This is a genomic window from Pseudomonas cavernae, from assembly GCF_003595175.1.
GTDB classification, from domain to species: domain Bacteria; phylum Pseudomonadota; class Gammaproteobacteria; order Pseudomonadales; family Pseudomonadaceae; genus Aquipseudomonas; species Aquipseudomonas cavernae.
In genome coordinates, this window is record NZ_CP032419.1 from 4,383,508 (window position 1) to 4,497,899 (window position 114,392).

The 114,392-nt window shown below is 67.1% G+C and carries 99 protein-coding genes, 1 tRNA gene and 1 riboswitch (2 of these 101 only partly in view); of the genes, 58 read left to right on the forward strand and 42 right to left on the reverse strand.

All coding sequences use genetic code 11. The annotated features are described in order from the left end of the window. The 12 genes from D3880_RS19930 to D3880_RS19985 form a co-directional block, all read left to right on the forward strand. A protein-coding gene (locus D3880_RS19930) for a hybrid sensor histidine kinase/response regulator (RefSeq protein ID WP_119895154.1) crosses the window boundary here: on the forward strand, positions 1-1,647 show its 3' portion. It extends 1,137 nt beyond the left edge of the window; only the last 1,647 of its 2,784 coding nucleotides appear in the window; its start codon lies beyond the left edge, outside the window; the stop codon is at positions 1,645-1,647. Positions 1,648-1,765: 118 nt separating this feature from the next. Further along, a complete protein-coding gene (locus tag D3880_RS19935; protein WP_119895155.1) occupies positions 1,766-2,362 on the forward strand; it encodes a MarC family protein in 597 nt (198 codons plus the stop codon). Positions 2,363-2,590: 228 nt separating this feature from the next. Further along, entirely contained in the window at positions 2,591-3,859 is a 1,269-nt protein-coding gene (gene urtA / locus D3880_RS19940; protein ID WP_119895156.1) for an urea ABC transporter substrate-binding protein, read from the forward strand. A 267-nt stretch (positions 3,860-4,126) separates the two neighbouring features. Next, positions 4,127-5,701: an urea ABC transporter permease subunit UrtB gene (gene urtB / locus D3880_RS19945; protein WP_119895157.1), complete on the forward strand. Its 1,575-nt coding sequence runs from the start codon at positions 4,127-4,129 to the stop codon at positions 5,699-5,701. Further along, on the forward strand, positions 5,701-6,792 hold the full coding sequence (gene urtC, locus D3880_RS19950; protein WP_119895158.1) for an urea ABC transporter permease subunit UrtC: 1,092 nt from the start codon (positions 5,701-5,703) through the stop codon (positions 6,790-6,792). The genes urtB and urtC overlap by 1 nt, the downstream gene beginning before the upstream one ends. Beyond that, a complete protein-coding gene (gene urtD, locus D3880_RS19955; protein WP_119895159.1) occupies positions 6,789-7,649 on the forward strand; it encodes an urea ABC transporter ATP-binding protein UrtD in 861 nt (286 codons plus the stop codon). Before urtC ends, urtD begins: the two co-directional genes overlap by 4 nt. 296 nt (positions 7,650-7,945) lie before the next feature. After that, on the forward strand, positions 7,946-8,644 hold the full coding sequence (gene urtE, locus D3880_RS19960) for an urea ABC transporter ATP-binding subunit UrtE (protein WP_119895160.1): 699 nt from the start codon (positions 7,946-7,948) through the stop codon (positions 8,642-8,644). Positions 8,645-8,896: 252 nt separating this feature from the next. Continuing rightward, complete coding sequence (locus D3880_RS19965; RefSeq protein ID WP_119895161.1) at positions 8,897-9,730, forward strand: urease accessory protein UreD; 834 nt, start codon at positions 8,897-8,899, stop codon at positions 9,728-9,730. A 130-nt stretch (positions 9,731-9,860) separates the two neighbouring features. Then, positions 9,861-10,163 carry an urease subunit gamma gene (locus D3880_RS19970; protein ID WP_119895162.1) on the forward strand — a complete coding sequence of 101 codons (303 nt, stop codon included), beginning with the start codon at positions 9,861-9,863 and terminating at the stop codon, positions 10,161-10,163. Positions 10,164-10,173: 10 nt separating this feature from the next. Then, on the forward strand, positions 10,174-10,479 hold the full coding sequence (locus D3880_RS19975; protein ID WP_119895163.1) for an urease subunit beta: 306 nt from the start codon (positions 10,174-10,176) through the stop codon (positions 10,477-10,479). A 225-nt stretch (positions 10,480-10,704) separates the two neighbouring features. After that, positions 10,705-12,405, forward strand: a complete 1,701-nt coding sequence (ureC, locus tag D3880_RS19980) for an urease subunit alpha (protein ID WP_119895164.1) — start codon at positions 10,705-10,707, stop codon at positions 12,403-12,405. A 218-nt stretch (positions 12,406-12,623) separates the two neighbouring features. Continuing rightward, on the forward strand, positions 12,624-13,121 hold the full coding sequence (locus tag D3880_RS19985) for an REP-associated tyrosine transposase (RefSeq protein ID WP_119895165.1): 498 nt from the start codon (positions 12,624-12,626) through the stop codon (positions 13,119-13,121). Positions 13,122-13,362: 241 nt separating this feature from the next. Here D3880_RS19985 and D3880_RS19990 read toward each other — a convergent pair whose 3' ends face one another. Next, a complete protein-coding gene (locus D3880_RS19990; protein WP_119895166.1) occupies positions 13,363-13,668 on the reverse strand; it encodes a chaperone modulator CbpM in 306 nt (101 codons plus the stop codon). Next, positions 13,668-14,627: a curved DNA-binding protein gene (cbpA, locus tag D3880_RS19995; RefSeq protein WP_119895167.1), complete on the reverse strand. Its 960-nt coding sequence runs from the start codon at positions 14,625-14,627 to the stop codon at positions 13,668-13,670. The genes D3880_RS19990 and cbpA overlap by 1 nt, the downstream gene beginning before the upstream one ends. A gap of 228 nt (positions 14,628-14,855) precedes the next feature. Here cbpA and D3880_RS20000 point away from each other — a divergent pair, with 228 nt between their 5' ends. Further along, positions 14,856-16,121 (forward strand): Hsp70 family protein, encoded by a 1,266-nt coding sequence (locus D3880_RS20000; protein WP_119895168.1) that lies wholly within the window; start codon positions 14,856-14,858, stop codon positions 16,119-16,121. A gap of 148 nt (positions 16,122-16,269) precedes the next feature. Here D3880_RS20000 and D3880_RS20005 read toward each other — a convergent pair whose 3' ends face one another. Together D3880_RS20005 and D3880_RS20010 are read right to left on the reverse strand one after the other, a co-directional pair. Then, positions 16,270-16,536 (reverse strand): DksA/TraR family C4-type zinc finger protein, encoded by a 267-nt coding sequence (locus D3880_RS20005; protein ID WP_119895169.1) that lies wholly within the window; start codon positions 16,534-16,536, stop codon positions 16,270-16,272. A 76-nt stretch (positions 16,537-16,612) separates the two neighbouring features. Then, positions 16,613-17,479, reverse strand: coding sequence for an isocitrate lyase/PEP mutase family protein (locus D3880_RS20010; RefSeq protein ID WP_119895170.1), 867 nt, complete (start codon positions 17,477-17,479; stop codon positions 16,613-16,615). Positions 17,480-17,730: 251 nt separating this feature from the next. On the opposite strand from D3880_RS20010, the gene D3880_RS20015 reads away from it, so the two are divergent. Next, positions 17,731-18,162, forward strand: coding sequence for a YqaA family protein (locus D3880_RS20015; RefSeq protein WP_119895171.1), 432 nt, complete (start codon positions 17,731-17,733; stop codon positions 18,160-18,162). 81 nt (positions 18,163-18,243) lie between these two features. On the opposite strand, the gene D3880_RS20020 is transcribed toward D3880_RS20015, so the two are convergent. From D3880_RS20020 to D3880_RS20030, 3 genes are all read right to left on the reverse strand, one after another. Further along, positions 18,244-18,319: transfer RNA gene (locus D3880_RS20020), tRNA-Thr, on the reverse strand. A gap of 71 nt (positions 18,320-18,390) precedes the next feature. Next, on the reverse strand, positions 18,391-18,609 hold the full coding sequence (locus D3880_RS20025) for a YgdI/YgdR family lipoprotein (RefSeq protein WP_119895172.1): 219 nt from the start codon (positions 18,607-18,609) through the stop codon (positions 18,391-18,393). A gap of 12 nt (positions 18,610-18,621) precedes the next feature. Further along, positions 18,622-18,780, reverse strand: a complete 159-nt coding sequence (locus D3880_RS20030) for a YqaE/Pmp3 family membrane protein (protein WP_095600415.1) — start codon at positions 18,778-18,780, stop codon at positions 18,622-18,624. Between the two features lie 191 nt (positions 18,781-18,971). On the opposite strand from D3880_RS20030, the gene rarD reads away from it, so the two are divergent. The 5 genes from rarD (at position 18,972) to D3880_RS20055 (ending at position 26,348) form a co-directional block, all read left to right on the forward strand. Beyond that, entirely contained in the window at positions 18,972-19,856 is an 885-nt protein-coding gene (gene rarD, locus D3880_RS20035) for an EamA family transporter RarD (RefSeq protein WP_119895173.1), read from the forward strand. A 615-nt stretch (positions 19,857-20,471) separates the two neighbouring features. Then, positions 20,472-21,287, forward strand: a complete 816-nt coding sequence (gene rhdA / locus D3880_RS20040) for a thiosulfate sulfurtransferase (protein WP_119895174.1) — start codon at positions 20,472-20,474, stop codon at positions 21,285-21,287. Positions 21,288-21,307: 20 nt separating this feature from the next. Further along, a complete protein-coding gene (asd, locus tag D3880_RS20045) occupies positions 21,308-22,171 on the forward strand; it encodes an archaetidylserine decarboxylase (RefSeq protein WP_119895175.1) in 864 nt (287 codons plus the stop codon). Positions 22,172-22,400: 229 nt separating this feature from the next. Continuing rightward, positions 22,401-24,218 (forward strand): molecular chaperone, encoded by a 1,818-nt coding sequence (locus D3880_RS20050; protein WP_119895176.1) that lies wholly within the window; start codon positions 22,401-22,403, stop codon positions 24,216-24,218. 63 nt (positions 24,219-24,281) lie between these two features. Further along, complete coding sequence (locus D3880_RS20055) at positions 24,282-26,348, forward strand: GGDEF/EAL domain-containing response regulator (RefSeq protein ID WP_119895177.1); 2,067 nt, start codon at positions 24,282-24,284, stop codon at positions 26,346-26,348. Positions 26,349-26,406: 58 nt separating this feature from the next. Here the strand turns inward: D3880_RS20055 and serB are convergent, their stop codons facing one another. Continuing rightward, on the reverse strand, positions 26,407-27,621 hold the full coding sequence (serB, locus tag D3880_RS20060) for a phosphoserine phosphatase SerB (protein ID WP_119895178.1): 1,215 nt from the start codon (positions 27,619-27,621) through the stop codon (positions 26,407-26,409). Positions 27,622-27,754: 133 nt separating this feature from the next. Between serB and D3880_RS20065 the strand changes: the two genes are divergently transcribed. Further along, positions 27,755-29,287, forward strand: coding sequence for an AhpA/YtjB family protein (locus D3880_RS20065; protein ID WP_119895179.1), 1,533 nt, complete (start codon positions 27,755-27,757; stop codon positions 29,285-29,287). Positions 29,288-29,405: 118 nt separating this feature from the next. On the opposite strand, the gene D3880_RS20070 is transcribed toward D3880_RS20065, so the two are convergent. From D3880_RS20070 to D3880_RS20110, 9 genes are all read right to left on the reverse strand, one after another. Then, entirely contained in the window at positions 29,406-30,113 is a 708-nt protein-coding gene (locus tag D3880_RS20070; protein WP_119895180.1) for a PqiC family protein, read from the reverse strand. 135 nt (positions 30,114-30,248) lie between these two features. Next, positions 30,249-32,507, reverse strand: a complete 2,259-nt coding sequence (parC, locus tag D3880_RS20075) for a DNA topoisomerase IV subunit A (RefSeq protein WP_119895181.1) — start codon at positions 32,505-32,507, stop codon at positions 30,249-30,251. A 22-nt stretch (positions 32,508-32,529) separates the two neighbouring features. Beyond that, on the reverse strand, positions 32,530-33,015 hold the full coding sequence (locus D3880_RS20080; protein ID WP_420800885.1) for a retropepsin-like aspartic protease family protein: 486 nt from the start codon (positions 33,013-33,015) through the stop codon (positions 32,530-32,532). A 35-nt stretch (positions 33,016-33,050) separates the two neighbouring features. Continuing rightward, positions 33,051-34,034: an esterase-like activity of phytase family protein gene (locus D3880_RS20085; RefSeq protein ID WP_119895183.1), complete on the reverse strand. Its 984-nt coding sequence runs from the start codon at positions 34,032-34,034 to the stop codon at positions 33,051-33,053. Continuing rightward, positions 34,031-35,920: a DNA topoisomerase IV subunit B gene (gene parE, locus D3880_RS20090; protein ID WP_119895184.1), complete on the reverse strand. Its 1,890-nt coding sequence runs from the start codon at positions 35,918-35,920 to the stop codon at positions 34,031-34,033. Before parE ends, D3880_RS20085 begins: the two co-directional genes overlap by 4 nt. 14 nt (positions 35,921-35,934) lie before the next feature. Continuing rightward, positions 35,935-36,540, reverse strand: a complete 606-nt coding sequence (locus tag D3880_RS20095) for a YqiA/YcfP family alpha/beta fold hydrolase (RefSeq protein WP_119895185.1) — start codon at positions 36,538-36,540, stop codon at positions 35,935-35,937. A 66-nt stretch (positions 36,541-36,606) separates the two neighbouring features. Further along, entirely contained in the window at positions 36,607-37,422 is an 816-nt protein-coding gene (cpdA, locus tag D3880_RS20100; protein ID WP_119895186.1) for a 3',5'-cyclic-AMP phosphodiesterase, read from the reverse strand. A 235-nt stretch (positions 37,423-37,657) separates the two neighbouring features. Further along, complete coding sequence (locus tag D3880_RS20105; RefSeq protein WP_119895187.1) at positions 37,658-38,110, reverse strand: DUF1249 domain-containing protein; 453 nt, start codon at positions 38,108-38,110, stop codon at positions 37,658-37,660. Further along, positions 38,101-38,718 (reverse strand): NUDIX domain-containing protein, encoded by a 618-nt coding sequence (locus tag D3880_RS20110; protein WP_119895188.1) that lies wholly within the window; start codon positions 38,716-38,718, stop codon positions 38,101-38,103. Before D3880_RS20110 ends, D3880_RS20105 begins: the two co-directional genes overlap by 10 nt. A 207-nt stretch (positions 38,719-38,925) precedes the next feature. Between D3880_RS20110 and D3880_RS20115 the strand changes: the two genes are divergently transcribed. Then, the gene (locus D3880_RS20115) at positions 38,926-39,672 is read left to right on the forward strand and encodes an RsiV family protein (protein WP_119895189.1); all 747 of its coding nucleotides are present in this window, start codon (positions 38,926-38,928) and stop codon (positions 39,670-39,672) included. Between the two features lie 78 nt (positions 39,673-39,750). Here the strand turns inward: D3880_RS20115 and cytX are convergent, their stop codons facing one another. Then, entirely contained in the window at positions 39,751-41,046 is a 1,296-nt protein-coding gene (cytX, locus tag D3880_RS20120; RefSeq protein WP_119895190.1) for a putative hydroxymethylpyrimidine transporter CytX, read from the reverse strand. A 159-nt stretch (positions 41,047-41,205) separates the two neighbouring features. Continuing rightward, entirely contained in the window at positions 41,206-43,104 is a 1,899-nt protein-coding gene (thiC, locus tag D3880_RS20125; protein WP_119895191.1) for a phosphomethylpyrimidine synthase ThiC, read from the reverse strand. 103 nt (positions 43,105-43,207) lie between these two features. Continuing rightward, a riboswitch (TPP riboswitch) is annotated at positions 43,208-43,314 on the reverse strand. A gap of 220 nt (positions 43,315-43,534) precedes the next feature. Between thiC and D3880_RS20130 the strand changes: the two genes are divergently transcribed. Continuing rightward, a complete protein-coding gene (locus tag D3880_RS20130) occupies positions 43,535-44,980 on the forward strand; it encodes a TolC family outer membrane protein (protein WP_119895192.1) in 1,446 nt (481 codons plus the stop codon). A gap of 51 nt (positions 44,981-45,031) precedes the next feature. Here D3880_RS20130 and waaA read toward each other — a convergent pair whose 3' ends face one another. Both waaA and D3880_RS20140 read right to left on the reverse strand, forming a co-directional pair. After that, entirely contained in the window at positions 45,032-46,318 is a 1,287-nt protein-coding gene (gene waaA, locus D3880_RS20135) for a lipid IV(A) 3-deoxy-D-manno-octulosonic acid transferase (protein ID WP_119895193.1), read from the reverse strand. Between the two features lie 33 nt (positions 46,319-46,351). After that, positions 46,352-47,236 (reverse strand): LysR family transcriptional regulator, encoded by an 885-nt coding sequence (locus D3880_RS20140; RefSeq protein WP_119895194.1) that lies wholly within the window; start codon positions 47,234-47,236, stop codon positions 46,352-46,354. 87 nt (positions 47,237-47,323) lie between these two features. On the opposite strand from D3880_RS20140, the gene D3880_RS20145 reads away from it, so the two are divergent. From D3880_RS20145 to D3880_RS20160, 4 genes are all read left to right on the forward strand, one after another. Continuing rightward, entirely contained in the window at positions 47,324-47,656 is a 333-nt protein-coding gene (locus tag D3880_RS20145) for an SMR family transporter (protein ID WP_119895195.1), read from the forward strand. 78 nt (positions 47,657-47,734) lie between these two features. Next, complete coding sequence (locus D3880_RS20150; RefSeq protein WP_119895196.1) at positions 47,735-48,910, forward strand: FAD-dependent oxidoreductase; 1,176 nt, start codon at positions 47,735-47,737, stop codon at positions 48,908-48,910. After that, the gene (locus tag D3880_RS20155; RefSeq protein ID WP_162935024.1) at positions 48,907-49,722 is read left to right on the forward strand and encodes an aldo/keto reductase; all 816 of its coding nucleotides are present in this window, start codon (positions 48,907-48,909) and stop codon (positions 49,720-49,722) included. The genes D3880_RS20150 and D3880_RS20155 overlap by 4 nt, the downstream gene beginning before the upstream one ends. Positions 49,723-49,781: 59 nt before the next feature. Continuing rightward, the gene (locus D3880_RS20160; protein ID WP_119895198.1) at positions 49,782-50,705 is read left to right on the forward strand and encodes a metal ABC transporter ATPase; all 924 of its coding nucleotides are present in this window, start codon (positions 49,782-49,784) and stop codon (positions 50,703-50,705) included. Between the two features lie 134 nt (positions 50,706-50,839). On the opposite strand, the gene D3880_RS20165 is transcribed toward D3880_RS20160, so the two are convergent. The 5 genes from D3880_RS20165 to msbA form a co-directional block, all read right to left on the reverse strand. Next, positions 50,840-52,048 carry an acyl-CoA dehydrogenase family protein gene (locus D3880_RS20165; protein WP_119895199.1) on the reverse strand — a complete coding sequence of 403 codons (1,209 nt, stop codon included), beginning with the start codon at positions 52,046-52,048 and terminating at the stop codon, positions 50,840-50,842. 130 nt (positions 52,049-52,178) lie between these two features. Then, positions 52,179-53,468: an acyl-CoA dehydrogenase family protein gene (locus D3880_RS20170; RefSeq protein WP_119895200.1), complete on the reverse strand. Its 1,290-nt coding sequence runs from the start codon at positions 53,466-53,468 to the stop codon at positions 52,179-52,181. Positions 53,469-53,578: 110 nt separating this feature from the next. Then, positions 53,579-54,226: an acyltransferase gene (locus tag D3880_RS20175; RefSeq protein WP_162935025.1), complete on the reverse strand. Its 648-nt coding sequence runs from the start codon at positions 54,224-54,226 to the stop codon at positions 53,579-53,581. 7 nt (positions 54,227-54,233) lie between these two features. Beyond that, on the reverse strand, positions 54,234-55,658 hold the full coding sequence (gene hldE / locus D3880_RS20180) for a bifunctional D-glycero-beta-D-manno-heptose-7-phosphate kinase/D-glycero-beta-D-manno-heptose 1-phosphate adenylyltransferase HldE (RefSeq protein ID WP_119895202.1): 1,425 nt from the start codon (positions 55,656-55,658) through the stop codon (positions 54,234-54,236). A 36-nt stretch (positions 55,659-55,694) separates the two neighbouring features. Then, a complete protein-coding gene (msbA, locus tag D3880_RS20185; protein ID WP_119895203.1) occupies positions 55,695-57,503 on the reverse strand; it encodes a lipid A export permease/ATP-binding protein MsbA in 1,809 nt (602 codons plus the stop codon). A gap of 114 nt (positions 57,504-57,617) precedes the next feature. On the opposite strand from msbA, the gene D3880_RS23145 reads away from it, so the two are divergent. Both D3880_RS23145 and D3880_RS23150 read left to right on the forward strand, forming a co-directional pair. Beyond that, on the forward strand, positions 57,618-58,808 hold the full coding sequence (locus D3880_RS23145; RefSeq protein WP_238474379.1) for an O-antigen ligase family protein: 1,191 nt from the start codon (positions 57,618-57,620) through the stop codon (positions 58,806-58,808). Next, on the forward strand, positions 58,805-59,464 hold the full coding sequence (locus D3880_RS23150; protein WP_119895205.1) for a phosphotransferase: 660 nt from the start codon (positions 58,805-58,807) through the stop codon (positions 59,462-59,464). The genes D3880_RS23145 and D3880_RS23150 overlap by 4 nt, the downstream gene beginning before the upstream one ends. 144 nt (positions 59,465-59,608) lie before the next feature. Here the strand turns inward: D3880_RS23150 and D3880_RS20200 are convergent, their stop codons facing one another. From D3880_RS20200 to glnE, 13 genes are all read right to left on the reverse strand, one after another. Then, positions 59,609-60,469, reverse strand: coding sequence for a glycosyltransferase (locus D3880_RS20200; RefSeq protein ID WP_119895206.1), 861 nt, complete (start codon positions 60,467-60,469; stop codon positions 59,609-59,611). Beyond that, entirely contained in the window at positions 60,462-61,622 is a 1,161-nt protein-coding gene (locus D3880_RS20205; protein WP_119895207.1) for a glycosyltransferase, read from the reverse strand. The genes D3880_RS20200 and D3880_RS20205 overlap by 8 nt, the downstream gene beginning before the upstream one ends. Beyond that, positions 61,619-62,548: a glycosyltransferase family 2 protein gene (locus D3880_RS20210; RefSeq protein ID WP_119895208.1), complete on the reverse strand. Its 930-nt coding sequence runs from the start codon at positions 62,546-62,548 to the stop codon at positions 61,619-61,621. Before D3880_RS20210 ends, D3880_RS20205 begins: the two co-directional genes overlap by 4 nt. Further along, positions 62,532-64,289, reverse strand: a complete 1,758-nt coding sequence (locus D3880_RS20215; RefSeq protein ID WP_119895209.1) for a carbamoyltransferase family protein — start codon at positions 64,287-64,289, stop codon at positions 62,532-62,534. The genes D3880_RS20210 and D3880_RS20215 overlap by 17 nt, the downstream gene beginning before the upstream one ends. 12 nt (positions 64,290-64,301) lie before the next feature. Further along, the gene (locus D3880_RS20220; protein WP_119895210.1) at positions 64,302-65,765 is read right to left on the reverse strand and encodes a lipopolysaccharide kinase InaA family protein; all 1,464 of its coding nucleotides are present in this window, start codon (positions 65,763-65,765) and stop codon (positions 64,302-64,304) included. Further along, positions 65,762-66,508 carry a lipopolysaccharide kinase InaA family protein gene (locus D3880_RS20225; RefSeq protein ID WP_119895211.1) on the reverse strand — a complete coding sequence of 249 codons (747 nt, stop codon included), beginning with the start codon at positions 66,506-66,508 and terminating at the stop codon, positions 65,762-65,764. The genes D3880_RS20220 and D3880_RS20225 overlap by 4 nt, the downstream gene beginning before the upstream one ends. After that, positions 66,505-67,242: a lipopolysaccharide kinase InaA family protein gene (locus D3880_RS20230; RefSeq protein WP_119895212.1), complete on the reverse strand. Its 738-nt coding sequence runs from the start codon at positions 67,240-67,242 to the stop codon at positions 66,505-66,507. Before D3880_RS20230 ends, D3880_RS20225 begins: the two co-directional genes overlap by 4 nt. Beyond that, positions 67,239-68,069 carry a lipopolysaccharide core heptose(I) kinase RfaP gene (rfaP, locus tag D3880_RS20235; protein WP_119895213.1) on the reverse strand — a complete coding sequence of 277 codons (831 nt, stop codon included), beginning with the start codon at positions 68,067-68,069 and terminating at the stop codon, positions 67,239-67,241. The genes D3880_RS20230 and rfaP overlap by 4 nt, the downstream gene beginning before the upstream one ends. Continuing rightward, positions 68,060-69,190, reverse strand: a complete 1,131-nt coding sequence (locus D3880_RS20240; protein WP_119895214.1) for a glycosyltransferase family 4 protein — start codon at positions 69,188-69,190, stop codon at positions 68,060-68,062. Before D3880_RS20240 ends, rfaP begins: the two co-directional genes overlap by 10 nt. Next, entirely contained in the window at positions 69,187-70,188 is a 1,002-nt protein-coding gene (gene waaC / locus D3880_RS20245; protein WP_119895215.1) for a lipopolysaccharide heptosyltransferase I, read from the reverse strand. Before waaC ends, D3880_RS20240 begins: the two co-directional genes overlap by 4 nt. Beyond that, the gene (gene waaF / locus D3880_RS20250; protein WP_119895216.1) at positions 70,185-71,222 is read right to left on the reverse strand and encodes a lipopolysaccharide heptosyltransferase II; all 1,038 of its coding nucleotides are present in this window, start codon (positions 71,220-71,222) and stop codon (positions 70,185-70,187) included. Before waaF ends, waaC begins: the two co-directional genes overlap by 4 nt. A gap of 164 nt (positions 71,223-71,386) precedes the next feature. Continuing rightward, the gene (gene ilvE / locus D3880_RS20255) at positions 71,387-72,310 is read right to left on the reverse strand and encodes a branched-chain-amino-acid transaminase (RefSeq protein WP_119895217.1); all 924 of its coding nucleotides are present in this window, start codon (positions 72,308-72,310) and stop codon (positions 71,387-71,389) included. 127 nt (positions 72,311-72,437) lie between these two features. Beyond that, positions 72,438-75,380 carry a bifunctional [glutamate--ammonia ligase]-adenylyl-L-tyrosine phosphorylase/[glutamate--ammonia-ligase] adenylyltransferase gene (glnE, locus tag D3880_RS20260; RefSeq protein ID WP_119895218.1) on the reverse strand — a complete coding sequence of 981 codons (2,943 nt, stop codon included), beginning with the start codon at positions 75,378-75,380 and terminating at the stop codon, positions 72,438-72,440. Between the two features lie 298 nt (positions 75,381-75,678). On the opposite strand from glnE, the gene aceE reads away from it, so the two are divergent. The 4 genes from aceE to msrA all read left to right on the forward strand — a co-directional run bounded on the left by aceE (position 75,679) and on the right by msrA (position 83,292). After that, positions 75,679-78,324 (forward strand): pyruvate dehydrogenase (acetyl-transferring), homodimeric type, encoded by a 2,646-nt coding sequence (gene aceE, locus D3880_RS20265; protein WP_119895219.1) that lies wholly within the window; start codon positions 75,679-75,681, stop codon positions 78,322-78,324. Positions 78,325-78,335: 11 nt separating this feature from the next. After that, complete coding sequence (aceF, locus tag D3880_RS20270; RefSeq protein ID WP_119895220.1) at positions 78,336-79,997, forward strand: dihydrolipoyllysine-residue acetyltransferase; 1,662 nt, start codon at positions 78,336-78,338, stop codon at positions 79,995-79,997. A gap of 243 nt (positions 79,998-80,240) precedes the next feature. After that, the gene (locus D3880_RS20275; RefSeq protein ID WP_119895794.1) at positions 80,241-82,355 is read left to right on the forward strand and encodes a putative bifunctional diguanylate cyclase/phosphodiesterase; all 2,115 of its coding nucleotides are present in this window, start codon (positions 80,241-80,243) and stop codon (positions 82,353-82,355) included. A 289-nt stretch (positions 82,356-82,644) separates the two neighbouring features. After that, positions 82,645-83,292 carry a peptide-methionine (S)-S-oxide reductase MsrA gene (gene msrA / locus D3880_RS20280; RefSeq protein WP_119895221.1) on the forward strand — a complete coding sequence of 216 codons (648 nt, stop codon included), beginning with the start codon at positions 82,645-82,647 and terminating at the stop codon, positions 83,290-83,292. Positions 83,293-83,431: 139 nt separating this feature from the next. On the opposite strand, the gene D3880_RS20285 is transcribed toward msrA, so the two are convergent. Further along, positions 83,432-84,265 (reverse strand): 23S rRNA (adenine(2030)-N(6))-methyltransferase RlmJ, encoded by an 834-nt coding sequence (locus D3880_RS20285; protein ID WP_119895222.1) that lies wholly within the window; start codon positions 84,263-84,265, stop codon positions 83,432-83,434. A 237-nt stretch (positions 84,266-84,502) separates the two neighbouring features. Here D3880_RS20285 and D3880_RS20290 point away from each other — a divergent pair, with 237 nt between their 5' ends. From D3880_RS20290 to selO, 4 genes are all read left to right on the forward strand, one after another. Beyond that, entirely contained in the window at positions 84,503-86,320 is a 1,818-nt protein-coding gene (locus tag D3880_RS20290; RefSeq protein ID WP_119895223.1) for an acyl-CoA dehydrogenase, read from the forward strand. Between the two features lie 367 nt (positions 86,321-86,687). Then, positions 86,688-88,433, forward strand: coding sequence for a potassium/proton antiporter (locus D3880_RS20295; protein ID WP_119895224.1), 1,746 nt, complete (start codon positions 86,688-86,690; stop codon positions 88,431-88,433). Between the two features lie 34 nt (positions 88,434-88,467). Beyond that, a complete protein-coding gene (gene mscK / locus D3880_RS20300; protein WP_119895225.1) occupies positions 88,468-91,770 on the forward strand; it encodes a mechanosensitive channel MscK in 3,303 nt (1,100 codons plus the stop codon). 119 nt (positions 91,771-91,889) lie between these two features. After that, the gene (gene selO, locus D3880_RS20305; protein WP_119895226.1) at positions 91,890-93,350 is read left to right on the forward strand and encodes a protein adenylyltransferase SelO; all 1,461 of its coding nucleotides are present in this window, start codon (positions 91,890-91,892) and stop codon (positions 93,348-93,350) included. A 27-nt stretch (positions 93,351-93,377) separates the two neighbouring features. Here the strand turns inward: selO and D3880_RS23225 are convergent, their stop codons facing one another. After that, positions 93,378-94,088 carry a hypothetical protein gene (locus tag D3880_RS23225; protein ID WP_162934911.1) on the reverse strand — a complete coding sequence of 237 codons (711 nt, stop codon included), beginning with the start codon at positions 94,086-94,088 and terminating at the stop codon, positions 93,378-93,380. Positions 94,089-94,323: 235 nt separating this feature from the next. Here D3880_RS23225 and D3880_RS20315 point away from each other — a divergent pair, with 235 nt between their 5' ends. From D3880_RS20315 to D3880_RS20330, 4 genes are all read left to right on the forward strand, one after another. Continuing rightward, positions 94,324-95,301, forward strand: coding sequence for a sulfite exporter TauE/SafE family protein (locus D3880_RS20315; RefSeq protein ID WP_119895227.1), 978 nt, complete (start codon positions 94,324-94,326; stop codon positions 95,299-95,301). A gap of 65 nt (positions 95,302-95,366) precedes the next feature. Next, entirely contained in the window at positions 95,367-95,801 is a 435-nt protein-coding gene (gene trxC, locus D3880_RS20320; RefSeq protein WP_119895228.1) for a thioredoxin TrxC, read from the forward strand. 93 nt (positions 95,802-95,894) lie between these two features. Continuing rightward, positions 95,895-96,338: a YiiD C-terminal domain-containing protein gene (locus D3880_RS20325; RefSeq protein WP_119895229.1), complete on the forward strand. Its 444-nt coding sequence runs from the start codon at positions 95,895-95,897 to the stop codon at positions 96,336-96,338. Positions 96,339-96,441: 103 nt separating this feature from the next. Further along, positions 96,442-97,239, forward strand: a complete 798-nt coding sequence (locus tag D3880_RS20330; RefSeq protein ID WP_119895230.1) for a universal stress protein — start codon at positions 96,442-96,444, stop codon at positions 97,237-97,239. Positions 97,240-97,317: 78 nt separating this feature from the next. Here D3880_RS20330 and D3880_RS20335 read toward each other — a convergent pair whose 3' ends face one another. Further along, positions 97,318-98,091, reverse strand: a complete 774-nt coding sequence (locus tag D3880_RS20335; RefSeq protein ID WP_119895231.1) for a ParA family protein — start codon at positions 98,089-98,091, stop codon at positions 97,318-97,320. Between the two features lie 220 nt (positions 98,092-98,311). On the opposite strand from D3880_RS20335, the gene D3880_RS20340 reads away from it, so the two are divergent. From D3880_RS20340 to D3880_RS20425, 18 genes are all read left to right on the forward strand, one after another. Next, the gene (locus tag D3880_RS20340) at positions 98,312-99,025 is read left to right on the forward strand and encodes a beta-ketoacyl synthase chain length factor (protein WP_119895232.1); all 714 of its coding nucleotides are present in this window, start codon (positions 98,312-98,314) and stop codon (positions 99,023-99,025) included. Beyond that, complete coding sequence (locus tag D3880_RS20345) at positions 98,998-99,807, forward strand: lysophospholipid acyltransferase family protein (protein ID WP_177412186.1); 810 nt, start codon at positions 98,998-99,000, stop codon at positions 99,805-99,807. Before D3880_RS20340 ends, D3880_RS20345 begins: the two co-directional genes overlap by 28 nt. Beyond that, the gene (locus D3880_RS20350) at positions 99,788-100,048 is read left to right on the forward strand and encodes a phosphopantetheine-binding protein (protein ID WP_119895233.1); all 261 of its coding nucleotides are present in this window, start codon (positions 99,788-99,790) and stop codon (positions 100,046-100,048) included. The genes D3880_RS20345 and D3880_RS20350 overlap by 20 nt, the downstream gene beginning before the upstream one ends. A gap of 11 nt (positions 100,049-100,059) precedes the next feature. Beyond that, positions 100,060-100,317 carry an acyl carrier protein gene (locus tag D3880_RS20355; RefSeq protein WP_119895234.1) on the forward strand — a complete coding sequence of 86 codons (258 nt, stop codon included), beginning with the start codon at positions 100,060-100,062 and terminating at the stop codon, positions 100,315-100,317. After that, positions 100,314-100,856 (forward strand): COG4648 family protein, encoded by a 543-nt coding sequence (locus tag D3880_RS20360; RefSeq protein ID WP_119895235.1) that lies wholly within the window; start codon positions 100,314-100,316, stop codon positions 100,854-100,856. Before D3880_RS20355 ends, D3880_RS20360 begins: the two co-directional genes overlap by 4 nt. Then, positions 100,853-102,646 (forward strand): ApeI family dehydratase, encoded by a 1,794-nt coding sequence (locus D3880_RS20365; RefSeq protein ID WP_420800841.1) that lies wholly within the window; start codon positions 100,853-100,855, stop codon positions 102,644-102,646. Before D3880_RS20360 ends, D3880_RS20365 begins: the two co-directional genes overlap by 4 nt. Positions 102,647-102,775: 129 nt before the next feature. Then, the gene (locus tag D3880_RS20370) at positions 102,776-103,510 is read left to right on the forward strand and encodes a glycosyltransferase family 2 protein (protein WP_119895236.1); all 735 of its coding nucleotides are present in this window, start codon (positions 102,776-102,778) and stop codon (positions 103,508-103,510) included. Further along, the gene (locus tag D3880_RS20375) at positions 103,507-104,439 is read left to right on the forward strand and encodes an LpxL/LpxP family acyltransferase (protein WP_119895237.1); all 933 of its coding nucleotides are present in this window, start codon (positions 103,507-103,509) and stop codon (positions 104,437-104,439) included. Before D3880_RS20370 ends, D3880_RS20375 begins: the two co-directional genes overlap by 4 nt. Next, entirely contained in the window at positions 104,420-105,961 is a 1,542-nt protein-coding gene (locus D3880_RS20380; protein ID WP_119895238.1) for an HAL/PAL/TAL family ammonia-lyase, read from the forward strand. The genes D3880_RS20375 and D3880_RS20380 overlap by 20 nt, the downstream gene beginning before the upstream one ends. Further along, positions 105,954-106,379, forward strand: coding sequence for an acyl-CoA thioesterase (locus D3880_RS20385; RefSeq protein ID WP_119895239.1), 426 nt, complete (start codon positions 105,954-105,956; stop codon positions 106,377-106,379). The genes D3880_RS20380 and D3880_RS20385 overlap by 8 nt, the downstream gene beginning before the upstream one ends. Continuing rightward, complete coding sequence (locus D3880_RS20390; protein WP_119895240.1) at positions 106,376-106,969, forward strand: outer membrane lipoprotein carrier protein LolA; 594 nt, start codon at positions 106,376-106,378, stop codon at positions 106,967-106,969. Before D3880_RS20385 ends, D3880_RS20390 begins: the two co-directional genes overlap by 4 nt. After that, positions 106,959-109,280 (forward strand): MMPL family transporter, encoded by a 2,322-nt coding sequence (locus D3880_RS20395; RefSeq protein WP_119895797.1) that lies wholly within the window; start codon positions 106,959-106,961, stop codon positions 109,278-109,280. Before D3880_RS20390 ends, D3880_RS20395 begins: the two co-directional genes overlap by 11 nt. Next, positions 109,277-110,434, forward strand: coding sequence for a cation:proton antiporter (locus D3880_RS20400; protein ID WP_119895241.1), 1,158 nt, complete (start codon positions 109,277-109,279; stop codon positions 110,432-110,434). Before D3880_RS20395 ends, D3880_RS20400 begins: the two co-directional genes overlap by 4 nt. Then, entirely contained in the window at positions 110,421-111,671 is a 1,251-nt protein-coding gene (locus D3880_RS20405) for an NAD(P)/FAD-dependent oxidoreductase (protein ID WP_119895242.1), read from the forward strand. Before D3880_RS20400 ends, D3880_RS20405 begins: the two co-directional genes overlap by 14 nt. A gap of 20 nt (positions 111,672-111,691) precedes the next feature. After that, positions 111,692-112,414, forward strand: a complete 723-nt coding sequence (locus D3880_RS20410; RefSeq protein WP_119895243.1) for a class I SAM-dependent methyltransferase — start codon at positions 111,692-111,694, stop codon at positions 112,412-112,414. Next, complete coding sequence (locus tag D3880_RS20415; protein WP_119895244.1) at positions 112,411-112,902, forward strand: DUF3261 domain-containing protein; 492 nt, start codon at positions 112,411-112,413, stop codon at positions 112,900-112,902. Before D3880_RS20410 ends, D3880_RS20415 begins: the two co-directional genes overlap by 4 nt. Further along, positions 112,902-114,104, forward strand: a complete 1,203-nt coding sequence (locus D3880_RS20420) for a beta-ketoacyl-[acyl-carrier-protein] synthase family protein (protein ID WP_119895245.1) — start codon at positions 112,902-112,904, stop codon at positions 114,102-114,104. The genes D3880_RS20415 and D3880_RS20420 overlap by 1 nt, the downstream gene beginning before the upstream one ends. Next, positions 114,101-114,392, forward strand: the 5' portion of a protein-coding gene (locus D3880_RS20425) for a hotdog family protein (protein WP_119895246.1). The gene runs 173 nt beyond the window's last position; only the first 292 of its 465 coding nucleotides appear in the window; it begins with the start codon at positions 114,101-114,103; its stop codon lies beyond the right edge, outside the window. Before D3880_RS20420 ends, D3880_RS20425 begins: the two co-directional genes overlap by 4 nt.

Sequence of the window (114,392 nt, forward strand, 5' to 3'; positions counted from 1 at the left end):
TTCGAGCGCTTCAGCAGCAGCCAGGCGCTCGCCGCCAGCTCCGCCGAGCTGAAGGCCAAGGCCGAGTTCCTGGCCAAGATCAGCCACGAGATCCGCACGCCGATGAACGGCGTGCTGGGCATGACCGAACTGCTGCTCGGCACCCCGCTGTCGGCCAAGCAGCGCGACTACGCGCAGACCATCCACAGCTCCGGCAACGAGCTGCTGACCCTGATCAACGAGATTCTCGACATCTCCAAGCTGGAGTCGGGGCAGATCGAGTTGGACGACGTGCAGTTCGACCTCAATGCGCTGATCGACGACTGCCTGGACATCTTCCGCGCCAAGGCCGAGCAGCAGAAGGTCGAGCTGATCAGCTTCATGCAGCCGCAGGTACCGCGGGTGATCAGCGGCGATCCCACGCGCCTGCGTCAGGCGCTGCTGAGCCTGTTGGACAACGCCTTCAAGCAGACCGACGAGGGCGAGATCCTCCTGGTGGTGGCGCTCGACCAGAACGCCCCGCGCCCGCGCCTGCGCATCGCCGTGCAGGACAGCGGTAGGCCGCTGGAGGCGGACGAGCGCGACGCCCTGCTCACCGCCGAGCTGCACAGCCGCGACTTCCTCGCCGCCACCAAGCTCGGCGGCCGCCTCGGTCTGATCATCGCCCGCCAGCTGGTGCGTCTGATGGACGGCGAGTTCGGCATCCAGAGCAGCAGCCAGGGCAGCACCCTGTGGCTGACCCTGCCGCTGGACGCCGAGCGCCTCGAACACCCCACCGCCGACCTCGACGGTCCGCTGCAGGGCGCCCGCCTGCTGGTGGTCGACGACAACGACACCTGCCGCAAGGTCCTGGTGCAGCAGTGCAGCGCCTGGGGCCTGCAGGTCAGCGCCGTGCCGTCCGGCAAGGAGGCGCTGGCGCTGCTGCGCACCAAGGCGCACATCCGCGAGTATTTCGACGCGGTGCTGCTCGATCAGGACATGCCGGGCATGACCGGCATGCAGCTGGCGGCGCGGATCAAGGAAGACCCGAGCCTCAACCATGACATCCTCATCGTCATGCTCACCGGCATCAGCCACGCGCCGAGCAAGGTCATCGCGCGCAACGCCGGGATCAAGCGCATCCTCGCCAAACCGGTGGCCGGCTACACCCTGAAGACCACCCTCGCCGACGAACTGGCGCAGCGCCACAGCGGCAGCGCCAGCCAGCCGCAGGCCCTGGCGGCCGGCGCCGCGCTGGCGGTGCCGGAGGACTTCCGCATCCTGGTCGCCGAGGACAACAGCATCTCCACCAAGGTGATCCGCGGCATGCTCGGCAAGCTCAACCTGCAGCCGGACACTGCCAGCAACGGCGCCGAAGCCCTGCAGGCGATGCAAACCACGCAATACGATCTGGTGCTGATGGACTGTGAGATGCCGGTGCTCGACGGCTTCTCCGCCACCGAACGGCTGCGCAGCTGGGAAGCCGCGCAGCAGCGCCGGCGCACCCCGGTGGTGGCGCTCACCGCGCATATCCTCAGCGAGCACAAGGAGCGCGCGCGCCAGGTCGGCATGGACGGGCACATGGCCAAGCCGGTGGAAATGTCGCAACTGCGCGAGCTGATCGAGTTCTGGGTCGGCGAACGCCAAGCGCGCCGCCAGCGCGAACAGAGCAACGCGCTGTCGTCCTGAGCGGGCCGCGTCCTGCAGGCGCGAATTCATTCGCGAGAGGAGGCACCATGGCGTGGCCCTGTTCGCGGATAAATCCGCTCCTACACTAACAGCCAACCCACCCGCACGAGCCCAGTCCATGCATTCCGAGCTGTTCAGCCTGTATTTGAAGATGCTGGTGCTCTACAGCCCGTTCTTCGTCCTGTCCTGCTTCATCTCCCTGACCCGCGGCTACACCGTCAAGGAACGCAAGAAGCTGGCCTGGAAGGTCGCCCTCGGCGTGGTGATCGCCAGCGTGTTGCTCTACCTGTTCGGCCGCAGCATCTTCACCGTGTTCGGCATCACCATCGACGCCTTCCGCATCGGCGCCGGCAGCGTGCTGTTCATCTCCGCCCTGGGCATGGCCCAGGGCAAGTCGGTGGTGCAGAGCGACAACGTGCAGCAGGATGTCACCATAGTGCCGTTGACCATCCCGCTGACGGTCGGTCCCGGCACCATCGGCGCCATGCTGGTGATGGGCGCCGGCCAGGTGGACTGGGCGGAAAAACTGACCGCGGTACTGGCCATCGCCTTGGCCAGCCTGACCGTGGGCGTGGTGCTGTACCTCTCCGACCGCTTCGAGCGCCTGCTCGGCGAGCAGGGCCTGCAAATCGTCAGCCGCCTGATGGGCCTGTTCGTTTGCGCCCTGGCGGCGCAGATCATCTTCACCGGGGTGAAGAACTACATGATCGGCTAGCGCCGGGCCCACTCGCCCTGGAAAGGTGCAGGACTGCTCCTATCGGATGCCGCTTCGCGGCCGCACGCACCACAGACGTGCAGCGAAAAGCCGCTGAAAAACCGTAAAGAATCGCGAGAGCCCCTGAAAAACAGACGTTTGTACTGCTTGGCACGGATGCTGCGATAGGACTGCCGACCTTCAGGTCCCACCCTACCGTTGTGCATGGACAGCCCAGGAGCCAGCCCCATGAAACGTCGTCCCTTTCTGAAGTCCACTCTCGCCGCCAGCGCCTTGCTGCTCAGCGGCCTGTTTCCGTTCAGTCTGCAGGCCGCCGAAACGATCAAGGTCGGCATCCTGCATTCGCTGTCCGGCACCATGGCGATTTCCGAGACCTCGCTGAAAGACATGGCGCTGATGACCATCGACGAGATCAACGCCAAGGGCGGGGTCAACGGCCAGATGCTCGAGCCGGTGGTGGTCGACCCGGCGTCCAACTGGCCGCTGTTCGCCGAGAAGGCGCGCCAGTTGCTGACCCAGGACAAGGTCGACGTGGTGTTCGGCTGCTGGACCAGCGTGTCGCGCAAATCCGTGCTACCGGTGTTCGAGGAACTCAACGGCCTGCTGTTCTACCCGGTGCAGTACGAAGGCGAGGAAATGTCGCCGAACGTCTTCTACACCGGCGCGGCGCCGAACCAGCAGGCCATCCCGGCCGTCGAGTATCTGATGAGCGAGGACGGCGGTGGCGCCAAGCGCTACTTCCTGCTCGGCACCGACTACGTCTATCCGCGCACCACCAACAAGATCCTGCGCAACTTCCTGCACAGCAAGGGCGTCGCCGACAAGGACATCGAAGAGGTCTACACCCCGTTCGGCCACAGCGACTATCAAACCATCGTCGCCAACATCAAGAAGTTCTCCGCCGGCGGCAAGACTGCGGTGATCTCCACCGTCAATGGCGACTCCAACGTGCCGTTCTACAAGGAACTGGCCAACCAGGGCATCGACGCCACCGACATCCCGGTGGTGGCCTTCTCGGTCGGCGAAGAAGAACTGCGCGGCATCGACACCAAGCCGCTGGTCGGCCAGCTCGCCGCCTGGAACTACTTCGAGTCGGTGGATAACCCGGTCAATACCAAGTTCGTCGAGCAGTGGAAGGCCTACGCCAAGGCCAAGAACCTGCCCAACTACCAGACCGCCGTGACCAACGACCCGATGGAAGCCACCTACGTCGGCATCCACATGTGGGCGCAGGCGGTCGAGAAGGCCAAGTCCACCGACGCCGCCAAGGTCCGCGAAGCGCTCGCCGGGCAGACTTTCGCCGCGCCATCCGGTTACACCCTGACCATGGACAAGACCAACCACCACCTGCACAAGCCGGTGATGATCGGCGAAGTGCAGGCCGACGGGCAGTTCTCCGTCGTCTGGCAGACCGAAGGGCCGATCCGCGCCCAGCCGTGGAGCCCGTTCATTCCGGGTAACGACAAGAAGCCGGATTACGCGGTGAAGTCGAACTAAGCGGGAAACGTCTGCCCTCTCCCTAGAACCGTAGCCCGGATGCAATCCGGGATAAACCAATCCCCGGATTGCATCCGGGCTACGGCGCTGACTCGGCAATGCCTGAGACTCTTCAGCAACGCCGAACCGCTTACCTCCCCTCGCCCGTTCACGGGAGAGGGGCAGGGGCGGCCCGCGTAGGGGAGAGGGCAGCAAACGCAACCCGGACGCCCTCCGGGAACAGGCCGCCCCGGACTTCGTCCGGGCCACGCCCAAGGACTGCCACTGATGCCCACTGCCCTTTACCCCTTTCTGTTGTCACTGGCACTGCTGTGCGTGCCGATGACCATCCAGGCCGGCGATGCCAGCGACTTCGTCGCCGCCAACCCGAGCCAGCAGGCCAAGCTGCTGGAAAGCTGGGCCGCCGCGCCCGAGCCGGCGCGCCTGCCGCTGCTCGACACACTGCAACAAGGCCGCCTGGCCGCCGACCGCGCCAAGGCCGCGTTCATCGAGGACGCCGGCCACTACCGCGCCGCCGAAGGCGAAGCTCAGCCCAGCGGCACGCCGAAGCAGCTGCGCCTGAACAACCGCCTGCGCGGCCTACTGGCCACCGTTTTGGCCAGCCATCAGTTGCTCGCCGACGACCCGGCCGTGCGCCTGAGCGCCGCCCAGCAATTGCAGAAGAGCGCCAAGCCCGCGCAGCTCGCCCTGCTCAATGCCCACGTCGCCAGCGAAACCGATGAGGCGGTGCGCGACGCGCTATCGCTAGCGCTGGCCAACCTGCGACTGGTCGATCCCGACCCGGCCGTCCGCCTGAATGCCGTGCGCCTGCTCGGCGCGACCGGCGACCCGCTGGCACGCACCCGCCTGGAAAGCCTGCTGGCCGACGACGCGGAAGCCGACGCCACGGTACGCACCGCCGCCGAGACTAGCCTGGCACAGGTCAAGCGCCGCCTGTTGATGGGCGAGCTGCTCGGCCAGGCGTTCAGCGGCATGAGCCTCGGTTCGATCCTGCTGCTCGCTGCCCTCGGCCTGGCGATCACCTTCGGCCTGCTCGGGGTGATCAACATGGCCCACGGCGAGATGCTGATGCTCGGCGCCTACGCCACCTACCTGGTGCAGCTGGGGTTCCAGCGCCTGGCCCCCGAGTACCTGGCGCTGTATCCGCTGGCCGCGCTGCCGGTGGCGTTCTTCGTCACCGCGGCGATCGGCATGGCCCTGGAGCGCACGGTGATCCGCCACCTCTACGGTCGCCCGCTGGAAACCCTGCTGGCCACCTGGGGCATCAGCCTGATGCTGATCCAACTGGTGCGTGTGCTGTTCGGCGCGCAGAACGTCGAAGTGGCCAACCCCGGCTGGCTGTCCGGCGGCGTACAGGTGCTGCCCAATCTGGTGCTGCCCTACAACCGCATCGTGATCATCGGCTTCGCGCTGTTTGTCGTGGCCTTGACCTGGTTGTTGCTGAACAAGACCCGCCTCGGCCTCAACGTCCGCGCCGTCACCCAGAACCGCAACATGGCCGCCTGCTGCGGCGTGCCGACCGGGCGCGTGGACATGCTCGCCTTCGGCCTCGGCTCGGGCATCGCCGGGCTCGGCGGCGTGGCGCTGTCGCAGATCGGCAACGTCGGCCCGGACCTCGGCCAGAGCTACATCATCGACTCGTTCCTGGTGGTGGTGCTCGGCGGTGTCGGCCAACTGGCCGGCAGCGTGCTGGCGGCCTTCGGCTTAGGGATAACCAACAAGATCCTCGAACCGCAGATCGGCGCCGTGCTGGGCAAGATCCTCATCCTCGCGCTGATCATCCTGTTTATCCAGAAACGCCCGCAGGGCCTCTTCGCCTTGAAAGGCAGGGTGATTGACTGATGACCATGCCCCTCAATCAAACGTTGCTGGCCCGCGCCAGCACCAAACTCGGCCCGCAGCTGAGCCTGGCCGTCGGCGCGCTGGTGCTCGCCGTGCTCATCGCCCTGCCGCTGCTGCACCTGCTGTCGGCGGACCACACGCTGCACATCTCTGCCTACACCCTGACCCTGGTCGGCAAGATCCTCTGCTACGCCATAGTCGCGTTGGCGCTGGACCTGGTCTGGGGCTACGCCGGGCTGCTGTCGCTCGGCCACGGGCTGTTCTTCGCCCTCGGCGGCTACGCCATGGGCATGTACCTGATGCGCCAGTCGGCCGGCGACGGTTTGCCCGCGTTCATGAGCTTCCTCGCCTGGACCGAGCTGCCCTGGTACTGGTACGGCACCTCGAGCTTCCTCTGGTGCCTGGCCCTGGTGGTGCTGGCGCCGGGACTGCTGGCCCTGGTGTTCGGCTTCTTCGCCTTCCGCTCGCGGATCAAGGGCGTGTACTTCTCGATCATGACCCAGGCGCTGACCTTCGCCGGCATGCTGCTGTTCTTCCGCAACGAGACCGGCTTCGGCGGCAACAACGGCTTCACCAACTTCCGCAGCATCCTCGGCTTCGAGATCACCGCGCCGGGCACCCGCGCCGCGCTGTTCCTGTGCACCGTGGCGCTGCTGGTCGGCAGCCTGCTGCTCGGCTGGCGACTGGCGCGCAGCAAGTTCGGCCGCGTGCTCACCGCGCTGCGCGACGCCGAGAACCGCCTGATGTTCTGCGGCTACGACCCACGCGGCTACAAGCTGTTTATCTGGGTATTGAGTGCCGTGTTGTGCGGTCTGGCCGGCGCGCTGTACGTGCCGCAGGTGGGCATCATCAACCCCAGCGAGATGTCGCCGACCAACTCCATCGAGGCCGCCGTGTGGGTCGCCCTCGGCGGGCGCGGCACGCTGATCGGCCCGCTGCTCGGCGCCGGCCTGGTCAACGGCATGAAGAGCTGGTTCACCGTGGCCTTCCCCGAGTACTGGCTGTTCGCCCTCGGCGCGCTGTTCATCGTCGTCACCCTGTTCCTGCCCAAGGGCGTGATCGGCCTGCTCAAGAGGGGGAGTCCGCAATGAGAGTCACCGCCACCCCGGAATTCATACTCGAACCGGCCTACAACCCGAATCGCGACGCCGGCACCGGCCGCGACGCGCTGGGCCTCGGCAGCCGCGTCGAGCCGGGCCTAGACGTGCGCCACGGCACCATTCTTACGCTGGAAGATATCAGCGTCAGCTTCGACGGCTTCAAGGCGCTCAACGCGCTGAACCTGTATATCGGCGTCGGCGAGTTGCGCTGCATCATCGGCCCCAACGGCGCCGGCAAGACCACGCTGATGGACGTGATAACCGGCAAGACCCGCCCGGGCAGCGGCCAGGCCTGGTTCGGTGAAACCCTCGACCTCACCCAGCTGAGCGAGGTCGAGATCGCCCAGGCCGGCATCGGCCGCAAGTTCCAGAAGCCCACGGTGTTCGAGGCACTCAGCGTGTTCGAGAACCTCGAACTGGCGCAGAAGACCGACAAGTCGGTGTGGGCCAGCCTGCGCGCCCGGCTCAGCGGACAACAGAAGGACCGCATCGAGGAGGTGCTCGCCACCATCCGCCTGGAGAACGCCCGCCATCGCAGCGCCGGCCTGCTCTCCCACGGCCAGAAGCAGTCCCTCGAGATCGGCATGCTGCTGATGCAGGACCCGCAACTGCTGCTGCTCGACGAGCCGGTGGCGGGCATGACCGACGCCGAGACCGAGTTCACCGCCGAGCTGTTCAGGTCGCTCGCCGGCCAGCATTCGCTGATGGTGGTGGAACACGACATGGGCTTCGTCGGCAGCATCGCCGACCACGTCACCGTGCTGCACCAGGGCAGCGTGCTGGCCGAAGGCTCGCTGGAAGAGGTGCAGGGCAACGAGCGGGTGATCGAGGTGTACCTCGGTCGTTGAAAAAGCGCCCTCTCCCCAACCCTCTCCCATAAATGGGAGAGGGGGCTGGTCGTGAGTTTTTTTTCGGTTGAGCGCTGTCTTTACCGAGACTCCGCACCGCTTGTCTCCCCTCTCCCGCGTGCGGGAGAGGGGCCGGGGGAGAGGGCAGATTTGTAGGGTGGATGACGCGCAGCTCATCCACCCCTGACACCGCCCGTGTGGATGGCTGCGGCCATCCACCCTACACCGGGCCCAGACATCCTTAGGGTGGACAACGCCGCAGGCTTGTCCACCGACAAGACGACAAGGACATCCCCATGCTGCAAGTCGACAAACTCCACCAGTACTACGGCGGCAGCCACATCCTCCGCGGCCTGTCGTTCGACGTGAAGATCGGCGAAGTCACCTGCCTGCTCGGGCGCAACGGCGTGGGCAAGACCACCCTGCTGAAATGCCTGATGGGCCTGATCCCGAGCAAGGAAGGCCAGGTCGCCTGGGAAGGCAAGGCCATCACCGCCTACAAGCCGCACCAGCGCGTGCACGCCGGCATCGCCTACGTGCCGCAGGGTCGCGAGATCCTTCCGCGCCTGAGCGTCGAGGAAAACCTGCTGATGGGCCTGTCGCGCTTCGGCGCCAAGGAGGCCAAGAGCGTGCCGGCGTTCATCTACGAGCTGTTCCCGGTGCTGGAGCAGATGAAGGCGCGGCGTGGCGGCGACCTCTCCGGCGGCCAGCAGCAACAGCTGGCGATCGGCCGCGCGCTGGCCAGCCAGCCGCGCCTGCTGATCCTCGACGAGCCCACCGAAGGCATCCAGCCCTCGGTGATCAAGGAGATCGGCGCGGTGATCAAGAAGCTCGCCGAGCGCGGCGACATGGCCATCCTGCTGGTCGAGCAGTTCTACGACTTCGCCGCCGAGCTGGCCGACCAGTACCTGGTGATGGCGCGCGGCGAAATCGTCCAGCAGGGCCGTGGTGCGGACATGGAGGCCGAGGGCGTGCGCGGGCTGGTGGCGATTTAGGCCGGGTGCGCCATCCACCCTTCCGCGCCGGCCGCCCGGTGCGCACGACGCCCCCTCGGCTCCAACACCACTTGCGTAGGATGGGTTGAGCGGCAGCGCCGCGATACCCATCGCGGGACACGCCGGGGACCACCTCACACTCGTTGCCTGACCTACCATCGCAGGGTGCACGCCCTACGCACCGCTTTGGTTCGAGGCACGCCTCTTGCTTGGCCAGATGGTCAACTTTTCGCCCGGACTTCCGCGCCTGCCATGAACCTCCCCGCCGCCCTATTCACGCCGAGCTGGCACGCCGAACTGGAACTGGCCTATGCCCGGCGCGACGACTGCACCCGCCCGGTGCAGCGCCGCCACCTCGGCCCGTTAAGGGTGCAAAAGCACCTCTACCCCGAGGGACCGCAGGTCTGCCAGCACATCATCGTGCACCCGCCCGGCGGCATCGCCGGTGGCGACCGCCTGGCCATCGCCGCGCGTGTCGAACGTGACGCCTGGGCGCAGCTGACCAGCCCCGGCGCCGCCAAGTGGTACCGCGCCGCTGGCCCGGCCTATCAGACCCTCGACCTGCGCGTCGCCGGCGGCGCCACCCTGGAGTGGCTGCCGCAGGAAACCATCGTCTATTCCGCCGCCCAGGCCGAGCTGCACACCCGCATCGAGCTCGAAGGCGACGCCCGGCTGTTCTACTGGGATATCGCCGCCCTCGGCCGCCCGGCGGCCGGCGAGCGCTTCGCCAGCGGCCATTTTCAGTCCCGCCTGGACATCCGCCGCGACGGTCAGCTGCTCTGGCACGAACGCCAGCGCATCGTCGGCGGCGACGGTCTGCTCGACTCGCCGATCGGCCTCGCCGGTCAGCCGGTGTTCGCCACGCTGCTGGTCAGCGGCGAGATCCACGCCGATCTGCTCGAACGCTGCCGCGAACTGGTCACCCCGGTACGCGGCGATCTCACCCAGTTGCCCGGCCTGCTGGTTGCACGCTGCCTGGCCAGCGAAGCGCTGCACGCCCGCGCCTGGCTGATCGCGCTGTGGCGCCTGCTGCGCCCGGCGCTGCTCGGCCGCGAGGCCGTGCCGCCAAGAATCTGGAACACGTAGGGTGGAAAACTGCGAAGCGTTTTCCACCACCAGCCGGTGGATGTGAAAGCGCCATCCACCCTACCAACTAAAACCGAGCAATGCCGGTGGACAAGGCTTCGCCGTTGTCCACCCTACGAGGGAGCCGTTTATGGACTTGACGCCCAGAGAGAAAGACAAGCTGCTGATCTTCACCGCCGGCCTGGTCGCCGAGCGGCGCCTGGCCCGCGGCCTCAAGCTCAACTACCCGGAAGCCATGGCGCTGATTTCCGCGGCCCTGCTCGAAGGCGCGCGCGACGGCCGGACGGTCGCCGAGCTGATGCACGTCGGCACCACCCTGCTGACCCGCGAACAGGTGATGGAAGGCGTGCCGGAGATGATCCCGGAGATCCAGATCGAAGCCACCTTTCCCGACGGCACCAAGCTGGTGACCGTGCATCAACCGATTGTCTGAGGAGCCGCACATGATCCCCGGCGAATACCAGATCCAGGACGGCGAGATCGAGCTCAACGCCGGCCGCCGCACCCTGACGCTGAGCGTGGCCAACCGCGGCGACCGGCCGATCCAGGTCGGCTCGCACTACCACTTCTTCGAGACCAACGACGCGCTGAGCTTCGATCGACCGAGTGCGCGCGGCATGCGCCTGAACATCCCGGCCGGCACCGCGGTGCGCTTCGAGCCGGGGCAGAGCCGCGAGGTCGAGCTGGTCGAACTGGCCGGCCTGCGCCGGGTGTTCGGCTTCGCCGGGCGGGTAATGGGCGAGCTCTAACTCAGCGCTTACGTAGGGTGGAAAACGCCGAAGGCTTTTCCACGGGGTGGCCTTCCACCACAAGATCGCCGGTGGACAAGCTTCGCGTTGTCCACCCTACGAGCCCCGAAGCGCGCACAGATTGAACACGTAGGATGGGTTGAGCGCAGCGATACCCATCGACATTTCCCGATGGGTATCGCCTCACGGCTCAACCCATCCTACGACCTGAATCCGAGGACCGGGATGAAGATCAGCAGACAAGCCTACGCCGACATGTTCGGCCCCACCGTCGGCGACAAGGTACGCCTGGCCGATACCAACCTGTGGCTCGAGGTGGAGAAAGACTTCACCACCTACGGCGAGGAAGTGAAGTTCGGCGGCGGCAAGGTGATCCGCGACGGCATGGGCCAGGGCCAGCTGCTCGCCTTTGATGTGGTCGACACGCTGATCACCAACGCGCTGATCATCGACCACTGGGGCATCGTCAAGGCCGACGTCGGCTTGAAAGACGGGCGCATCGCCGCGATCGGCAAGGCCGGCAACCCGGACATCCAGCCCGACGTGACCATCGCCATCGGCGCCAGCACCGAGGTGATCGCCGGCGAGGGCATGCTCCTTACCGCCGGCGGCATCGACACGCACATCCACTTCATCTGCCCGCAGCAGATCGAAGAGGCGCTGATGAGCGGGGTGACCACCATGATCGGCGGCGGCACCGGGCCGGCCACCGGCACCAACGCCACCACCTGCACCTCCGGGCCCTGGCACCTGGCGCGCATGCTCCAGGCCGCCGACGCCTTCCCGATGAACATCGGTTTCACCGGCAAGGGCAACGCCTCGCTGCCCGAACCGCTGATCGAGCAGGTCAAGGCCGGCGCCATCGGCCTCAAGCTGCACGAGGACTGGGGCACCACCCCGGCGGCGATCGACAACTGCCTGAGCGTGGCCGACCAGTACGACGTGCAGGTGGCGATCCACACCGACACCCTCAACGAATCCGGCTTCGTCGAGACCACCCTCGCCGCCTTCAAGGGCCGCACCATCCACACCTACCACACCGAAGGCGCCGGCGGCGGCCACGCGCCGGACATCATCAAGGCCTGCGGCCTGCCCAACGTGCTACCCAGCTCGACCAACCCGACCCGACCGTTCACCCGCAACACCATCGACGAACACCTGGACATGCTGATGGTCTGCCACCACCTCGACCCGAGCATCGCCGAGGACGTGGCCTTCGCCGAAAGCCGCATCCGCCGCGAGACCATCGCCGCCGAGGACATCCTCCACGACCTCGGCGCGTTCTCGATGATCAGCTCGGACAGCCAGGCCATGGGCCGCGTCGGCGAGGTGATCACCCGCACCTGGCAGACCGCCGACAAGATGAAGCTGCAGCGCGGCGCCCTGCCCGGCGACGGCGCGGGCAACGACAACTTCCGCATCAAGCGCTACATCGCCAAGTACACCATCAACCCGGCGATCACCCACGGCATCAGCCACGAAGTCGGCTCCATCGAAGCCGGCAAATGGGCCGACCTGGTGCTCTGGCGCCCGGCGTTCTTCGGGGTCAAACCGACGCTGATCCTCAAGGGCGGCGCCATCGCCGCCAGCCTGATGGGCGACGCCAACGCCTCGATCCCCACCCCGCAGCCGGTGCACTACCGACCGATGTTCGCCAGCTACGCCGGCAGCCGCCACGCCACCAGCCTGACCTTCATCAGCCAGGCGGCCTTCGACGCCGGAATTCCCGCCCAGCTCGGCCTGCAGAAGCACATCGCCGTGGTCAAGGGCTGCCGCGCGGTGCAGAAGGCCGACCTGATCCACAACGACTGCACCCCGGACATCGAGGTCGACCCGCAGACCTACCAGGTCAAGGCCGACGGCCAACTGCTCTGGTGCGAACCGGCCGAGGTGCTGCCGCTGGCGCAGCGGTATTTTCTGTTCTGAGACCCTCCTCGCCCGCTTACCGGACGAGGGTCGTGTTTGAGAGCCCGATAAGCGCCTGAACGAGACTGGGGGACAGGGCAAAATTCGCTAGGTGGACAACGAGCGAGGGGCGACTGCGTCGCCTTGCAGGCCGCAGGCCTGCCGCTCGGGATCACCACAACACCCCTGTTCATTGACTTACACCCAAGCCGTTTTCAATCGCACCAAGGATGGTGGCTATGCGTTATCGACGCGCTTTTGTGCCGGGCGGCACGTTCTTCTTTACGGTCAATCTGGCTGACCGCTCGCAAACGTTATTGACCGACCATATCGACGCCTTGCGTGCGTCGATACGCCATGTGCGTTCGCTGCATCCATTCGGGATCCCGGCGATGGTGGTGTTGCCGGATCACCTGCATGCGCTGTGGCAATTGCCGGAGAACGACTGTGATTACCCGCTGCGCTGGTCGTTGATCAAGGCCGGTTTCTCCCGTGCCATCGGTCACTCGGAAACCGTCACGCTGTCACGCCGGCTCAAGCGCGAGCGCGGCATTTGGCAGCGGCGTTATTGGGAGCACCAGATCCGCGATGAGCAGGACCTCGCGCGGCATATCGATTACATCCATGGCAATCCGCTGAAGCATGGCTACGTAAGCCGCGCCGTGGATTGGCCGTATTCGTCGATTCACCGCTATGTGCGCGAGGGGATGGTGACGCCGGATTGGGCTGGAGGTTGAGGGCCTAGGGCGACTGGCGTCGCCTTGTTGGGCATCGCTGCGCTCAGCACCAACCTACCAGAGCCGCATCCCTGCACCGCAAATCCAACAGGACAACCTCGACGTAGGTTGGCGCTGAGCGTAGCGATGCCCAACATGCAGGCCGCGGGCCTGCCGCACGGGACTTGATCGTTCCCACGCTGAACCATGCCCAGGGCGCTCCGCGTCCGCGCTCAGCCCAGCCCAGCCCAGCCCAGCCTACCTACTCCACCTCAAACCGGCTCAAGCGCTGCCTAAGCCGGCTGTTCTCGGTCCGCAGCTGCTCCAGCTCCTCGAGCAGATTGAGGGCGAGGGCGATGCCCGCCCATTCGATGTCGAGATCCCGCCGCAGTCTGGCCGCGCGCTTGGCGATGGCCAGCGCCGTCGCGTCGAACAGCCAGTCCTCCGGCTGGCTGCCGCTGGGCTCGACTATGCCGTGCTCGACTATCTCGTACAGGCATTCCGTGGAGAGCTCGGCGCACTGGCAGAACTCGTGCAGGTTGAACTGGATGATCAGGCGGCTGCGCATCAGCGGCTCCTCCACTCGGCGCGTGGATCGAAGGCGGCCTCCTCGGCCAGCTGTTCCCACAGTTGCCGGGCCTGCTCGCCGCTCTGGCTCGGCATGACGATCTTGAACAGCGCGTACAGATCGCCGCGGTCGCCGCGCTTGTTGACCAGCCCCTTGCCCTTGATCCGCAGCCGCTGGCCACTCTGGCTGTTGGCCGGGACCGTCAGGTTGATCTGGCCGTCCAGGGTCGGCACCGCAATCTTGCTGCCCAGGGCCGCCTCCCAGGGCGTCAGCGGCACGATGATGATCAGGTTGTGCGCCTCCACATCGAACAGCGGATGCGGCACCAGGCGGATGATCAGGTAGAGGTCGCCATGCGGGGCGCCGCCCAGGCCCGGCGCGCCCTGGCCCTTGAGGCGGATGCGCTCGCCGTCGCTGACTCCGGCGGGAATCTTCACCTTCAGGGTCTTGCTGAGCGGCGCCAGCGGCCGGCCATCGGCGGCGTACTGCGGCAACTGGTAGGCGACCTGCTTGGCTTCCTCGGCCAGGGTGTCCTCGAGAAAGATCGGCAGCTCCATCTCCACGTCCTGGCCGCGCCGCCCACCGCTGCGGGCCTGGCCCTGCGGCCCGCGCGAACGCCCGGCGGCGCCGAAGATGGATTCGAAGAAGTCGGAGAACTCCCGCTCGCCGGCAAACTCGTCGGCAAAGCCCTGCGCGCCTCTGGGCTGCCAGCCGGGCGGCGCTTCGAACGGTCGGCCCTGCTGCGCGTATTGGCGCAGCTCATCGTACTCGGCACGCTTCTCGGCGCTGCTCAGCACCTCATACGCCTCGGCCACCGCCTTGAACTGGCTCTCCGCGTCTTTTTCCTGGCTGACGTCGGGATGGAATTTGCGCGCCAGCTTGCGGTAGGCGGTCTTGATCGCCTTGTCGTCGGCGTCCGCGGCGACGCCGAGAATCTGGTAATAATCCTTGAAATCCATTGAGCCACCTTAGTCTTCGGCCGCCAACAGCCGCGAGCACAGAATGGAGGTGCTGCCTGGCGAGCCGGCTACGCCCTGATTTAACACTGTAGAGCGCCGGGCACGTTCCGCCTGCAAGCGGCGCCGTTATCCGCCGCACCCTACGTCGGCCCGCCGCACATCGGCGCAGCGCGGCGCCCCTCACTCGCGTAAACTGCGCGGCCGTTTTTTCCCCGGAACACCCGCGCCATGAATTACGCCCAGCCCGCCAACGCCCTCGGCATCGACTTCGGCACCTCCAACTCCACCGTCGGCTGGTGGCGACCGGAGGTCGAGCCCTTGATCGCGCTGGAGGACGGCAAGCTGACCCTGCCGTCGGTGGTGTTCTTCAACACCGAGGAACGCCGCCCGGTGTACGGCCGCCTGGCGCTGCAGGAATACCTGGAAGGCTACGAAGGCCGGCTGATGCGCTCGCTCAAGAGCCTGCTGGGCTCCAGCCTGCTGAAGAGCGAAACCACGGTGCTGGGCAGCGCGCTGCCGTTCAAGAGCCTGCTCGGTTTCTTCATCGGTGAACTGAAGCAACGCGCCGAGGCGGTCGCCGGCCGTTCGTTCGAGCAGGTGGTGCTCGGTCGTCCGGTGTTCTTCGTCGACGACGATCCGGAAGCCGACCGCGTGGCCCAGGACACCCTGGTCGAGGTGGCGAAGACACTCGGTTTCCAGGACGTCTCCTTCCAGTACGAGCCGATCGCCGCGGCCTTCGACTACGAGCGCGAGATCGCACGCGAGGAGCTGGTGCTGATCGTCGACATCGGCGGCGGCACCTCGGACTTCTCCCTGGTGCGCCTGGCGCCCGAGCGCCGCGAGCTGGCCGACCGCCAGAGCGACATCCTCGCCACCGGCGGCGTGCACATCGGCGGCACCGACTTCGACAAGCAACTCAGCCTGCAGGGCGTGATGCCGCTGTTCGGCTATGGCAGCCGGATGAAGAGCGACGCCTTCATGCCGACCAGCTACCACCTCAACCTCGCCACCTGGCACTGCATCAACGCGGTGTACGCGCAGAAGACCCAGCTGGCGCTGAAGAACATGCGCTACGACATAGTCGACAGCACCGGTATCGAGCGCCTGTTCAGCCTGATCGAACAGCGCGCCGGGCACTGGCTGGCGATGCAGGTGGAAGACAGCAAGATCGCGCTGACCGAGAGCGACAGCCGGCGCATCGATCTAGAGCGCATCGAGCCGGGGCTGAGCGCCGAGCTGAGCCGGGCGCTGTTCGAGGACGCCATCGGCCAATTGCTCGAGCGCATCCGCGGCGGCGTCAGCCAGTTGCTGAGCGATGCCGGGATCCAGGCCGAACGGGTCGACACGCTGTTCTTCACCGGCGGCTCCAGCGGCATCCCGGCCCTGCGCCAGAGCGTCGCGGCGATGCTGCCCAAGGCCCGGCTGGTCGAGGGCAACCTGTTCGGCAGCATCGGCAGCGGCCTGGCGATCGAGGCGAAGAAACGCTACGGCTGAAAATCGTAGGATGGGTTAGGCGCCTGGCGCGGTGGCAGCGTCGGGTGCTCGCCCGGCTGCGCCGTAACCCATCTTGGCCACCCGCAGCCGGCTCGCGGCGCTGGGTATCGCTACGCTCACCCCCTCCTCCGACGAGGCCCGCGCGACCTCAGCGCAACTGGCTGTCCTTGCTGCCACGGCGGTTGTAGCCGCTGACCGCCTTCTGCTCCTTGTCGTGCTCGCTCTGACAGCTCACGCACAGATGCACACCGGGTACCGCCTGGCGCCGCGCCTCGGGGATCGGCGCGCCGCACTCTTCGCAATGGGTCAAACTCTCGCCGCGCGGCAACTGGCTGCGCGCGCGGGCGATGGCGTCCTCGATGCTGTTGTCGATCTGTTCCTGCACGTTGTCATCGCTGGTCCAGCCACCGGCCATGCCGACCTCCACAAAACTGGTCATTTGTTGAACAGATATGCGCGCGCTGGCGAGCGTTTACAAGGGCGCCCGTCGCCTACTCGCGCACGTCCATGAACTCGCGCGCCCAGGCCTGATAGTCCTCGGGCTGGGTGTACTTGTGCGCCAGCTCGGAGGCGCTGAGACCGATGCTGCCGGCCAGCTGGCGCTGCTCGCGCAGACAGTCGTAGGTCGCCTTGATCGCCGCGAAGTAGGCGGCATGACCGTTGACCACGATGCGCACGCCGAGGTCGGCGAGGCGCTGGTTGTCGCGCAGCTCGGGGTTGCCATAGGTGACCAGCATCAACGGCACGCTGAGGTGTTCGGCGATCTGCTCCAGATGGGTGAAGTCGCGCACGCCGACCAGGCAGATGCCGTCGGCGCCGGCCTCCTGATAGGCCACCGCGCGTTCGATCACCTGTTCGGTGGACTGCACGCCGGCATGGCTGCGGGCGATGATCACCAGCTCGGGATCGACCCGCGCCTCCAGCGCCGCGCGGATCTTGCCGACGCCTTCGGCGAGCGGAATCAGGTCGGTGGACTTGCGGCCGAACTGCGCCGGCAGCAGGGTGTCCTCGATGGTCAGGGCGGCGATGCCGGCGCGCTCCAACTCGACCACCGTGCGCATCACGTTGAGCGCGTTGCCGTAGCCGTGGTCGGCATCGGCGATCACCGGCAGACGGGCGACGCGACCGATGCGGGTGGCCTGCTCGGCGAACTCGCTCAAGCTGATCAGGGCGAAGTCCGGCGCGGCCAGCACCTGCAGCGAGGCCACTGAGCCGCCGAGGATGCCGACCTCGAAGCCGAGGTCGGCGGCGATGCGCGCGGACATCGGATCGAACACCGAGGCGGTGTGGTAGCAGGCGGGGAATTTCAGCAGGGTGCGAAAGGCACGGCGCAATTCCTGCGGGGAGACTCTGTACATGGCGGGTTCCAGAAACGACGGCAAAGGGGCTGGCCTGCCCAGGCTGCTGGCAGCCTGGGCCGTTAATCAGATGCTGGTGGTGCGACCAGGGACACTAACACGCTGGGGTTTCAACTGGCTTTCAGGGCCATTGTCCACAAAAAACACGCCGCCAGTATACACTCTACTAAACACGCGCCACCCGCGCGACCAGCCTTGCCGCCCACAGCACATCCGCCGAGAATCGCCGCTCCCCAAACGAGCCCCCTCCTGTGCTGGCATTGTCATCGCTGTTTCTCTGCGCCTTCGGCGCCGCCACCCTGCTGCCGCTGCAATCGGAAGCGCTGCTGGTGGCGCTGCTGCTCGACGACCGGCAAGCGCCCTGGGCGCTGATCGCGGTGGCGACGCTGGGCAACGTGCTCGGCTCGCTGGTGAACTGGCTGCTCGGCCGCTCGCTCGAACGCTTCCGCGCGCGCCGCTGGTTCCCGCTGAACGCCGAGCAGTTGCAGCGGGCGCAACGCCATTACCGGCGTTTCGGTTGCTGGTCGTTGCTGCTGAGCTGGCTGCCGATTGTCGGCGACCCGCTGACCCTGGTGGCGGGGGTGATGCGCGAACCGCTGTGGCGTTTTCTGCTGCTGGTCGGCCTGGCCAAGGGCGCCCGCTATCTGCTGCTGGCCGGCCTGACGCTGGGCTGGGCGGGCTGACTGGCGGGCAAGAAAAAACCGGCACGCGGGCCGGTTTTCTTGGGTTTCCGCCGGCTGCTTGGGCAGGGCGAAACGGGATGTTGGTGCCGGATATAGGAATCGAACCTACGACCTTCGCGTTACGAGTGCGCTGCTCTACCTGCTGAGCTAATCCGGCGCGGGGTTGCTGGGCTGCAAATCTACACAAAGCCGAGCCGAAATGGCACTCCCCCGCACGCGGATATGCGTTCAGTCCTCTTCCTCGATCGTCGCCACGTCATCGGCGCGCACGCGCACCGGGTTGCCGGCGAGGTCTTCAAACTCGTAATAGCCGCTCAGGCTCGCGGGCTTGTCGCGGGTGATGTACTGGGTGCCGTTGTGCAGGGTCACCACGGTTTGCGTGGCGCAGCCGGCGAGCAGTGCGGCGCCCAGCAGGGTGGCGATGCCGAGGCTGTGACGAAGTTTCATGCCGACGACCTCCTAGCGCTTGGCGATGATGTACACCGCGTGAACGATTCCGGGGATGTAACCGAGCAGGGTCAGCAGGATGTTCAGCCAGAAGGCGCCGGCGAAGCCAACCTGGAGGAACACCCCGAGCGGGGGCAGGAGAATGGCGATGAGGATGCGGACCAGGTCCATGCGAAAACTCCTTGATAAAGGCCTACGCTCAGTCGACCCCAGGGCCGCCGCCAAGGTTCATTGGCGGCGTAACGCCAGGCTTACGCTTTCCGTATTGACCGGCCGGCGAAAAAAGCTGAACGACCAGACAACTCCCGACGCCGGCGACTAGAATCAGCGGCCCACCGTCAGCCGCTCTAACAAGGACCTCCATGGCCACCGCCAACCTGCGTCGCGGGTATCTTCTCGGCCTCATCGCTTACGCCATCTGGGGCTTGTTCCCGCTCTATTTCAAGGCCATTCAGCAGGTGCCGGCGCTGGAGATCATCGTCCACCGGGCGCTCTGGTCGGCGCTGTTCGGCGCCGCCTTGCTGCTGGTATGGAAGCACCCGGGCTGGTGGCGCGAACTGCGTGACAATCCCCGGCGCTTCGCCGTGCTGGCCGCCAGCGGCCTGCTGATCGCCAGCAACTGGCTGGTCTACGTGTGGGCGGTGAACAACGGGCGCATGCTCGAGGCCAGCCTCGGCTACTACATCAATCCGCTGATCAACGTGCTGCTCGGCCTGCTGCTGCTCGGCGAACGGCTGCGCCGTCTGCAATGGCTGGCCGTCGGCCTCGCCGCCCTGGGCGTGGCGCAGCAGGTCTGGCAGGTCGGCAGCCTGCCCTGGGTGTCGCTGGTGCTGGCGCTAACCTTCGGCTTCTATGGCCTGATCCGCAAGCAGGCGCCGGTCGCCGCCTTGCCCGGCCTGGTGGTGGAAACCTGGCTGCTGCTGCCGCTGGCAGTCGGCTGGCTGCTGATGCATCCGGCGGCCATGAGCAGCCAGGCGAGTTTCTGGAGCAGTTCGCAAGCCTGGTGGCTGGTTGCCGCCGGACCGATCACCCTGGTGCCGCTGGTGTGTTTCAACGCCGCCGCCCGCCACCTGCCCTACACCACCCTGGGCTTTCTCCAGTATCTGGCACCGACCCTGGTGCTGCTACAAGCGGTGTTCCTGTTCGGCGAGCACTTCGAGCCGAGCAAGCTGCTGGCCTTTATCTGCATCTGGCTCGGCCTGCTGGTGTACAGCATCGATGCCTGGCTGACCCTGCGGCGCAACTGAGCAAAAAACCCGCAACTGGCGGCAGACCCCGGGCGGCCGGGCCTGCCGCCAGGCATCCCATGCTTATCCCCACGACCATCCCCCCGACTTTGTGCACAAGCCTCTGTTATTGCTCAGTTTTCAGTCAGAAGCTGGAAACCCGCGCGGCACTAACCGCGGCGCCCTGGTTCCTCAGCTTATCCACAGTTCTATCCACTGCATTAGTGGATAGCCGCAAGCCAGGCGACGCCGACGCGAAATCACCGGCGCCAAATGGCGGTGTTATGCCAAACGCCAGCGCGCGCGCCATTGCATATTCGCCCCCGGACGACCAAAGCCCCAGCCAGCAAGGCCTACAACCCGACCAACCGGGCGAATCCGGCCAAGCATGCCCAGCCGCCGAGCGCCGCCACGACCGGCCTGCTCAGTTTTCAATCAGCCGGGGGCAAGCCGCAGTAGCAGGCTCGCCAAGCCGAAGCTCCCCAGGTTATCCACAGCGCTATCCACGCAAAATCTGGATAAACCCGGCCAGGCCCGCGGCAACCGTTTTCTCGCCCGCCCATTGCACCCCGCCGGCTAAGGTCAAGCGGGCCGGCTTCCGCTACAATTCGCCCCTTTCCATTCCGGAGGCCCTCCATGTCCGCCTTCTCTACCTTGCCACTGGTCATCGAGCCGGCCGATCTGGCCAGCCGCCTCGACGCGTCCGAGCTGATCCTGGTCGACCTGACCAGCGCCGCGCGCTACGCCGCCGGACATATCCCCGGCGCCCGTTTCGTCGATCCCAAACGCACCCAGCTCGGCCAGCCGCCGGCACCCGGCCTGCTGCCACCCTGGGCGCAGCTGGAGGAACTGTTCGGCGAGTTGGGACACAACCCGCAAGCCGTCTATGTGCTGTACGACGACGAAGGTGGCGGCTGGGCCGGGCGCTTCCTCTGGCTGCTGGATGTGATCGGTCATGGCCGTTACCACTACCTCAATGGCGGCCTGCACGCCTGGCTGGCCGAAGGCCGCGAACTGAGCGAAGACGTGCCGGCGCCGGTCGGCGGCCCGCTGCCGCTGACCCTGCACGAAGCGCCGATCGCCACCCGCGAGTACCTGCAGAGTCGCCTCGGCGCCACCGATCTGGCCATCTGGGATGCCCGCAACCCCGCCGAATACAGCGGCGCCAAGGTGCTGGCGAGCAAGGCCGGGCACATCCCCGGGGCGGTCAATTTCGAGTGGACCGCCGGCATGGACCCGAGCCGCGCCCTGCGCATCCGCAGCGACATGGCCGAGATCCTCGCTGGCCTGGGCATCACCCCGGACAAGGAAGTGATCACCCACTGCCAGACCCATCACCGCTCCGGCTTCACCTATCTGGTGGCCAAGGCCCTCGGCTACCCGCGCGTCAAAGGCTACGCCGGCTCGTGGTCCGAGTGGGGCAACCACCCCGATACGCCCGTCGAGCTTTAAGACTCCCCTAAGGAACCCGCATGAAAGATCGCCTGTTCATCCTCAGTCAGTACCTGCTGCCACACCACCTGCTCTCGCGCCTGATCGGCTGCGCCGCCGAGTGCCGCGCCGCCTGGTTCAAGAACCGCCTGATCGGCTGGTTCGCCCAGCGCTATCAAGTGGACATGCGCGAGGCCGCGGTCGAGGACCTGCACGCCTACGAACACTTCAACGCCTTCTTCACCCGTGCCCTGAAGGACGGTGCCCGCCCGCTGGATGCCAGCGCCGACGCCATTCTCTGCCCGGCCGACGGCGCCATCAGCCAGCTCGGCCGCATCGAGCATGGGCGTATCTTCCAGGCCAAGGGCCACGGCTTCAGCGCCGTCGAACTGCTCGGCGGCGACAGCGAGCGCGCCGCGCCGTTCATGGGCGGCAGCTTCGCCACCATCTACCTGTCGCCAAAGGACTACCACCGCGTGCACATGCCGTTGGCCGGCACCCTGAAGGAGATGGTCTACGTGCCCGGCCGGCTGTTCTCGGTCAACCAGCTCACCGCGGAAAAGGTGCCGGAGCTGTTCGCCCGCAACGAGCGGGTGGTCTGCCTGTTCGACACCGAGCGCGGGCCGATGGCCGTGGTGCTGGTCGGCGCGATGATCGTCGCTTCGATCGAAACGGTCTGGGCCGGGCTGGTCACGCCGCCCAAGCGCGAGCTGAAGACCACCCGCTACGATGCCGCTGCCCGCGCACCGATCGAACTGGCCAAGGGCGCGGAACTCGGGCGCTTCAAGCTGGGCTCCACCGCCATCGTCCTGTTCGGCCCGGACCAGGTACAGTGGACCGAGGAACTCGTCGCCAACAGCCCAGTGCGCCTGGGTCAGCGGATGGGCAGCACCCAGCTCAGCTGAACCAGCAGAGCCGGCCGCAGCCGCCCGGAGACGGGCAACGCCGCGGCCCGCCAGCCTTTCGGACACCACGCCACTGGGCCATACTGAAAGCCGGTGACCATTGCTCACCGCCCGTTTATTGGTTGGCAGCCATCGCCACTAGATGCTGTTAGCGTTCGCAAAACCGATTTTTCAAACGACTCCCGTGCCTGTGTCGTTGGATTATCCAGACCAATGGATAACGAGTTACATGGATAAACAGAGTCTCCATCTGCTGTTACGCGTTCCCACTCCCAACAAGCAGAATCTGTCCGTCTGTGAGCCTAACGCGCGCGAGCTGAAACGCTGGATCGCCGGCCTGCCCAAGGCCAACCTCGGCGAAACCGCGCGCCAGCTCTACCAATGCCTGATCGAGGTCAACCATCTGCTGACCCCGGCGGACAATCGCCTGCAACTGCTGGAGTTATTGCGCGCCGAGGTCTATTTCGTCTGCCAGCATCTGGAGCGCCATTTCCTCAACCAGGCCATCGTCCTGGACGAGCGCCCACGCAAGATCGCCAACCTCTGCCAGGCCCTGCAAAACCACCTGGCGGCCGGCTACAAGCTGATCATCGCCCAGGAAGCACCACGCCCGACACGCGAACGCGAACGCGCCGAGCTGCTGGCCGTCGCCCTGCAGCGCGCCAGTCACAGCCTGTGCGGTCCGTTGATCCGCGCCAGCCAGCTGTATTGTCCGGTGCCGGAAGGCCTGTGGCTGGAGCTTCATCAGCTCTACCAGATCGCCCACCAGCGCAAACTGCATAACGTGGTGGTCCGCGACAAACTGGCCCGCCATACCCAAGGCTTGAGCGTGGAGCAGACCTACGTAGTCGCCCTGCTGCTCGGCTGCGCGCGCTGTAACCAGATGCGCCAGAGCAGCATCGCCCGCCTGGCGGAAGTGCTCGAGCCCTGGAGCGCCCTGGTGCGGCTGCAGGCCGCCGACGCCGCCGGCAGCCTGTTCGTCGTCGCCGCTCAAGTCGATGGCCCGCCGCGCTATAAATCGTTGTTCCAGGCAGGCGAACTGCACAACCTGCTGGGCATCGATCCGCAGCCGCTGGTCGATGCGATCAAGGAATATCTCCTGCTGCCGGAGGAAAACCGCGCCAAGGCCCGTCTGTTGGCGCCGGAAAATCTCAGCCTGGATCTGCTCCAGCATCTCAGTTCGGCCTGGGGCGATATCGCCGAGCGCACCTTCCAGCGCACCCCCGGCCAGGGCCACCTGACCCTGAACATCGGCATGAGCGCCCTGCATTACTACCTGGCGGGGTGCAAACCCTTCAACGAAGTGCTCAAGCGCCCGGAAGAAAGCAAATCGACGATGTTCCAGCCGCTCGACAAACAGCAAGCCGCCGACATCTGGAAAAGCGCCTTCGATGCCCAGCCGAACCACGATTGGGCGAAGGGCCTGCCCTACGAGGAAATCCAGTACGGCCGCCCCGAGCAGAGCAGCGCCGAACTGGCCAATATCAGCAACGATGACTACCCCACCTACGAGTTGCCCATCGTCAACCACAGCCCCGGCGGCTATTGCCTGAGCTGGCCCAAGGAAGTCCCCAGCCAGCTGCAGGCCGGCGAACTGCTCGGCATCCAGGATGCCCCGGAGCAGAGCTGGAGCGTGGCCCTGGTCCGCTGGATTCGCCAGGTGCGCGGCGGCGGCACGCAGATGGGCATCGAACTGATCGCCCCGCATGCCCAGCCCTGCGGCCTGCAACTGCTGCGCAAGGCGGAGCAGAACAGTCAGTTCCTGCGCGCCTTGCTGCTGCCGGAAATCAGCGCCATCTCCCGCCCGGCGACCTTGATCACCCCGCGCCTGCCGTTCCAGGAAGGCAACAAGGTGCTGATCAACCTCAATGGCGAGGAACGCCGCGCCGTACTCAGCCGCAAGCAGACCGGCAGCGGCAGTTTCAACCAGTTCGAATACCGCCTCGTCGAGCACACGCCCAACGAACCCGGGAAGCCCGTCACAGCGGCGAAAAGCCCGAAAGACAGCGGCGAGGAAGACTTTGACTCACTCTGGAAGTCACTGTAGATTTCCGGCTCACTACCATTTGTCGCCTTTTCGCGCCCGTCTGGCGCAGGCTAAGCACACGCCATGGCCATCGAGAAAAAAACCGTCCGCCTGCTGATTCTTGAGGACTCGCAGAACGAGGCCGAACGTCTCGTCAGCCTGTTCCGCAATGCCGGCCGCGCCACCCGCGTGCACCGTCTGACCTCCAGCGATGACCTGGCCGACGCCCTGCAACAGAGCTGGGACCTGCTGATCGCCGCGCCGAGCAGCGACAACCTCGAGCCCAGCGAAGCGATCACCGCGATCCGCCGCCAGGCCAAGGACATCCCGGTGATCCAGCTGATCGCCGGCAACGACTCCGACGACATCACCGAGGCCCTGACCCTCGGTGCCCAGGATGCCCTGCCGCAGGGCGAGGACGAGCGCCTGATCCTGGTCGCCAACCGCGAGTTGGCCAACCTGGAAGAACGCCGCGCCCGCCGCGCCGCCGAAGTGGCCCTGCGCGAAGCGGAAAAGCGCTGCCAACTGCTGCTCGACAGCTCGGTGGATGCCATCACCTATGTGCACGACGGCATGCACATCTACGCCAACCGTTCCTACCTCAAGCTGTTCGACTACGAAGACGCCGACGAACTGGAAGGCATGCCGATGATCGACCTAATCGCCAGCGCCGATCAGGGCAGCTTCAAGGATTTTCTCAAGAGCTACCCCGGCAGCGAAGGCGGCGCCGAACTGGCCTGTGGCGGCGTGAAGGCCAACGGCCAGAGCTTCCAGGCGCGCATGAGCTTTTCCCCGGCCACCTACGACGGCGAACCGTGCATCCAGGTGGTGATTCGCGCCGAAAGCGGCAACGCCGAACTGGAAGAGAAACTGCGCGAGATCAGCAGTCAGGACCTGGTCACCGGCCTGTACAACCGCAGCCACTTCCTCGAACTGCTGGATGCCGCCGCCGAGCGCGCCGTCAACGCCAGCGAGCAGGCCAGCCTCGCCTATGTGCGGGTCGACCGCTACCCCACGCTGCAGGCGCATATCGGCCTGGCCGGCATCGATCTGCTGCTGACCGATCTGGCCAATCTGCTGCGTGCCCACTTCGCCAGCGGCGTGCAGCTGGCGCGCTTCGGTGACGATGTGTTCACTGTGCTGCAACCCGGAAAAACGCCTGAGCAAAGCCAGGACAGCCTGCGCAGCCTGCTGAAGAAGGTCGAAGGCCACCTGTTCGATGTCAATGGCCGTACCGTGCAGACCAGCCTGTCGATCGGCGTAGCCGGGCTCACGGAAACCACCGCCAAGGCCCAGGACGTGATCGATCGCGCCCACCGCTGCGCCGATGAATGCACCGGCAACGCCCTGCGCCTGTATAGCCCGGCGGACGAACTGGCGGCTGCGGCCAGCCGTGGCAGCATCGTCGCCATGCTCCAGCAAGCCCTGGAAAACAACAGCTTCCGCCTGCTGTTCCAGCCGATCATCAGCCTGCGCGGCGACAGCCAAGAGCAGTATGAAGTGCTCCTGCGCCTGCTCAACCCGCAGGGCGAAGAAGTCCCACCCGGCGACTTCCTCGGCGCCGCCAAGGATGCCGGCCTGGCGGAGAAGATCGACCGCTGGGTGATCCTCAACTCCATCAAGCTGCTCGCCGACCACCGCGCCAAGGGGCACAACACCTGCCTATTCGTGCACCTGTCGAGCGCCAGCCTGCAGGACCAGACCCTGCTGCCCTGGCTCAGCGTGGCGCTCAAGGCCGCACGCCTACCATCCGATGCGCTGGCCTTCCAGATCAACGAACCGGATGCCATTGCCTATCTGAAACCGGCGAAAGTCCTGACCCAAGGCCTCAACGAACTGCACTGCAAGATCGCGCTCGGCCAGTTCGGCTGCGCCCTCAACCCGTTCAACACGCTCAAGCACCTCAACGTCGACTTCATCAAGGTCGACGGTTCCTTCTCTCAGGACCTGTCGACGGCGGACAATCAGGAAGCCCTGAAGACCCTGCTGGCCAGCCTGCACGCCCAGGCCAAGTTGACCATAGTGCCGTTCGTCGAGAGCGCCAGCGTGCTCGCCACGCTCTGGCAGGCCGGGGTCAATTACATCCAGGGCTACTACCTGCAAGGCCCCAGCCAGTCGATGGATTACGACTTCTCGGCCGGCGACGATTAACCACCCTTAATAAAAAAGCCGCCCATGGGCGGCCTTTTCATTGGGGGCGCTGGCGCGCTCAATCCTGGCCGTCGCGGTCGCGATAGCCGAGCAAATAAAGAATGCCGTCCAGACCGAGGGTGGAGATCGCCTGCTTGGCCGACTGCTTGACCAGCGGCTTGGCGCGAAACGCCACGCCCAACCCGGCCAGCCCCAGCATCGGCAGATCGTTGGCACCATCGCCGACGGCGATGGTCTGCTCCAGCTGCAGTCCTTCTTTCTGCGCCAGCTCGCGCAGCAGGTCGGCCTTGCGCTGGGCGTCGACGATCGGCTCGACGGCCACGCCGGTGAGCCGGCCAGCGACGATCTGCAGCTCATTGGCGAACACGTAATCGATGCCCAGCTTGGCCTGCAGTTGCTTGGCGAAGTAGCTGAAGCCGCCGGACAGGATCGCAGTCTTGTAGCCCAGGCGCTTGAGCTCGGCGAACAGCCGCTCGGCCCCCTCGGTCAGGCGCAGCGCGGCACCGATCGCGGCCAGTTCGCTTTCCGGCAAGCCCTTGAGCAGTGCCAGGCGCTCCTTGAAGCTGGCGCGGAAATCCAACTCGCCGCGCATCGCCCGCTCGGTGATGGCCGCCACCTGCTCGCCGACCCCGGCGACCTTGGCCAGTTCGTCGATGACCTCCGCCTCGATCAGCGTCGAGTCCATGTCGAACACCGCCAGGCGGCGGTTGCGGCGGAACACGGTGTCCTGCTGGAAGGCGATATCGACGTTGAGTTCCTGCGCCACACTGAGGAACTCGGCGCGCAGCGCCACCGGATCTGCCGGCTCGCCGCGCACCGAAAACTCGATGCAACCCTTGCTCTGCTCGGCCGGCTGGTCCAGCGGCATGCGCCCGGACAGACGATCGATCTGGTCGATGTTCAGCCCGTACTTGGCGGTGATCGAGCTGACGCGCTGCAGCTGCTCGGCGGTGACCTGGCGGGTCAGCAGGGTGACGATGTGCCGCGGCTTGCCCTGACCGCCGACCCACTGCTGGTAATCGCTCTCGGCCACCGGGGTGAAGCGCACCTGCTGGTCGAGCTTATACGCGGTGAACAACACATCCTTGAGCACCGAGGAGGCCCGCTCGGTATCGGGAATCTCGACCAGGATGCCGAACGACAGGGTGTCGTGAATCACCGCCTGGCCGATGTCGAGGATTTTCACCCCGCCTTGGGCCAGCACCCCGGTGATGGCGGCGGTCAGCCCCGGACGGTCTTCACCGGTAATATTGATCAGGACGATTTCGCGCAAGGCGCAGCCCTCGCTGGAGAAAAGGCGCCCATTCTACCCACTTTCGCCGCCATACGGGCACGTCCGGCGCTTTGCCCGCTCTGGGGCGCTGGTTATACTGCGCGGCAACTTAATCCGAGAAGAGCCGCGCTCTGTGAACCGGCCCGCGCCCGTCAAACCCGATAATTTCTTCCTGCTGATCTTCCACGCCCTGCGCCAGCGGCGCGTGCCGATCGCCTTGCGCATCGCCAGCCACAGCCTGCTGCTGGTCATCGCGGCACTGGTGATCTACACCCTGGTCATGGGCCTGCAGTTCAAGCAGGCCATGCAGCAGCAAGCCGACGCCCTGGGCCAGAGCCTGATCACCCAGACCGCCGCCTCGGCCACCGAGCTGCTGGTGTCCAACGACATCCTCAGCCTCAACGTGTTGCTGAATAACCTGGTGAAGAACCCGCTGGTGGCCCATGCGGCCATCTACAGCGTCGATAACCGCATCCTCGCCGAAGCCGGGTCGCGGCCGACCCAGAGCATGCTCGGCGAAACCGAGGGGCTGTTCTCGACGCCGATCGCCTTCCAGGAAGTGATCGCCGGCCATCTGCGCATCAGCCTAGACATGCAGCAGTTCCAGCAGCCGATGACCATCAGCCTGCAGAGCATGGGGATTCTCAGCCTGATTCTGCTGGCCCTGACCCTATCCCTGAGCCTACGTCTCGGCCGCCACCTGTCCACGCCGCTGCTGCAGTTGCGTCTGTGGCTGCGCGACCCTGACGACCCGGCCCCCGCCGCCGACCGTCAGGACGAGATCGGCGACCTGGCCCGCCAGCTGCAAGTCCGCCTGGTCCCAGAAAAGCCCGCGCCGCTGCTGGAGCCAGAGCTGGACAGCGATTTCGCCGAGACCGATGAGGACTTCTTCGAGGAGGAGGCCGCCGAACCGGCCTTCGAGGTCCGCGACCTGCGCGACAGTGATTACGACCACGACCAACTCGACGAGCCTGCCGAGCCCCTGCGCCCGCAGCGCATGACCAGCATCGACGAGGATGACCCATTCGCCGAACTGCACGAGCCGTTGTTCGAGGATGTCCGGCCGCCCGCCCCGCCAGTCGCCGACGCACCGCAGCAAAGTGCCGTGCTGGCCATCCAGCTGGGCGCCCAGGAACAACTGCGGCGCCTGCCGCGCGCCCGGCTGATGGACCTCTTGCAACGCTACCGCGACTGCCTGGAGCAAGCCGCGGCGCTGTACAAGGGCACCCTGCATACCCTCAACGACGGCAGCAGCCTGATGCTGTTCAACAGCCAGGCCAGCGGCGACGACTACCTGACCCACGCCATCTGCTGCGGCGAGCTGATGCGCGCCCTCGGCCACGCCCTGCAGATCGAGGTCGCCGACAGCGGCATCACCCTGCAACTGCAACTCGGCCTGACCCACGGCGACAATCTGCACCGCCTCAGCCAGGGCGACCTGCTGCTCAGCGACACCGCCCAGGACGCCCTGGCCCTGTCGCAGCACAGCCGCAACCTGCTGCTGGTCGAGCGCAGCATCGGCGACGACCCGTTGCTGCGCCAACGCGCGCGCATCCGCGCCATCGCCAGCCCGGAAGGCGCCTGCTGCATCGAGCGGCTGCTGGAGCCCTACCCGTCGCTGCTGGAGCGGCAACTGGCGCGCATGCACGAAACCCGCGCCCACTGACCGACACCGCGATCACCCACCCGCTGCCGGCCATCGGCCTGGCCCTGGGCGGTAGCGCCCTACGATGACAGCAGGCATAAAAAAGCCCGCAATATGCGGGCTTTTCCAAGGACTGCGGTTAAAACCGGTAGACCTCGACATCCGTGCGCACCGGGGCGGCCATCGGAATCTTCGGCTCGGCCGACTCCTTCGGACGTGCCGGGGTAGCCGGAGCCGGTTTGCGCGGGGTTTCGGCCAGCGGCTGCGGCTCTTTGGTCAGCGGCAACACGGCCGTGGCCAGTTGCTGCACCAACTGCTGCAGCAACTGGCTCTGGGCGCGCACCTGATCGGCAGCATTGCCCTGATGCGCTTCCTGCAGGCGGATCAGGCGGCTGTCACGCAATTCGCCGCGCTTATCCAGCAAGCGCCATTGCGCCTCCAGCACCGCCGGCTGTTGCGGCCCGGAGTCAAAACGGGTGATCGACAGCAGAATCTGCACATCTGGGCTGAAGCCGGCGGTGGCTGGCGCCAGCGCCAGACGCTGGGTATCCAGGCGCCAGGCCAGCTGACGCATCAGCACCTGATCGATGTCGGCCTCCAGGCTACCGGCCCAACGCTCGTCGACGGACGGCTTCAGGCTGCCGTCGGGCTGGCGCTGCAACAGGGTCTCGCGCTGCAGGTAATCGGCTACCTGGACCGGGCCGAGCAGCACTGCCGGCCCATTTTTCTGGGTCGGAATACCAGGGTTGCCGCTATCGAGCTTGTACAGCGGCACCGGCTGGTAGCCGACGCAACCGGCCAAGCCAAGCACGAACAGCACAAGTAAAGGGATACGCAATACGGTCATTTCTCTCATCCACTCGGCCAACCTGGGCTGGCCACAGTCAAACAGGCGCCAAGCTGGCGCGTCTTGCCGGGGGTGTATCATCCGTGAATCTGCCGCGCGACTCCAGCCCGACCGCGCAACGGCGCCCCACCGGCCTCAGCCGGCGATCTCCACCAGCAGGCCATCAACCCGCTGGAAGCCGCGCGGCAGCTTGTTGCCACGCCGGCCGCGCTCGCCCTTGTAATGTTCCAGATCGTCGGCCTTGAGCGACAAGGTGCGCTTGCCGGCCTGCAGCACCAGGGTGGCGCCTGCCGGCAAAACCGCCAGATCGCTGAGATATTCCTCGCGGCTGGCGACCCGCTCGCCGGGAATGCCGATGATCTTGTTGCCTTTGCCCTTGCCCAGCTGCGGCAGATCGCGCACCGGAAACAGCAGCAGGCGGCCTTCGGTGGTCACCGCCGCCAGCCAGTCCTCTTCGCGATTCTGCAACGGCCGCGGCGCCACCACTTTGGCACCGTTCGGCAGACTCAACAACGCCTTGCCGGCCTTGTTTTTCGCCTGCAGGTCCTCACCCTTGACCACGAAGCCATAGCCGGCGTCCGAGGCGATCACATACAGCGCGTCGTCGTCCGGCAGCAGCACGCATTCGAAGCCGGCGCCCGGCGGCGGAGTCAGACGACCGGTCAGCGGTTCGCCCTGGCCACGCGCCGAGGGCAGCGAATGCGCGGCCAGCGAATAGCTTCTGCCTGTCGAGTCGATAAACACCGCGTACTGGTTCGAGCGCCCCGGCGCGGCGGTCTTGAAGGCGTCGCCGGCCTTGTACGACAGGCCGCCGGCGTCGATCTCATGGCCCTTGGCGCAACGCACCCAGCCCTTCTCGGAGAGCACCACGGTGACCGGCTCGGTCGGCAGCAGCTCGGTTTCCGACAGCGCGCGGGCCTCGCTGCGGGCGACAATCGGCGAGCGGCGATTGTCGCCGTACTTCTCGGCATCGTCGAGGATCTCCTGGCGCACCAGCTTCTTCAGCTTGGCCTCGCTGCCGAGCAGGCTCAGCAGCTTGGCGCGCTCCTTGGCCAGTTCATCCTGCTCGCCGCGGATCTTCATCTCCTCCAGGCGCGCCAATTGGCGCAGGCGGGTGTCGAGGATATAGTCGGCCTGGATGTCGGTGAGGCCGAAGCGCGCCATCAGCACCGGCTTGGGCTGATCCTCGGTGCGGATGATGTGAATCACTTCGTCGAGGTTGAGGAAGGCGACCAGCAGGCCTTCCAACAGATGCAGGCGCTTCTCGACCTTGTCCAGACGGAACTGCAGACGCCGGCGCACGGTGCCGACGCGATACACCAGCCACTCGCTGAGCAGGGTGCGCAGGTCCTTGACCTGCGGCTTGCCGTCGAGGCCGATGACGTTGGTGTTGACCCGGTAGCTGGACTCCAGATCGGTGGTGGCGAACAGGTGCTGCATCAGTTCGTCGGCGTCGACGCGGTTGGAGCGCGGGATGATGACGATGCGGCAGGGGTTCTCGTGGTCCGACTCGTCGCGCAGGTCGGCGACCATCGGCAGCTTCTTCGCCTGCATCTGCGCGGCGATCTGCTCCAGCACTTTGGCCCCGGAGACCTGATGCGGCAACGCGGTGACCACCACGTCGCCGTCCTCGACGCGATACACGGCGCGCATGCGTACCGAACCGCGACCGGTTTCGTAGATCTTCAGCAGGTCGGCGCGCGGGGTGATGACTTCCGCCTCGGTGGGGAAATCCGGGCCCTGGATGTGTTCGCACAGCTGCGCCACCGTGGCCTGCGGCTCGTCGAGCAGGCGCACGCAGGCGGCGGCGACTTCGCGCAGATTGTGCGGCGGCACGTCGGTGGCCATGCCCACGGCGATGCCGGTGGTGCCGTTGAGCAAGAGGTTGGGCAGGCGTGCCGGCAGGGTCGCCGGCTCGTCGAGGGTGCCGTCGAAGTTCGGCACCCAGTCCACGGTGCCCTGGCCCAGCTCGCTGAGCAGCACCTCGGAGTAGCGCGACAGCCGCGCCTCGGTGTAACGCATGGCGGCGAATGACTTCGGATCGTCCGGCGCGCCCCAGTTGCCCTGGCCGTCGACCAGGGTGTAGCGGTAGCTGAACGGCTGGGCCATCAGCACCATGGCCTCGTAGCAGGCGCTGTCGCCGTGCGGGTGAAACTTGCCGAGCACGTCGCCGACGGTACGCGCCGACTTCTTGTGCTTGGAATCGGCGTCCAGGCCCAGCTCGCTCATGGCGTAAACGATGCGCCGCTGCACCGGCTTGAGGCCGTCGCCGATATGCGGCAGGGCGCGGTCCATGATCACGTACATGGAATAGTTGAGGTAAGCCTGCTCGGTGAAATCGGCGAGGGAGCGACGCTCCACGCCTTCCAGGCTCAGATCGAGGGATTCGCTCATGCGGGCCTCATTGCCAAAGGGGTCATTGCGAAGTGGACTGGCGCAACAGCAGGGTGCCGTTGCGCTGGGTGAATTCGAGTTGTTTCAGCGCGCTCATGCCGAGCAGCACCTCATCGCCATCCATATTCGGCACGATCAGCGCCGCCACGTCGTGCAGCTGGATGTCGCCGAGTCGCAGCTGGGCCAAATGCGTGCGCCAGCCGGTGGCGCGGCCATTGGCGGTGCTGACGGTGATCGGCGCGCCACGCTCGAGCTGCAGGCGCTCGGCCAGCGCGCTGGGGATCGCCACCTGGGTCGCGCCGGTGTCGAGCAGGAAGGTCACCGCCTGCCGGTTGATCTGGCCGTCCAGCAGGTAATGGCCCTGGCGACTGCTGAGCAGGCGCACCTCGACATAGCCGTCGCCGTGTACCGACTCCGGCACCTGATTGGGATTGCGCTGGCGCGCCTCCCAGCTGCCGAAAAAATGGGTGGCGAGCAGCAGCGCGGCGCCCCAGGCGAGGATCAGCATCACCCGCCCGGCGCGTCGGCCGACGTGCTGCTCGCTCACTTGCCCGCGCTCCAGCCGCCGGCCGGTGCGGCGAAGCGCCAGACCAGCGGCCGCGCCTCGCCGTCGTTGCGCCGCTGGCTGCCGTTATCCAGGCCGATCCAGGCGCCCTCGGCATCCAGCGCGAGGCCTTCGGCCATACCGAACGTCTGCGGGCCGTAGCGGCGCGACTCACTCAGCGCCGCGGCGGCGAACGACCAACAGCGTTCGACCGCGCCGTCGCTCAGACTGCGCCGGCAAAGGCGATAAGCCTGACGCTCGAGGCTGAACAGCTTGCCATCGAAAAAGGCCAGGTCGGAGAAGTCGCGCGGCTGCGGCGCAACCTCCAATTGCGCGGGCGCCGGCTCGTCGCCGGCCTCGCGCAGCAGTACGCAGCCGCCGGCACAGCGCCAGGTCGATTGTGGCTTGTGCAGCGCCAGCAGCCCGCGCTGCTGGCGCTCGGCGGCCAGCCACAGGCGCGCGCCCTGCGGGTCGACGGCGACGCCCTCGAGCAGCGCGTTGAAATGCAGCAGCAGGCCGCTGGCGCGCGCCTGGCGGACCAGATTGGCCGGCAGCGCCAGCCATTCGGGATTGCCGACCGGCGGCAGTTTGAGCACCGCGGCATGCGCCTCGCTGACCAGATAACGGTTGCCGGCGGCATCGCAGGACAGCCCTTCGAAATCCAGCTCGCCGCCGCGCACCTGACTGACCAGCCAGATGCGCATGCGCACGCCCCAAGGCAGGCCGCTAGTCGGCACCGGCGGTACCTGGAACAGCTCCACCTCGGTCTGCAGCCGGCCGTCAGCCGAGGTCAGCCGGTACAGGCGGTCGTCCTCGCGGTCGGACACCGCCCACAGCCCGGCGCCGCACGCGGCCAGACCGGAGAGGTTGCCGGCGGGCAGGCCGTCGAGCGCATATTCGGCCTGCAACTGCAGCTCCTCCTGCGCCTGCCCCAGCACGGGCAAGGCGATCAGCAGCAGCGCGGTCAGGAGCCGACGGGTCAAACCAGGACCTCGGCCAGGTTGCCCTTGGATTCCAGCCAGGCCTTGCGGTCGCCGGCACGCTTCTTCGCCAGCAGCATGTCCATCAGCTCCTCGGTCTGCTGGAAATCGTCCAGGCCGAGCTGCACCAGGCGGCGGGTATTCGGGTCCATGGTGGTCTCGCGCAGCTGCGGCGGGTTCATCTCGCCGAGGCCCTTGAAGCGGGTGACCTGCGGCTTGCCGCGGCGTTTCTCGGCGACCAGGCGATCGAGGATGCCGTCGCGCTCGGCGTCGTCCAGGGCGTAGAAGATTTCCTTGCCGAGGTCGATGCGGTACAGCGGCGGCATGGCGACGTAGACGTGGCCGGCATCCACCAGCGGGCGGAAGTGGCGAACGAACAGGGCGCAGATCAGCGTGGCGATGTGCAGGCCGTCGGAATCGGCGTCGGCGAGGATGCAGACCTTGCCGTAGCGCAGCTCGCCGAGGTCCGCCGAACCGGGGTCGACGCCGATGGCCACGGCGATGTTGTGCACTTCCTGGCTGGCCAGCACTTCGCCGCCGTCGACTTCCCAGGTGTTGAGGATCTTGCCGCGCAGCGGCAGAATCGCCTGGAATTCCTTGTCGCGCGCCTGCTTGGCCGAGCCGCCGGCGGAGTCACCTTCGACCAGGAACAGTTCGGAGCGCATCGGGTCCTGGCCCGCGCAGTCGGCCAGCTTGCCGGGCAGTGCCGGGCCTTGGGTGATCTTCTTGCGCTCGACCTTCTTGCTCGCCTTGAGGCGGCGCCCGGCGTTGCTGATGGCCAGCTCGGCCAGGGCCAGGCCGGTTTCCGGGTGAGCGTTGAGCCACAGGCTGAAGGCGTCTTTTACGACTCCCGATACGAAGGCGGCGGCTTCGCGCGAGGACAGGCGCTCCTTGGTCTGTCCGGAGAACTGCGCTTCCTGCATCTTCATCGAGAGGACGAAGGCGATGCGCTCCCAGACGTCTTCCGGGGCCAGCTTGACCCCGCGCGGCAGCAGGTTGCGGAACTCGCAGAACTCGCGCATGGCATCCAGCAAGCCTTGGCGCAGGCCGTTGACGTGGGTGCCGCCCTGGGCGGTGGGAATCAGGTTGACGTAGCTTTCCTGCAGGCTGTCGCCGCCCTCCGGCAGCCACAGCAGCGCCCAGTCCACCGCTTCCTTATTGCCGGCCAGGCTACCGCAGAACGGTTCGTCGGGCAGGCGGGTGAATTCGCTGACCGCGTCCACCAGGTAGGAGCGCAGACCGTCCTCGTAGAACCATTCGACCTTCTCGCCGCTGACCTTGTCCTCGAAGCTGACCGCCAGGCCCGGACAGAGCACGGCCTTGGCTTTCAACACATGCTTGAGGCGGCTCAAGGAGAACTTCGGCGAATCGAAGTACTTGGCGTCCGGCCAGAAGCGCACGCTGGTGCCGGTATTGCGCTTGCCGACGCTGCCGATCACTTCCAGATCGCTGGCCTTGAAGCCATCGGCGAAGGTCATGCGGTATTCGCTGCCGTCGCGCTTGACCCGCACGTCGACCTGGGTCGACAGGGCGTTGACCACCGAGATGCCGACGCCGTGCAGACCGCCGGAGAACTGGTAGTTCTTGTTGGAGAACTTGCCGCCGGCATGCAGCTTGGTGAGGATCAGCTCGACCCCGGGGATGCCCTCCTCCGGGTGGATGTCCACCGGCATGCCGCGGCCGTCGTCGAGCACCTCCAGCGAGTTGTCGGCGTGGAGGATCACCTGCACGCTCTTGGCGTGGCCGGCCAGCGCTTCGTCGACGCTGTTGTCGATCACTTCCTGGGCCAGGTGGTTGGGCCGCGTGGTGTCGGTGTACATGCCCGGACGCTTGCGCACCGGGTCGAGGCCGGAGAGGACTTCGATGGCGTCTGCGTTGTAAGTGGCCATAGCGCTCTGTTCAGTCAAAGGTCGGAAAAGTCGAGATCGTGCCACAGCGACGCCGGCACGCCGGCAAACGCCAGCAGCGCCGGCAGGTGGGCGGCAAAATTCTGGAAACCGTGATCGCCGCCGGCCTCGATGCGCAGCGCACAGGCGCGGTAGAAGGCCTGGGCGTGACGGTAGTCGAGGGTTTCGTCGGCGGTCTGCAGCCATACCTGATAACGCGCCGGGTCCTGCGGCGCCGGCACTTCCAGCGCGGCGAGGGCGGCGACGTGGTCTTCGGTCAGCTGCCAGGTCTCGCCCGTGTAGTGATTGGTCTGTGGGCCGAGGTGGCCGTCGAACAGCCGGTGCGGGTTGACCGCCGGATTGATCAGCAGCGCCTTGAGGCCGTGGCGCGCGGCCAGATGGGTGGCGTAGTAGCCGCCGAGGGAGCTGCCGATCAGTACCGGCCGGCCGAGTTCGGCGATGGCTTGCTCGAGCTGGGCGATGGCCTGGCGCGGGTGATGATGCAGCGCGGGCACCCGCAGCTGCTCGGCCAGCCCCAGGCGCTGCATCGCCGCGCTCAGCTGGCGGGCCTTGAGCGAGTCCGGCGAGCTGTTGAGACCGTGGATATAGAGGATGCTAGTCATGGAGCGGGAGGCTACAGGCTGCACGCGCCAGGCTGCAAGCTCAGGGCTTGCGGGCGGACTTGCGCGTCAATAACCCTTGACGCTGTAGTCGACTTCGAAGTCGATGCCGGTGACCCGCGACACCCCGGTCTCCAGGCGACCATCGGCATGCAGACGCAGCCAGCGATAGCCCGGCGCCTCGCCGCCGACCAGGAAATCCTCGCTGCCGGGGGCGAACTGCACGCAGGTGGAAGGCGAGGCCAGCAGGCGCACGCCGTTGCGCTGCCGATCGAACTCCTGGTGGACATGCCCCCAGAGCAGCGCGCGCACCTGCGGATGGCGATCGAGCACGGCGAATAGCGCCTCGGCGTTGCGCAGGCCGATCGGCTCCATCCAGGCGCAGCCGATGTCCAGCGGATGGTGATGGAAGCAGATCAGGTGGTGACGCTCCGGCGCGCTACTCAACGCCTCCTCCAGCAACTCCAGTTGCTGTGCGTCGAGATGGCCGAACACCGCACCGGGGACCGAGGTATCGAGCAGGACGATGCGCCAGGCGCCCAGGTCGACGATCGGCTCGAGCAAGTCGCTGCCGGCGCAGACGTCCTCCATGACCGGCATGTCGTCATGATTGCCGGCCAACCAGCGGGCCGGCGCGGGAATCACCGCAGTCAGCTGGCGAAAGCGAGTATAGGACTCGGCGCTGGCGTCCTGCGAGAGATCGCCAGTGGCCAGCACCAGATCGATACGCGGCTGCTCCTCGAGTACGCGAGCGATCACCTGCTGCAGGCTGTCCTGGGTATCCATTCCGAGCAGTCGGCCAGCCGTCTCGGCGAACAGGTGGCTGTCGGACAGCTGCACCAGCAGCACCGAAGAATCAGCAGCGGAAACAGGCGAGCTCGGCACGGCAACGGCTCCAGATCGGGGTAAGGGAATTATGGTGGCTGCGAGCCGGAGGGGTAAAGCCGGGTTGTAGACGCAGGTCACAGATAGCCATCGGCACTTGCGCAATTTTCTGCGCAGCCGGCTTAGTCCGTAGGTTGGGTTGAGGAGCGCAGCGACGAAGCCCAACAAGCGGACTCATTGAAGGCACGTGGCTGACCTGTGCCTCGTTCGTTGGGCTTCGCTGCGCTCAACCCAACTACAGCAACGGCTCCAGTTCGTGGCCACAGGCCAGGCAATGGCTCAGCCATTCGCCGAGGAACAGGTTGAGCTGGGTCTTCTCGTCCGGCTGGTGCATGGCCGCGTTCGGGTAGGGATAGATGCTGCGAAAGCGCCGGGCATTCTCGGCGCTGATCACCTCGGCCATGCGCGCATCGTGGTAGACCCGCACCTCCAGGCGCGGCACCGGCAGCCACGGCAGGCTGTGCTCCTGACACACCTGCAGGGTGGTGGTGTAGGGGCAGCTTTCCAGCACATCCAGGGCCAACACACCGAGCAGGTGCTCGCCCTGGCTCAGGGCCACGCGCCGCGAGCCAGGCTTGTCACGCATGGCCGGTAGCAGGCGCATCAGACGGGCGTAGTTGGCCTCGCAGGCGGCCTGCAATTCGATCAGGTCGACCCGGTAGCGATCGCGTAGCAGGGTTACACCCATAGCCCTCGTACCTCGGCGCGATTGAGCGCCAGCCATTGCAGGGCGATGATGCTCGCCGCATTGTTGATCCGCCCGTCCTTGACCGCCTGCAGCGCATCCTCCAGCGGCCAGACATGCACGCGGATGTCCTCGCCTTCCTCGGCCAAGCCATGCACGCCGCCGGCGCCCTGGCTGTCGCAGCGGCCAATATACAGATGAACGAACTCATCGCTGCCGCCCGGCGACGGGAAGTAGCCGGTGATCGGCCACAGCGCGCCGAGCTGCAAACCGGCCTCCTCCTCCGCCTCGCGATGGGCCACTTGCTCCGGCTCCTCGTCGGTATCGATCAGCCCGGCGACCAGTTCCAGCAACCAGGGATTGGCGGCCTTGTCCATCGCTCCGACGCGGAACTGCTCGATCAGCACCACAGCGTCGCGCTGCGGGTCGTAGGGCAGCACGCAGACCGCATCGTGGCGCACGAACAGCTCGCGACTGATCTGCGGCCCCATGCCGCCGGCGAACAGGCGATGGCGCAGGCGTAGGCGGTCGAGCCGATAGAAACCGCGGAAGCAGCTTTCGCGCTCGACGATTTCCACCGCCTCAGGGCCTGGTTTGAAAGTTTCGTTCATCGCTCCCCCGCATACTGGCGCACGCCTGTCGCACCTCTGGTTCTCGCCATCCTAACGCGCCATTTGGACCGGCGCAGCCCCTTTCAAGATCGTCAGCAGACTGCCAGCATAGAAGGCTGCGCCAGCCGTGCCCGACACCGAACTCCGTGGCGCGGCGGCAGTCGAAGGCCGTTAGCCACACCCCAGGCAAGACCCTCAAGGATGCCCATGCAGCTGCTGAAAACCACCCTGTTCGCCGCCCTGACCGTCAGTCTGATCGGCTGTCAGAGCCTGTTCCAACCCGCCAGCAACCAGCCCATCACCCCGCAGCGGATTGCCTGGGAACATACCCAGCCCGGTTGTCAGGCTGATGACTGCCCCCTGGTGAATATCGACACCCTCAAGTTCACCGACCAGCCGCAGCTCAATGCCCTGATCGAGCAGCGCCTGCTGGAGATGACCCTCGATTCGCCGGGCGATCCGCTGCCCGCTTCGCTGCAATCCTACGAACGCAACTTCCTCGCCGGCGCGCAACCTGGCTGGAGCAGCTATCTGCAGGCCAAGGTGCGTGAACAACACGATGGCTTGTTGATCCTCGAACTGTCCAGCTACCTGGCGACCGGCGGCGCCCACGGCATGCCGGGGCGGCGCTTGATCAATTATGACCGCAAACTGGAAAAAGCCCTGACCTTGCAGGACATGCTGCTGCCCGGCCAGGAAGACGCCTTCTGGAAGCTGGCGCAGCAAGCGCACCGCCGTTGGCTGGCCGCCGAGAAGCTCGATCAGGATGGCGAATACCAGCAGACCTGGCCGTTCCAGGAAACCGCCAACGTCGCCCTGAGCCGCGGCGCGGTGCTGCTGAAGTACGACGTCTACAGCATCGCGCCCTACTCCAGCGGCCACCCGGAACTGAAGATCCCCTACCCGCAGCTCAACGGCGTGCTCAAGCCGCAATACTTCCCTGGGCGGGGATAAGCTTTCGTAGGGTGGAAAACCGCGCAGCGTTTTCCACCGTCGCGAAGGTGGACGGGAAAAACGCCATCCAGCCTACCGCTAGCCCGCCACGCGGCTGATGGCGACCGTGCCGAACGCCCGCCCCAAGGCGAACTGCAACCCGCCGGCGAGCAGCAACGCCGGCAAGCTGGCGCCGATCTCTGGGGCGAAACGGCTGAGCAGGTGGTACAGCACCACGCCGCAACCCCAAGCCAGCAAGGTGTCCCAGCGCAGGGCCAGGCCAGGCGCCAGCTCGGCGCGCCGGCGGCGCAGGATAAAGTGGTCGACCAGCACCACGCCGAACAGCGGAGCGAACACCGAACCGATCAGCAGCAGGAAGTTCTGGTACTCGGCCAGCGGCGCCAGCGCGGCGATCGCGGTGCACAGCAGGCCGATGGCCAGGGCCAGCTGCTCGACCCTGAGCGGCAGCAGGATGCCGACCGAGACCGCCGCCGAATGGATGTCGGCGAAGGCCTTCTCCGACTCGTCGAGCAGGATCAGCAGCAGCGGGATGCCCAGCCCGGCGCCGCTCAGCGCCAGCAGCAGGGCATTGATCTCACCGCTCGCGGCAAACGCCAGGGTGTAGGCCACGCCCAGGCTCATCAGCCAGACGTTGCCGAGGAAGAAGCCGATGGCGGTGCCGGCGAACACGCCGCCGGCGCGCTTGCCGAAACGCGAATAGTCGGCGATCAGCGGCAGCCAGGACAGCGGCATGGCGATGGCGATGTCGAAGCCCAGGGCGAACGGCAGCGAGCCGTCGCCACGGCGCGCCCACAGCGCCGCCAGATCGGCCTTGGCCAGCAGGTTCCAGGTCAGCCAGACACAGGCAGCGAGCAGCAGCCAGATACCCCACTTGCGCAGCACGCGACGGACGAAGGCCAGTGGGCCGGTCACCGCCAGCAGGGTCGCCAGGGCGCCGAAGCACAGCGTCCACAACAACGGGCTGGTCCAGCCGCTCTCCGCACCGAAGGCCTTGCCGGCCAGCAGGCTGGCGGCGTCGCGCATGACGATGATCTCGAACGCGCCCCAGCCGACCAGTTGCAGCAGATTGAACAGCGCCGGCAAGGCCGCGCCACGCGAACCGAGGCTGAGCTTGAGCGCGGCCATCGACGCCAGCCCGGTGTCGCTGCCGATCACCGCCACAGCGCCGAGCAGCAGCACGCCGACCAGGGTGCCGAGCAGGATCGCCAGCAGCGCCCCGCTCATGCCCAGCCCCGGCGCCAGCAGCGCGCCGAGCTGCAGCACCATCAGGCCGATGCCGAGGGAGAACCACAGGGAGAACAGGTCACGGGCGCCGAACACGCGGCGCTCGGCGGGAACGGCGATGCCGGGGGCGTAGGGGCTGGGGGTGGTCACGTTGATATCCGCAAAAGTAGGTGGGTGTAGGTTGGGTTGAACGCAGTGAAGCCCAACGGTGCTGAGCCAGCGCGTAGGATGGGTCGAGCGCAGCGATACCCATCGGCATGGCCGACGGTGGGTTACGCCGCTACGCGGCTAACCCACCCTACGCGTTACTCACACCTGTTTATAGATCACCGAGCCCTCGTCCTTGAAGCGCTCGGCCTGCTGCTTGAAGCCCACCTCGATGGCCTTGCTCTCCTCCGACAGGCCGTGCTCCTTGGCGTAGTCGCGCACTTCCTGGGTGATCTTCATCGAGCAGAACTTCGGCCCACACATCGAGCAGAAGTGCGCGACCTTGGCCGAGTCCTTCGGCAACGTCTCGTCGTGATAGCTGCGTGCGGTGTCCGGGTCGAGGCCGAGGTTGAACTGGTCTTCCCAGCGGAACTCGAAGCGCGCCTTGGACAGGGCGTTGTCGCGGATCTGCGCCCCCGGGTGGCCCTTGGCGAGGTCGGCGGCATGCGCGGCGATCTTGTAGGTGATGATGCCGGTCTTGACGTCATCCTTGTTCGGCAGGCCGAGGTGCTCCTTGGGCGTCACGTAGCAGAGCATGGCGCAGCCGAACCAGCCGATCATCGCCGCGCCGATGCCGGAGGTGATGTGGTCGTAGCCCGGGGCGATGTCGGTGGTCAGCGGGCCGAGGGTGTAGAACGGCGCCTCGTCGCAGCACTCCAGCTGCTTGTCCATGTTCTCCTTGATCAGCTGCATCGGCACGTGGCCGGGGCCTTCGATCATGGTCTGCACGTCGTGCTTCCAGGCGATCTTGGTCAACTCGCCGAGGGTCTCCAGTTCACCGAACTGGGCGGCGTCGTTGGCGTCGGCGATCGAGCCCGGACGCAGGCCGTCGCCGAGCGAGAAGCTGACGTCGTAGGCCTGCATGATTTCGCAGATTTCCTCGAAGTTCGTGTAGAGGAAATTCTCCTTGTGGTGCGCCAGGCACCACTTGGCCATGATCGAACCGCCACGCGAGACGATGCCGGTGACGCGCTTGGCGGTCAACGGCACATAGCGCAGCAGCACGCCGGCGTGGATGGTGAAATAGTCCACGCCTTGCTCGGCCTGTTCGATCAAGGTGTCGCGGAACAACTCCCAGGTCAGGTCCTCGGCGACGCCGCCGACCTTCTCCAGCGCCTGATACACCGGCACCGTGCCGATCGGCACCGGCGAATTGCGGATGATCCACTCGCGGGTCTCGTGGATGTGCTTGCCCGTCGAGAGATCCATGACGGTATCGGAACCCCAGCGGATGCCCCAGGTCAGCTTGGCCACTTCTTCCTCGATGGAAGAACCCAGCGCCGAGTTGCCGATGTTGCCGTTGATCTTCACCAGGAAGTTGCGGCCGATGATCATCGGCTCCAGCTCCACGTGGTTGATGTTGGCCGGAATGATCGCGCGGCCGCGGGCGATTTCCTCGCGGACGAACTCGGCGGTGATTTCCTTGGGGATGCTGGCGCCGAAGCTCTGCCCGGCGTGCTGTTCTTTCAGCAGGCCGGCTTCACGGGCCTCGGCCAGCTTCATGTTCTCGCGGATGGCGACGTATTCCATCTCCGGGGTGATGATGCCCTTGCGCGCATAGTGCATCTGGCTGACGTTGTGCCCGGCCTTGGCCCGGCGCGGGTTGCGCACGTGGGCGAAGCGCATGGCGGTCAGCTCGGCGTCGTTCAGGCGGCGCTGGCCGAACTCGGAGCTCAGGCCCGGCAGCTTCTCGGTGTCGCCGCGGTCGTCGATCCAGGCCGAACGCACGTCGGCCAGGCCCTGGCGCACGTCGATGGTGACGCTCGGATCGGTGTAGGGGCCGGAAGTGTCATAGACGGTGACCGGGGCGTTGATCTCGCCACCGAAGGCGGTCGGCGTCACATCCAGGCTGATCTCGCGCATCGGCACGCGGATGTCCGGGCGCGACCCCTGGACATAGACCTTCTGCGAACGCGGGAAGGGCTGGATGGATTGCTGGTCGACCTGGGCGCTCTCGCTCAGGTTCTTGCCACTCGAATTCTTATGTTGTTCGGCACGCATCGGCTCGGCTCCTGGGAAAGTTGTCGGAGCGAACCTGAAGCACAGCGGGATGAAGGGCGTGGGGCGCACCAGGACTGGTGCCGAGAAGACTCGCCGGGGGAAGTGACGAGGACATCTTGTTCCCTACGCAGGCCTTAACCTGATCAGGTTCAACGGGATCCGGAACTTTCCGATCTCAGCCTCCAACTCGAGGCACCCCGACAAGAACGCGGCCAGCCTAACCCGTCATCCCGAGAAAACCAACCCGCCAGTCAAAAAAGCCTGACCCGCGCGTCCGAAAATGACGGCGCCGGTGCGCCGGCCGGCCGATTGTTCCCGTCAGGCAACATAGCTTGTCGCAAACTACACTCACGCCACTGTCGGCGCGCTTGACCCTCCAACCGGCGCCCCTTAGCCTTGCCCATCCCCCTAAATCAGTAGGACTGCCCCAATGCTGCGCAGACTTTCCCTGGCACTCGCCGTGGCCGCCGCATCCAATGGACTGGCCTGGGCAGAAAGCACGCCCCCGACCACCAAGACCGATCTGGTCAGCGTCTATCAGGAAGCCGTCAACAACAACGCCGACCTGGCCGCCGCCCGCGCCGACTACCAGGCCCGCAAGGAAGTGGTGCCGCAGGCCCGCTCCGGTCTGCTGCCGCAGCTCAATGCCGGCGCCGACCTCAACGACACCCGCACCGAGCTGGACTCGCCGGCGCTCAAGGCCGACCGCAGCGGCACCGTCTACCAGGCGACCCTGAGCCAGCCGATCTTCCGCGCCGATCGCTGGTTCCAGCTGCAGGCCGCCGAGGCCACCAACGAGCAGGCCGCGCTGCAACTCTCGGCCACCGAGCAGAACCTGATCCTGCAGAGCGCGCAAACCTACTTCGCCGTGCTGCGCGCCCAGGACACCCTGGCCTCGACCAAGGCCGAGGAAGCGGCGTTCAAGCGCCAACTCGATCAGGCCAACGAACGCTTCGATGTCGGCCTCTCGGACAAGACCGACGTGCTCGAGGCCCAGGCCGGTTACGACACCGCGCGGGCCAACCGCATCCTCGCCCAGCGCGCCGTGGACGACGCCTTCCAGGCCCTAACCACCCTGACCAACCGTGACTACAGTGCCGTCGAAGGCATCAAGCACAGCCTGCCGGTGCTGACCCCGACGCCGAACGACGCCAAGGCCTGGGTCGACACCGCCGCGCAGCAGAACCTCAACCTGCAGGCCAGCGACTACGCCGTCGACGCCGCCAAGGAAACCCTGCGCCAGCGCAAGGCCGGCCACGCGCCGACCCTCGATGCCGTGGCCCAGTACCAGAAGGGTGACAACGACAGCCTCGGCTTCAGCAACACCGGCACCGTGTCCGGCCAGCAGCCGATCAGCGGCGATGTCGAGCAGCGCAGCATCGGCCTGCAGCTGAACATCCCGATCTACAGCGGCGGCCTGACCAGTTCGCAGGTGCGCGAGGCCTACCAGCGCCTGAACCAGACCGAACAGCTGCGCGAGAGCCTGCGCCGCCAGGTGGTGCAGAACACCCGCGACCTGCACCGCGCGGTCAACACCGACGTCGAGACGGTACAGGCGCGCAAGCAGTCGATCATCTCCAACCAGAGCGCCCTGGAAGCCACCGAGATCGGCTACCAGGTCGGCACCCGCAACATCGTCGACGTGCTCGATGCCCAGCGCCAGCTGTACAGCTCGGTGCGCAACTACAACGACGCGCGCTACGACTACATTCTCGACAACCTGCGCCTCAAGCAGGCCGCCGGCACCCTCAGCCCCGCCGACCTGGAAGCCCTGGCGCAGTACCTCAAGGCCGACTACAACCCGGACAAGGACTTCCTGCCGCCGGACCTGTCGGCGGCCGCCGAAGCGCAGATGCGCGGCGACCGCAACTACTGAGTGACGGCCCATAAAAAGCCCCGCATCGGCGGGGCTTTTTTATGCGCCGGCTCAGGCCGGCACCAAGCGCTGCAAGCCGGCCAACAATTTCTCCAGCGCACCCTGGTTGGCCTGCAGCACCGCCAGCCCGGCGGCGCTCATCGCTTGCGCCATCTCGCGCTCAGTCCACAGCCGTTGCAACGCCTGCGCCAGCGTCATGGCGTCGGCGACTTCCAGCAGCGCGCCGGCCTCGCGCAGCTGGGTGGCGATCTCGAGGAAGTTGAACAGGTGCGGCCCGCTCAGCACCGGCTTGCCCAGCACCGCCGGCTCCAGCAGGTTATGGCCGCCATTGGCCACCAGACTGCCGCCGACGAAGGCCAGGTCGGCCAGGGCATAGAGGAACAGCAGCTCGCCCATGGTGTCACCGAGCAGCACCTGGGTGTCCGCCGTCACCAGCGCGCCACTGGAACGGCGCAGGGTGGCGAAGTTGTGCTGCCGGCACAGCTCGAACACGTCAGCGAAACGCTCCGGATGGCGCGGCACCAGGATCAGCAACGCGTCGGCCTGGCGTTCGAGCAGCTGGCGGTGGGCGGCGAGGATGATCTCGTCCTCGCCGGCATGGGTGCTGGCGGCGATCCACAGCGGCCGCTGGCTGGCACCCCACTGCTGGCGCAGGGCGGCGGCGCGCAGCGGCAGCTCGGGGTCGAGGTGCAGGTCGAACTTGATCGAGCCGGTGACCGTCACCGCTTCCGGGCGCGCGCCAAGCTGGCGGAAGCGCTCGGCCTCGGCCGCGGTCTGCACCGCCAGCCAGCTCATCTCCGCCAGCATCGGCCGGGTCAAGCCGGCGAACCGCGCATAGCCGCGCGCCGAACGCGCGGACAGGCGCGCGTTGGCCAGCACCACCGGAATGCCGCGGTGCGCGCACTGGTGGATATGGTTGGGCCACAGTTCGGTTTCCATGATCACCGCCAGTCGCGGCTGCACCCGCTCGAGGAAACGCGCGGCCGCCCAGGGCAGGTCATAGGGCAGGTAGCAATGCTGCACCCGGCCGCCGAACTGCGCGGCCGGGAACAGCGCGCGGATGCGCTCGGAGCCGGTCGGTGTCATGCAGGTGATGGTGATCGGCAGCTCGGGATGGCGCGCCAGCAATTCGCGGATCATCGGCGCGGCGGCGATGCTTTCGCCCACCGACACCGCATGCACCCAGATGCCGCCCGGCTTGAGCGGCGGCAGGCCGCAGGCGAAACGCTCGCCGATGCGCTGGGCATAGGCCGGAGCACGGCGTGCACGCAGGGCCAGGCGCACGCCGATCAGCGGCAGACCGAGATGGAACAGCAGGGTATAGAGGGTGCGATTCATGGGCGCGCAGCTTAACAGAGAGCCACCCGTCGATCAGCCGATGGCCTGCAGGTGTTCGGCGAAACAGCCGGCCAGCCAGTTCGCCGCCGGCCCCAGCGGCTCGTCGCGCCGGCACACCAGTTCGACCACCAGCGGCGGCGGGGTCCAGTCGCTGCGCAGTTCGACCAGCTGGCTGCGGTAGGTCGGGTACTGCACCACATGGCGCGGCAGCCAGGCCCAGCCGAGATTGCGCATCAGCAGTTCGGCCATGGCGTAGAAGCTGTCGGTGCGCCAGACCGCCGGGCTGATCTGCTCGCCGCCGGGGTAGTGGCTGTCCTGCGGCGCCATCAGCAGTTGCCGATGGCGCGCCAGCTCGCGCCGGTCGACAGGCCCCGCCGCGGCCAGCGGATGGCCGACGCCGCAGACGGTGACCATCTCGATGGCGCCCAGGCGCTGGCGTTCCAGGGCAGCGGGCATCTGTTCGTGGTGGAACAGCAGGCCGAGGTCGGCACGCCGTTCCAGCAGCTTGCGCGCCACCTCGCCCTGGGCGCCGCTGGCGAGCTGCACTTCCAGCAGCGGGAAGCGCCGCGCCAGCGCTTCCAAGCTATCGAGCACCGGCTGGTAGGGCATCGCCTCGTCCTGCGCCAGGCGCAGGCGCGCTTCCTCACCGCGCACCAGCCCCAGCGCCCGCCCCTCCAGGCGCTCGCACTGGCGCAACACCTCGCGCGCCTCCTCCAGCAGCGCCGCGCCCGCCGCGGTCAACCGGGGCTGGCGACCGCTGCTGCGCTCGAACAGGCGCACGCCGAGGTCGGCCTCCAGCAGGGCAATCGCACTGCTGACCGCCGATTGCACGCGGTTCAAGCGGCGGGCGGCGGCGGAAAACGACTGACCCTCGGCGACGCTGACGAACAAGCGGATTTGCTCCAGGCTCCACTGCATAACCCATCTCCAGTACAGATAGGCAATGACTTTATCCCATCAGCGAGAAGCCTAGAATCCCGCCTGTTTTCCATCGGAGGCTGGACCATGAGCGGCTATCTGTACCTGGGCATCGCGATCGCCGCCGAAGTGGTGGCCACCAGCTCGCTGAAGGCGGTCAAGGGCCTGAGCACGCCGCTGCCACTGCTGCTGCTGATCGTCGGCTATGCGCTGTCCTTCTGGATGCTGACCCTGGTGGTACGCAGCATTCCGGTAGGCATCGCCTATGCCATCTGGGCCGGGCTGGGCATCGTCCTGGTCAGCGTCGCCGCGCTGTTTCTCTACGAGCAGAAGCTCGACCTGCCGGCCGTGCTGGGCATGGGTCTGATCGTCAGCGGCGTGATCGTGATCCAACTGTTCTCCTCCAGCACCGGCCACTGATCCATTCGCCGCGGCTAAAGCCCGGTGCCGTCACGCGTTATACTGCCGACCGGTTTCCCCACGCAGGCAGCTCGCCCCATGTCCCAAGCCCTTTCCACTGACGTGCTGATCATCGGCGGCGGGATCGCCGGCCTCTGGCTGAACGCGCGCTTGCGCCGCCAGGGCTTCGCCACCCTGCTGGTGGAGAACGCCAGCCTCGGCGGCGGGCAGAGCGTGAAGTCGCAGGGGATCATCCACGGCGGCGCCAAGTACGCCCTGCACGGCGCGCTGAGCGGCTCAGCCGAGGCGATCGGCGACATGCCGCGGCGCTGGCGCGCGGCACTGGCTGGCAGCGGCGAGCTGGACCTGGCCGGCGTGCGCCTGCTGTCCGACGCCCATTACCTGTGGTCGCCGGGCACCCTGGCTGGCAACCTGACCAGTTTCTTCGCCAGCAAGGCCATGCGTACCCGCGTCGACCAGGTAAAGGGCGAGCAATTGCCGCCGGCACTGCAACATCCGCAATTCAAGGGCAAGGTCTACCGCCTCAACGAACTGGTGCTCGACGTGCCGAGCCTGATCGCCCGCCTGGCCGAACTGGCCGGCGACGGTCTGCTGGCCGCCGAATCTATCGAGCCGCTGCATGATAACGGCGAGCTGGCCGGGCTGCGCGTCGACGGTCGGGAAATCCGCGCCCAGCGCATCGTCCTGAGTGCCGGCGCCGGCAACGCGGCGCTACTGGCCGCCCTCGGCCTGCAGCAGCCGGCCCAACAACGCCGGCCGCTGCACATGGTCATGCTCAAGGCGCCGAGCCTCAAGCCGCTGTATGCCCACTGCCTGGGCGGCGGGCCGAAACCGCGGGTCACCGTCACCAGCCATCCGGCCAGCGACGGCCAGTGGGTCTGGTATCTCGGCGGCGATATCGCCGAAGCCGATGGCGTGGCCCGCGACGAAGCCGCGCAGATCGCCGCGGCGCAGAAGGAGCTCGGCGCCCTGCTGCCGTGGATCGACCTCGGCCAGGCGCGCTGGGCGACCCTGCGCGTCGACCGCGCCGAGCCGGCGCAATCCGGCCTGGTGCGCCCGGACAACGCCTTCGTCGCCGAACAGGGCCGCCTGCTGGTGGGCTGGCCGACCAAACTGGCGCTGGCTCCGGACTTCGCCGATCGCGTGCTGGCCAGCCTCGACCGCGCCGGCATCCAGCCCACCGCGCCAAGCGCGCTGCCGCCCTTGCCACGCCCCCCCGTGGCCCGCCCGGCATGGGAGGAACTACTGCCATGAAGACCCTGCACGACCTCCACCGCCCGTTGGGCAGCACCGGCCTGAGCGTCTCCCCGCTCGGTCTCGGCACGGTCAAACTCGGCCGCGATCAGGGGGTGAAGTACCCCAACGGCTTCAGCATCCCCGACGACTTCACCGCAGGCCAACTGCTGCAGTTGGCCCGCGAGCTGGGCATCAACCTGCTCGACACCGCGCCGGCTTACGGTCGCAGCGAGGAACGCCTCGGCCCGCTGTTGCGCGGCCAACGCCAGGACTGGGTGATCGTCAGCAAGGTTGGCGAGGAGTTCGACAACGGCCTGTCGCACTTCGACTTCTCCGCCGCCCACACCCGCCGCTCGGTGGAACGCAGCCTGCAGCGCCTGGAGACCGACTACCTCGACCTGCTGCTGGTGCATTCGGACGGCAACGACCTGGCGGTCCTCGAGCACAGCGAGGTCTACCCGACCCTCGCCGCGCTGAAGGCCGAAGGCAAGATCCGCGCTTTCGGCTTCTCCGGCAAGACCGTCGACGGCGGCCTGCTTGCCCTGCAAGACGGCGACTGCGCGATGGTCACCTACAACCTCAACGAACAGGCCGAGCGCCCGGTGCTCGATTACGCCGCCGCTCATCGCAAAGGCATCCTGATCAAGAAGGCCCTGGCCAGCGGCCATGCCTGTCTGGCCCCCGGCCAGGACCCGGTGCGCGCCAGCTTCGAGTTGATCTTCGCCCATCCCGGGGTGAGCAGCGCGATAGTCGGAACCATCAATCCGCTGCATCTCGCCCATAATGTCGCGACTGCCGCTACAGTGATTGAGGCGCTCGGGCACTCATAACGGAATTGCTTGCGGGCGGTGCCGTCATTCTTCCCCGGAATCGTCCAGCAGGAGCCGACATGCCGCGAACTCTCGCCCGCAAGGACCCCGGCAGCTTTCAGACGCTGCCGCTGTTCGTCGAAGCCAACGCCGAAGCGCTCAGTTATCAGAGCCTCGGCCGGCCGCTGAACTTCCCGCAGATGCTCAAGCGTCGCCAACCGGTGAGCGTGGCCGACAGCCAGCATTTCGCCGTGGAACTGGCCAACCTCGGCGTGTCGGTACGCCTGACCCTGAGCTGGCAGGGCCGCGACTATTGGGTCCTGGTACGCCAGCGCCGCGAGGACCGCGGCGATGTGGTGCTCAAGCTGATCTCCGGCTATGTGCCGGCCCACGAACTGAACCTGCCGCTGCTCACGGCGCTCCATGAGGTCGCCGAGGAATGCCTGCTGGAGACCCCGGAAGGCTGGCTCAGCGGCCGTTTCGGCGACACCTGGCTGCCGGCCCCCTACCACCCGGCGCTGCGCTACCGCGAGAACGCCCACTTTCGCCTCAGCCCGCTGTCCGGCTCGGCACGCCAGGTGCGCTGCGGCAACATGACCCTGCTGGAACGCCCGCGCGCCTATGTGCACCTGCCCACCGCCTCGCTGCAGCTGGTCTACGACCTGCATCTGGAGCTGCCGAAAGAAACCCGACACCTGAGCTTGCTGCACGTCGACGAGTGCCTGGAGCAGGGCCAGCTGGTCGCCCGCCTGGATCGCCGCCGCCCCGATCTGTACCTGATCCCGCTGGAGCAGGGCCGTCCGCGCGCCGAGTTGCTGAGTCTGAAGAACGGCCAGCTGAAAGCGGTCGGCACCCGTGGCCTGTGGCTGGCGGAAAGCTTCGCCGCCCAGGACGGCTGGCTGGTACGCGACGAACGCATCCGCTGGAAGGACTGGCTGGTACAGCAGAACCTCGCGCCAGGAAAAAAAAGCCCCGCGCGCGCAGGATTTAAACGCCTGGCCTAGCGGGCCAGGAAGCTGTTCCGCCTGGCGTAGGTTGGGTTGAGCGCAGCGAAGCCCAACGAGCGGGGCCGCGGGCAGCCACGGCAGCTGGGCAACCACCGCTTGTTGGGCTTCGCCGCTGCGCGCCTCAACCCAACCTACCGCAACTCGCTGGAGCTCTTGCCCAGCAGCCGGCGGGCGACGATCAGCAGCTGGATCTGCTGAGTACCCTCGAAGATGTCGAGGATCTTCGAGTCGCGCGCCCATTTTTCCAGCAGCTCGTCCTCGCCGTAGCCGAGCGCGCCGGCCAGTTCCACGCACTTCAGCGTCACCTCGTTGGCCACCCGCCCGGCCTTGGCCTTGGCGATCGACGCCTCCTTGGAGTTGGGTAGCTGGTTGTCGGCCATCCATGCCGCCTTCAGGGTCAGCAGACGCGCCGCCTCCCATTCGGCCTCCAGGCGGTAGAGCGTCGCCTCGGCATGGCTGACGGCCAGCAGCGGCTTGGCGTAGTCGAACGCACAGGCGCCCTTGAGCAGTTCACGGGTGCGCTCCAGCGCCGCCTTGGCCACGCCTATGGCCATGCCGGCGACCAGCGGGCGGGTGTTGTCGAAGGTCTCCATGACCCCGGCAAAGCCCTTCTGCACGTCGATTTCCGGGTTGCCGAGCAGGTTGGCCGCCGACACCCGGCAGTCGCTGAAACTGATCGAGGCGGTATCCGACGCCTTGACCCCGAGCTTCTTCTCCAGCCGCGTGACGCTCATGCCTGGCGTGCCGTGCTCGACCACAAAGGACTTGATCGCCGCACGGCCGAGGCTTTTGTCCAGCGTGGCCCAGACCACCACCGCATCGGCGCGCGCCCCGGACGTGACGAAGATCTTCTCGCCGTTGAGGAGGTAGTGGTCGCCGTCCTTGACCGCCGTGGTGCGGATCGCCGCCGAGTCGGAGCCGCAGGCCGGCTCGGTGATCGCCATCGCCGCCCAGGTGCCGCGAAAACGTTGCAGCTGTTCCTCGTTGGCCACCGCGGCGATCGCCGCATTGCCCAGGCCCTGGCGCGGCATGGCCAGGAGCAGGCCGACGTCGCCCCAGCACAGCTCGATCACCCCGAGCAGCGCGGCGAGGTTGCCGCCGTTCTTGATCCCCTCCTGCTGCTCCTTGGCGGCGCCACGCTTGCTCGCCGAGGTCGCGCCGACGGCATCCGGCGAACCGGCGTTCATGCCGTCGAGCAGGGCGGCGAGCAGGTCCAGCTCCTTCGGATAGGCATGTTCGGCCTTGTCGTACTTGCGCGACAGCGGGCGGAAATAGTGAGCCGCCACCTGCTGCGCCTGCTTGACCAGGCCGCTGAATTTCTTCGGGGTTTCCAGATTCATCGTTCCTCCTAAAGCGGATTTCAGGGGCAAGGCGGAAACGGGTGATAAAGCGCAGTTTACGAATGTAAATGAGCATTTTGAGCCCGCTTCCAACGCAGCCCGTGCAAGCGCAACAGCGATGAAACCGCTTTCACAACTGCAAGCCGCCGGCCATCAGGGCCACGGCGCGTAGATCGCGATACCAGCGCTCGGCCGGATGCTCCTGGGTGAAGCCGTGGCCACCGAGCAGCTGCACCGCGTCGGTGCCGATCTGCATGGCCTTCTCGGCGCACAACAGCTGTGCAAGGTAGGCCTCGCGATGGAACGGCAGCCCTTGCTCGGCGCGCGCGCAGGCGCGCCAGACCAGCAGACGCATGGCGTCCACCTCGATGCCGATGTCGGCGATGGTGAACGCCACGCCCTGGCGGTGACTGATCGGCTCGCCAAACGCTAGCCGCTCGTTGCAGTAGCCGACCACATAGTCCAGCGCCGCCTGCGCGGTGCCCACCGCCAGGGCGCACCAGGCCAGGGTGGCGTGGCCGAGGAAGCTCTGGTAGTCGAAATGCGCCGCGGCCAGACGCTGCTCGGCGGCGACCTTGACGCCCTTGAACCGGATTCGCGCGGTGCCGCCGGCCTTCAGGCCCATGGCCGGCTCGGCCTGGCGGCTGACGCCCTTGGCATCGGCGGCGACGACGAACAATGCAGGCCCCTCGGCGGTATGCGCGGCGACGATCAGCTGGCTGGCCTCCAGGCCACGCAGCACCAGGCATTTCTCGCCGTTCAGCAGGTAATGCCGGCCCTTGCGCACGGCCTGAGTCTTCAGCTTGAGCGGATCGAACAACGGCCTCGGCTCGTTGACCGCAATCGCCATCAGCGGCGCCGCATTCGCGGCCACGAAGGCCGGCAGCCAGCGCGCCTGCTGCTCGGGCGAGCTCCAGCGGCGCAGGCAGTTGGCCGCCGACAGCGGCACCAACAGCGCTGCGGCCAGGGATAGATCGCCCGTCCCCAAGGCCTCGGCGATCAGTGCATTGCTGACCGTGGTGCGCGCGCCAGCCAGGCCGCCGTGCGCCTCGCCGACCCCATAGTGGCTCAGGCCCAGTGCCTGCGCCTGGTTGAGCAGCTCGGTGGGAACCGCCCCGCTGGCATCGGCGGCGTGCGCGGCCGGGCGCAGCACCTCGGCGGCGAAGCCTTCGAGCATCGCCACCAGCATCTGCTGCTCGTCATTCAGGGACAGATCGAACAGCCCATCCGCATCGACCGGGCGCGGCATGCGGGCCGTCTTCGCCACTCGCTCGGCGGCCAGGCGGAAACCGGCGCGGCTGCCGCTGTAGATGAGCTTCTCGAAGGGTTTGCGCAGCCTCAGGCGATCCGGCCAGTCGGCCTGGGCAATACGATTGAGCACGGCCAGGGCGTGGCCTCGTACATCGGCACTCATGGGCAACTCGCTCCACATGGGATGAAGATGCCCAGAGCATGCGCGCGACAGTCAGCAGCGGCTATGACCGCCCCGCCGCGGGAGACTGGCAGGTCAGCCAGTCCGTCAGCTCCGTCTCAAAGCAACGAGCGGTCCCAGCGAATCCCTTGTTTGACGATCCGTGCCGGTACCCCGGCGACCACGCAGTTGCCCACATCGAAGGCGCTGCTGACCACAGAGCAAGCTCCCACCACCGACTCGGGCTGCAGTACCGTGCCCTTGAGAACCTGGACATCACGGCCGATCCACACCCGATCGGCAATCCGCACATCACGAGAAGGATTGATGCGTGCACCCGTTTCCAGATCGAGGATCGAATGCTTGTCGCCAGTGCGGATGAGGATTTCGGTGGACAGCATGCAATCCCGCCCGATATCGATACTGGCCGCCTCATCGACCAGCAAATAGGCCCCCTCGACCGTGGTGTCCGCACCGATGCGGATATGCTGACCGCGGGTGTTGCGCAGATAGATCTTGCCGGAACCGAAGCGCACCCGCGGTCCGATCTCAATCAGGTTGTCCTCACCATCCAGACGGATCTCGCAGTGACTGAGCTCGCTGTCCTCGCCAACCAGCAGCCGGTTGTTACGCCCGCCCAGCTTGATGGTGATCTTCTTCATGCGCCGGCGGGCACTGAGGGGTAACTGCAAGGTGTTGCCCGGCGTGAGTCTTAAGCGGTTCTTGTAAACAAGGTTGCGCAGCAATAGAGACAGTCGTTGCAGCATGGCGCCCTCAGGAGCGATCCAAGATTTTATTGACGATGGCCGTGGTCGAACTGTTCTCCACCAGGCCCAGCACTTTCACCGTGCCGCCATAGGATCTGACCAGTTCGGCGCCAACCACCTGGTCGATGCCGTAGTCGCCGCCCTTGACCAGTACATCCGGCTTGACCTGGGCCAGCAGGTCCTCGGGGGTGTCCTCGCTGAAGCTCACCACCCAGTCCACCGCCTCCAGGCCGGCGAGCACGGCCATGCGCCGATCCACCGAGTTGATCGGCCGGCCCGGGCCCTTGAGGCGGCTGACCGAGGCATCGTCGTTGACCGCCAGAACCAGGCGGTCGCCCTGGGCGCGGGCCTGCTCCAGATAGGTGACATGTCCGGCATGCAGGATATCGAAGCAGCCGTTGGTGAAGACGATCTTCTCGCCATGGGCACGGGCGTCTTCGATGCTGGTCAGCAGTTGTTCGAGGCTGAGCACGCCGCGCTCCGAACCTTCCTCACGCTGCACCGCGCGGCGCAGCTCCGGCGCGCTGATCGCCGCGGTACCGAGCTTGCCGACCACGATGCCGGCGGCCAGGTTGGCCAGCGCCACCGCCTGTGGCAGCTCCTCGCCGGCGGCCAGGGCGGCGGCCAGGGTGGAGATCACCGTGTCGCCGGCGCCGGTGACGTCGAACACCTCGCGGGCCCGCGCCGGCAGGTGCAGGGCCGGCTGATCCGGACGCAGCAGGGTCATGCCATGCTCGCCGCGGGTCACCAGCAGCGCGCCAAGCTCCAGCTCGCGCATCAGCTGGGCGCCCTTGGCCACCAGTTCGCTCTCGTCGGCGCAGCCGCCGACTATGGTCTCGAATTCGTGCAGATTGGGCGTGATCAGGCTGGCGCCGCGGTAGATGCTGAAGTCCCTGCCCTTGGGATCGGCCAGCACCGGCACGCCACGGGCGCGAGCGATCTGGATCAGCGCCTGATGGTTCTTTAGCGCACCCTTGCCGTAGTCGGACAGCACCAGCACCTTGACCCCGCCCAGCAGCGCCTCGACGTCCTGCGCCAAGGCCGTCGCGTCGGTGGCGAACGGCTCTTCGAAGTCCATCCGCAGCAGTTGCTGATGGCGGCTCATGACCCGCAGCTTGACGATGGTCGGCTGCTGCGCCAGGCGCTGGAAACGGGTTTGCACCCCGGCGCCGGCCAGGCTGTCGGCCAGGCTGTCGGCGGCCTCGTCCTGGCCGGTCACACCGATCAGCGCCGCCGGCGCGCCGAGGGCGGCGATGTTCAGCGCCACGTTGGCGGCGCCGCCGGGGCGATCCTCGATCTGATCGACGCGCACCACCGGCACCGGCGCCTCCGGGGAAATCCGCGAGGTGCTGCCGTGCCAGTAACGATCGAGCATGACATCACCGACCACCAGCACGGGGGCCTGATCGAAACGGGGCATGGCTAACTTCATGGCAACTCCGGGCCGTGGATAAGGGGGGTAATTTTATCAGGCGATATCCGCGGGCGCGCCTTCTTCCAGGCCCATGGCGTGCAAGCGCGCATAGTAGCCCTTGAGTGCCAGCAACTCGGCGTGGGTACCGCGCTCGACGATACGGCCCTGATCCATCACCAGGATCAGGTCGGCCTTCTCGATGGTCGACAGGCGATGGGCGATCACCAGCGTCGTGCGCCCTTGCATGACGCGATCCAGTGCGGCCTGGATATGCCGCTCGGACTCGGTATCCAGGGCCGAAGTGGCCTCATCCAATACCAGCAGCGGGGCATTCTTGAGCAGGGCGCGGGCGATCGCCAGGCGCTGGCGCTGGCCGCCGGACAGCAGCACGCCGTTCTCGCCCACCTCGGTGTCGAAGCCGTGCGCCAGCTTGTCGATGAATTCCTTGGCGTAGGCCGCCTCGGCCGCCCGCTCGATGTCCGCCCGCGGTGCGTCGGCCAAGTCGCCGTAGGCGATGTTGTTGGCGACGCTGTCGCTGAACAGGGTCACCTGCTGGGTGACCAGGGCGATGTGCCGGCGCAGGTTGCGCAGGCGGTACTGCTCTACATCGACGCCATCGAGCAGGATCTGCCCTTGCTCGTGGTGATAGAAGCGCGGGATCAGGTTGGCCAGGGTCGACTTGCCGCTGCCGGAACGGCCGACCAGGGCGATCATCTGCCCGGGTTCGGCGGTGAAACTGAGGTCGTCCAGCACGCGCTTGTCGGTGCCGGGATACTGGAAGCTCAGGTTGCGCACTTCCAGGCGGCCGCTGACGCGCTCGCGCTCCACAGTGCCATCGTCGCGCTCCGCCACTTCATCCAACTGCTCGAAAATGCTCTCGGCACCGGCCACGCCGCGCTGCACCGTCGAACTGACTTCCGACAGCTGGCGGATCGGCTTGGGCAACAGGCCGGCGATGGTGATATAGGCGACCAGATCGCCCGGCGAGGCATCGCCGCGCAACCAGAGCACGAGGAACATCAGCACCGCCATGGCGCTGAAGATCACCAGCTGCAGCATCGGGGTGTAGACCGCACTGGTCTTGGTCATGCGCAGCTGCTTGTCGGTGTTGCTCTGGCTGGCAGCGAGGAAGCGCTGCTGCTCGTAGGGTTCGCCGCCGAAGCTGCGCACCACCCGGTAGCCCTGGATGGTTTCCGAGGCGACATGGGTGACATCGCCCATGGCCACCTGGATCTTCTTGCTCTGCTTGCGGAACTTGCGGCTGGCGCTACCGACCATCAGCGCGATCAGCGGCAGGATGGCGAGCATCACCAGGGTCAGCTTCCAGTTCATCCATAACAGGGTGACGAACAGGAAAATCACCGTCATGCCCTCGCGGATCACCACCTTGATCGCATCGGTGGCAGCCCCGGTGACCATGGTGACGTTGAAGGTGATGCGCGAGATCAGGTGGCCGGAGTTGTGGCTGTCGAAATAGCGGTTGGGCAACACCAGCAGGTTGTTGAACAAGGCCACCCGCAGGTCATGCACCAGCCCCAGGGAAACCTTGGCCAGGAAGTAGTTGCCCAGAAAGGACCCCAGTCCTTGCCAGAGGGCAATCAGCACAATCAGCAAGGGTACCGCCTGCAACAATTTCAGGTCGCGCAGGTAGGGGATCTGCGGGAAGAGCACGGCGTCGGGATTGGTCAGGCCATCGACGAAGTACTTGAGCATGCCGCCCAGCATCGGCTGGGTGGAGGCGAAGATGATGAAACCGAGAATACTGACCAGGAACAGGCCCGCATAAGGCTTCACATAACCCAGCAAGCGGAAATAAATTTTCAGACTGGAAGGCCGCGAGGCACTCAGATGCTGATCGCTCATGCGCTCATGCTTTGACGTAGAAAAGGGCGACCAGCTTAGCACAGCGGCGGCTGCCACTTCCCGGCGGATGCTTTAAGATGCCGGCGTCCCTGGCCACATATGCAGAACTCTCGCGTGCCTCTCTCCGCCTCGCCACCGTTTTCCCGTCTCCAACTGAATCAATTCATAGCACGGCGCTGGCTGCCTCTCGGCTACCTTGTCCTGCTCAGCGGATTGTTCTGGGTAGGCGAGCGCAACCACTACTCCAAGCTCTACTATCTCCTGATGGCCTTTCCCGCCTTGCTCGGCCTGATCGCCCAGCCCCGAGCGCTGCTGCAGTTGCTGCGCACCCCCATCGCATTGGCCTTCCTCGCCTTCGCCGCCTGGCTACTGCTCAGTCTGAGCTGGACCAGCAGCACAGAGAATCTCGCCTCGCTGGCCAAACGTCCGCTCTATGTGTTCATGTTGTTCACCAGTTGCACCCTGATGGTGCTGCACGACGAGCGCATGTTGCCGCGCCTGCTTCGGCTAGGCGCAGGACTGGCCCTGGTAGCCGCCCTCGTGATCCAGTCACTGCATTTCCTCACCCCGCCGCCGGATGGCCGCTTGATCGGCACCGGCGGACTGATCAATCCGCTGCTGACCTCCCACGTTCTCGGCTTCTTCTGCATCTATTGGCTCGCCGCCTGGGCCACGGAAGGGAAATCCCTGCGCGTCTATGGCCTCCTCGGCGCAGCCGTGCTGCTAGGCGCCGTCCTCGCCACCGGCTCACGCACCCCCTTGATGGCCATTGGTCTGGCCAGCCTCTGGCTAGCCCTGATGGCACCGCAGCGGCGCACGCTTTACTTGATCGGCGGCCTGAGCATTGCGGGCCTCCTATTGGCGTTTTGCTTTCCCGATCTGCTCCTAGCCCGCGGACTCTCTTATCGCCCACAACTCTGGACCGCAGCCTTTGAACAGCATCAAACGCAGCCATGGCTGGGACTTGGCTACGATGCCCCTCTGCAGCTCTGGATCGAGAGTTTCACCTACCCTTTCGCCGACCCCCATAACACTGGGCTGGCCGTAGCATTAGAACTGGGCCTGATAGGTTTGCTGCTCTGGCTGGTGCTGTACGGATTGACGCTGGCTACCTGCGTCCGCCATCGCACAGATCGGCGCTTCCAACTCGCCTCGACCTTGGTGATCTACGGCTTGGCGGCGGGCATGACCGAAGGCAGCAGTTTCCTCTCCCGCCCCAACGAAAGCTGGTTCCTCATCTGGATACCGCTGTCCATGGTGGCCGCCCTCTCTATCAGCCAGCGCCTGCAGGCAGCCAAACCATGAGAACCTTGAGCTTTGGCGAGCTGGAGACCCTGTTGCAGGACGCCCAGGTCATCGAGGAGGATGGCTATGGCCTCAAGGTCGCACGCCTGGTGGGCGGCGACTTCCTCAAGCTCTACCGGCGCAAACGCTTGCTCTCCTCCGCCCTATGGTCGGCGCCGGCACAACGTTTTGCCGACAATGCTCGGCTACTGAACCAGCTGGGTATCCCGGCCCCGACCATCGTCGAGACCGTGCTGATCCCCGACCGCAGCCTGAACGGCGTGCGTTATCAGCCGCTTCCTGGGGAAACCCTGCGTGGCCGCTGGCGGGCTCTGGATGAAAACAGCCGCAGCAGCGAAATCGAGCGTTTCGGCGCCTTTCTGGGGCAACTCCACCAGCTCGGCGTGTACTTCCGCTCCCTGCATCTGGGCAATGTGCTGTACCTGCCGGACGATAGTTTTGGCCTGATCGACCTCTCGGACATGAAGATCGCCGGCCGACCCTTGGCGCGCTGGAAGCGCAGGCGCAACCTGCAACATATGTTGCGCTATGCAGAAGACATTACCTGGCTGGCCCGCCTGCACCGCAGCGCTTTGCTGAGTGGTTACAACCTAAGCTGCGGCAGCCAGGCCGCCCGGCAACTGGCCAAGGATCTAGAGCGCCTTTACCCCAGCTGAAGATGCTCAATGAGTGCGCCACTACAACGCCTACGACAACTGCCTGGGCAAAACCACCCAAACCACTAGCCGCGCGGCGAGCCCAGGAAAAGCCCGCTCATGCCTGCTCGCCGGACCTCATGGCCTTCCTCGACTACGCGCCGGTCAACCCACTAGCAGGCGCCCCAAGGCCCGCAGCGTCTTGCTATCCCAATAACGCAGCGGCAATCGCCCGAGCAGCTCGCGCGCCAGCGGCTTATCCTCCCGCGCGCACTTGAGCAGCATGGAGTTGATAAAGCGCGCGCAGACCTTGGCATAGGCCGGATGGTCGCTGAACTGGGCGTAGGTGCTCAGCACATTGTCGATCATGAAGCGGCGGTTTTTGTAGGTATTGCTGCCGTGGACGCGGTATTGGGCCAGCACCTCGGCCAACACATCGATGAAAAACCCGGCGCGGGTGATCTTCAGTGCGACCAGCAGGTCCTCGAGGCGCACCGAGGGATCGAAGCCACCGACCCGTTCCAGCGCCTCGCGGCGGAACAATAGGGTGGGCGCCGGCGCCCCCGGCTTGTCGCCCTGAAACACATCCTCGAAGTCCAGGCGCCGAAACGGCCGTTCACGCTCGCGCCTGGCCATGGGCTGACCGTCCGCGCCGATGGTCTGGATATTGCCGGCACAGATTCCGACCTCCGGCTTGCCCTGCATGTAGGCCACCTGAGTGGCAATGCGCTCGGGCAGCATGATGTCATCGGAGCCCAAAGGCGCAATCAGGCTGCCACGCGAGCGGGCGATGCAGTCGTTAAGGGTTCGTGCCAACCCCTGGTTGGCCTGCGTGCGGAAATCAAAACCGTGCTGTTCCTGCAAACGGCGGATGCGCTCGACGCTGTCATCCTTCGAGCCATCGTCCACCACCAGCAGCTCGATATGCGGATAACTCTGCGCCAGCACGCTGAGGATGCTCGCCTCAATGTAGGGCGCATGGTTGTAGGACGCGATGATCACACTGACCAGCGGCTGCTCACTCATATCTACCCTCTCGACTCGGCTCGTCAGCCAGCAGTTCATCCAGCAGCTCGCGGTACTGGCGGCGAAAATCCTCGATGGCATGGGCGCGGCACAGATAGGCATAGCCCCGCTCGCCTGCTGCCGCCAGCGACTCAGGACCCAGCGCCAGCATGGCGCGCAGCTGCTCGGCCAGCGCCTGCGGCTGGCCGACCGGGAAGATGCGCCCGCCGCAGTCCTCGAGGATCGACCGTAGGCTGTCGATATCCGAGCCGATGACCGGCAGATGGCCGCTCATCCCCTCCAGCAGGGCCAACGGCAACCCCTCGCTGAGGGAGGGCATGACGAACACATCGAATGCACGCACATACTGCAGGGCATCATCCTTCGCCCCGAGCAGCAGGACCCGGCCCTGCAGGCCGTGCCGCGCGATCGCGGCCTCCAACTCGACCCGCGAGCGGCCTTCGCCGATGATCGCCAGCACCGCCGCCGGCTGCTGGTCTTTGACCAGGGCGAAGGCCTCCAGCAGGTGGATATGGCCCTTGACCGGAACCAGCCGGCCGATGGTGCCGAACACAAAGGCAGCGGCCGGCAGACCGAGCAGCTCACGGGCCTGCTGGCGCGGATGCTGAAGCTTCTCGGCGCGCGCGATATCGATGGCGTTGTTGATCTGCCGGGTATTGGTCTCGGTGAAGCCGGCACCACAGGCGAGCAAGTCGTCACGTACCGCCCGCGACACGCCGACCAGCCGCCAGGCCGAGCCGATCAGGCGGCGCATCTCCCAGCGCCGATAAGCCCGGTCGTACTCGCCCAAGCCGTGCAGCACACCGATGCAGGCCGGGATGCGTAGCCAGCGATTGAGCAACATCAGCATGTTGATCGGCTTGAAGCGGTGCGCGATCACCGCGTCATAGCCCTCGGCCCGGCAATGTTGGTAGAGCACCCAGAGCGCGCGCAGACGCAACCCCTTGGTGGCGCCTTGGCTGAAGCCGAAATACACCGAGCGCGGTGCGCGGCTCTCCGGCTCGCCCGGTTCCGGGCAGCCGCGCAGGAAGGCGGTGGTGACCTCGAAGCGGTCCGTCGGCAAGGCTTGGACGACCTGCTCGGCCAGATCCGATGCGTTGACGTTGTAGCGGTTCTGCAACTGCAGCACCTTGGAACGGCGCCCCTGACTCACGGCGTCTGCCTCTTGTTGAACAGCAGCCGCAGCGCCTTGCGCGTATAGGACCAGCGCGTGAGCACCCGCAGATCCGCGCGCAGGGCCTGGCGATAGAATTCCAATGCCGTGTCGCGCTCGCCGGCAGTGTAGAAAGTGCGGAACAGCGACAGGCAGCGCTGGGCCAGGAATGCCTGCTTCAGATCCTGCAGGTCCGCCGGCATGCGTTCGGGCGAGAACACTTCATCGACCAGCTCCAGACCTGCCGCGCGGGCATAGGTCAGGTTGTGGCGCAGGCTGGTGTCGTGTCTGTGGATCAGCGCCAGCGGCTGATTCAACACGCTGCAGGGAAAACGCGCCAACACCTGGGCGAACACCGGGATATCCTCGGTGTTGCGGAAACGCTCGGGGTAACGCCCGGGGCCGAACACCTCGCGATGCATGGCGCAGGCGCCATTGGAAATGGCCACCGTCTTACCGATCAGATAACCGCTCAAACGTTTCCGCGGCTCAACTGGCAGAGGTTTCACCTCGTGCAGGCTGCGCTTGCCGCTGGCGAATACCGACCAGTGCCCACCAATCACCATGCGCGTCTGCGGCTGGGCGGCGATGTGCTGGGCCAGGGCCGACAGCGCATCTGGCGCCAGCTCATCGTCGGCATCGAGAAACACCAGAAAATTTCCGGCCGCTTCGTCAATGCCCAGGTTGCGCACCGAGGCCAGCCCGCCATTGCTCTTGCGCAGCGCCCGAAAGCGGCCCGGATGGCTCTGTAGCAGGCTATCGATCACCTGCGGCGTATGGTCGGTCGAACCATCGTCGATCACGATCAATTCGGCCGCCGCCTCATCCAGCTGGGCCAGCACCGACTCCACCGCGCGCGGCAGCGTCGCGGCGTAGTTATACGCCGGGATGACGACGCTCAGCAGTAATTCACGCGCCTGCGTCATACCCGTCCACACCCTCCTTGACCACCAGAATGTCCTCCATGATCAGGTACTGCAGATCCGAGCCGAAGAACATGTTCAGCGCATCGGTCGGCGAGCAGATCATCGGTTCGCCGCGGCGGTTCAGCGAGGTGTTCAGCGACACGCCGTTGCCGGTGAGGTTTTCCAGCTCTTTCATCATGTCGTAGTAGCGCGGGTTGTATTCGCGCTTGAGCACCTGGGCGCGCGAGGTGCCGTCCTCGTGCACCACTTCCGGCACGCGGGTCTTCCATTCTTCGGCGACTTCGAAGGTGAAGGTCATGAACGGCGCCGGATGGTCGACCTTGATCATCTGCGGCGCCACGGTGTCGAGCATCGACGGGCAGAATGGCCGCCAGCGCTCGCGGAACTTGATCTGCGCGTTGATCCGGTCGGCCACCCCGGCCACGCTCGGGCAGCCGATGATCGAGCGGCCGCCGAGGGCGCGCGGGCCGAACTCCATGCGCCCCTGGAACCAGGCCACCGGGTTGCCGGCGACCATGATCTCGGCGATGCGCCGCGGCATGTCGGCGATCTGCTGCCACTGCGGCTGGCTCGGGTGCCTTGCGCAGGCGGCGATGACGTCCTCGTTGGAGTAGGCCGGGCCGAGGTAGACGTGCTCCATCTTCTCCACCGGCACGCCGCGCTGGTGCGACACATAGGCCGCCGCGCCGACCGCGGTGCCGGCGTCGCCGGACGCCGGCTGGACGAACAGCTCCTGCACGTCATCGCGGGCGATGATCTTCTGGTTGAGCTTGACGTTCAGCGCACAGCCGCCGGCGAAGGCGAGCTTGCCGGTCTCCTTGAGGATGTCGCCGAGGTAGTGGTCGATCATCTGCAGCGCGAGCTTCTCGAACAGCGCCTGCATGCTGGCGGCATAGTGGATGTAGGGGTCGTCGGCGATGTCGCCTTCGCGCTTGGGCCCCAGCCACTCGATCAGCTTGGGCGAGAAATAGAAGCCCTTGCCCTTCTCCTTGTGGCGGCGCAGGCCGATGACGTTGGCGTAGTCGGTGTTGATCACCAGTTCGCCGTTCTCGAACTTGGCCAGGCGCGAGAAGTCGTACTTGCTGGCGTCGCCGTAGGGCGCCATGCCCATGACCTTGAACTCGCCGTCGAGCATTTCGAAGCCGAGGAACTCGGTGATCGCGCCATACAGGCCGCCGAGCGAATCCGGGTCGTAGAACTCCTTGATCTTGTGGATCTTGCCGTGCTCGCCGTAGCCGAAGAAGGTGGTGGCGTACTCGCCCTTGCCGTCGATACCGAGGATCGCGGTCTTCTCCTGGAAGCCGGAGCAGTGGTAGGCGCTGGAGGCGTGGGCCAGGTGGTGCTCGACCGGCTGGATCTTGATCTTCTTCAGGTCGAAGCCGAGCTGCTGCAGGCACCACTGGATGCGCTTGTGGTAGCGCTTGTAGCGGCGATTGCCCATGAGGATGGCGTCGAGCGCGCGATCCGGTGCATAGGCGTAGCGCTTGGCGTAGTGCCAGCGGGCCTTGCCGATCAGGCTGATGGGGGCGAAGGGAATCGCCACCACGTCGACGTCTTCCGGCTGGATCCCGGCCTGTTCCAGGCAGAACTTGGCCGACTCGTAGGGCATGCGGTTCTTCGCGTGCTTGTCGCGCACGAAGCGCTCTTCCTCGACGGCCGCGATCAGCTTGCCGTCGATGTACAGGGCGGCGGAGGGGTCATGGCTGAGGGCGCCGGACAGCCCGAGAATGGTCAATGCCACAGGTTAAAACCTCTATTCAGGGCAGGTGCCGGGCACCTGCGGTAAACGTTGGTCGAGCAACCGGTAGAGGGCCGAATCGGCCGGCCAGTTGCGCAAAAAGCGGGCGCGATCCCGCGCATAGGCCGCGACGAAACGGCGCGCACTGTGGTGCTGACGCATGGCATCGAGGTCGATCAACGCCCAGTGGCCGTCATGCCAGAACAGGTTGCTGCCCTTGAGATCGCCATGGCTGATGCGCTCGCGCAGCAGCGCGGCAAACAGCCGGTCGAGGGCGACCAGTTCGGCCTCTGGCGGCGCAACGCCCTCTTCTGTCGCCAGATAGGGCTGAAAGCGCGCGAGTATATCCTGCCCGGCCAGGCTATCGGTAATCAGGTAGGCGCGCCCGCGCAACCCGCACCAGCGCCGCTCGAGCACCGCCAGCGGCTGCGGCGTGGCGATACCGAGAAAGTGCAGGCGATTGCCCTCGCGCCAGCTGTGCCAGGCCCGGCTGGGGCGCCAGAAGCGTTGCAGCCAGTGACCGAAGTTCTTGATGTTGTAGCGCTTGAGCACCAGGGGGCGGCCGTTCAGCTCGACCTGGGCGACCGTGGCGGAACCGCCGTTCTTGAGTGACCGGCCCGCAGCCAGGGCGGCATCCGGCGCCGCCAGCAGCCCCTGTAACTCGACCTCGGCTTCGCGGCGCACCGCACGCAGACCAAAAGCCCCGCGGCGCACGCTAAACAGGCTGCAATCGCGGCCGATCTTCTTCAGGTAGTCGCGCAGGCGCCAGCGCCGCACCTTAGCCACTTCCTTGAGCAAGGCCTCCAGCGGCAAGGCATGCTCGCCGTTGGCCAGCAGGTAGTGCACCAGCGACTCCTCGATGTGCGGCTCCAGCTCGGCCGGCAACTGGGCGAAGAACACCCCGAGATTTTCCAGCACTTGCTGGCGCGACAGTGGCTGCCCCGACACCTCGCCCTGCACGCCGCCGCCGTCGATCAGATACAGCTGGCCGCCATGCCGCAGCAAATTGTCCAGATGCAGATCGGCCTGCCACAGGCCCTTGGCATGCAGTTGGGCGATGGCCGTCAACGCCTCGCCCAGCACCGCCTGCTGGGCATCGGACAGCAGCGCCTGGCGCTCCACCACCCGCCAGGCGTCGCCGAGGCTTTGCGCGCCGTCGAGATAGTCGAACAGCAGCCAGCCGCCCTCACCCGCCTCGAGACCGTCGGCCAGTAGCAGCGGCGTGGGCAAGTGCTGCTCGGCCAGCAGCCGCGCGCCCTGCAGTTCGCGGAGAAAATGTCGGGCCGCGCGCTTGCCGACCAGCAGCTTGGCCAGCACCTTGCGCCCGCGCCAGTCGCCGACTCCGACATAGCGCTGTCCGGGCAGCACCCGCAGCAGGCGCTGCAACTGCAGGGTCGCCGGCCCGACGGCATCCGCCAACTCGATCGCCAGCGGCAGGCGCGGCGCCCGTCCGGCCCGGCTCAATTCACTCAATTTCATCGGCGCGCCTCTTTAGCGCGCTGGCGCGCCGTCAACTGCCGTAACCAATGCGGCTGTTCGCCAGCATCACCGAGATAAGCGTTCAGCAGCTGCTCCACTTCGGCGGCGCTCCAGACCTGGGCGCGGCGCAGCAGCGGCTCGAGATCCTTGACCCGGTCGCGGCGACCGAGCAGCAGCGGCCGGGTCTTCTCCAGATCGATCAGGCAGGCCTCGAAGCCCGTGGCCGTGGCACGCAGGAAGATATGTTTGGGATAGAAACAGCCGTGCTTCTGCCCGGCCGTATGCAGGCGCCGCGCCAGTTCGCCGCAGGCGCGCAGGATCGCGCTGCGTCGGCCGGCGTCGAGGCGCGGCCAGTCATCCAGGTGCTGCACGAGATCCTGCCAGCCATCCAGGGCGCGGGTCAGCAAAATCGCCCGGCGCTCGCCGGCGGCCCGCCGCTCGGCGAAGAAGGCCGCCTGCAGGGCGGGAATGCCCAGCACCCGATAACGCTGAATATTGCGGAACTCGCGGGCGAAGGTCGATTCGCCGAACGGATACGTCAGGCTGCACGCCAGGTGATTGCTCTGCCGCTTCAGGTAGTAGGCGGCGTCACCGAGGTCCAGGCGATACACGCTGCTCCAGCCACCGCGCTCGGTGTTCGGCTCGTCCACCGCCGCCAGCTTGAGCGCCCACAGCGCGTCGAAGCTGGCCAGGCCATGACGTTCGAGCAGCGCCCGGTCCTCGGCGGCGATGAAATCGGTCATTCCCGACCCTCGAAAAAGCCCACGATCTGGCGGATGCGCTTCTTATCACTGATGTTCAGCCGCTGGCGACCGCGGTATTGCAGATAGAAGCGCAGGCGCTGGCTGCGCGACAACTGTTGCTTGGCCACTTTGTCCAGACAGGCCAGGTCCTTGACGATCCGGTAGCGCAGCAACGGCCCCTGCCAGAATGCCCCAGTCGGGCAGTCGATGAAGAACAGTTCGGCCTGGTCGTTGACCAACAGATTGCGCCACTTCAGGTCGTTGTGGGCGAAGTGATGGTCATGCAGGGTGCGCGTGGCCTTGGCCAGCTGGCGGCTGATCGCGTCCACCCAGCGCCGATCGCGCAAACGCGGATCGTTTTGCCGAGCCAGCGCCGCCAGATCCTCGGTACCGACCACTTCGGCGGTAATCAGCGCCCCGCGGGAGAATTTTCCGGCCTGGCGCTCCAGGCCGTAGGCCACCAGCGGCGCGGTGGCGATGCCCCACTTGGCGAAGTGTTTGAGGTTCTGCCACTCGGCCTTGACCCGCGGCCGGCCCAAGTAGCGGCGCAGGCCTTTGCCGGCGCCCCAGTAGCGCTTGACGTAATAGCGCCGGCCGAGATGCTCGACCCGCAGCACCTCGGACAGCAGGTCGCCGGTGATGGTCTCGCCCTGCAGGGCGAACACCGCATCGAGATCGGCGAAGTGTTCGGCCTCCGCCGGCGCCAGGCCGGCGGCCAGTTTCCAGGCACTCATTGGCCCGCCCCCGGGGCGTATTTGCGCCGGTAACGCAGCAACAGGCGCTCGGCCCTGCGCTCCAGCCAGGCCAGCAGACGCGCTTCGTCGCGCAGGATCCAGCGCAGCGGCTGCTGGCCCTTTGTCTGTAAAAAATAGGCTTTCAGGAAGCGCAGCTTGTCGCGCCGGGTCAGGCCGATACCCAGAGCGGAGAAATACAGTCCGGCGAGGTCCTTGTCGCGCCAGCGGCGCGGCGTGGCCGCGCGGGCTTGCGCGCGGTGCAGGTCGATCAGCGACAGCTTGAAGTCGTCCGCCGTCGGCACCTTATCGGTATGCAGGAGGAAGTGGCAGATATAGCAGTCGCGGTGGTTGACCCCGGCGCGGTGCATGTTGCCGGTCATCCGCGCCACCTCGGCGATCAGCGCACGCTTCAGCCGCGGCGGCGGCGGCTGTTCGCGCCAATTGAGGCTGAAGACCTCCAGGTCGACGGTCGGTGCCAGTTCCTCGGTGATGATGAAGGAATGCTGGCTAGCCGGGTTGTGGCCGCGTGAACCATAGGCCACCGCGGTCATGCTCGGCACATTGGCCTCGCGCAGACGCTGCAGCGCCGTCCACTCGTTGCTGGCGCCGAGCACCGGCAGCTTGGCGGAGAGCAGGTTCTTGGCGATCTCGCCCCAGCCGATGCCACGGTGAATCTTGACGAAATAGCCGCGCCCGTCGACCTCGGTGCGCAGCGTGCGCCGCCCTTCCAGCTCGCGGTAGATCTTGCCCTGCAGGCGCTCGACCTCGACGAACGGATCGCGCCCGGCCCACAGGCTCTTGAAGGGTTCGGCGAGGATCAGTTGCATGCCGGCTCCGCCACCAGGATCACGTCCGCCGCGTGCTGCGGCATGCTGTACAGATCGGCGCTGGCGGCGAAGGCCAGGCCGTTGCGCGCCCAGGCCGCGCGCGCCGCAGCGTCGGCCAACATCTCGGCGAGCAGGCGGTTGAGTCGCTCCTGCGCGAACGGGCCGGGCAGCACTCGACCGCTGTCGGCTTCGGCGATGTAGTGGGCGTAGCCGCAGACATCGCTGACCAGCACCGGCAGGCCGGCGACCAGCGCCTCCAGCAGCACGGTGCCGGTGTTCTCGTTGTAGGCCGGGTGGATCAGCAGGTCGGCGCCGAGCAAAAAGCGCGGGATGTCGCTGCGGCCCTTGAGAATCTGCACCTGCGCGGAAATCCCCAGCGCCTTGACCTGCAGCAGGAACGGCTTGGGATCGTCCTGGCCGATGACGATCAGGCGGGTGCGTTGGCGCAGTTCGCGCGGCAGCGCGGCGACGGCCTTGAGGCTGCGGTCCAGGCCCTTGGTCTTGAACCCGGAGCCGATCTGCACCAGCAGCAGCTCGTCGTCCGCCAGCTTGAACTCGCGGCGGAACTCGGCGCGGATCTCGGCGGCATTGGCCGGGGCGCGGCGGTCGGCGGCGATGCCGGGCGGCAGCAGGTGGAAGCGCGCCGCCGGGGTGGCGTAGTGCTTGACGAACAGCGGCTGCTGCACCTCGGAAATCATCAGCACCTCGGTCTTGGCCTCGGGGGCGAACACCGCGCGCTCGTAGTCGGCGAAGTGCTTGTAGCGCCCCCATTTGCGGTACAGGCCGTTGCGCAGGGTCTGCGCCTTGTCCTCGAAGCAGGGGTCGGCGGCGTAGTAGACGTCCAGCCCCGGCATCTTGTTGAAGCCGATCACCCGCGCGACCGGACGCTTGCTCAGATCGGCCTGCACCCAGGCAGTGAATTTCTCGTTGCGCTTGTGGTTGAACAGCGCCTTGACCGGCGCCACCAGCACCTCGAAACCGTCCGGCACCGGGCCTTCCCAGATCATGGTGTAGACGCGGATGGCATGGCCGCGCTGCTGGCATTCCAGGGCGATGCGCAGGAAATCGCGCTGCAGGCCACCGAACGGGAAGTATTTGTAGAGGACGAACGCCAGGGTCATGCCAGTTCCTCGCTGAGCAGCAAGGCCTCCAGTTCGAGGGCCACGCGCGCCGGCAGCAGGCTGTCGAAGCAGGGCTTGTCACGGTCACCCGAGCCGGCGTCCGGGCCTTCGGCGCACAGGTGCACCTGCGAGCGGCCGTAGGCGCCGACCAGGTCCGGGCGGGTCGGCCCGTATAGGGAGATGGTCGGCACATCGAGGGCGGCGGCCAGGTGGCCGAGGCCGGTGTCCACCGCCACGCAGGCGCGGGCGCCGGCGATGACCTTGGCGATGCCGGCCAGATTCAGGCGCGGCAGCACGCTGACCAGCGCCAGCCCGGCGGCCAGGCGTTCGGCGCGCGCCTGCTCGACGGCATTGCCCCAGGGCAGGCGCACCGCCCAGCCGAGTTCGTTCATGCGCTCGAGCAGCGCCCGCCAGTAGGCTTCCGGCCAATGCTTGCTCGGCCAGGTGGTGCCGTGCAGGAACAGCAGGTAGGGCGGGCCGCCGGCGTCGGCCAGGCGGTTGCGGTCCAGGCCGTAGTCGGCGATGCCCTGCGGCAATGGATAGTCCAGCGCCTGGGCGAACAGCTGGCGCACGCGCTCCAGCGCATGCTGGCCCTTAGCCACCGCATAGCGGCGCGCATAGAAGCGGCTGGCCAACGGCTCACGGGCGGAATGGCCATCCAGGCCGGCCACCGGCGCCTGCACGTAACGGGTCAGCCAGGCGCTTTTCAGCAGGCCCTGGGCGTCGATCACCAGGTCGTAGCGGGTCGCGCGCAGGCGCTGCTTGAAGCGCGCCCACTCGCCGCTGCGCCAGGTCTGCCAAAGGTTGCCACGCCAGCGGCGGATCGCCACCGGGATCACCTGGGCCACCGCCGGGTGCCAGGCGGGAATCTCGGCGAAGCCCTCCTCCACCACCCAGTCGAAGCGGATGCCGGGGATCGCCCGCGCCGCATCGGTGAGCGCCGGCAGGCTGTGGATCACGTCGCCGAGCGACGAGGTCTTGATCAACAGCACTCTCATTCGCTGATCTCGAGCGGGTCGCTGACCAGCCGGTCCAGGGCCTCGACCACCGGCCGCGGCTTGAGCTCGCGCAGGCAGTTGTAGTGGCCGAAGCGGCAGGTGCGGTCGAAACAGGGGCTGCAGTCGAGGCCGAGGCGGACGATTTCCACCTGCTCGGCCAGCGGCGGGGTGAACTGCGGCGAGGTCGAGCCATATACCGCCACCAGCGGCCGGTTGAGCGCGGCGGCCACGTGCATCAGCCCGGAGTCGTTGCTGACCACGGCGCCGGCGCAGGACATCAGGTCGATGGCCTCGGCCAGGCTGGTGGTGCCGGCGAGATTGCTGACTTCCTCGCGCAGGCCGGGAATCAGACGCATGCGGATGTCCTCGCCGACCGCCCGGTCGTTCTGCGAGCCGAACACCCAGACCTGCCAGCCGGCGCGGATCTTCAGCTCGGCGACCTTGGCATAGTGCTCGGCCGGCCAGCGCTTGGCCTCGCCGAATTCAGCGCCGGGGCAGAGCGCCAGCACCGGGCGATCAAGGCTCAGGCCGAACTTGGCCAGCGCCGCCGCGCGGCTGGCCGGCTCGATCCGCAGCGCCGGACGCGGATAGGGCTGCGGCAGCTCCGCACCCTTCTCATACGCCAGCGCCATGAAACGCTCGATCATCAGCGGGTAGCGCTGTTTGTCCAGCGGGCGGATGTCGTTGAGCAGGCCGTAGCGCAGCTCGCCCTTCCAGCCGGTGCGCTTGGGAATGCCGGCGAAGAACGGCAGCAGCGCCGACTTCAGCGAGTTGGGCAGGAGGATCGCCTGGTCGTACTGGCCCTTGAGGCTGCGACCGATCTTCCTGCGCGTGGCGATGTCCAGCACACCGTGGCCGAGCGGAAAGCTCAGGGCCTGGCGCACCTCGGGCATGCGCTCGAGGATCGGCCGGCTCCACTCGGGAGCGAGGACGTCTATCGAGCACTCGGGGTGACGCTGCTTCAGGCAATGGAACAGGGTCTGCGCCATCACCATGTCGCCGACCCAGCTCGGCCCTACGATCAGTATTCTCATCACGGCTCCGGAAATGATCAGGGAGGCTTACGCCTCCCCAGTCACTGCCTTATTTATCTCGCTGCTTCCGGCATGGGCGACGTCCAGACTTCGCACCGGCGGAAAATCCACCGCTATTAGATGGGTCTTGCGCGGCAGATTTTCAACGTCGGCCCGGCCGCTCCTTATTTGACCAGGGTACGCCATTCGGGGTGAACGCTGGTCTTGCCGGTCACCAGGTCGAAGTAGGCCTTCTGCAGCTTCTCGGTGACCGGGCCGCGGCGACCGAGGCCGATCGCCCGGCCGTCGACTTCGCGGATCGGCGTGACTTCGGCGGCGGTGCCGGTGAAGAAGGCCTCGTCGGCGATGTACACCTCGTCACGGGTGATGCGTTTTTCCACCAGCTTGATACCCAGCTCTTCGGCCAGGCGCAGCACGCTGGCGCGGGTGATGCCGTTGAGGCAGGCGGTCACCTCGGGGGTGTACAGCACGCCGTCCTTGATGATGAAGATATTCTCGCCGGAACCCTCGGCCACATAGCCTTCCGGGTCGAGCATCATCGCCTCGTCGGCACCGCCGGAGATGGCTTCCTGCAGGGCCAGCATCGAGTTGATGTAGGCGCCGTTGGACTTGGCGCGAGTCATCGAGATGTTGACGTGGTGGCGGGTGAAGGAGCTGGTGCGCACCTTGATGCCTTGCTGCAAGGCCTCCTCGCCCATGTACGCGCCCCAGTCCCAGGCCGCGACGATCAGGTGCACTTTCAGGCCGGTGGCGCGCAGGCCCATGCCTTCGGAGCCGTAGAACGCCATCGGGCGGATGTAGGCGCTCTGCAGCTTGTTCTCGCGTACCGCGGCGCGGCAGGCCTCGTTGACCTCGTCCTTGGTGAACGGGATCTGCATGTTCATGATGTGCGCCGAATCGAACAGGCGATCGGTGTGCGCCTGCAGGCGGAAGATCGCCGTGCCCTGCGGGGTGTTGTAGGCGCGCACGCCCTCGAACACGCCCATGCCGTAGTGCAGGGTGTGGGTCAGCACATGGGTGGTCGCGTCGCGCCACTGCACCAGTTCGCCGTCATACCAGATCACGCCATCACGATCGGCCATCGACATCTTTGCCAGCTCCTCAAGTGTTCGACTCGTTTATCTATTCCACTACGGCGGCGGGCGGCTCTGCCCGCTGCCGCCGACGGGCTGCGCCACAATGGGCCAACCCAGCCGGTCAATTCTTGTGCGGCGCTCAGCTCAAGCCCAGCTCATGCCAGATGCGCATCACCGCGCGGCGTTCGGCATGGAACTGATCGCCACCGACCACCCCCGGCTGCTTCTGCAGCGCCAGACGGTGGGCCGCCGCGCGATAGGCCTTGTAGACCTCCTGCAGCAGACGGGCATCCGCGCCCGGTAACAATCCGACCGCTTCCAGCTCATCCAGAATGCGGATGTTGTCGGTCCAGCGCAGCAGCTGCGGGTGCTGCTGCGACCAGGCCAGGGTCGCGTATTGCACCATAAATTCGATATCGACGATACCGCCGGCGTCCTGCTTCAGGTCGAACGGTGCACTGGCTTCGAAGGCATGCGCCGCGGTGCCGGCGCCGGTTGACGGGCTGCCGAGGTTGTCGCGCATCTTCGCGCGCATCTCGCCGACCTCGCCGCGCAGCTTGGGCAGATCCCGCGGCTGCGCGAGCACCGCCGCGCGCACCCGCTCGAAGGCTGCGCCGACGCCGGCGCTGCCGACCAGCACGCGGGCGCGGATCAGCGCCTGATGCTCCCAGGTCCAGGCCTCGCTCTGCTGGTAGCGCTCGAAGGCTCCGAGCGAGCTGACCAGCAGGCCGCTGGCGCCGGATGGGCGCAGGCGCATGTCGACTTCATAGAGCTGGCCGGAGGTGGTCTGGGTGGTCAGCAGGTGGATGATGCGCTGGCCCAGACGGGTGAAGAACTGCGCGCCGTCGATCGGCTTGGCGCCGTCAGTCTCGGCCTGCGGGTCGCCGTCGTGGATAAACACCAGATCCAGATCCGACCCGTGGCCGAGCTCCAGGCCGCCGACCTTGCCATAGCCGACGATGATGAAGTCCGGGTCGCACAGGCTGCCGTCGCCGCGCTTGGGCGTGCCGTACTTGGCCACGCTCTGCCTCCAGGCCAGCGCCAGCACCTGATCGAGGATCGCCTCGGCCAGCCAGGTCAGGTAGTCACTGACCTTCATCAGCGGCAGGGTGCCGGCGATTTCCGAGGCAGCCACGCGCAGGCGATGGGCCAGCTTGAAGTGGCGCAGCGCCTCCATCTGCTGCTCGAGGTCGTCCTCGGGGATGCGCGTCAGCCGCTCGCGCAGCTCGGCGGCCAGCTCCGGCGCCAGCGGCGGTTTGAACAGCCGGCCCTCGTTGAGCAGCTCGTCGAGCAGCAGCGGGAAGCGGGTGATCTGCTCGGCGATCCACGGGCTGGCGGCGCACAGGGTGATCAGCCGCTGCAGAGCGCCGGGGTTCTCGGTCAGCAGCACCAGGTAGGCCGAACGGCGCGCCACCGCTTCCACCAGCGGCAGCACGCGCTCGAGCACCAGATCGGGCTTGTCATGCTCCACCGCCTGCGCCAGCAGGCGCGGCACGAAGGCGTCCAGGCGCTCGCGACCGAGGCGCTGGATGGCGCGCACCTGCGGGCCGCTGCGCAGGTCGGACAGCCGCCGCCAGGCGACCTCCGGCTCGGCGAAGCCGGCATCGGCCAGCTGGCGGCTGGCAGCCTCCTCGTCCAGCGCCTCTTCCCACAGCGGCAGCCACTCGCCGCCGATGCAGGGCGTGCCGGCGGCGTGCTCGTCCTCATCGGGATCGGCGATCACTTGGCGGAAGTGCCAGTCGACCCGACCGCGCCAGTACATCAACTGGGCGTGGAACGCCGGCCAGTTGTCGAAGCCCATGATGCAGGCCACCCGCGCGCAGTCGCTGTCGTTGTCCGGCAGCATCTGCGTCTGCCGGTCGCCTATGGCCTGCAGGGCGTGCTCGGTGTAGCGGAGGAATTCATAGCCGTCGCGCAGCTCGGCAATCACCGCCGGCGGCAGGTAGCCCTGGCCCTCGAGGGTGTTCAGCACCTTCAGCAGCGGTCGCTGCTGCAGGCTGAGGTCGCGGCCGCCGTGGATCAGCTGGAACGCCTGGGCGATGAACTCCACCTCGCGGATGCCACCGGAACCGAGCTTGATGTTGTCGGCCATGCCCTTGCGCCGCACTTCCTGCTGGATCAGCTGCTTCATCGCGCGCAGCGCCTCGATGGCGGAGAAGTCCAGATAGCGGCGGTAGACGAACGGCCGCAGCATCTCCAGAAGGTGCGCGCCGGCCTGCTGATCGCCGCCGACCACCCGCGCCTTGATCATCGCGTAGCGTTCCCAGTCGCGGCCCTGGTCCTGGTAGTACTGCTCCAGGGCGTTGAAGCTGAGCACCAGGGCGCCGGCCGAACCGTAGGGACGCAGGCGCATGTCGACGCGGAAGACGAAGCCATCGGCGGTGAGGGCATCCAGCGCCTTGATCAGGCGCTGGCCGAGACGGGTGAAGAACTCCTGATTGTCCAGCGCGCGCTTGACCCCCTCGGTCTCGCCGCCCTCGGGATAACCGAAGATCAGGTCGATGTCCGAGGACAGGTTCAGCTCATGGGCGCCGAGCTTGCCCATGCCGAGGATCACCAGCTGCTGCGGCTGTCCGCTGCGGCGACCGATCGGCGTGCCGAACTGCTGGCAATGGCGCAGGTACAGCCACTGATAGGCCTGATCGACACAGGCGTCGGCTAGCTCGGAGAGGTCCCAGCAGGTCTCGCGCAGATCGGCCTGGCGGCTGATATCGCGCCAGATGATGCGCAGCTGCTGGCGATTGCGATAACGGCGCAGACGCCGGCCCAGCTCGGCCTCGTCGTCACAGTCGGCCAGCGCGGCGACCAGCTGGGCGCGCAACTCGCCCGACTGCAGCGCGCGCTCCAGTTCGCCGGAGTCGGCCAGCTCGAGGAAAGTTTCGGCGGCACGACTGGCCTGTTCGCTGACGAAATCGCTGGCCGCACAGACGCGGACGAAAGCCTCGTGGCGCGCCTGTGGCCAGGCCGCCAAACGCTCGGCCGCGGCCGGAAGATCCGCCAGGGCGGCGTGCAGGGCCTGCTCGGCGCGAGCGGCGAACGGCTGAAGGGAGTTGGGCAGGTCGGCAAGCGGCGGCAGGCTCATGGTCTATCCTTTTTCGGGGCTACAGACTTCAGCCGACAGGCTGCAAAAGAGCCTGCAGCCCGCGCAGCGCCTGGCCTCTACAGGCATTCACCTGGGATTTCAGCCAGTTTGCCGCGCGGAAATTGTAGTTTTACTACTAAAGATTGTATCCAAAGGGCTGAAATGGTCGTCGGTTTGTAGTAAAACTACACGCACCGGTGTTACCCCCGGTCATCCAAGAATTCACGCGCCCCGCCCATAAGGCCGGCCGCGAACCTCGGCTACCGATTCTGGAAGCCTTTCCGCCCTGGAGCAAGCCATGCAAGACCTCGATCCCGTCGAAACCCAGGAATGGCTGGACTCATTGGAGTCCGTCCTCGAACACGAGGGTGAAGACCGCGCGCATTACCTGCTGACCCGCATGGGTGAGCTGGCCACCCGCAGTGGCACCCAGCTGCCCTATGCGATCACCACGCCGTACCGCAACACCATCCCGGTGACCCACGAAGCGCGGATGCCCGGCGACCTGTTCATGGAACGCCGCATCCGTTCGCTGGCACGCTGGAACGCCCTGGCCATGGTGATGCGTACCAACCTGCATGATCCGGATCTGGGCGGACACATTTCCAGCTTCGCGTCCTCGGCGACCCTCTACGACATCGGCTTCAACTACTTCTTCCAGGCCCCGACCGACGAACACGGCGGCGACCTGATCTTCTTCCAGGGTCATGCCTCCCCCGGCATCTACGCCCGCGCCTTCATGGAAGGGCGCATCAGCGAAGAGCAGATGAACAACTTCCGTCAGGAAGTCGATGGCAGGGGCCTGTCGTCCTACCCGCACCCCTGGCTGATGCCGGACTTCTGGCAGTTCCCCACCGTGTCCATGGGCCTCGGCCCGATCCAGGCGATCTACCAGGCGCGCTTCATGAAGTACTTGGAAAGCCGCGGTTTCATCCCCGCCGGCAAGCAGAAGGTCTGGTGCTTCCTCGGCGACGGCGAGTGCGACGAGCCGGAATCGCTCGGCGCCATCTCCCTGGCCGGCCGCGAGAAGCTCGACAACCTGATCTTCGTGATCAACTGCAACCTGCAGCGTCTGGACGGCCCGGTGCGCGGCAACGGCAAGATCATCCAGGAACTCGAAGGCGTGTTCCGCGGCGCCGAGTGGAGCGTACAGAAGGTGGTCTGGGGGCGCTTCTGGGACCCGCTGTTCGCCAAGGACAAAGACGGCCTGCTGCAGAAGCGCATGGATGAAGTGGTCGACGGCGAATACCAGAACTACAAGGCCAAAGACGGCGCCTACGTGCGCGAAAACTTCTTCAACTCGCCGGAACTCAAGGAGATGGTCAAGGACCTGTCCGACGACGAGATCTGGAAGCTCAACCGCGGCGGCCACGACCCCTACAAGGTCTATGCGGCCTACCATCAGGCGGTGACCAGCGAAGGCAAGCCGACCGTGATCCTGGCCAAGACCATCAAGGGCTACGGCACCGGCAGCGGCGAAGCGAAGAACATCGCGCACAACGTCAAGAAGGTCGACGTCGACAGCCTGAAGAAATTCCGCGACCGCTTCGACATCCCGGTCAACGACGAGGACCTGGAGAAGCTGCCGTTCTATCGGCCGGCCCCGGGCAGCGCCGAAGCCAAGTACCTGGCCGAACGCCGCAACGCACTTGGCGGCTTCGTGCCGCAGCGCCGCGCCAACAGTTTCAGCATCCCGACCCCGCCGCTGGAAACCCTGAAGGCCATCCTCGACGGCTCCGGCGACCGCGAAATCTCCACCACCATGGCCTTCGTGCGCATCCTCGCGCAGCTGGTCAAGGACCAGGAGCTCGGCCAGCGCATCGTGCCGATCATCCCCGACGAGGCGCGCACCTTCGGCATGGAAGGCATGTTCCGCCAGCTCGGCATCTATTCCTCGGTCGGCCAGCTGTACGAGCCGGTGGACAAGGACCAGGTGATGTTCTACCGCGAGGACAAGAAGGGTCAGATCCTCGAGGAAGGCATCAACGAAGCCGGCGCCATGAGCTCGTTCATCGCCGCCGCCACCTCCTACAGCACGCACAACCAGCCGATGCTGCCGTTCTACGTGTTCTATTCGATGTTCGGTCTGCAGCGCATCGGCGACCTCGCCTGGGCGGCCGGCGACAGCCGTGCGCGCGGCTTCCTGATCGGCGGCACCGCCGGGCGCACCACGCTCAACGGCGAAGGCCTGCAGCACGAGGACGGGCATAGCCACATCCTCGCCAGCACCATCCCCAACTGCCGCACCTACGACCCGACCTATGGCTATGAGCTGGCGGTGATCATCCGCGAAGGCATGCGCCAGATGACCGAGTTGCAGCACAACATCTTCTATTACATCACCGTGATGAACGAGTCCTACCAGCAGCCGGCCATGCCGGCAGGCGTCGAGGCCGGCATCATCAAGGGCATGTACCTGCTCGAGGAAGACAAGCGCGCCGCCGCCCTGCATGTGCAACTGCTCGGCTCCGGCACCATCCTGCGCGAGGTGCGCGAGGCAGCGAAGATCCTCCGCGACGACTACAACATCGGCGCCGATGTGTGGAGCGTCACCAGCTTCAACGAATTGCGCCGCGAAGGCCTGGCCGTCGAGCGCCACAACCGCCTGCATCCGGAGCACAAACCGCAGCAGTGCTACGTCGAGCAGTGCCTGTCCGGGCGCATGGGCCCGGTGATCGCCTCCACCGACTACATGAAGCTGTTCGCCGAGCAGATTCGCCAGTGGGTGCCGAGCAAGGAATACAAGGTCCTCGGCACCGACGGCTTCGGTCGCAGTGACACCCGCAAGAAGCTGCGCCACTTCTTCGAAGTGGACCGTTACTGGGTGGTGCTGGCCGCCCTCGAAGCCCTGGCCGACCGTGGCGAGATCGAACCGAAAGTGGTGGCCGAGGCCATCGCCAAGTTCGGCATCGACCCGGAAAAAGCCAACCCCCTGGACTGCTGAGGAGCGGAACGATGAGTGAATTGATTCGCGTACCCGACATCGGCAGCGGTGAGGGTGAAGTCATCGAGTTGTTCGTCAAGGTCGGCGACCGTATCGAGGCCGACCAGAGCCTGCTGACCCTGGAGTCGGACAAGGCCAGCATGGAAATCCCGGCGCCCAAGGCCGGGGTGATCAAGAGCCTGAAGGTCAAGCTCGGCGACCGCCTGAAGGAAGGCGACGAGCTGCTGGAGCTGGAGGTCGAAGGCGCCGCCGCTGCGCCCGCTGCCGCCCCAGCGCCGGCTGCAGCGCCCGCACCGGCGCCTGCCGCCGCCCCCGTGGCTGCCGAGCCGGCCGCTCCGGCCGCCGCGACCAGCGAAACCGTGCAGGACATCCATGTGCCGGACATCGGTTCGGCCGGCAAGGCCAAGGTCATCGAGCTGTTCGTCAAGCCCGGCGACCGCATCGAGGCCGACCAGAGCCTGCTGACCCTGGAGTCGGACAAGGCCAGCATGGAGATCCCCTCGCCGGCCGCCGGCGTGGTCGAGAGCCTGGTGGTCAAGCTGGATGCCGAAGTCGGCACCGGCGACCTGATCCTCAAACTGCGCGTTGCGGGCGTCGCTCCGGCAGCTGCACCGACCCCGGCGGCACCGGCTCCGGAAAGCCAGCCGCTGCACCGCGTACCGGCCGGCGCCCATCCGGTGGCGGCCGCCGAGGTCAGCGCCATCGCCTCGCTGTCGGCCGCCGCCGAAGGCAGTTCCGGCGTGCCGGCACGCTCCAGCGGCGCCAAGGTCCACGCCGGCCCGGCCGTGCGCCTGCTGGCCCGCGAGTTCGGCGTCGAGCTGAGCGCGGTAGCCGGCTCCGGGCCGAAGGGCCGCGTCCTCAAGGAAGACGTGCAGGCGCACGTCAAGGCGATGATGCAGAAGGCCAAGGAAGCGCCGGCTGGCGTCAGCGGCGGGGCCGGCATTCCGCCGATCCCGGCGGTCGATTTCAGCAAGTTCGGCGAAATCGAAGAAGTGCCGATGACCCGCCTGATGCAGGTCGGCGCCGCCAACCTGCACCGCAGCTGGCTCAACGTGCCGCACGTGACCCAGTTCGACTCGGCCGACATCACCGAGCTGGAAGCCTTCCGCGTGGCGCAGAAGGCCGTGGCCGAAAAGGCCGGGGTCAAGCTGACCGTGCTGCCGCTGCTGCTCAAGGCCTGCGCGCACCTGCTCAAGGAGCTGCCGGACTTCAACAGTTCGCTGGCGCCGTCGGGCAAGGCGCTGATCCGCAAGAAGTACGTGCACCTCGGCTTCGCCGTGGACACCCCGGACGGCCTGCTGGTGCCGGTGATCCGCGACGTCGACCAAAAGAGCCTGCTGCAGCTGGCCTTTGAGGCCGCCGAACTGGCGGAGAAGGCACGCACCAAGAAGCTCTCGGCCGACGCCATGCAGGGTGCCTGCTTCACCATCTCCAGCCTCGGCCACATTGGCGGCAGCGGCTTCACGCCGATCGTCAACGCGCCGGAAGTGGCGATCCTCGGCGTCAGCAAGGCAACCATCCAGCCGGTCTGGGACGGCAAGGCCTTCCAGCCCAAGCTGATGCTGCCGCTGTCGCTGTCCTACGACCACCGGGTGATCAACGGCGCCGCCGCCGCGCGCTTCACCAAGCGCCTCGGCGAAGTGCTGGCGGATATCCGCACCCTGCTGCTGTAACTGTTTTAACTGTTGTAACTTTCCCAATCGAGCACGCCACGCTCGTTCCTCAACCCCGCCATTGGCGGGGTTTTTTTTGCCTGCCGGAGCGGCCCGCCAGCCGCCAAACCGCGGCGTTGAGCTGCTCGCAGGCGAAAACGCTGAGTTTCCTTGTATGTCGCAATGACATGATGCACCCTTGGGAAATGCTCAGAAGTAGGCCGAAACCCGAGTTTGGCCAGCAGCCTGGATGCCCACCACCCGATGAAGAGCCATACCGATGTCGTCAGCCGAGCGACGACCGAGGTTGTGACGCAACTGCCAGTCCCGTCGCGGCTGGGCATGTTGCGCTTCGAGCGCCTCAATGAGGCGAGTTGGGCTCTGCTTTTCCTCGATTCCGCCTGCGAGCGCCAATTCGGCCTCGGCGCCCCGGAACTCTGCGGTCTGATCGGCTCGCCCTATGCCAGCCTGATGGAGCCGGAGGCGCGCTATCAGCTGCACGACAGCATTCAGCAGCAACTCGCTCAAGGCCCGCACTACCTGGTGCGCTACAGCCTGCATACGCCCAATGGCAGCCTGCACCTGCTGGAGCTCGGCGAGCCGTTCAAGCAGCATGGCCGCCAGTTGCTGCGCGGTTACCTGCTGCCCGCCGACGCGCCGCCACTGGCGGTCGCCACCCAGGCGCAGCCAGCCAGCGCCGACAGCGCCCAGCACCTGTTCCAGCGCGCGGTCGAGCAAAGCGCCAGCGCCTTCATGCTGATCGACCGCGACGGCCTGGTCGAATACGTCAACCCGAGCTTCACCGCGATCACCCTCTACGGCGCCGAGGAAGTCCAGGGGCGCCGGCTGTCCGAACTGTCGGCGCTGGCGAACCTCAGCGACATCCTCTTCGATGCTCAGTCCGGCCTGGCCGAGCACAACAGCTGGCAGGGCGAGTTCCGCAGCCGGCGCAAAAACCTCGATCCGTACTGGGGCCAGCTATCGATCTCCAAGGTGTATGACGAGCTGGGCGAGCTGACCCACTACATCGGCATCTACGAAGACATCACCGAGAACAAGCTGGCCCGGCAACGCATCGAGCGTCTGGCCTACACCGACAACCTGACCCGCCTGGGCAACCGCCCGGCCTTCATCCGCAGCCTGGAACAGCGCTTCGCCCGCGGCAGCGACAGGCCGTTCAGCCTGCTGCTGGTGGACATCGACAACTTCAAGCGGATCAACGACAGCCTCGGCCACCAGACCGGCGACAAGCTGCTGGTCAGCCTGGCCAAGCGCCTGCGCAACAGCCTCGACGCCAATGCCAGCCTGGCGCGCTTCGCCAGCAACGAGTTCGCCGTGCTGCTCGACGACAGCGAACCGGCCGGCGCCCAGGCGCTCGCCGGGCAAATCCTGCACACCCTGGACAAGCCGCTGTTCGTCGACAACCAGCTGATCAGCGTCACCGGCTCGGTCGGCCTGGCCTGCGCGCCCGAACACGGCCAGGACCCGCAGACCCTGATGAAGCACGCCGGTCTGGCCCTGCACAAGGCCAAGGCCAACGGCAAGCACCAGACCCAGACCTTCACCGAGGCGCTGAACGCCGAGGCCAACTACAAGCTGTTCGTCGAGAACAACCTGCGCCAGGCGCTGACCCAGAACGAGCTGGAAGTCTTCTACCAGCCCAAGCTGTGCCTGCGCACCGGTCAGCTGCGCGGCATGGAAGCGCTGCTGCGCTGGAACCATCCGGACAAGGGCATGATTGCCCCCGATCACTTCATCGGCGTCGCCGAGGACACCGGGCTGATCATCCCGATCGGCAAATGGGTGGCGCGCCAGGCCTGCCGGATGAGCAAGCAGCTCAGCGCCCTCGGTCTCGGCGACCTGCAGGTGGCGATCAACCTGTCGCCCAAGCAGTTCTCCGATCCCGATCTGGTCGGCTCGCTGGCGGCGATCCTCCACGAGGAACAGCTGGGCGCCCACCTGCTAGAACTGGAACTGACCGAGAGCCTGCTGCTGGAGGCCACCGACGACACCCGCCACCAGCTCAGCCGCCTGAAGAGCCTCGGCCTGTCGCTGGCGATGGACGACTTCGGCACCGGCTACTCGTCGCTCAGCTACCTGAAGAAATTCCCCATCGACGTGATCAAGATCGATCGCAGCTTCATCAAGGACATTCCGGACAACCAGGACGACATGGAAATCACCTCGGCGGTGATCGCCATGGCCCACAACCTCAAGCTCAAGGTGGTCGCCGAGGGCATCGAGAGCGCGGCGCAGCTGGCCTTCCTGCGTCGCCACAAGTGCGACGTCGGCCAGGGTTTCCTGTTCGACCAGCCGATCCCCAGCCAGGAGCTGCGCGACAGCCTGCGCCGCTATCCGTGCCGCCCCGGCGCGAGCTAAGAACCTGTCTCGGATCTGCTGCGCGTCGGTGATACTGCGTTAAAAACACCCTCGGAATGCTCATTTACAACTCGTAAACTCCGCTTCCTCGGCTGTTTTTGCCTTGTCTCACTCTAGCTCGCGAGATCCGAAACAGGCTCTAAGCGCAGCCGCTCGACGCACCCGCGTGAAATTTTCCCCGCGCAGGGCGCTCTAAGTAGTCGTGCCGTCGCCACTTATCCGCCAGCCCCGGCCGTTGCCGGGGATAGGCTCTAGACTGCTTCAGCGTCTAAACAGAGGAAATCTGCTCATGGTTCTGCGCTCCAACATCCTCGTCCACAAACGCGACCTGCCCAGCAGCGAACAAGCCCTGCCGGGGCGCGCCACGCCGATGCCGGTGCCGAGCCGCCACTATGTCAACGGCAACCCGCTGCAGGGGCCATTCCCCGAAGGCCTGGAACAGGCGGTGTTCGGCCTCGGCTGTTTCTGGGGCGCCGAGTGGCGCTTCTGGCAACAGCCGGGGGTGTGGACCACGGCTGTGGGTTATGCCGGCGGCCAGACGCCGAACCCAACTTATGACGAGACCTGCTCCGGGCTGACCGGCCATACCGAAGTGGTGCTGGTGGTGTTCGATCCGAGCCGGATCAGCTACGCGCAGCTGCTCAAGCTATTCTGGGAAGCCCACGACCCGACCCAGGGCATGCGCCAGGGCAACGACATCGGCACCCAGTACCGCTCGGCGATCTACTGCCACGGCCCGGCCCAACTGGCGGCCGCCGAAGTCAGCCGCAGCCTGTTCCAGGGCCAGCTGGACAAGGCCAAGTACGGCGCTATCACCACCGAGATCGCCGACGCGCCGCCGTTCTACTATGCCGAGGCCTACCACCAGCAGTACCTGGCGAAGAACCCCGGCGGCTACTGCGGCCTGGGCAGTACCGGGGTGTGTTTGCCGGCCTGATCGAAGGCTGTCGCACGCCGAAGGTGTAGGGTGGAAAACCGCGAAGCGTTTTCCACCGAATGGTGGATGGATAGAGCGCCATCCACCCTACGCCTGAGCCCAGATCCATAAAAAAGCCCGGCATCGACCGGGGCTTTTTTCACTCTTCGATCAACCAATCCAGCCGCCAGCCCCCCTGGCTCTGCGCCAGGGTCTCGGCCAGCCAGGGCAGCAGCTGGCGCAATTCGTCTTCCAGGCCCCAGGGCGGATTGGCGATGACCAGGCCGGAGCCGTTCAGACGCTGCGCCTCGTCGGTCGCATGCACATACAGCTCGGCGCGCAGCAGCTTGGGCGCGCCGCTCTGCTCCAGGCCACTATAGAACTGGCGCAGTTGGCGCAGCTCCTTGATCGGGTACCAGATCACCGCCACGGTTTGGCGCATACGGCCGATGGTTTCCTGCAGCGCCTGCACGCAGCGCTGCAGTTCGTCGCCCTGCTCGAACGGCGGATCGATCAGCAGCAGGCCGCGCTTCTCCGCCACCGGCAGCAGCGCGCGCGGAATGTGCCAGCCCTCGCCCAGGTGCACGGCCACGCGGCGGTCGCCCTGCATGTTGTCCTTGAGCAGGCGGCCGTCTTCCGGGTGCTTCTCGTTCAGATGCAGGCGATCCTGCTCGCGGGTCAGCTGGCGCGCCAACTCCGGCGAGCCGGGGTAGTAGCGCAACTGGCCATCCGGGTTCAGCTCGCGCACCACGCGCAGGTAGTCGCCGGCCAGCGCCGGCGTTTCGGCCTGCCACAGACGTCCGATTCCCTCGCGGAATTCGTCGGTGCGGCTGGCCTGATCGCCCTTGAGGTCGTACAGGCCGACGCCGGCATGGCTGTCGAGGTAGGCGAACGGCGTGTCCTTGCGCGACAGCAGGGCGATCAGCCGCGACAGGGTCAGGTGCTTGAAGACATCGGCGTGGTTGCCGGCGTGGAAGGCGTGGCGGTAGTTCATGACGGGCTCCTGGCGAGGCGCGCATTCTAGCACCGCGGAATGCCCGCCTCCGTAGGATGGGTTGAGCGTAGCGATACCCATCGACAAGCGACGATGGGTATCGGCGCTGCGCGCCTCGACCCATCCTACGCGCTCAGGGCGAGGCAAGTTTTACGCCTTTATCACGCTAATCGATGGTGCTAGGCGGCCTTCATTCACCGACCTAGACTGCAGCGGTTCCCATTCGAGGTACTGTCCATGTCCGAGACCCTGCTCAGCTCCCGCAACCTGGCCTTCGAACTCTACGAAGTGCTGGACGCCGAAGCCCTGACCCAGCGCCCGCGCTTCGCCGAGCACAGCCGCGAGACCTTCGACGCCGCGCTCGGCACCGCGCGCAGCATCGCCGAGGAGCTGTTCGCCCCGCACAACCGCAAGAGCGACGAGCACGAGCCGCAGTACGCGGATGGCAGCGCGGTGCTGATCCCGGAAGTCAAACCGGCGGTCGACGCCTTCATCGAGGCCGGCTTCCAGAACGCCTCGCGCAGCTTCGAGGCCGGCGGCATGCAGCTACCCAGCCTGCTGTCGCGCGCCTGCTTCGCGCATTTCCAGGCGGCCAACATCGCCACCTCGTCCTATCCGATGCTGACCATGGGCGCCAGCCACCTGATCGAGACCTTCGGCGACGACGAGCAGAAGCGCCGCTTCCTGCAGCCGATGATCGACGGCCGCTTCTTCGGCACCATGGCGCTGACCGAGCCGCACGCCGGCTCCTCGCTGGCGGATATCCGCACCCGCGCGGAACCCGCAGCAGACGGTAGCTACCGGATCAAGGGCAACAAGATCTTCATCTCCGGCGGCGATCACCCGCTCTCCGAGAACATCGTGCACATGGTGCTGGCCAAGCTGCCGGACGCACCGGCCGGGGTGAAGGGCATCTCGCTGTTCATCGTGCCGAAATTCCTGGTCAACGCCGACGGCAGCCTGGGCAAGCGCAACGACGTGCTGCTCGCCGGCCTGTTCCACAAGATGGGCTGGCGCGGCACCACCTCCACCGCACTGAACTTCGGCGACAACGGCGAGTGCGTCGGCTATCTGGTGGGCAAGCCGCACCAGGGCCTGGCCTACATGTTCCAGATGATGAACGAGGCGCGCATCGGCGTCGGCATGGGCGCCATCATGCTCGGCTACGCCGGCTACCTGTACTCGCTGGAGTACGCCCGCCAGCGCCCACAGGGCCGCCTGCCGGACGGCAAGGACCCGACCGCGGCGCAGGTGGCGATCATCCAGCACACCGACGTGCGGCGCATGCTGCTGACCCAGAAGGCCTACGTCGAGGGCGCTTTCGACCTCGGCCTGTACGCCGCGCGCCTGGTCGACGACTGCGAGACCCTGGCGACCGAGGACGAGCGCCAGCAGGCCCACGAACTGCTCGATCTGCTCACCCCAATCGTCAAGTCCTGGCCTTCGGAGTTCTGCCTCAAGGCCAACGAGCTGGCGATCCAGATCCTCGGCGGCCACGGCTACACCCGCGAATACCCGGTCGAGCAGTACTACCGCGACAACCGCCTCAACCCGATCCACGAGGGCACCCACGGCATCCAGTCGCTCGACCTGCTCGGCCGCAAGCTGGCGCAGAACGGCGGCGCCGGCCTCAAGCAGCTGACCAGGCTGATCCACACCGCCTGCCAGCGCGCCGCAGGCTTCCCGGCGCTCGACGCCCTGCGTCAGCCGCTGGAGCAGCTGCTGGCACGGCTGTCGGCGGTGACCCTGGCGCTGCTCGGCGACTTGATGGCCGGCCAGGTCAACCAGGGCCTGGCCAACTCGGCGCTGTACCTCAAGGTGTTCGGCCATACGGTGATCGGCTGGCGCTGGCTGGAACAGGCGATCCGCGCCGAGCAAGGCTTGGCACTCATCAATAAAGGCGAGGGCAACGCCGCCGACGCCGACTTCTACCGCGGCAAGCTGCAGGCGGCGCGCTACTTCCTGACCTGGGAAGTGCCGAGCTGCCACCACGAACTGAGCCTGCTCGAAGCCCGCGACGACACCTGTCTGGGCATGCGCGACGCCTGGTTCTGATCTCCTGCGTAGGATGGGTTAGCCGCGCAGCGGCGTAACCCATCACGGCGCCGGCATGGGTATCGCTGCGCCCAACCCATCCTACGACCGGGAGAGGACTTGGATGAGGGACAGCGGCGTAGCCCGGATGCAATCCGGGACGCGACTTCCCCAGATTGCATCCGGGCTACCCACCACACCTGCCCCCTGCTGTGGTGCTTTCAGCGCCATCCCAGCGTCCGCGAAACCTTGCCTGAATTCGCCGGTCTGAGCGCTGCCCGCTGCCTTGCAAATGCTTGCCGGCGATCGCCAGCCACAGGTTAGAATCGCCTGGCATGCGCACTGCCTGCGCCGTTCCCACCCCGTTTCTTCGCCTGGAGCCCCACCTGTGGATGCAGCCACCGTCAATAGCCTGTTTCTGATCGGTGCGGTGCTGGTGGGCATGAGCATTCTGGTCAGCTCGTTTGGCTCGCGGGTCGGCATCCCCATCCTGGTGATCTTCCTCGCCGTCGGCATGCTCGCCGGCGTCGACGGCCCCGGCGGCATCGTCTACGACAACCACCCGCAAGCCTACCTGGTCGGCAACCTGGCGCTGGCGGTGATCCTCCTCGACGGCGGCCTGCGCACGCGGGTGGCGAGTTTCCGCGTGGCCCTGTGGCCGGCGCTGTCGCTGGCCACGGTCGGCGTGCTGGTCACCGCCGGACTGACCGGAGTGGCCGCCGCCTGGCTGTTCGACCTGAGCTGGATGGAGGGCCTGCTGATCGGCGCCATCGTCGGCTCCACCGATGCCGCGGCGGTGTTCAGCCTGCTCGGCGGGCGCGGCCTCAACGAGCGGGTCAGCGCCAGCCTGGAAATCGAATCGGGCAGCAACGACCCGATGGCGGTGTTCCTCACCGTCACCCTGATCGACATGCTGGTCAAAGGCCAGACCGGCTTCAGTTTCACGCTGGTACTGCATCTGTTCACCGAATTCGGCATCGGCGCGCTGCTCGGCCTCGGCGGCGGCTGGCTGCTGCTCAACCTGATCAACCGCATTCACCTGGCCAGCGGCCTGTATCCGCTGCTGGTGGTCAGTGGCGGCCTGCTGGTGTTCGCCCTGACCAACGCCGTCGGCGGCAGCGGCTTCCTCGCCATTTACCTGTGCGGCCTGCTGCTCGGCAACCGGCCGATCCGCTCGCGCCACGGCATCCTGCATATGCTCGACGGCCTGACCTGGCTGAGCCAGATTGGCATGTTCCTGGTCCTCGGCCTGCTGCTCACCCCCCACGACCTGCTGCCGATCGCCCTGCCTGCGCTGGGCCTGGCGCTGTGGATGATCCTGCTGGCGCGGCCGTTGTCGGTGTTCCTCGGCCTGCTGCCGTTCCGCGCCTTCCATGACCGTGAGAAGGCCTTCATCGCCTGGGTCGGCCTGCGCGGCGCGGTGCCGATCATTCTCGCCGTGTTCCCGCTGATGGCCGGGCTGCCGAATGCCCAGCTGTTCTTCAACGTGGCCTTCTTCATCGTTTTGGTGTCGCTGCTGGTACAGGGCACCAGCCTGCCCTGGGTGGCCAAGCTGCTGCGCGTCACCGTACCGCCGGACCCGGCGCCGATCTCCCGCGCCGGCCTCGAGGTGCACCCGACCAGCCAGTGGGAGATGTTCGTCTACCGCCTCGGCGCGGAGAAATGGTGCATCGGCGCCGCCCTGCGCGAGCTGAAGATGCCCGACGGCACGCGCATCGCCGCGCTGTTCCGCGGCAAGGAACTGCTGCACCCGTCCGGCAGTACCACCCTGGAGGCCGGCGACATCCTCTGCGTGGTCGGCCATGAGCATGACCTGCCGGCCCTCGGCAAGCTGTTCAGCCAGGCGCCGAAGCGCGGCCAGGATCTGCGCTTCTTCGGCGATTTCGTCCTCGAGGGCGATGCCGAACTGCGCGCGGTGGCGGCGCTCTATGGCCTGAAACTCGGCGACATCGACGGCAACCAGAGCCTCGGCCGCTTCATCGCCCAGGAGATCGGCGGCGAACCGGTGATCGGCGACCAGGTCGAGTGGAACGGCCTGACCTGGACGGTGGCGGCGATGGAAGGGAACAAGATCCGCAAAGTCGGGGTCAAATTCCCCGACGGCGCCCGCCCTGGGCCCGGCCTGTTCCTCTAAACTCCCTGAATTCCGAGCCGCCCGAACCGAGCCTATGCCTCTTTTGCGTACTTTTTTTGCCGCCGCCCTGCTGGGGCTGTGCCTCACCGCCCAGCCCCTGCAAGCCGCCGAACCGCCGAGCAGCAGCGCTGTTCAGCGCAGCCTCGATAGCCTCGCCGAGCGCAAGCTGGCCGATGCCGATATGCAGGCGATCAAGCAGGTCCTGGAAGACACCCTGCGCTTGCTCACGCAGAAGGACGACAGCGAGCAGCGCCTGGCTCAACTCAAACAGCAACTGGCCGGCGCGCCGCGGCAGATCGGCGAAGCCCAGCGCGAGCTGGCGCGCCTGCAGGCCACGCCGCCCGTCACGGTGGCCAAGCGCTATGCCAGCAGTTCGGTGGCCCAGCTCGACCAACTGCTGTCCGACCGCAATAACCAACTGGCCGAATGGCAACAGGAACTGGCGGCCGCCAACAGTCTGATCGTCACCGCGCAAACCCGCCCCGAGCGCGCCCAAGCCGAGATCAGCAAGGGTCAGGCGCGCACCCAGGCCATCAACAGCATCCTCAAGCTCGGCAAGGACGACGGTAAGCCGCTGAGCTCGGAGCGGCGTGACCAACTCAACGCCGAACTGGCCATGCTCAGTGCACAGGCCCAGCTGCGCCGCGAGGAACTGGCCGCCAACAGTCAGCTGCAGGACCTCGGTAACGCCCAGCGCGATCTGCTCGACGAACGCATCCGCCGCGCCGAGCAGGAAAGCCGCGACCTACAGTCGCTGATCAACGAGCAGCGCCGCGAGCAGTCCGAGCGTACCGTCGCCGAACTGTCGCGCGAGGCGCAGAAGGCCGGCTCCGGCAACCTGCTGGCCAGCGAGAGCGAGGCCAATCTCAAACTTTCCGACTATCTGCTGCGCTCCACCGAGCGACTCAACCTGCTGACCCAGAAGAACCTCGAGGCCAAGCAGCAGCTGGACAACCTCAATCAAGTCGACCAGGCCCTGGACGAGCAGATCAGCGTGCTGCAGGGCAGCCTGCTGCTGGCGAAGATCCTCTACCAGCAGAAGCAGGCGCTGCCGAAGATCGCGGTGGACCGCAACCTGGCCGACGAAATCGCCGACATCCGCCTCTATCAATTCGAGATCAACCAGCAGCGCGAGCAGATCAGCAACCCCGAGGCCTATGTCGAGAAGATCCTCGCCGGCCAGCCGCCGGCCGAGATCACCGCGGCGCTACGCGCCACCCTGACCGAGCTGGTCGCCACCCGCAGCGGACTGCTGGAGCGGCTCAACCGCGAGATGAGCGCGGTGCTCAACGAGGCGATCACCTTGCAGCTGAACCAGAAGCAGCTGCAGAGCACCACCACCACCCTGCGCGCCACCCTCGACGAGCAGATGTTCTGGATTCCCAGCAACAAACCGCTCGACCTGGCCTGGCTGAAGAGCACCCCGCACCTGCTCGAGCGGCAACTCAGTGCGGTGCCCTGGGGCTCGGCGATCAAGGAGCTGGGTGCCGGGTTGATCGATAAGCCGCTGGTGTTCCTGCCGCTGTTGCTGCTGATCGGCCTGCTGCTGTGGAAACGCAGCTACCTGATGCAGAAGGCTAGCGCCCTGCACCAGGACATCGGCCACTACAAACACGACAGCCAGTTGCACACCCCACTGGCGCTGCTGCTGACCCTGCTGCTGGCGCTGCCCGGCACCCTGTTGCTGGCCCTTGCCGGCTTCGCCCTGCAGATGGATGCGCGCGGCCAGAACATCGCCCTCGGCGCCGCTTTGATCCAGATGGCCCAGGCCTGGCTGGTGTTCTTCACCGCCCAGCGGGTGCTGGCGCCTTCGGGCGTGGCCGAGTTGCACTTTCGCTGGCCGCGCCCGCAGGTGGCCTACCTGCGCACCCAGGTGCGCCGCTTCGGCCTCGTGGTGCTGGCGCTGGTAGCCGTGGTGACAGTGGCCGAACGTCAGCCGCAGGCGCTGGCCGGGGACATCATCGGCATCGCCGTGGTGCTCACCTGCTACGCCCTGATGAGCTGGCTGATGGCTAGCCTGCTGCTCAACCCGCCGACCCGCGAACGCGCCTCGGCGTTCCGCCTGCTGCTCGGCCTGGCCTTCACCGCACTGCCGCTGGTGCTGTTCGTCGCGGTTTGCCTGGGCTACTACTACACCGCGCTGCGGCTCACCGACCGACTGATCGACACCGTCTACCTGCTGCTGCTCTGGCTGGTGCTGGAGGCCGCCCTGGTCCGCGGCCTGAGTGTCGCCGCCCGGCGCCTGGCCTACCAGCGCGCGCTGAGCAAGCGCCAGGCGCAGGCCAAGGAAGGCGCCGACAGCGATGTGGTCGAGGAGCCGACCCTGGACATCGAGCAGGTCAACCAGCAGTCGCTGCGCCTGATCAGCCTGACCCTGCTGGTCGCCTTCGTCATCGCCCTGTACTGGGTGTGGGCCGACCTGATCTCGGTGTTCGCCTACCTCGACAACGTCACCCTCTACCAGTACTCCAGCGGCAGCGGCGCCGCCGCCGTGCAGGTGCCGCTCAGCCTCAGCGACCTGCTCGGCGCGCTGGTGATCCTGGCCATCACCGTGGCCCTGGCGCGCAACCTGCCGGGCCTGCTCGAGGTGCTGGTGCTGTCGCGTCTGAGCCTGGCCCAGGGCAGCGCCTACGCGGCCACCACCCTGCTGTCCTACGCCATCATCGGCTTCGGCTCGGTCTCTACCCTGTCCACCCTCGGGGTCAGCTGGGACAAGCTGCAATGGCTGGCCGCAGCCCTCTCGGTGGGTATCGGTTTCGGCCTGCAGGCGATCTTCGCCAACTTCGTTTCCGGCCTGATCATCCTGTTCGAGCGGCCGGTGCGCATCGGCGACGTGGTGACCATCGGCGCCCTGTCCGGCACGGTCAGCCGCATCCGCATCCGCGCCACTACCATCACCGACTTCGATCGCAAGGAAATCATCGTCCCCAACCAGACCTTCATCACCGATCAGTTGATCAACTGGTCGCTGACCGACACCGTCACCCGCGTCACCATCAAGGTCGGCCTGGCCTACGAGAGCGACCTGCCGCTGGCGCGCAAGCTGATGATGCAGGCCTGCCTGGAAAACGCCCGGGTGCTGCGCGACCCCGAGCCGCTGCTGTACTTCCTCACCGTCAGCGCCAGCACCTTCGATTACGAACTGCGCTTCCATGTGCGCGAACTGGGCGACCGCAACCCGGCCACCGACGAGATCCTCACCCGCATCGTCGACAGCTTCCGCGAGCATGGCGTGGAGATGTCTTTCAACCAGGTCGACGTGTTCGTCAAGAACCTCGAGGGCCAGCAAGGTCAGCTGGTGGCCGGCAAGCCCCTACCGCCAGCCAGCGCCGGCTAAAGTGCTGCGCGCTGGACGCTGCGCGGCGACTGCTCGCACAATGCCGGTGAAAGCCGCCGCGTCATCCACACGCGGCGGCGCGCGGGGCCAGCGTCTGGCGCCGCCCGTGGAGCCCTGCCTTGAAGTCGCTGACCGATCTGACCTTCGATAACCGCTTCGCCCGCCTCGGCGATGGGTTCTCGACCGCCGTCCTGCCCGATCCGATTGCCGAGCCGCGCCTGGTGGTCGCCAGCCCGGCGGCCATGGCCCTGCTCGACCTCGACCCGAGCGAAGCCGACACGCCGGTATTCGCCGAGCTGTTCGCCGGACACAAGCTGTGGTCGACGGCCGAGCCGCGGGCGATGGTCTATTCCGGCCATCAGTTCGGGGTCTACAACCCACGCTTGGGCGATGGCCGCGCCCTGTTGCTCGGCGAGGTGGTCAACGCCGCCGGCGAGCACTGGGACCTGCACCTCAAGGGCGCCGGGCAAACGCCCTATTCGCGCATGGGTGACGGCCGCGCGGTGCTGCGCTCGTCAATCCGCGAGTTCCTCGCCTCCGAAGCCCTGCACGCGCTCGGCATCCCCACCAGCCGGGCGCTGTGCGTCACCGGCTCGAGCACGCCGGTGTGGCGGGAACGGCAGGAAAGCGCGGCGATGCTGCTGCGCCTGGCGCCCAGCCATGTGCGCTTCGGCCACTTCGAATACTTCTACTACACCGGCCAGCACGAGCGCCTGCAGGAACTCGGCGAGCACGTGCTGCGCTGCCATTTCCCCCAGTGCCTGGAGCAGGCCGAACCCTATCTGGCCTTCTACCGCGAGGTGGTCGAACGCAACGCCGAGCTGATCGCGCTCTGGCAGGCCTATGGTTTCTGCCACGGGGTGATGAACACCGACAACATGTCGATCCTCGGCATCACCTTCGACTACGGCCCCTACGCCTTCCTCGACGACTTCGACGCCAACCACATCTGCAACCACTCGGACGACAGCGGCCGCTATTCCTTCAGCAACCAAGTGCCGATCGCCCACTGGAACCTCGCCGCCCTGGCCCAGGCACTGACGCCCTTCGTCAGCGTCGAAGCGCTGCGCGAGACGCTCGGGCTGTTCCTGCCGCTGTACCAGGCGCACTACCTCGACCTGATGCGCCGGCGCCTCGGCCTGCAAAGCGCCGAAGACGCGGACGCCACGCTGGTCGAGCGCCTGCTGCAGCTGATGCAGGGCAGCGCGGTGGATTACAGCCGTTTCTTTCGTGAACTGGGCAACAAGGCAGCGGCCGAGGCCTTGGCGCGGTTGCGCGAGGACTTCGTCAATCTAGCCGGCTTCGACGCCTGGGCCGCCGACTACCGGGCCCGGCTCGAGCACGAAGAGGGCACTCAGGACGAGCGCCGCACGCGCATGCACGCGGTCAATCCCAAGTATGTGCTGCGCAATTATCTCGCCCAGCAGGCCATCACGGCGGCCGAGCAGGGCGATTACGCCCCGGTACGCGAACTGCACGCCGTGCTGACCCGGCCGTTCGACGAGCAGCCGAGGCTGGAACGCTACGCCGAACGCCCGCCGGAGTGGGGCAAGCACCTGGAGATCAGCTGTTCCTCCTGAGTCCAGGGCCTGCCCCCAAGCGACGCATCAATCGGCGCCGCGCGGCGCCTCACCCTCGGCGACCCGACCACGGGCCTCGGCCTCGCGACCCCGGGCATCGCCGACATCACTGACACCGTCCTGGCCACGGGCCGCTTCACCCTCGGCATCCCGGCCACGAGCCTCGGCGTCCCGACCCCGGTCATCGCCGACATCATTGGCACCGTCCTGGCCGCGGGCCGCTTCGCCCTCGGCGTCCCGACCACGGGCCTCGGCCTCACCCCGGGCATGCTCGCCCTCGGCGCCCCGGCCACTGTGGGCGCTGCCGGGGCCGCGATTGCCATGATCGCCGGCCGCCGCGCCGTCGCCGCTGTGACCGCCGTCACCGCTGTGACCGCTGCTGCCCGAACCACCGTGACCACCACCGGAGCTACCGCTGCCCGAGCCGCCGCCATGGCCACCACCGCCGCCACCGCTGCCCGAGCCGCCGCCATGGCCACCACCGCCGCCACCTGAACCACCACCGCCGCCCGAGCCACCACCGCCGCCACCCGAGCCGCCTCCACCGCCGGAGCCGCCACCGCCACCACCCGAGCCACCTCCGCCTCCGCCACCACCACCCGAGCCGCCACCGCCACCGCTACCACCTTCTCTGGCATCTGCAGTGGGAATCAACTGAGTAGAAAGCGGTGTGAGCACCGCTCCTGCGAACAGCAGCGAGCAAATCGCCAAGGCGAGCAACTTCTTTTTCTGATTCATGAGACACCTCGCGTTAAAAGCAGGACTTAAGGGGGCTCCCCATCCACAGCGTAGACACATCCGGTTACAGGCGGTTCCTGCTCGACCGACGGGCGCTCCCAGCAGCCACGTTTAAATAATCAGATCGCATATAAACCTGCCCAAACATTCTTAGACTCTCTAATAAAAGCCGATTATCGTTTGCGACCGTTTTATTCCAGCCTGTTCTACCACCCGCTGTCAGGCGCACCCCTGCATGAAAATCCGCGATCTCGACCTCAGCCCCAGCCCGCTCAATGCCGAACACCTGGCCCTGGGACTGCCGCCGGTGGAAGACTTTGTCTCGCACCCGGCCGACCATCCGGTGCTGCGCGCCGCCATGTGGTTCGCCGTGCTGACCCTGTGCGGCCTGTTGCTGTTCCTCGCCTGGCGCCTGTTCTTCGGTGACAACGGCGGCAGCAGCGGTCTGCAGATCATCGAGCGCACGCTGAACAGCCCGACCTTCTGGAGCGCCGTGGCGGTCGGCTTCTTCGCCCAGGTCATCGATGGCGCGCTGGGCATGGCCTATGGCATCACGGCCACCACCTTCCTGCTCAGCGCCGGCGCCTCCCCGGCCGCCGCCAGCGCCAGCGTGCATATCGCCGAGGTGTTCACCACCGGCCTGTCGGGGATTTCCCACGTCAAACTGGGCAACGTCAACAAAGGGCTGTTCCTGCGCCTGCTGCTACCGGGCATCATCGGCGCCGTGCTCGGCGCGGTGCTGATCACCCAGTTCGATGGCAAGGCGCTCAAACCCTTCATCTCCGCATACCTGCTGCTGATGGGGCTGTACATCCTGAGCAAGGCCTATCGCCATGTGCACCAGCGCAAACAGCCCAGACACGTGGCCAAGCTGGCGCTGTTCGGCGGCTTCGTCGATGCCGCCGGCGGCGGTGGCTGGGGGCCGGTGGTCACCAGCAGCCTGCTCAGCTCGGGCAGCGACCCGCGCACCACCATCGGCTCGGTCAACTTCGCCGAATTTTTCCTGACCATTTCCAGCGCTACTTCGTTCATTCTCCTGGCCGGCCAGCCGGACACCTGGAAGCTGGTCGCCGGCCTGGTGCTCGGCGGCCTGTTCGCCGCGCCCTTCGCCGCCCTGCTGTGCAAGAAGCTGTCGGCGCGCACCCTGCTGACCATCGTTGGCTGCCTGATCGTGCTGATCAGCGCCTACAACATCTACCAGTCGCTGGTCTGAGGCCGCGCTTGATTTCCCTGGGCGGCGGCTCCAGATAAGCAGGCAACTGCCTCCGGAGTACCGCCATGAGCGACGCCCTGCTGATCCCCTGCCCGCACTGCAACGGCCTCAACCGTATTCCCGCCGCGCGCCTCGGCGACGCGCCGCGTTGCGGGCGCTGCCAGCAGGCGGTATTGCCCGGCCAACCGTTCGAATTGAACCAAGCCAGCTACAGCAGCCAACTCAAGGGCGATTTGCCGCTGCTGGTCGACGTCTGGGCCAGTTGGTGCGGTCCCTGCCGGGCCTTCGCGCCGACCTTCCAGCAGGCCGCCGACCAGCTCAGCGGTCGCTGCCGCCTGGCCAAGCTGGACAGCGAAGCCCACCCGCAGCTCGCCGGCCAACTGGGCATCCGCTCGATCCCCAGCCTGATCCTGTTCAAGGACGGCCGCGAAGTCGCCCGCCAGAGCGGCGCCCTGCCACTGCCACGACTGCTGAGCTGGCTGCGCCAACACGGGATCTGAGTGTTTCCGTCAATCGCCGGCGCGCGCAATGGCCATTGCCTTGCCGCGCCCACCGGTTAGGCTGGTGCTCCGACCACCACCAGGAGCACCGCCATGCCGCTGCCCGCCGAGCTTGCCCGCGTGCTTACCGAAGAAAAGATCGCCTTCGTCAAACGCATGAACCTCAAGGCCGAAGTCCTCGAGCCCGGCTTCGTGCGCCTGCTGGCACCGCTGGCCGGCAACGAGAATCACATCGGCAGCATGTACGCCGGCGCCCTGTTCACCCTCGCCGAAGTGCCCGGCGGCGCGCTGTTCGCCACCAGCTTCGACCACCAGCGCTTCTACCCCATCGTCAAGGAACTCAACCTGCGCTTCCGTCGCCCGGCGACCGGCGATATCCGCGTCGAGGCACGGCTCGAGGCAGAAGAGATCGAACGCCTGCAGAACGAAGCCAGCGCCAAGGGCAAGGCCGAGTATCTGCTGGAACTGCAGCTAACCGATGACAGTGGCGAGATAGTGGCCGAGAGCCGCGGCCTCTACCAATTGCGCGCGCACTGACGCCTGACCTTGCCCTGAAGCCAAATGGGGGCTATGCCATGTGACACACTCAAAACCCACCAGAGGTTTCGCGGCGCCGACGAGGCGCCGGGAGGGTCGCTCTATGGTCAAACACATCCTCATCGCCCACGACTTGCGCAGCACTGCCGATCTCGCCCTACGCCGCGCCGCCCAGCTGGCACGCCAGCACCACGCCCAGCTGACGCTGCTGCATATACTCGACAGCAGCCTGCCCACCGCCGCTCAGGAAAGCGCGCAACAGGCGCTCGACAGCAGCCTGACCCGCTTCGCCCCGCCCGGCAGCACACTACGCCTGTGCTACGGCCGGCCGGCCGAAGGCGTGCTGGAGCAGGTGCAGGAACTGGGCGCCGACCTGCTGGTGCTCGGTGCCCATCACCATCGCCACGAATTCTTTTCCGGCACCACCCTGGACCGCATCGCCCGCCGCTGCCCGGTGCCGCTGCTGCTGGCCTCGCGCGACGACGCCGCGCCCTACCAGCGGGCCCTGGCCGCCCTGGACTTCTCGCTCTGCGCCTGCACCGCCTTCGGTCAGGCCTATCGCCTGCTGCCGGCCGGCGCCGAGCTGCATGCGCTGCACGTGTTCGAGACACCCAGGGGCTCGGCGGCAGAGGTGGAGGCGCAGCTCACCACCCAGTGCGCGCTGATCGAACAGCTGCTGCATGACGAAGCGCAGAACCTACCCGCCAAGGGGCCCAGGCTTAGCCACAATGTGCAGCCGGGCAGCCTGCCACAGACGCTCCATGAAGCCCTCGGCAGCCGCCAACCGCAATTGCTGGTGCTCGGCAGCCATGGGCGCAGCGCACTGTCCCAGGCCCTGCTCGGCAGCCTGGCGCAGCACTGCCTGCATAAGGCGCCCTGCGACGTGTTGGTGGTGCGCTAAGAGGCCGCCCCGGACCCTCGCCAGGGTTGCCCTGCACAAAAAAGGCGCCGAATGGCGCCCTCGATCTCAACGACGGGCTTAACCCTTGCCCTCCAGCACCCGGTGCAGCTCGACGAACTGCTGACTGAGCTTGTGCCGCGGCTCCAGATGGATCAGCGGCATGCAGGCCTGGTGCGACTCGCGCATCTTCACCGAACTCATCAGGTATACCGGCAACACCGGCATGTCTTCGGCGATCAGCTCGTCGAGCAACTGTTGCGGCAGGCTGGCGCGCGGCTGGAACTGGTTGACCACGATGCCCTCGACCTGCAGGTCCTCGTTGTGATCCTCCTTGAGCTCGGCGATCTCCTGCAGCAGGCCGTACAGCGCCTGGCGCGAGAAGCTGTCGCAGTCGAAGGGAATCAGGCAGCGATCGGCGGCGATCAGTGCGGAAATCGCGTAGAAATTCAGCGCTGGCGGGGTATCCAGGTAGATCCGCTCGTAATCCTCGTCCAGCTCTTCCAGCAGTTTGCGCAGCTTGTTGATCTTGTGCTTCGCCTCCAGCTTCGGCTGCAGGTCGGCCAGCTCGGCGGTGGCGGTGATCACGTGCAGGTTGTCGAACGGCGTCTCATAGATGTCGACCTTGCCCTTCTTGGCGAAGGGCCCGGACGCCAGGGTCTGCTTGAAGAAGTCGGCGATGCCCATGGGGATATCGTCGCCGGTCAGGCCGGTGAGGTAATGGGTGGAGTTGGCCTGGGCGTCGAGATCGACCAACAACGTGCGGTAACCCTCCGCCGCACTCACCGCCGCCAAGTTGCAGGCGATGCTGGACTTGCCCACTCCGCCTTTCTGGTTGAATACCACGCGCCGCATCGCACACCCCCTGATCACATGAATAGCCCTGGAGTCTATGCAAAGGCCATGACAAGGGCGAGTGGCAAGGCTGATTCGTCCGGCAAATGTAACCAGGATTTGCCTGCATCCGGCCCGCTCTGGATAATGCCGGCAGTCTGCCACGGCACCCCGGTCAGGCTGCGCAGTCAAAGCCTATGGAAGGGATGCCCGGAAAGGGCCGCAAAGAGCTCTCTATCTAATGCATTTCAGGATCGAACAATGGCGAGCTTGGGCCCCGGGCCTGGACAGTGCGGCCGACTGGCACGCCTGGAGCCACACCCCAGTCGCCCAGCCTGACGACGGCCAGCAGCCGGACGTCGGCTTCCTCCCCGCCCTGCAACGTCGCCGCCTCAGCCGCCTGGCGCGGATGATGTTTCATGTCGCCTGGCCGTTGGCCGACGGCCGGGGCCCGCTGCCACTGGTGTTCGCCTCGCGCCACGGCGAAACCTCGCGCACCCTGGCGGTGCTCGAAGACCTCGGCCGCGGCGAGCCGCTGTCGCCGACCCAGTTCAGCCTCTCGGTGCACAACGCGATCATCGGCCTGTGGTCGATCCTGCGCGGCGACACCAGCGAGATGAGCGCCATGGCCGCCGCAGGCGACGGCCTCGAGCAGGCCCTGCTGGAAGCCGCCGGTCTGCTCGGCGACGGCGCCGCGGCGGTGCTGCTGGTGGTCGCCGAAGAACTGCCGCCGGCGCTGTACCGGCCGTCCATCGACGACGTGCCGTTCTCCTACGCCCTGGCCCTGCGCCTGAGCGCCACGCCCGACTGGCAGCTCGAGCTGGCCAGCGGCGACGGCCCGCGCAGCGCCTGGCCGCATTCCCTGGAACTGGTGCGCGCGCTGAGCCTGCACCGGACCACCCTGCAACATCACTGCAAAGGTCGCCAATGGAACTGGTCACGCAGCAAGGCATGAGTCCCTACAGCGCGCCCTGGTGGTGGCGACTGATCGCCACCGCGCTGAGCTTCAGCCTGTTCGGCATCGGCGGCGTGCTGCTGCGCGTGCTGGTGTTCCCGCTGCTCGGCCTGCTGCCGGGCGACGCCCGGGTCCGTCGCACCCGCGCGCGCCGGGTGGTCAGCCGCAGCTTCCGCTGGTTCGTCGAATTCATGTTCCGCAGCGGCGTGCTGACCTACGAAGTGGAAGGCGCCGAGCGCCTCGGCCGTCCCGGGCAGATGGTGATCGCCAACCACCCCTCGCTGATCGACGTGGTGGTGCTGATCGCCTTCATCCGCGACGCCAACTGCGTGGTCAAGCAGAGCCTGTGGGACAACCCGTGCATGCACGGGCCGATCCACGCCTGCGGCTACATCAGCAACAGCGGCAGCCTGGACATGCTCGACGAAGCCGCCGCCGCGCTGCAGGCCGGCGAGACGCTGATCGTCTTCCCCGAAGGCACGCGCACCACGCCCGGCCAGGCGCCGCAATTCCACCGCGGCGCCGCCGCCATCGCCCTGCGCGGCGCCCAGCTGGTCACCCCGGTGGTGATCAGCGTCAGCCCGACCACCCTGACCAAGGCCGAGCCCTGGTACAGCATTCCGTCGCGACGTTTCCATTTCCGCCTGCGCGTCGGTCAGGATATCGACCCACGCCAGTTCAGCGCCCTGGGCCCCGCGCCCGTCGCCTCGCGCAAGCTGAATGACCATTTGCACCAGCACTTTATGAAGGAGCTCGCCGAAGATGAGCGATCTGCAACTTGAGATCAAAAGCCTGATCATCGAGGCCCTCGGCCTCGAAGACATGACCACCGATGACCTGGCCGCCGACCTGACCCTGTTCGGCGACGGCCTCGGCCTGGACTCGGTGGACGCCCTGGAACTCGGCCTGGCCATCCAGAAACGCTTCGGCATCAAGATCGACGCCGAAGCCAAGGACACCCGCAAGCATTTCGCCAACGTGGCCAGCCTGGCGGCTTTCGTCAGCGCCCACCAAGCCGCGTGAAGGACAGCCCCATGCAGAACCGTGACGAAATCTTTGCCAGCCTGCGCGACACCCTGGTCGAGCTGTTCGAGCTGGACCCGGCGCAGATCACCCTGGAGGCCAACCTCTACCAGGACCTGGAAATCGACAGCATCGACGCGGTCGACCTGATCGACCACATCAAGCGCCAGACCGGCAAGAAGATCGCCGCCGAGGACTTCAAGTCGGTGCGCACCGTCCATGACGTGGTCGAGGCGGTGTTCCGCCTGGTGTCCGCGGAAGGCCTATGAGCCGCCTGCTCGGCCTGCTGCTGGTCGTGGCCGGCCTGGCCTACCCGTTCGTCGTGCACTACGGCCTCGACCACCAGCTGCCGCCGCGCCTGCTCGCCCTGCTGCTCGGCGGCCTGTGGCTGGCGCGCCTGTTCGCCCGCGGCCCCGGCAACCGCTGGATGGCGCTGGCCGCACTGGGCTTCTGTCTGCTGCTCGGCGTGGCCGGCGAGCCGGGGCTGTTGCGCTGGTATCCGGTGCTGATGAGCGCCCTGCTGCTGACGGTGTTCGGCCTCAGCCTGCGTTCCGGCATGCCGCTGGTCGAGCGTCTGGCGCGCCTGCGCGAGCCCGAGCTGCCGGCCGTGGCGGTGCGCTACACGCGCCAGGTCACGGTGGTCTGGAGCCTGTTCTTCCTGGTCAACGGCCTGATCGCCGCCGCCCTCACCCTGTGGGCGCCGCTGGCCTGGTGGACGCTGTACAACGGCCTGATTGCCTATGGGCTGATGGGCTTGCTGTTCGCCGGCGAGTGGCTGGTGCGCCAGCGCGTGCGGAGGTTCGCGTGAGCTGGATCGGCGCCGAGCGCCTGCTGTTCGCCACCACCCACCGCCCGGCCTGCGAGGAGCTCGACCACGCCGCGCTGTGCGCCGCCGCGCTGCGCTTCGCCGCGCAGTTGCAGGCCGCCGGCGTCCGGCGCTTGGCCCTGCACCTGGAAGACGCCGGCGAGCTGGCCGTGGCCCTGCTCGGCGCCTGGCGCGCCGGCGTCGCCGTGCTGCTGCCGGCCGATGGCCAGGCGCAGATGCGCGAGCGCCTGAGTACACAGGTCGACCTGTGGCTGGACCGTCTGGAGCTCGACGCCAGCCTCGCGCCGCTGGAGCCGGCCGCGCTCGACCTCGACAGCTGCCAGCTGACCCTGTGCACGTCCGGCTCCAGCGGTGCCCCCAAGCCGATCGCCAAGACCCTGCGCCAGCTGGCCAACGAGGTCGAAGCGCTGGAACGCCTGTGGGGCGCCGAGCTGGGCGACGCCACCATCGTCGGCAGCGTCGCCGCGCAGCACATCTACGGCCTGCTGTTCCGCGTGCTCTGGCCGCTGTGCGCCGGCCGCCGCTTCGTGCGCCAGGCCCAGCCGTTTCCCGAGGACCTGCAGCGGGTCAGCCTGGCAATCGCCAGGGATGCGGGAAGCGTCGCGAGCGCAGCTGAGGCAAGGCAGGAACCGGCGAGGCCGCGGAGTTTACAGGCGGTAAATGAGCAGGCCGAGCCGGTTTCTAACGCCGCCTCAGTAAGCGCAGCAGCTTCCAGCGCCCCTGGCTTCGCCTGGGTCGCCAGCCCGGCACTGTTGAAACGCATGGGCGACAACCTCGACTGGCCGGCGCTGCGCGCGGTGCGTCGGGTGTTCTCCTCCGGCGGTCCGTTGCCGACCGAGGCGGCGCAGGCGCTCGACGAACGCCTCGGCCAAGCGCCGACGGAGATTTATGGCAGCTCGGAAACCGGCGGCATCGCCTGGCGCCAGGGTGGCGAACTGTGGACGCCGTTCGCCGCGGTGCAGCTGACACTGAATGACGACGGCGCGTTGCGGGTCGCTTCGCCCTACCTGCCGGCCGGACAGGTCGAGCAGACCGCCGACGCCGCCGAGTTCGCCGCCGATGGGCGCTTCCGTCTGCGCGGCCGCCTCGACCGCATCGTCAAGCTGGAAGAGAAACGCATCTCGCTGCCGGCGCTGGAACAGGCGCTGCTGCTGCATCCTTGGATCATCGATGCGCGCCTCGGCGTGCTGCAGGAGGGCCGCGCCTTCCTCGGTGCGCTGGTCGTGCTGAGTCCGGCCGGCCTGCACGCGCTGCGCAACCAGGGCCGCCGCGCCCTGACCAACGGCCTGCGCCGCCACCTGGCCGGGCATTGCGAAGCCATCGCCCTGCCGCGCCGCTGGCGCCTGCTCGAGCAGCTGCCCTATAGCAGCCAGGGCAAGCTGGCCCAGGCCCAGGTCGAGGCGCTGCTCGCCGCGCCACGACCGACCCAGGTCGAACCGCTGAGTGCCGTCGAGCAGGATGGCGAATGGCAACTGGAACTGGTGGTGCCACTCGATCTCGCACACTTCTCCGGGCATTTCCCGACGGTGCCGGTGCTGCCTGGCGTGGTGCAGATCGACTGGGCGCAACAGCTGGCGCGGCGGCTGATCGCCGACCTGCCGCCGCGCTTCGCCGGCATGGAAGTGCTCAAGTTCCAGCAACTGGTGCGCCCCGGCGACCGCCTGCAGCTGGCGCTGCGTTTCGACAGCACGCGCGGCAAGCTGTACTTCGCCTTCCGCAACGGCGCGGCGGCCTGCTCCTCGGGACGCATCCTGCTCGGAGCTGCGCAGTGATGGGTATCGCGGTGCTCCACCCATCCTACGAGGAGCGTACCGCCGTGAGCCTCCGTAGGTTGGTGTTGAGCGCAGCGATACCCAACAACACGGCGATGGGCCGTGACATTGCCGATGCAGGGGTTGGCCATGCATAACCCCTGCGCCGTGATCCCCGTGTACAACCACGAACACGCACTGCCGGCCGTGGTCGCCGTGCTGCGCGACGCTGGCTTGCCCTGCGTACTGGTCGATGACGCCTCCAGCGCCGACTGTGCCGCGGTGATGGATCGCCTGGCTGGCACGACGGACACCTTCCTCGTCCGCCTGCCGCGCAACCAGGGCAAGGGCGGCGCGGTGATGGCCGGCCTGCGCGAGGCGCAGCGCCTGGGTTTCAGCCATGCGCTGCAGGTCGACGCCGACGGCCAGCACGATCTCGGCGACGTCGCGCGCTTCCTCAACCTGTCGCAGCAGCAACCGCAGGCGCTGATCTGCGGCTACCCGCAGTACGACGCCAGCGTGCCGAAGAGCCGCCTCTACGCGCGCTACCTGACGCATGTGTGGGTGTGGATCAACAGCCTGTCGCTGTCGATCCGCGACGGCATGTGCGGCTTCCGCGTCTACCCGCTGGCCGCCAGCGTGGCGCTGCTCGACTCGGCGCGCCTCGGCCGGCGCATGGATTTCGACCCCGAGTTCCTGGTGCGCATGGCCTGGCGCAACCAGCCGATGCACTGGCTGCCGACCCGCGTGCACTACCCGCTCGACGGCCTCTCGCACTTTCGCCTGTGGCACGACAACGCGCTGATCGCGAAGATGCACGCCAAGCTGTTCTTCGCCATGCTCGCGCGCCTGCCGCTGATTCTCTGGCGCCGGTGGCGGGCATGAGCGCGCAACACTGGGCCAGCCAGCGCGAGCGCGGCAGCTTCCTGCTGATGAAATTCACCGCCGGCGCCGCCCGCCGCCTCGGGCGCCGCGCCCTGGCGCCGCTGCTGTACCTGATCGTCGGCTACTTCTTCCTGTTCGGCGGCAAGGCGCGGCGCAGCATTCACGCCTACCAGCAGCGCCTCGCCGCCTGGAGCGGGCGCGCCGAACTGGGCCCGCGCACGGGCTCGGTGTTCGCCCAGTTCCTCGCCTTCGCCGAGGCGCTGCTCGACAAGCTGGACATCTGGAGCGGCCGCCTCGACCCCGCGCAGATCGAGCTGATCGATCCCCACGACCTGCGCGGCCAGCTGCGCGGCGCGCGCGGCCAGCTGCTGGTCGGCGCCCACCTCGGCAACCTCGAGGTCTGCCGCGCCCTGGCCGAGCTCGGCGAGAAGGTGCAGATGAACGTGCTGGTACACACCAAGCATGCCGAACAGTTCAACCGCCTGCTGGGCGAGGCCGGCGCCAGCCACCTGCGTCTGATCCAGGTCAGCGAGCTGGACCCGGCGATCATGCTGCAGCTCTCCGAGCGCCTGGAACGCGGCGAGTGGCTGGCGATCGCCGGCGACCGCGTGCCGCTGCATGGCGGGCGCAACGTCACGGTCGACTTCCTCGGCCGCCCGGCGGCATTCCCCCAGGGCCCCTGGCTGCTCGCCGGCCTGCTGCACTGCCCGCTCAACCTGATGACCTGCGTGAAGCAGGACGGCCGCTACCGCGTGTACCTCGAGCCCTTCGCCGAGCGCGTGCAGTGGAAACGCGGCGAGCGCGACGCGGTGATCCGCGCCTGGGTGCAGCGCTACGCCGAACGTCTCGGCCAGCTGTGCCTGCTGGCGCCGCGGCAATGGTTCAACTTCTACCCGTTCTGGAACGAGCATGACGACACAGCAGCCTGAACCCGTCATTTTTGGTGAGCGCCCGCTCAGCATCGAAAACGTCGTCGCCCTCAGCCAGCGCCGCGCCCGCGCCTGCCTGCAGGCCGACGCCGCCTACCGCGCGCGGATCGCCCGCGGCGCGCAGTTCCTCGACGGCCTGCTCGATCGCGAAGGCAGCATCTACGGGGTGACCACCGGCTACGGCGACTCCTGCGTGGTCAGCGTGCCGCTGCACCAGGTCGAGGCGCTGCCGCGCCACCTGTTCACCTTCCACGGCTGCGGGCTGGGCAAGCTGCTCGACGAGGCGAGCACCCGCGCGGTGCTCGCCGCGCGGCTGCAGTCGCTGTGCCAGGGCGTCTCCGGGGTGCGCGTGGAGCTGCTCGAACGCCTGCAGGCGTTTCTCGACCACGACGTGCTGCCGCTGATCCCCGAGGAAGGCTCGGTCGGCGCCAGCGGCGACCTGACCCCGCTGTCCTACGTCGCCGCCACCCTCAGCGGCGAACGCGAAGTGCTGTATCGCGGCGAGCGGCGCACGGCGGCCGAGGTGCATGCCGCGCTCGGCTGGGCGCCGCTGTGCCTGCGACCCAAGGAAGCCCTGGCGCTGATGAACGGCACCGCGGTGATGACCGCGCTGGCCTGCCAGGCCTACAGCCGCGCCGACTACCTGCTGCAGCTGGCCACGCGCATCACCGCGTTCAACGTGGTGGCGCTGGCCGGCAACCCGGAGCACTTCGACGAACGGCTGTTCGCCGCCAAGCCGCACCCGGGGCAGATGCAGGTCGCCGCCTGGCTGCGCCAGGACCTCGCCATCGACGGCCCGACGCCGCCGCTGCACCGCCTGCAGGACCGCTACTCGCTGCGCTGCGCGCCGCACGTGCTCGGTGTGCTGGCCGACAGCCTGGGCCTGCTCCGCCAGTTCATCGAGATCGAGCTGAACAGCGCCAACGACAACCCGCTGATCGACCCGGACGCAGGCCGCGTGCTGCACGGCGGGCACTTCTACGGCGGGCATATCGCCTTCGCCATGGACAGTCTGAAGAACCTGATCGGCAACCTCGCCGACCTGCTCGACCGGCAGCTCGCCCTGCTGGTCGACGTGCGCTACAACCACGGCCTGCCGAGCAACCTGTCCGGCGCGCCGGCCGAGACGGCGATGATCAACCACGGCTTCAAGGCAGTGCAGATCGGCGCCAGCGCCTGGACCGCCGAAGCGCTGAAGAACAGCATGCCGGCCAGCGTGTTCTCGCGCTCCACCGAATGCCACAACCAGGACAAGGTGAGCATGGGCACCATCGCCGCGCGTGACGCGTTGCGCAGCCTGGAGCTGGCCGAACAGGTCGCCGCCGCCACCCTGCTGGCCGCCAACCAGGGCGTCTGGCTGCGCCAGCGCGACGCGGCGCGCAGCCTGCCGGCGCCGCTGGCAGCAATGCATGCCCAGCTGTCCGCCGAATTCCCGCCGGTGATCGAAGACCGCGCCCTGGAAGGCGAGCTGCGCCTGTGCCTGACCCGCATCCGCGCCCAGCACTGGAGGCTCTATGCGTAGTCAGGGCGTGCTGCAGGCCGAGGTCGAAGTGCAGGTACCGTTCTTCGACGTCGACATGATGGAAGTGGTCTGGCACGGGCATTACGTCAAGTACCTGGAGGTCGCCCGCTGCGCCCTGCTGGACAAGCTCGGCCACAACTACAGGCAAATGCGCGAGGCCGGCTACGCCTGGCCGATCATCGATCTGCAGCTGCGCTACATCCGCGGCGCGACCTTCGGCCAGCGCCTGCGCGTGCGCGCCGACCTGGTCGAGTGGGAGAACCGCCTGAAGATCAACTACCTGATCAGCGACGCCAGCAGCGGTGAACGCATGACCCGCGCCAGCACCGTGCAGGTCGCGGTGGAAATCGCCAGCCGCGAGATGCTGCTGGCCTCGCCCAAGGTGTTCGTCGAGGCCGTGGAACGGGCGCTGGCATGAAGCGCCTGCTCACCGTCGCGCTGCTGCTCGCCGCGCCGCTGGTCCAGGCCTTCGACCTCGACCAGCTCAGCGCGCAGCTGGCCAAACCGGCGGTGGTGCGCGGCCCGTTCGTCCAGGAGAAGCACCTGCGCGCGCTGCCCCAGCCGCTGACCAGCCGCGGCCAGTTCGTCCTGTCGCGCGAACATGGCCTGCTCTGGCAGCTGCAGACGCCGCTGCAGCAGGACTACCGCATCGATGCACAGGGCATCGCCAAGCGCACGCCACAGGGCTGGCAAACCCAGCCCGGCCAGGACGTCGCCGCGCAACAGAGCCGCTTGTTTCTTGCCGTACTCAAGGGCGACCGCAGTGGCCTGGAACGCGATTTCGACCTGCAGCTGAGCGGCGACGCGGACAACTGGCGCCTGCACCTGAGCCCGCGCTCGCTACTGCTCAAGCAGATCTTCAGCGCCATCGAGATCGACGGCGGCGCGTTAGTGCAGCGCATCGAATTGCGCGAAACCCAGGGCGACAGCAGCGTGCTGCGCCTGCCGCAGAGCCAGGCCGGCCCTGAATTGAGCGACACGGAGCGGTCCGATTTTGCTGCCGACTGAACGCCTGCTGCCGCGCCTGTTCCTGTTCCTGCTCGCCGCGTTGCTGGCCCTGGCCGCCTGGCAATGGCGCGCCGGTGCGCCCGTCGAAGCCAGTATGCTCAGCCTGCTGCCGCAGGGCGCCGGCGATGCGCGAGTACAGCAGGCCGAGCAGCGCATGCAGGAGCCGCTGAATCGCGAGCTGCTGGTGCTGGTCGGTCATCCGCAGCGCGACCAGGCGATCGCCCTGGTGCAGCAGATTGGCCAGCACTGGCAGGCCGAGCAGCGCTTCGCGCGGGTGCAGTGGAGCCTCGATGCCGACTTGCCGGCGCTACGCGACCAACTGCGCGCCAGCCGCCTGGGGCTGTTGCCAGCCGCCGATCGCGCGCAGCTGATCGAACAACCGGACGCCTTCGTCGAACGACGCGCCGCGCAGCTGTTCGACACCTTCGGCAGCATCGCCCTGTTGCCCACCGCGCAGGACTGGCTAGGTCTCGGTGCCCGCGCGCAACAGGCGCTCAACCCGCACAGCCGCATCCAGGCCGACCTGGCCAGCGGCGCGCTACTCCTCGACGAACCCGGCATGACCTGGGCATTGCTGCGCGCCCGCAGCCACGACGATGCCTTCGACCTGCACGCGCCACCGCTGATTGCCGCCGACGTGGCCGAGACGCGTCAGCAGGTCGAACAGGCCGGCGGCCAGCTGCTGGCGGCCAGCGGCGTGCTCTACGCCGCCGCCGGGCAGGCCAAGGCCACCCGCGAAATCAGCCTGATCGGCGGCGGCGCCGCGCTCGGCACCTTGCTGCTGTTGCTGCTGGCGTTCCGCCGTGCGCGGGTGCTACTCAGCCTGCTGCCGATCGGCGTCGCCCTGCTCGCCGGGACCACCGCCTGCGTGCTGGTGTTCGGCGAGATCAACGCGCTGACCCTGGTGCTCGGCGCCAGCCTGATCGGCGTCGCCGCCGACTACCCGCAGCACTACCTGAGCAAGAGCTGGGGCGCCGCCGACTGGCGCAGCTGGAGCGCCCTGCGCGCCACCCTGCCGGGACTGACCCTGAGCCTCGGCACCAACCTGATCGGCTACCTGGCGCTGGCCTTCACGCCGTTCCCGGCGCTGACCCAGATCGCCCTGTTCTCCGCCGCCGGGCTGATCGGCGCCTACCTGTGTTCGGTGTGCCTGCTGCCGGCCTGGCTCAGCGGCCTGCGCCTGACGCCGCCGGCCGGCGTGCTGCGCTTCTGCCAGCGCCTGCTGGCGCTGCGCGTGCGGCTGCTGGCGAAGACTGGCAGCGGGCCGCTGCTCGCCCTGCTGCTGGCCTTCTGTGCCGGCGGCCTGTGGCAGCTGCACAGCCAGAACGACCTGCGCCAGTGGCTGGGCAGCGAGCCGCGTCTGCAGGCCGAGGCACAGCGCATCGCCGCGCTGACCGGCCAGCAGCCGACCAGCCAGTTCTTCCTGGTGCGCGGCGCCGACGAGGCGCAGCTGCTGGAACGCCAGGCCGCCCTGGCCCGGCGCCTCGACCCGCTGCTCGCCGACGGCACGCTGCGCGGCTACCGCGCGCTCAGCCAGCTGGTCGCCCCGGCCTCGCAGCTCGAGGCGCTGCGCGGCGCGCTGCGCCAACTGCCGGCGCACTGGCAACCGCTGCTCGCCGCCGGCCTGCAGGAAGCCGCGCTGCGCGCGGAGCTGGACGCCCTGCTCGGCGCGCCGCAGCCCGACCTGGAACAGGCCCTCGCCGGCCCGCTCGGCGAGCCCTGGCGGCCGCTCTGGCTGGGTCGCGATGGCGACGGCGCGGCCGGACTGGTCAGCTTCCAGGGCCAGGCCGACGCGGCGCGTCTGCAGGCCGCCGCCGAGGGTCTCGCCGGCGTGCAGCTGGTCGACCGCCTCGGCGAGCTGAACCGCCTGTTTGCCGCCACCCAGTTCAGCGCCGCCGAACTCAAGCTGCTCTCCTGCGTGGCCATCGTGCTGCTCCTGTCCCTGCCGTTCGGCCTCGCCGGCGCGCTGCGCGTGGTCAGCCTGCCGCTGCTCGCCGCTCTCGCCGCGCTGGCCTGCCTCGGCTGGCTCGGCCAGCCGCTGACCCTGTTCAGCCTGTTCGGCCTGCTGCTGATCACCGCCATCGGCGTCGACTACGCGATCCTCATGCGCGAGAACATCGGCGGTCCGGCGGTCAGCCTGCTCGGCACGCTGCTCTCGGCGCTGACCAGCTGGCTGTCGTTCGGCCTGCTGCTGATCAGCCAGACCCCGGCGATCGCCAACTTCGGCCTGGCGATCAGCCTCGGCCTGCTGTTCTGCTTCCTGCTCGCGCCCTGGGCCGGCAGCAGCGACCTTGTGGAGGAGTCGCCATGAGCGTGCTCGGTTTCTGGCTGCTCGCCCTGGCGCTGTACACCCTGGTGGCGACGCTCGGCGGCCGCCGGCTGCTGCCCATCGTCGGCCAGTTGCTGGTCGCCAGCCTGGCGATCCCGGCGCTGCTGCTCGGCTGGGTCGAGCCGCACTGGCAGCTGGACGCCCGCGCGCTGCTCGCCCCGGCCTGGGTCGAGGCGCTCTACGGCCTGTGCTTCGCCCTGCTGCTCGGCTACATCCTCAGCGACGTGATCGACCTGGAATTGAGTCCCGCCTGCCTGAAGATCGCCCTGCCGAGCTTCCTGGTGCCGCTGCTCGCCGGCATCGCCTGCGCCGTCTGGCTGCTGCCCGGCCCGCGCGACTGGCTGAGTGCGCTGGGCATCGGCCTGCTGTTCTCGATCACCGCGATCCCGGTGCTCTACCTGTTCCTGCAGAGCATCGACTATCCGCCGGTGGCGACCCGCCGCCTGCTGCACACGGCGATCCTCATGGACTTCCTGTGCTGGAGCCTGTTCGGCCTGGCCCAGGGCAGCGCCCAGCCGACCAGCCTGCTCGCCCCGCTGGCCGCCGCCGCCCTGCCGCTGCTGCTGCACCGCCTCGGTCTGCGCCACCCGCTGGTCTACAGCCTGCCGTTCTTCGCCCTGATGCTGCTGTTGCAGAGCCTCAAGCTCAACGCCCTGGTGTTCGGCATCGGCTACCTGCTGTGCCTGGCCGCGCTGCGTCAGCCGCTGCGCCTGCCGCTGCCCGAACGTCACTGGAAGCGCCTGCTCAACGGCGTGGCGGTGCCGCTGATCCTCACCTGCGGCGTGCTGCGCGTGGACTTCCACGGTCTCGCCGGCGACTACCCGTGGAGCGCCTTCGCCGCGCTGCTGGTGCTGCCGGTGCTGAGCAAGGTGCTCGGCAGCTGGCTCGGCCTGCACTGGGCCGCACCGGCGGCGCCGGCGCGCCTGAAGTGGCGCGAGAGCCTGCTGCTGAACATCCGCGGCCTGACCGAGGTGGTGTTCCTCAACCTGTTGCTGCAACAGCAGCTGATCGACGCGCCGGTGTATTTCGGCCTGCTGCTGATGAGCCTGTTCTCCACCCTGCTGCCGGCCCTGCTCGGCAAGCGCCACCCCGTCCATTCCGAACCCGAGGCAAGGAGCCGCTATGAAGTTTCCTGAAGTCGAACAGCGCCAGGTCGTGGTGATCGGCGCCGGCCCGTCCGGCGCCATCGCCGCCGCCCTGCTCAAGCGCCAGGGCCACGACGTGCTGGTGCTGGAACGCCAGCGCTTCCCGCGCTTCTCCATCGGCGAGAGCCTGCTGTCGCACTGCCTGGACTTCGTCGAGGAGGCGGGCATGCTCGACGCGGTCCGCGCCGCCGGCTTCCAGACCAAGCACGGTGCGGCTTTCGCCTGGGGCGAGCGCTATAGCGAGTTCGACTTCCGCGACAAGTTCACCGCCGGCCAGGGCTCGACCTTCCAGGTGCTGCGTGCCGACTTCGACAAGCTGCTGGCCGACCAGGCCGCGCTGCAGGGCGTGGAAATCCGCTACGAGGAAGAAATCGTCAGCGCCGACTTCAGCGGCGACTGCCCGCGCCTCGGCGTGCGCCGCCTGGCCGACGGCCACGAGTACCAGGTCGAGTGCACCTTCGTCCTCGACGGCAGCGGCTACGGCCGCGTGCTGCCGCGCCTGCTCGACCTCGACCAGCCGTCCGACTTCCCGGTGCGCCAGGCGCTGTTCACCCATGTCGAGGACCGCATCGCCGCGGACGCCGGCTTCGACCGCGAGAAGATCCTGGTCACCACCCATCCGACCCTGCGCGACGTGTGGTTCTGGACCATCCCGTTCAGCAACGGCCGCTGCTCGCTCGGCGTGGTCGCCGACGCGCAGCGCTACGCCGGCCGTGGCAGCGACCTGGACGCCTGTCTGCAGCAGTTCGTCGCGGAAACGCCGAGCCTGTCGCGGGTACTCGGCAACGCGCTGTGGGACACCCCGGTGCGCGCCCTCGGCGGCTACGCGGCCAACGTCAAGCGCCTGCACGGGCCGGGCTTCGCGCTGCTCGGCAACGCCGCGGAATTCCTCGACCCGGTGTTCTCCTCCGGGGTGACCATCGCCATGCGCTCGGCGAGCATGGCCGCCGGCCTGCTGCACCGTCAGCTCGGCGGTGAGGCGGTGGACTGGGAGGCGGAATTCGCCGTGCCGCTCAAGCGCGGCGTCGATGCGTTTCGCGCCTACGTCGAGGGTTGGTACGACGGTACCTTCCAGGACGTGATCTATTACCAGAACGCCTCGCCGGATATCCGCCGGATGATCTGCTCGATCCTCGCCGGCTACGCCTGGGACGAGCGCAACCCCTACGTCGCCGAGCCCAAGCGACGCCTGCGGGTACTCGCCGAACTCTGCGCCCAGCCCGCCTGAGCCATGGAAAAGGACTTCACATGACCCGCGCCGCCGCCACCTACGTCGAGGAAACCGGCTTCGGTTTCTGGTTCCTGCAGAGCCATGTCTGGCAGCACCACGTGCTGCGCGTGGCGATCAACGACCTGCGCGGCCTGCTCGATGGCCCGCTGCCGAGCGCGCCAGTGCTGCTGGACGCCGGCTGCGGCCAGGGCCGCTCGTTCCGCCTGCTGCACGAGGCCTTCGCCCCGGTGCGGCTGATCGGCCTGGACGCCGATCCGCACAGCCTCGCCTGCTCGCGCGCCGAGGCCGAACGCCTGGGCCTGGAGGTCGAGCTGATCGCCAGCGACTGCGCGGCGATCCGTCTGCCCGACGCCAGCGTCGACCTGCTGTTCTGCCACCAGACCTTCCACCACCTGGTCGAGCAGGAGCGCGCGCTGGCCGAGTTCTGGCGGGTGCTCAAGCCGGGCGGCGTGCTGCTGTTCGCCGAGTCGACCAAGTTCTACATCGACACCTGGGTGATCCGCTGGCTGTTCCGCCACCCCATGGAAGTGCAGAAGAGTGCCGAGGAGTACCTGGCCATGCTGCGCGAGCAGGGCTTCCAGTTCGCCGCGCGCAACCTCTCCTATCCCTACCTGTGGTGGAGCCGCGCCAAGGACTTCGGCCTGCTTGAGCGCTGGGGGCTGATGCGGCCGAAGCCGGTCGGCCAGCGCGACGAGACCCTGGTTAACGTCGCCGCGCGCAAGCCGTTGGAGGCGCAGTGATCCGCGCGCTGTTGCTCGGCCTGTGCCTGCTGCTGACCGCCTGCGCCGCCCGCACGCCGCTGCCGAGCACTGCGCCGGCGCTGGCCTTGCCGCTGTCGCTGCATATCCAGCGCGACGACGGTACGGCGAGCCAGGACTGGCTGCTGGTGGTGCAGGACGAGGCCGGCGCGCTGCGCTGGTCGCTGTTCGATCCGCTTGGCGTGCCGCTGGCCCGCCAGCAGCTGGCCGGCGGCGAGTGGCGCAGCGACGGCCTGCTGCCGCCGAATGCCGAGGCCCGCGAGCTGTTCGCCGCGCTGCTGTTCGCCCTCACCCCGAGCGCGCAGCTGGCGCGCATCTATCCGCCGGACGAGTGGGTGGCGGCCGATGGTCAGCGCCGGCTTAACCCGGACTGGCAGATCGGCTACCGTGCGCCGCTGGACTTCACCTTGAATCGCGCCGCGGGCCCGCACTATCGGGTCACCGCGCTCAGCCCGGAACCCGACTCCTGATGCCCAGTTATCTCAACGTCCTCGGCGTGATCTGCGCCCTCGGCGCGGACAAGCAGGCGGTCGCCGATGCGCTATTCGCCGGCGACGCTCACGGCATGCAGGCGCAGCCCGGCTGGGTCGCCGAGCGCGCGCTGACCGTCGGCGCGGTCAGCGCCGCGCTGCCGGCGATGCCGCCCGGCCTGGAAGCCGCGCACAGCCGCAACAACCAGTTGCTGCTCGCCGCCGCCCTGCAGATCGAGGCGCCGATCCGCGCCGCCATCGCCCGCTACGGCGCGGCACGCGTCGGCGTGGTGCTCGGCACCAGTACCTCGGGCATCCACGAGGCCAGCCAGAGCATCGCCGCCTGGCAACGCGACGGCCAGCTGCCGGCCGACTACCACTACGCCCAGCAGGAGATGAGCGCGCCGGCGACCTTCCTCAGCGGCTGGCTGCAGCTCGGCGGGCCCAGCTACTGTCTGTCCACCGCCTGCACCTCCAGTGCGCGCGCCCTGCTCAGTGCCCATCGCCTGCTGCAGCAGGATCTCTGCGACGCGGTGCTGGTCGGCGGCGTCGACAGCCTGTGCCGGCTGACCCTGAATGGCTTCTCCGCGCTGGAAGCGGTGGCCGCCGAGCGCTGCAACCCGTTCTCCGCCAACCGCCGCGGCATCAATATCGGCGAGGCGGCGGCGCTGTTTCTGATGACCCGGGAGCCGACGGATGACGGCTGCACGCCGATCGCCCTGCTCGGCGGCGGCGCCAGCTCCGACGCCCACCATATCTCCGCGCCGCAGCCCGAGGGCCTCGGCGCCCAGGCGGCGATGCAGCGCGCGCTGGCCAGCGCGGGCATCAGTGCGGCGCAGATCGACTACCTCAACCTGCACGGCACCGCCACCGCGCACAACGACGCCATGGAAAGCCTGGCGGTCGCCGCGCTGTTCCCCGCCGGAGTGCCCTGCTCGTCGACCAAGCCGCTCAGCGGCCACACCCTGGGCGCCGCCGGTGTGCTGGAGGCGGCCTTCTGCTGGCTGACGCTGAGCCCGTACAATGCCGACCGCCGACTGCCGCCACACCTCTGGGACGGCGTCGCCGAGGCCGCGCTGCCGCACCTCGACCTGGTCGCGCCCGGCCGCCGCCTGGCCAAGTCCAGCGGCCACCGGCTGATGAGCAATTCCTTCGCCTTCGGCGGCAGCAACCTGTCGCTGATCCTCGGAGACCTCCCATGAACCGCTGGCCCCTGGCCGAACTGCTGCCGCACGCCGGCGACATGATCCTCATCGACGAGCTGCTCACCTGCAGCGAAGAAGCGGTCGAGACGCGCCTCTGCGTGCGCCCCGGCGGCCTGTTCAGCCAGGCCGACGGCAGCCTGCCGGCCTGGGTCGGCCTCGAGCTGATGGCGCAGAGCGTGGCCGCCTACGCCGGCTACCAGGCGCGTCTGGCCGAACGCCCGGTGGAACTCGGCTTCCTGCTCGGCACGCGCAAGTTCGAGTGCAACGTCGAGCGCTTCCCGGCCG

Excerpts from the sequence above, each read along its gene's own strand:
- thiC (WP_119895191.1), bottom strand. The coding sequence starts at position 43,104 with ATGCGTGCCGAACAACATAAGAATTCGAGTGGCAAGAACCTGAGCGAG.
- waaF (WP_119895216.1), bottom strand. The coding sequence starts at position 71,222 with ATGAGAATACTGATCGTAGGGCCGAGCTGGGTCGGCGACATGGTGATG.
- D3880_RS20155 (WP_162935024.1), top strand. The coding sequence starts at position 48,907 with ATGAAGACCCTGCACGACCTCCACCGCCCGTTGGGCAGCACCGGCCTG.
- D3880_RS20400 (WP_119895241.1), top strand. The coding sequence starts at position 109,277 with ATGAGCGTGCTCGGTTTCTGGCTGCTCGCCCTGGCGCTGTACACCCTG.
- D3880_RS20330 (WP_119895230.1), top strand. The coding sequence starts at position 96,442 with ATGGTCAAACACATCCTCATCGCCCACGACTTGCGCAGCACTGCCGAT.
- D3880_RS20165 (WP_119895199.1), bottom strand. The coding sequence starts at position 52,048 with ATGAATCTGGAAACCCCGAAGAAATTCAGCGGCCTGGTCAAGCAGGCG.
- parE (WP_119895184.1), bottom strand. The coding sequence starts at position 35,920 with ATGGCCACTTACAACGCAGACGCCATCGAAGTCCTCTCCGGCCTCGAC.
- D3880_RS20055 (WP_119895177.1), top strand. The coding sequence starts at position 24,282 with ATGGCCATCGAGAAAAAAACCGTCCGCCTGCTGATTCTTGAGGACTCG.
- D3880_RS20200 (WP_119895206.1), bottom strand. The coding sequence starts at position 60,469 with ATGAGTGAGCAGCCGCTGGTCAGTGTGATCATCGCGTCCTACAACCAT.
- D3880_RS20210 (WP_119895208.1), bottom strand. The coding sequence starts at position 62,548 with ATGACGCAGGCGCGTGAATTACTGCTGAGCGTCGTCATCCCGGCGTAT.
- D3880_RS19965 (WP_119895161.1), top strand. The coding sequence starts at position 8,897 with ATGAACCTCCCCGCCGCCCTATTCACGCCGAGCTGGCACGCCGAACTG.
- urtE (WP_119895160.1), top strand. The coding sequence starts at position 7,946 with ATGCTGCAAGTCGACAAACTCCACCAGTACTACGGCGGCAGCCACATC.
- hldE (WP_119895202.1), bottom strand. The coding sequence starts at position 55,658 with ATGAAGTTAGCCATGCCCCGTTTCGATCAGGCCCCCGTGCTGGTGGTC.
- D3880_RS20240 (WP_119895214.1), bottom strand. The coding sequence starts at position 69,190 with ATGACCCTGGCGTTCGTCCTCTACAAATACTTCCCGTTCGGTGGCCTG.
- ilvE (WP_119895217.1), bottom strand. The coding sequence starts at position 72,310 with ATGTCGATGGCCGATCGTGATGGCGTGATCTGGTATGACGGCGAACTG.
- D3880_RS20375 (WP_119895237.1), top strand. The coding sequence starts at position 103,507 with ATGAGCGCGCAACACTGGGCCAGCCAGCGCGAGCGCGGCAGCTTCCTG.
- parC (WP_119895181.1), bottom strand. The coding sequence starts at position 32,507 with ATGAGCGAATCCCTCGATCTGAGCCTGGAAGGCGTGGAGCGTCGCTCC.
- cbpA (WP_119895167.1), bottom strand. The coding sequence starts at position 14,627 with ATGGATTTCAAGGATTATTACCAGATTCTCGGCGTCGCCGCGGACGCC.
- D3880_RS20025 (WP_119895172.1), bottom strand. The coding sequence starts at position 18,609 with ATGAAACTTCGTCACAGCCTCGGCATCGCCACCCTGCTGGGCGCCGCA.
- urtD (WP_119895159.1), top strand. The coding sequence starts at position 6,789 with ATGAGAGTCACCGCCACCCCGGAATTCATACTCGAACCGGCCTACAAC.
- D3880_RS20345 (WP_177412186.1), top strand. The coding sequence starts at position 98,998 with ATGGAACTGGTCACGCAGCAAGGCATGAGTCCCTACAGCGCGCCCTGG.
- aceE (WP_119895219.1), top strand. The coding sequence starts at position 75,679 with ATGCAAGACCTCGATCCCGTCGAAACCCAGGAATGGCTGGACTCATTG.
- D3880_RS20145 (WP_119895195.1), top strand. The coding sequence starts at position 47,324 with ATGAGCGGCTATCTGTACCTGGGCATCGCGATCGCCGCCGAAGTGGTG.
- D3880_RS20325 (WP_119895229.1), top strand. The coding sequence starts at position 95,895 with ATGCCGCTGCCCGCCGAGCTTGCCCGCGTGCTTACCGAAGAAAAGATC.
- urtC (WP_119895158.1), top strand. The coding sequence starts at position 5,701 with ATGACCATGCCCCTCAATCAAACGTTGCTGGCCCGCGCCAGCACCAAA.
- mscK (WP_119895225.1), top strand. The coding sequence starts at position 88,468 with ATGCCTCTTTTGCGTACTTTTTTTGCCGCCGCCCTGCTGGGGCTGTGC.
- D3880_RS19970 (WP_119895162.1), top strand. The coding sequence starts at position 9,861 with ATGGACTTGACGCCCAGAGAGAAAGACAAGCTGCTGATCTTCACCGCC.
- waaA (WP_119895193.1), bottom strand. The coding sequence starts at position 46,318 with ATGAATCGCACCCTCTATACCCTGCTGTTCCATCTCGGTCTGCCGCTG.
- D3880_RS20010 (WP_119895170.1), bottom strand. The coding sequence starts at position 17,479 with ATGTACAGAGTCTCCCCGCAGGAATTGCGCCGTGCCTTTCGCACCCTG.
- D3880_RS20355 (WP_119895234.1), top strand. The coding sequence starts at position 100,060 with ATGCAGAACCGTGACGAAATCTTTGCCAGCCTGCGCGACACCCTGGTC.
- D3880_RS19975 (WP_119895163.1), top strand. The coding sequence starts at position 10,174 with ATGATCCCCGGCGAATACCAGATCCAGGACGGCGAGATCGAGCTCAAC.
- D3880_RS20050 (WP_119895176.1), top strand. The coding sequence starts at position 22,401 with ATGGATAAACAGAGTCTCCATCTGCTGTTACGCGTTCCCACTCCCAAC.
- asd (WP_119895175.1), top strand. The coding sequence starts at position 21,308 with ATGAAAGATCGCCTGTTCATCCTCAGTCAGTACCTGCTGCCACACCAC.
- msbA (WP_119895203.1), bottom strand. The coding sequence starts at position 57,503 with ATGAGCGATCAGCATCTGAGTGCCTCGCGGCCTTCCAGTCTGAAAATT.
- rfaP (WP_119895213.1), bottom strand. The coding sequence starts at position 68,069 with ATGCAACTGATCCTCGCCGAACCCTTCAAGAGCCTGTGGGCCGGGCGC.
- D3880_RS20230 (WP_119895212.1), bottom strand. The coding sequence starts at position 67,242 with ATGAGTGCCTGGAAACTGGCCGCCGGCCTGGCGCCGGCGGAGGCCGAA.
- D3880_RS20030 (WP_095600415.1), bottom strand. The coding sequence starts at position 18,780 with ATGGACCTGGTCCGCATCCTCATCGCCATTCTCCTGCCCCCGCTCGGG.
- D3880_RS20275 (WP_119895794.1), top strand. The coding sequence starts at position 80,241 with ATGAAGAGCCATACCGATGTCGTCAGCCGAGCGACGACCGAGGTTGTG.
- D3880_RS20175 (WP_162935025.1), bottom strand. The coding sequence starts at position 54,226 with ATGCTGCAACGACTGTCTCTATTGCTGCGCAACCTTGTTTACAAGAAC.
- D3880_RS20105 (WP_119895187.1), bottom strand. The coding sequence starts at position 38,110 with ATGGGTGTAACCCTGCTACGCGATCGCTACCGGGTCGACCTGATCGAA.
- D3880_RS20315 (WP_119895227.1), top strand. The coding sequence starts at position 94,324 with ATGAAAATCCGCGATCTCGACCTCAGCCCCAGCCCGCTCAATGCCGAA.
- D3880_RS20220 (WP_119895210.1), bottom strand. The coding sequence starts at position 65,765 with ATGAAATTGAGTGAATTGAGCCGGGCCGGACGGGCGCCGCGCCTGCCG.
- D3880_RS20410 (WP_119895243.1), top strand. The coding sequence starts at position 111,692 with ATGACCCGCGCCGCCGCCACCTACGTCGAGGAAACCGGCTTCGGTTTC.
- urtB (WP_119895157.1), top strand. The coding sequence starts at position 4,127 with ATGCCCACTGCCCTTTACCCCTTTCTGTTGTCACTGGCACTGCTGTGC.
- D3880_RS19990 (WP_119895166.1), bottom strand. The coding sequence starts at position 13,668 with ATGCGCAGCCGCCTGATCATCCAGTTCAACCTGCACGAGTTCTGCCAG.
- D3880_RS20335 (WP_119895231.1), bottom strand. The coding sequence starts at position 98,091 with ATGCGGCGCGTGGTATTCAACCAGAAAGGCGGAGTGGGCAAGTCCAGC.
- D3880_RS23150 (WP_119895205.1), top strand. The coding sequence starts at position 58,805 with ATGAGAACCTTGAGCTTTGGCGAGCTGGAGACCCTGTTGCAGGACGCC.
- D3880_RS19985 (WP_119895165.1), top strand. The coding sequence starts at position 12,624 with ATGCGTTATCGACGCGCTTTTGTGCCGGGCGGCACGTTCTTCTTTACG.
- D3880_RS20340 (WP_119895232.1), top strand. The coding sequence starts at position 98,312 with ATGCATTTCAGGATCGAACAATGGCGAGCTTGGGCCCCGGGCCTGGAC.
- trxC (WP_119895228.1), top strand. The coding sequence starts at position 95,367 with ATGAGCGACGCCCTGCTGATCCCCTGCCCGCACTGCAACGGCCTCAAC.
- D3880_RS20405 (WP_119895242.1), top strand. The coding sequence starts at position 110,421 with ATGAAGTTTCCTGAAGTCGAACAGCGCCAGGTCGTGGTGATCGGCGCC.
- D3880_RS20350 (WP_119895233.1), top strand. The coding sequence starts at position 99,788 with ATGAGCGATCTGCAACTTGAGATCAAAAGCCTGATCATCGAGGCCCTC.
- D3880_RS20115 (WP_119895189.1), top strand. The coding sequence starts at position 38,926 with ATGCAGCTGCTGAAAACCACCCTGTTCGCCGCCCTGACCGTCAGTCTG.
- D3880_RS19935 (WP_119895155.1), top strand. The coding sequence starts at position 1,766 with ATGCATTCCGAGCTGTTCAGCCTGTATTTGAAGATGCTGGTGCTCTAC.
- rarD (WP_119895173.1), top strand. The coding sequence starts at position 18,972 with ATGGCCACCGCCAACCTGCGTCGCGGGTATCTTCTCGGCCTCATCGCT.
- ureC (WP_119895164.1), top strand. The coding sequence starts at position 10,705 with ATGAAGATCAGCAGACAAGCCTACGCCGACATGTTCGGCCCCACCGTC.
- D3880_RS20385 (WP_119895239.1), top strand. The coding sequence starts at position 105,954 with ATGCGTAGTCAGGGCGTGCTGCAGGCCGAGGTCGAAGTGCAGGTACCG.
- glnE (WP_119895218.1), bottom strand. The coding sequence starts at position 75,380 with ATGAGCCTGCCGCCGCTTGCCGACCTGCCCAACTCCCTTCAGCCGTTC.
- D3880_RS20130 (WP_119895192.1), top strand. The coding sequence starts at position 43,535 with ATGCTGCGCAGACTTTCCCTGGCACTCGCCGTGGCCGCCGCATCCAAT.
- D3880_RS20005 (WP_119895169.1), bottom strand. The coding sequence starts at position 16,536 with ATGGCCGGTGGCTGGACCAGCGATGACAACGTGCAGGAACAGATCGAC.
- D3880_RS20420 (WP_119895245.1), top strand. The coding sequence starts at position 112,902 with ATGCCCAGTTATCTCAACGTCCTCGGCGTGATCTGCGCCCTCGGCGCG.
- D3880_RS20390 (WP_119895240.1), top strand. The coding sequence starts at position 106,376 with ATGAAGCGCCTGCTCACCGTCGCGCTGCTGCTCGCCGCGCCGCTGGTC.
- D3880_RS20150 (WP_119895196.1), top strand. The coding sequence starts at position 47,735 with ATGTCCCAAGCCCTTTCCACTGACGTGCTGATCATCGGCGGCGGGATC.
- urtA (WP_119895156.1), top strand. The coding sequence starts at position 2,591 with ATGAAACGTCGTCCCTTTCTGAAGTCCACTCTCGCCGCCAGCGCCTTG.
- D3880_RS20225 (WP_119895211.1), bottom strand. The coding sequence starts at position 66,508 with ATGACCGATTTCATCGCCGCCGAGGACCGGGCGCTGCTCGAACGTCAT.
- aceF (WP_119895220.1), top strand. The coding sequence starts at position 78,336 with ATGAGTGAATTGATTCGCGTACCCGACATCGGCAGCGGTGAGGGTGAA.
- D3880_RS20160 (WP_119895198.1), top strand. The coding sequence starts at position 49,782 with ATGCCGCGAACTCTCGCCCGCAAGGACCCCGGCAGCTTTCAGACGCTG.
- D3880_RS20370 (WP_119895236.1), top strand. The coding sequence starts at position 102,776 with ATGCATAACCCCTGCGCCGTGATCCCCGTGTACAACCACGAACACGCA.
- D3880_RS20110 (WP_119895188.1), bottom strand. The coding sequence starts at position 38,718 with ATGAACGAAACTTTCAAACCAGGCCCTGAGGCGGTGGAAATCGTCGAG.
- D3880_RS20380 (WP_119895238.1), top strand. The coding sequence starts at position 104,420 with ATGACGACACAGCAGCCTGAACCCGTCATTTTTGGTGAGCGCCCGCTC.
- D3880_RS20070 (WP_119895180.1), bottom strand. The coding sequence starts at position 30,113 with ATGACCGTATTGCGTATCCCTTTACTTGTGCTGTTCGTGCTTGGCTTG.
- msrA (WP_119895221.1), top strand. The coding sequence starts at position 82,645 with ATGGTTCTGCGCTCCAACATCCTCGTCCACAAACGCGACCTGCCCAGC.
- waaC (WP_119895215.1), bottom strand. The coding sequence starts at position 70,188 with ATGAGAGTGCTGTTGATCAAGACCTCGTCGCTCGGCGACGTGATCCAC.
- D3880_RS20360 (WP_119895235.1), top strand. The coding sequence starts at position 100,314 with ATGAGCCGCCTGCTCGGCCTGCTGCTGGTCGTGGCCGGCCTGGCCTAC.
- D3880_RS20140 (WP_119895194.1), bottom strand. The coding sequence starts at position 47,236 with ATGCAGTGGAGCCTGGAGCAAATCCGCTTGTTCGTCAGCGTCGCCGAG.
- D3880_RS20290 (WP_119895223.1), top strand. The coding sequence starts at position 84,503 with ATGTCCGAGACCCTGCTCAGCTCCCGCAACCTGGCCTTCGAACTCTAC.
- D3880_RS20000 (WP_119895168.1), top strand. The coding sequence starts at position 14,856 with ATGAATTACGCCCAGCCCGCCAACGCCCTCGGCATCGACTTCGGCACC.
- D3880_RS23225 (WP_162934911.1), bottom strand. The coding sequence starts at position 94,088 with ATGAATCAGAAAAAGAAGTTGCTCGCCTTGGCGATTTGCTCGCTGCTG.
- rhdA (WP_119895174.1), top strand. The coding sequence starts at position 20,472 with ATGTCCGCCTTCTCTACCTTGCCACTGGTCATCGAGCCGGCCGATCTG.
- D3880_RS20080 (WP_420800885.1), bottom strand. The coding sequence starts at position 33,015 with ATGCTGATCCTCGCCTGGGGCGCCGCGCTGCTGCTCGCCACCCATTTT.
- D3880_RS20095 (WP_119895185.1), bottom strand. The coding sequence starts at position 36,540 with ATGACTAGCATCCTCTATATCCACGGTCTCAACAGCTCGCCGGACTCG.
- D3880_RS20285 (WP_119895222.1), bottom strand. The coding sequence starts at position 84,265 with ATGAACTACCGCCACGCCTTCCACGCCGGCAACCACGCCGATGTCTTC.